Raw genomic sequence first — 91,800 nt, 5'->3', positions numbered from 1 at the left:
GGTCCCGCGCCATGCGCGGGACCGGCCCCTCCGGCGCGAGACGGTCAGCCGAACTGCTCGGCCACCGCGACGCGCGCGTCGTTCTGCGCCTCGGCCTTCTCCATGTCGAAGGCGAGCACCTTGTCGTAGCCGAGCCCCTCGACCGTGGTCTGCAGGTCGTCGAGCAGGGCGTCGAACTCCGCGTCGTCGCGGGCGAAGACCATCTGCCATGAGTACTGCACGATCTGCGCCTTGATCTGGTTGCGGAGCGTCTCGATCTCCGACGTGTCGGGGGGCGACGTGTACCCGCCGCCGGGGGCGACGAGGATCTGGTCGTGCGTCTCGAGGAAGTCCATCGTGGAGGTCGCGCCGTCCATGTGCGACGACCAGTCCTCGGTGAACGGGTTCGACTGGGTCTCCTGGAAGCTCGGCCAGAACGTGTAGCTGTACGGGAAGCCGGTGTCCGGGTCGACGTCGGCGGGGAGCACGACCGTGACGTTGAGCGCCGACACGCCGTCTCGGTAGGTGCCGCCGCCCCATTCCTCCGGAACAGCGGCCTCCCCGGTCAGGAGCGCCTCCATGCCGAACTCGGTGAGCTCGGGCTCGCCGTCCGCCCCGACCTCCCAGGTCAGGCCCTGCGGTCCGGCGGCGGCGCCCGTCTGGCTGCCGTTCACGTACGCGCCCTCTGTCGAGTAGAGCCAGTCGATGAAGGCCGCGATGCGCTCCGGATCCTCGGCGTCCGCGCCGATCGCGAGCACCTGCTTGCCGCCGTAGATCTCGGCGCCGTACGAGAAGATCTGCTGGTCCTGCATGTTCACCATGCCGAAGCCCTTGCCCTCGGCGGTGTTCTCCGGCGTGTTGAAGGCCGACTGGCCGAGCCACGGCCAGAACGAGAACAGCACCTGCCCGTTCTGGTACTTCGTGAACATCGTGTCGTAGTTCTGCGTGGTCGACTCGGGGTCGACCAGGCCGAGCTCGTTGGCCTCGTGGAAGAAGCGCAGCGAGCGCACGTACGCGGAGTCGTCGTCGATGATGCTCTGGTAGTCGGACCCGTCGGCCTTCGCCAGCGCGAAGCCCATCTCGTCGTACCCGTAGAACGTCGCCGGCTGCTTGGCGTTGTTCATGAAGTTGCCGTCCCAGTCCTTGAAGAGGGACAGCCCGTAGACGGGCTGTCCGTTCTCGGCGGTCGGGTGCGCGGCCTGCATGTCGGCGAGGATCGGGAGGAGGTCCTCGAGCGTGCCCACCTCGGGGTAGCCGAGCTCCGCGTAGTAGTCCCACCGGACGTAGGGGCCGAAGGTCGGCTCGAGCCCCTCCGACGACTCCGTCGGAGGGATCGAGGAGACGCTCGTCGGGAAGGCGTAGACGCCGTCCTTCCCCTCGTTGAGCTTGTCGACCGCGGCGTCGAACCGGGGCGCGTGCTCCATCCGGTCGTAGTACCCGCCCGCGTCGAGCACGAGCCCGCCCTCGATGAGCTCGTCGAGCTTCTCCCCCTTGTCCGTGATGATGAGGTCGCCGAGATCGCCCGCCGAGACGCGGGTGTTGTAGAGCGTGTCGCCTCCGCCCGCGACGTTGGGGGCGATGATGTTGAGCTCCATGTTGAACTTGTCCTTGACGATCTTCGCGAACCATCCGCTCTGCACGCCCATGTAGTTCGCGAGGCCGTCGAAGACGTCGATCGTGATCGTCTCCTCCCAGGCCTCGGGGAAGCTCCCGCTGCCCGAGTCCTGCGCATCGGACGGCTGCTCGCCCGTGATGAGGGAGCAGCCCGCGAGCGACGCGACCGCGAGGGATCCGACCGCGACTCCCGCGGCCAGTCTGGTGAGCTTCATTGCCTGTCCTTTCCTCTGAGCCCGGCCGTCAGCCCTTGACGGCGCCGAGCATGATGCCCTTGACGAAGAACCGCTGGAAGAGCGGGTAGATGAAGATGATCGGGAGCACGACGATCACCGAGATGGTCATGCGGATCGAGGTCGCCGTCTGCGTCGTCGCGGCACCCGCGATCGCGCTGAGGTCGCCGCCCGCGTTCTGCGCCGCCTGGGCGAGCGACGACGCCTGATTGAGGAACATGTACAGCTGGTACTGCAGCGTGTACAGGCTCTGGTCGGTGATGTAGATCAGGGTGTCCTGGAACATGTTCCACTGGGCGACGGCGGAGAAGATGGCGACGGTCGCGAGGATCGGGGTCATGTTCTGGAGGTAGACCCGGAAGAACACCTGCAAGATGTTCGCGCCGTCGACCTCCGCCGCCTCCTGCAGCGAGCGCGGCATCGACTCGACGTAGGTCTTGACGAGGATGATGTTGAACGGCTGGACGACGAACGGCAGGACGTAGACCCAGAAGTTGTTCGTGAGCCCCAGCGCCTTGACGATGATGAAGACCGGGATGAGCCCCGCGCTGAAGTACATCGTCACGACCGTGAACCGGTACCAGAAGCTGCGGCCCCACATCCGCTCCTGCGTGAACATGAAGCCGAGGAAGGCCGACGCGAGCACGGTCGCCGCCGTGCCGAGGACCGTGCGCGCGACGGTGACCGCCGCGGAGGTCGCGAGTCCCTTGAGCTGGAAGATCTCGGCGTAGTTCTCCAGGTGGAACCCGACGGGGAAGAGCCGCACATCGCCCAGAGCCGAGGCGTCGTTCGCACTGACCGAGTTGATGATGAGGTAGTAGAAGGGGTACGCGCAGAGGATCGCGAGCACCGTGAACATCGCGTAGTTCAGGATGTGGAACGCGAGGTCGCCGGCCGACCTGCTGCCGGTGCGGGGCGCGCGTCGATCGGGCGCGAGGCCGGGCGCGACGAGTGCGGATGTCTCGGTGACGGTCATGTTCGCTGCCTCAGATGATCGACGAGCCGCGCGTGCGCTTGGCGATGGCGTTGACGGTGAAGAGCAGGACCACGGAGATCAGGCTCTTGAGCATGCCGACGGCGGTCGCCATCGACAGGTTGTTGCCGGTCAGGCCGATGTTGTAGACGTACAGGTCGAGCACCTCGATGTGCTCCTTGTTGAAGGCGTTCTGGAACACGAAGTACTGCTCCATGCCGTTGTTGAGCAAGTTCGCGATCGAGAGCATGAGCAGGACGATGTAGGTCGGCATGAGCTGCGGCACCGTGATGTGCCACATCGTCTGGAAGCGGCCGGCGCCGTCGAGCTTGGCGGACTCGTAGAGGGAGGGGTCGATGCCCGCGATGGCCGCGAGGTAGATGATCGCGCCCCATCCGAGTCCCTTCCAGAGACTCCAGAGCGTCATCGTGATCCAGACGCCCTCGCCGCCCGAGTCGAGGAACTTCATGGGCGCCGTGATGAGGCCGGAGTCGACGAGGACGTCGTTCACGAGCCCCGTGCTCGAGAACAGGGAGAACGCGATCATGTACACGAGCACCCACGAGATGAAGTTCGGCATAGTCGTGAGCGTCTGCACGGAGTTGCGGAACCACGGCGCCTTGATCTCGTTGAGGAAGATCGCGAACGCGACGGGGAGGACCGAGGTCGCGATCCCGAGGAAGCTCATCGCGAGCGTGTTGGTGAGCACCTGCCCGATCTGCGCGATCTGCGCGGGCGAGTTGAACATGAGCTCGAACCACTGCAGGCCGACGAACTCGCTCCCGGCGAGCCCGAGCGCCGGCCGGTAGTCGTACAGGGAGTAGATCCACCCGTACAGCGGGAAGTACGAGAACAGGAAGATCAGCACCATGAACGGCACGATGCACAGGAACATCCCGAACGACGTGCGCCGACCGCGCCGCCGCGCCCGCGACCGCCCGCGCGGCCCGCCGGCACCTGCGGCGAGAGACGCGGTCTCCGGAGCCGCGCTTCCGACCTCCGTGAGCACGCTCATCGCGCGCCTCCTCTGCACCGGCTCATCTCACTCCTTCGTGTGACCCGCGACGTGCCCTCTTCCGAGGATCAGTCGAATCGCTTCGATAAAGCTACGCAGAGACGTCGCGGGCGTCAAGGGGAAATGTGGCGAGCGCACACGATAGGCGCGATCAAGCCCGGAATCACGCGGGTATCGCGGCGCGAGGCGACGTCGCAGCCCTGGCCCGATCGACCGCCATTTGTCGAAGCGCTCCGCGAAACCGCCCGAAGCGGGGGTGCGGCAGGCTGCGGAGCGGCTGGTCAGGCGCTCGCGATGAGATCCACCATCCGGTCCTCGAAGCCCGGCTCGACCTCGAGCACGACCCGATGGCGCGCGCCGTCGACCTCGGGCCATCCGCGCCACATGCCGCGCAGATCGGCCACCGTGCGACCGCGGCTCGGACCGTGCGTCGTGTCGACCTCGACGTGCACGACGGGCGCGACGACGGTCGACACGAGCCCGCACCCGACCGCGACCGCGAGCGCGTCGTGGTTCGCCGAGGTGCGCTCGCCGGTCACCTGCGCGTAGTACCCGAAGTAGTGGTCGAGGATGTCTGCCGCGTATCGCCCGGCGCGGCCGCCCGCGGCGAGGCGCGCGCGATGCTCCTCGGTGAGGAGCGTGCGCATCGTGACGTCGAGGCCCACCATCGTGACGGGCCACGCGGCGTCGAACACGCGCTGGGCCGCCTCGGGATCGTGCCAGATGTTCGCCTCGGCCCCCGGGGTGACGTTGCCGGGGACGAACGACGCGCCGCCCATGATCGTCACGGCGCGCACGCGGGACGGAAGATCGGGATCCGCGTCCAGGGCGAGCGCGAGGTTCGTGAGCGGCCCGACCGCGACGATCTCGAGCTCGTGCGCGTGCTCGCGGCTGAGCCGCAGCAGCAGATCGACCGCGCTCTCGCGCGCGAGGACCGGCGCGAAATCGAGGTCCGCCCTGCCGCCCTGCCCATCGGCACCGTGGACCGCCGTCGAGAACTCCGGCGCCGTGCCGTCATACGGACCGGCGGCCCCCGCGGCAACCGGGACGTCGGAGCGCCCCGCGATGTCGAGCACGTACGCGGTGTTCCGCGCGGCCTGCGCGACATCGATGTTGCCCCAGGTCGCCGTGCACGCGAGCAGCTCGATCTCGGGCGCCCGGCACGCCGTGAGGATGGCCAGGGCGTCGTCGATGCCGGTGTCGACGTCGAGCACGATCTTGGTCGTCACCGCTCGAGCCTACCCGGCGCGTCCGCCCCGCCTCGCGCGCGCGGCTGCCGCCAGCAGGCCGAGCGCGTCGACCGTGGTCTCCCAGGACAGGCATGCGTCCGTGACGCTCTGGCCGTAGACGAGCCCGGCGGGTCCGCGGGCGACATCCAGCGGCTGCGCGCCCGCGACGAGATTGCTCTCGAGCATGACACCCGCGATCGCGCCGCCCGCGGCGACCTGCTCGGCGATCTCGCCGGCCACCGCGAACTGCCGCACGTGGTCCTTCCCGCTGTTCCCGTGGCTCGCGTCGACGACGAGACGCGGCGCGAGGCCGGCAGCTGCGAGGCGCGAGGCCGCGGCCTGCACGTGCTCGGGGCCGTGGTTCGGGCCGTCCGCCCCTCCGCGCAGGATCACCGAGGTGTCGGGGTTGCCGGTCGTCGCGACGAGACTCGCGCGGCCGTCAGCGCCGATTCCGAGGAACGCCTGCGGCGCGGCCGCCGCCCTAGCGGCGTCGATCGCGACCTGGATGCCGCCGTCCATCCCGTTCTTGAACCCGATCGGCATGGACAGGCCGGAGGCGAGCTGTCGGTGGATCTGACTCTCGGTCGTGCGCGCGCCGATCGCTCCCCACGTGACGAGGTCGGCGATGTACTGCGGGCTGATCGGCTCGAGGAACTCGGTCGCGCAGGGCAGACCGAGCGCCGTGACGTCGCGGAGGAAGCGGCGGGCGAGACGCAGTCCGGTCGCGATGTCATGGCTTCCGTCGAGGTGCGGATCGTTGATGAGTCCCTTCCAGCCGACCGTCGTGCGGGGCTTCTCGAAGTAGGTCCGCATGACGACGAGGAGATCCTCGTCGTGGCGCCGGGCCTCCTCCGCGAGCCGCGCGGCGTAGTCGAGCCCCGCGGCCGGGTCGTGGATCGAGCACGGGCCGACGACGACGAGCAGGCGGGGATCGTCTCCGGTCATCACCGAGCGGACGGCCTCGCGCGCGGCGCCGACGAAGGGGGCGCTGTCGGCGCCGGGCAGCTCTGCGGCGATCTCAGCGGGGCTCGGGAGGGTCGTGAACGAGGCGACGTGGATGTCGGATGCGGCCTCGATGGTGTCCATGGCAGGTCCTGTCCCTGGTCGGGGCGGACCCTCTTGCGCAGAGCCCGCCGATACGGCGAAGGGCAGAGCGATCGCTCTGCCCTGTCGGCTCTGGAGGTGTCGGCACGCTACATCCGCGACGGCCCCTCCAGAGCCGACTCGTCATACGCATACCAACGGGTTGTCATGCCGCCACTCTAGTGCACGGAGGGCGGGCGGGTCGCCCCGTCCGCCCTCCGATCTCTCACGCGGCTGCCGGAGCCATCCGCTCCGCACGGACGACGAGACCGTCGTCGATCGCATCGACCGTGACCGAGCCGCCGTCCGCGAGCTCCCCCGTCACGAGCAGATCCGCGATGCGGTCGTCCACCTCGCGCTGGATGAGACGGCGCAGCGGTCGAGCGCCGAACTCGGGCTCGTAGCCGTTGCGGGCGAGCCACGCCACCGCGGCATCGGTCGCCTCGAGGGCGATATCGCGCGCGGCCAGCCGCGCGCGGGTCGCCCCCAGCAGCAGGTGCACGATCTGCGCGAGCTGCTGCTCGTCGAGCTTGCGGAAGAGCACGATCTCGTCGATGCGGTTGAGGAACTCGGGGCGCATCGACTCGCGCAGCCGCCCCATCACGCGGTCGCGCAGATCCTTCTCGTCGAACTCGCGCCCCGCGGCCGAGAAGCCGATCGCGCCCGAGCGCGAGGTCAGGAACTCCGAGCCGAGGTTCGAGGTCATCACGACGACCGTGTTGCGGAAGTCGACGGTGCGCCCCTGCCCGTCGGTGAGCCGCCCGTCGTCGAGCACCTGCAGGAGCAGGTTGAACACGTCGGGGTGCGCCTTCTCGATCTCGTCGAAGAGCACGATCGAGTACGGGTTGCGCCGCACGCGCTCCGTGAGCTGACCGGCCTCGTCGTATCCGACGTATCCCGGAGGGGCCCCGACGAGGCGCGAGACGGTGTGCCGCTCGCCGAACTCGCTCATGTCGAAGCGCACCACGGCGCTCTCGTCGTCGAACAGGCTCGCCGCGAGCGCCTTCGCCAGCTCGGTCTTCCCGACGCCGGTCGGCCCGAGGAAGAGGAACGACCCGACCGGGCGGCGGGCGTCGCCCATGCCCGTGCGACTGCGGCGGACGGCCTTGGCGACCGCCGTCACCGCATCGTCCTGGCCGATCACGCGGGCGTGCAGCTCCTCCTCGAGACCGGCGAGACGCTCGCGCTCGCTCTCGGTGAGGCGGTTCACGGGGATCCCGGTGGCGCGGCTGATGACGGCCGCGATCTCGGGCTCGTCGACGATCGCGCGGCCGGCTCCGTCGGCCGAGGTGGCGTCGGCGAGGCGCGCCTGCACGGTCGCGATCTCGTCGCGGATGCGGGAGGCCTCCTCGTAGTGCTCGGCCGACACCGCGGCGTTCTTCTCCGCCTCGAGCTCCGCGAGACGCGCGACGAGCTCCTGCGTGTCGACGGGAGCGCCCAGACGCAGCCGCACCCGGGCGCCGGCCTGGTCGATGAGGTCGATCGCCTTGTCCGGCAGCACGCGGTCGGACAGATAGCGGTCGCTCAGCTCGACGGCCGCCCGCAGCGCGTCGTCGGTGTAGGTGACACGGTGGTGCTCCTCGTACGCCGGGCGGAGCCCCTCGAGGATCGCGATCGCGTCCGCGGGCGACGGCTCGCCGACCCGCACGGGCTGGAAGCGGCGCTCGAGCGCGGCGTCCTTCTCGATCTTGCGGTACTCGGAGAGCGTCGTCGCGCCGACGAGGTGCAGGTCTCCGCGAGCGAGACGCGGCTTGAGGATGTTGCCCGCGTCCATGGCTCCCTCTCCCCCGCCGCCGGCGCCCACGAGGGTGTGGATCTCGTCGATGAAGAGGATGAGCTCGCCCTTCTGCGCGGCGACCTCCTCCATCGTCTTCGTCAGGCGCTCCTCGAAGTCGCCGCGGTAGCGCGTGCCCGCGAGCATCGCGGGGAGGTCGAGTGCGACGACCCGGCGGTTCCGCAGCTGCTCCGGAACGGCTCCCGCGACGATGGCGGACGCGAGGCCCTCGACGACGGCGGTCTTGCCGACGCCGGCCTCGCCCACGAGCACGGGGTTGTTCTTCGTCCGGCGCGAGAGGATCTCGATCGTCTGCTCGATCTCGTCGGCGCGGCCGATGACCGGGTCGAGCTCGCCGTCCCGCGCGAGCGCCGTGAGGTCGGTGCCGTACTTCTCGAGCATCGATCCGCCCGCGGTCCGCCCTGCGCCCTGCTCGGGCGCGGCCTGCGGGTCCACGCTCTCGCGCGCGCCCTGGGTGAGGGTCTCCGCGGTCACGCCCGAGCGTGCGAGGATCTGCCCGGCGGGCGTGTCCTGTGCGAGCACGAGGGCGAAGAAGAGGTGCTCGGGGTCCACATAGGTCGAGCCAGACGAGCGCGCCACCTGGAACGCGTGGAACAGCGCCCGCTGCACGGCCGCCGTCACCGCGGCGGCGTCGACGTGGGCCGAGGCACCCTCGCGCGGAAGCCGCTCCTCGGCCTCCCGTGCGATCCCCTCGGGGTCTCCGCCGACGCGCGAGATCGCGTCGGCGACGGTCGCGTCGCCGACGAGCACGTGGAGGACGTGCAGCGCGTCGAGCTCGAGCTGCCCGCGACCGAGGGCGTAGCGCCCCGCCCGCTGCAGGAGCTCCTGCGTGCGCGAGCTGAGGAAGCGGCTGAGATCGATCGAGCGGCTCGCGCGAGCACGCTCGCCCTGCAGATAGCGCGCGAGGAACTCGTCGAACGAGCTCGGCCCATCCTGGGGGAAGTTGTTCTCGGGCATGTCCCGGCATCTCCTTGAAAGTTGCGTCGTTCCCTATCAAGTATGGAACTTGAGTCGGAGTCTATCAAGATCAACGCGATCCCGTGCGCGCTATTCCCGCCCGCGAGAATCTGTCGAGCGACTTGCACTATCGAACGACTATCGATAGATTTCCGCTGTGGTTCAACGAGCGGAGCGACCGTGAGCAGAGCGACGATCCTCATCCTGCGCGTCGTCATCGCCCTCGCCCTTGCGGGGTCGGTCGTCGTGCAGGCGTTCCTCCTCCCGCTGATCTGGGTCGACCTCGAGGGCGTGGAGACGGCGTCGCGGGTCGCCTTCGTCGTCATCCTCGGGCTCGGCGTCGCGACGATGCAGGTCTTCGGGGTGTGCGTGTGGCAGCTCCTCACCAGGGTCCGGCGCGGCTCGATCTTCTCGGAGTCGTCCTTCCGCTACGTCGACGTCATCATCGGGGCGATCGCCGCGGCCGCCCTGCTCGCCTTCGCGCTCGCGATCCTCCTCGCCCCGGGCAGCGCGGCCCCGGGTCTCGTCGGCCTCGTCTGCGGTGCGTCGCTCGTCCTCGGGGGGATGGCGCTGCTCGTCGTCGTCATGAAGGCGCTGCTGCGGCAGGCGATCGCGCGCGAGCACGAGGCGCAGGCCCTGCGGGACGAGCTCGGCGAGGTGATCTGAGTGCCGATCATCGTGGACATCGACGTCATGCTCGCCCGCCGGAAGATGTCAGTCGGCGCGCTCGCCGAGCGGATCGGCATCACCCCCACCAACCTCGCCGTGCTCAAGAACGGACGCGCCAAGGCCGTCCGCTTCGCCACGCTCGACGCGCTGTGCGAGGCGCTGGAGTGCCAGCCGGGCGATCTGCTCCGCTGGGAGCCCGAGGAGTGAGCCCGCGGCGCACGGCGTTTGCTTTCATGGACGCATGAGCGAGTTCTGGGCGGGCGTGCGCACGCTGCTGGAGGGGTTCGGCTGGTGGCGGCGAGATCCGCGCGTGATGGCGGCCGCGCTCATCCCCGCCGCGATCGTCGGCGCGGCGATGGCAGCCGCGCTCATCACCCTCGGAGCGCTCCTTCCCGCGATCGCCGAGGGCCTCACCCCCTGGGCGGAGGACTGGGCCGCGATCTGGACCATCCTCGTGCGCGTGCTCATCGGCGCCGCCGTGCTCGCGGGCGGACTCGTGGTGGCGGTGACGACGTTCACCGCCCTCACCCTGCTCGTGGGCGAGCCCTTCTACGACCGGGTCTGGCGCTCGGTCGAGGCCGCGCGCACGGGGTCCGTTCCCGAGAGCGCGCACGGCTTCTGGCGATCGGTCGCAGACAGCGCGTCGCTCATCGCCCGCGGGCTCGCGATCGCCGTCGCGAGCGTCGCGCTCGGGTTCGTCCCCGTGGTCGGCGCACCGCTCGCCGCCGTCGTCGGAGCCGCGCTCTCCGGCTGGGTGCTCTCCGACGAGCTCTCGGCACGTGCGCTGTCTGCGCGAGGCATCGGGGCGCAGGAGCGACGGGCGCTGCGGCGCGGCTCCCGCGCACGGGTCGCGGGATTCGGGATGGCGACGCACGTGTGCCTGCTCGTGCCCCTGGGCGCGATCGTCGCGATGCCGGCCGCCGTCGCCGGCAGCACGCTCCTCGCGCACACGCTCCTCGAGCGGCGCTCCGCTCAGTCGTCGAGCGCGCGGGGCTGAGCCCGCCCGGCATCGCGCGCGGCGAAGAGCAGCACGGCGAGCACGATCGCGGCCGGGACCGCGAGGCCGACCGCGGCGGCGACATGCGCGTACTCCCCCGTCGCGGCGCCGATCGCGACCGCGATGATGAGCAGCTGCACGACGATCGCGCCGGATCGTCCCCAGGACAGGCCTCGTGCGATGCCGCGCGCGAAGGCGCCCACGGCGAGGGCGCCGACGAGCGTGAGCAGGAGGAGGGCGATCGCGCTGGGCATCGAGGCGACATCCGCCGAGCCGAGCGCGAGCACCTGCCAGCCGGCGAGGGCGAGCACGCCCACCGCCTCGAGTCCGACGAGCACGGCAGCCGTCCGTGCGGTCGCGCTGGTGGCCATGGCTCTCCTCGCTCCCCGTGCCTCACACCGCACGCACGATCAGGGAACGGACAGAAAAAACCCTTGCCCGAGAACCTCGCGTGTATGACAATTGTTAACGGTGTGTTTCCCACAGCGTGGTGGGGCGGAACCTGCACAGGTCCGTCGCACATCCAGCGTAATCCACCCGTTTTGCCACGCTGTGCTTTCCCTGAGAAACCCCACCCCGCAAGGAGCATTCCTATGGACTGGCGCGACAAGGCCGCCTGCCTCACCGTCGACCCCGAGCTGTTCTTCCCCGTCGGGAACACCGGCCCCGCGATCGACCAGATCGAGAAGGCGAAGTCCGTCTGCGCTCGCTGCACGGTCACCGAGATCTGCCTGCAGTACGCCCTCGAGACCGGCCAGGACTCGGGCGTCTGGGGCGGCCTCAGCGAGGACGAGCGCCGCGCGCTCAAGCGCCGCGCCGCTCGTGCCCGTCGCGCCAGCTGACCTGAGGCACCGTCGCGCGAGCTGACCGGAAGGCACCGTCATCTGAAGAAGCCCCGCCTCGGCGGGGCTTCTTCATGTCCGGGTCAGCTGCGGATCCACCTCAGGGGAACCGCGATCGTGACCTCGGTCCCGCCGTGGAAGGCCGTGTCCGGCGCGTCGATCGTCGACCAGTCGATCGTCCCGGAGAGCTCTCCCTGGATGAGCGTGCGGACGATCTGCGTGCCGAGGCCGCGGCCGACCTGGCCATCGGGCAGACCGCTGCCGGTGTCGCGCACGCGCACCTCGAGGCGGGTGTCGTCGCGGTCGGCGACGATCTCGACCTCGCCCTCGCGCCCCGCGAGCCCGTGCTCCACGGCGTTCGTGACGACCTCGGTGAGCGCGAGCGCGAGCGGCGTCGCGTACTCGCTGGGGAGCGTTCCGAATCGGCCCTTCGTGCGCGTGTGCGCGACCGTGTTCTGCGCGGCCGCCACCTCCGCGACGAGGCGCAGCACGCGCGCGAACACCTCGTCGAAGTCGACGTTCTGCGCGAGCCCCTCCGACAGCGTGTCGTGCACGACGGCGATCGCGGCGACCCGCTGCATGGCCTGAAGCAGCGACTCGCGCGCCTCCTCCGAGGTCGTGCGCCGTGCCTGGATCCGCAGCAGCGAGGCGACCGTCTGCAGGTTGTTCTTGACGCGGTGGTGGATCTCGCGGATCGTCGCGTCCTTCGTGATGAGCTCCTGCTCCTGGCTGCGCAGCTCGCTCACGTCGCGGCACAGGACGATCGCGCCCGTGCGGTGACCGTGGTCCTTGAGCGGGATCGCGCGCAGCGACACGGTCACGCCGCGCGCCTCGATGTCGCTGCGCCATGGCGCACGGCCCGAGACGAGGATCGGCAGGCGCTCGTCGGTGTCATGAGACGCCGGCAGGATCTGGCTCGTCACGTCGGCGAGGTTCTCGCCCTCGAGCTCCTCCGCGAAGCCGATGCGGTTGAACGCCGACAGCGCGTTCGGGCTCGCGAACGTGACGATGCCGTCGACGTCGAGGCGGATGAGCCCGTCGGCGGCGCGCGGGGCGCCCCTGCGCGGCCCGGTCGGCGCCGAGAGGTCGGGGAAGTCGCCGGTCGCGATCATCCGGAAGAGATCGTCGGCGCAGTCGTTGAAGGTGATCTGCTGGCGCGACGGCGTGCGCACGTCGCCGAGGTTCGTGTGGCGCGTGAGCACGCCGATCGCGCGGAGGCCGTCGTCCTCCCGGATCGCGATCGGCACGGCGCGCACGCGCGTGGGCGTCTCCTCGAACCACTCGGGCGAGGACGAGTCGACGATCTGCGCGGTCTGGAACGCCTCGCGGACCTGCGCCTGCCACTGCGGTCGGACGCGGCCTCCGACGATGTCGCGATAGAAGAGCGTCGCGGCGCCGCCCGGGCGCGTGTGCGCGACCGCGATGTAGGAGTCGTCCGACGTGGGCACCCAGAAGACGATGTCCGCCGAGGCCAGATCGGCGAGCAGCTGCCCGTCGCCGGCGAGACGGTGCAGCCATTCGATATCCGATTCGCTCGAACGGCCCTGGGCGGAGACGAGATCGCTGAGGGTCGACACGCGTCGAGTCTATGCCGACCGCACGCCGTCCTCCCCGCGTCCGCGCGCTCGCCGCGCCGGGCGCGCGATGCGGCGACCCCGCTCCGGCCCGAGCGGGATGAGCGCCGCCTCCTCGTCGCCGCGGCGTCCGTCGACGCGCGCGACGAGACGGCGGACGGCCTGAGCCAGGGCCGAGCGCGGCATGACCTCTCCGACGGGGCGCGCCGCGAGGAGGGCGGCGTCGGCCGCGCGAGGATCGAGCGGCAGGAACGAGACGTCGTCGACCCCGCCGAATCGCTCGAGCGTGCGCCGGACCTGGCCGCGGGCGTCGATGCCGAGCGGGCCCGTGCGCAGGCGGTTGACGGCGACGACGACCGGGGTCGCGCCGACGATCGCGCGCAGCTCCGCGTATCCGCGGAGGAACCGCGCGATCCCGATCGGGTCCGCCGCGGCGACCGCGACCACGACGTCTGCCGACGAGAGGGCCGCGAGCGTCGCGGCGTTGCGGCGGGGCCCGTCGAGGTCGCTCATGATCTCCTCGTCGGCCTCGAGCGACGCCGCCGTGTCGACGACCGTGACGTCGGCCCATCCGCGGCACGCCTCGAGAGCCGACGCCACGCGCCGCTCCGACAGCTCGGGCCACCGTGCTGCCCGGTTCAGCCCGGGCAGGACGTCGACGATGCCGTCGGCGCCGCCCACGGGCAGGCTCAGGCGCGTGAGCTCCGCGGCGTCGAGCCCGCCGAGCTCCGCCTGACGGCAGGCGGCCGCGAACCCGGGCCCCTCGTCGGCGAGCCCGAGGGCGATGGCGACCGCGGGCGCGTGCGTGTCCGCGTCGACCAGCGCGACGTGGCCGCGCGTGCGCGCGGTCTCGACGGCGAGCTCGATGGCGACCGTCGTCCGCCCCGGCGCGCCGTGCGCGCCCCACACGGCCACCACCCGCCCTCGCTCCCCGCCGACGGCGCGCACCGCCAGGGATCCGCTCCGGATGGCCTCGGCCAGGCGCCAGCCCTCCACCGCGAGGGGCAGCGGATCGGCGAGGCCGAACGCGCGCGCGAGGCGCGCCTCGCCCGCGCGTTCGCCCAGTGCGACGATCCGGACGCCGTGCCGATCGCAGGCGCCCACCACGCCGTGCGTGAGCGCCGTGCGGGACGCCGGCAGGACGAGCGCCTCGGCGGAGCGCAGGACGTCCCACACCTCGGCCGTCGGATCGCCGAGCGAGCGGGCGATCGTCTCGGACGGCCAGGTCGCGATGACCGAGAGGCCCTCGTCCTCGAGGGCCTCCGCGAGGGCCGACCCGCGCGGCTCGTCGAGCGCCACGACGACGTTCACGATCCGGCTCCGGACTGCGGGACAGCCGAGAGCGCGGCGCCCGAGGACACCGCCGCGAGCACGTCGGCGACGCGCGCCCGGTCGATCACGAGCTCGATCGACGCTCCTGCCGCGCCCATCACGGCGTCGTCGCGGAGCACGGCGGCGACCGTCGCGTCCGCCACGAGGATGCGCGGCTCGTCGTAGACCCCCTGCTCGAGGAGGGGCGCCGCCCAGAGCTCGACCGCCGTGCCCTCCCCGACCGACGACGGCACGTCGACGGCGCTCTCGACGACGACCGTCGTGACCGCCGCCTCGTCGGCCGGCGTCACGGCCGACGAGGGGACGAGCTCGCCGGCCTCGATCGTGCGCGTCGCGACGTACCCCTCCGCGAGCTCGTGGGGCGCGAGATAGGCGTTCTCCGCGCCGCCCAGGGCGACGTCGACGACCGCGAGATCGCCCGCGGTCACCGCCTCCCCCGGGACGATCGTCGTCTCGGCGGCGAGCACGGGCGCGGTCTGCCGGGCAGCCGACACGACCCACCAGACCCCGGCGATCGACGCGGCGATGAGGGCGAGGCCGATGAAGAACCGCGCGTCGCCCCAGAACACGCGCCGGCGACGCGGAACGGGGGCAAGGGCGGCGACGTCGCGGACCGGGGTCGTCGTGGTCATGAGCCCATGCTGTCCGAATCGGCGCGACGCCTGAGAAAGTTATCCACAGGATGGCGCGTCCGGGTCCCCGGAGACCCGCCCCTGCCCATAATGGGGCCATGCCCGACAACTCCGACGTGCGCTACCTCGCGCCCGCTCAGGTCGCCGAGCTGCTGGGCATCTAGGCGGACGAGGTCGTCGAGCTCGTCCACGCCGGACGACTCCGCGGCGCGCGACTCGGCTCGCCCGCGCGCTGGCGCATCGAGCAGCTCAGCGTCGACGAGTACCTCGAGGACCAGCACGAGGAGACGCGGCGGATGGCCCTGTGGCGGGAGTCGAACGAGGCGAGCTTCCCCGAGCTCTGGGGCCGTCGGCGCCCCTGACGGATCACGGCGCGACGACGCCGACCGCGGCCGCCACGCGCACCCAGGCGACGGCCTCGAACGACACGATGCGGAACGCCGTGACCGCGGCGGAGCGGCGGGGCGAATCGGGGTCGTGCAGCGCCAGGTCGAGGTGATCGGCGCCGACGCGGTCGATCGTGCCCGACAGCGCGCGCCCCGACACGACGCCGATCGCCACGGTGGCCCTGCGCCGCGCCAGGTCGCGCAGAGCGAACCCGAAGGTGACCCGCTGCGCGAGGCGGCTCTCGGGCTCGGTCGGGCGCGCGCTGCGCAGGAGCTCGCCCTGCGCCGCGCCGATCGAGCGGATGGCCGGCAGCGGCACGAGCACCGCGCTCTCCGCCGCGCCGTGCGCGCGGAGCGGGCGGACAGCCATCCAGTCCGCCCCGACCGAGGTGACCGACGCCTCCAGCGACGATCCGTCGCGCAGCTCGATCGACAGGGGCGAGGCCGCCGACTGCGCGAACGCCACGAGGCGCTCGCGGAGGGCGAGGCGGGACACGCGCAGCCGCTCGGCCTCGGAGTCCAGCGCGGCCCGCTCGGCCTCCCACTCGGCCGCGAGCTGGTCCTCCAGGTCCTCGAAGAAGCGATCCCAGCGCATCTGCGAGAGCGTAGGGGAAAGCGTGCGGCCCCGTCATCCGCTCTCCACAGGCATGTATGCGGGGTTCCCGGCCGCGCGGGCGTGCTGGTTCACTCGGGCAACCCTTCTCCCCGACCGGAATGAGGCTGTCATGCCGCCGAACGCCGCGGGTGCGACCTCTCGCAGACGGTCCCACCGCACCGAGGAGGACGTCGAGGAGCTCTTCGCCCCGCAGCGCACGTCCTCCGCCGAGCTCCCCGATCCCGCGCCGCTCGTCGCGGCCCTCACCCGCGGCATCCTCGAGGCTCTCGCCGGCACGCGCGAGGTCGATCAGCTCGCGCGCTGGCTCGCCGAGGAGACGTACCTCAAGCTCGTCCAGCGCGCGAACCTGTCACGCCGGGCGCGCAGCGCACGTCGGATGCCGGCGCAGCGCCCCGTCTTCACGGTGCGCACCATGCGTCAGATGGCGCCGGCCGACGGCGTGGTGGAGGTCGTCGTCATCGTGGCGATGCCCGACCGCACCCGCGCGCTCGCGATGCGCCTCGAGGGTCTCGACCGCCGGTGGCGCGCCACCGACATCCGGATCCTCTGACTACCGCTGCCGGTAGGACGACAGGAAGTTCCCGAGCCGCTCGATCGCCTCGCTGAGCACACGCGCCTCGGGCAGGGTCACGACACGGAGGTGATCCGGCGTCGGCCAGTTGAACCCCGTGCCCTCGACGAGCAGGATGTGCTCCGACACGAGCAGGTCGTACACGAGCTGCTTGTCGTCGCGGATCTCGTGCACCTCGGGGTCGAGCCGCGGGAACGCGTAGAGCGCACCGTCCGGGCGGACGCACGAGACGCCCGGGATGGTCGAGAGCTTCTCCCAGGCGACGTCGCGCTGCTCGTGGAGGCGTCCGGTCGGAGCGATGAGGGCGTCGATGGACTGCACGCCGGTGAGCGCGGCGAGCACGGCGTGCTGTGCCGGCACGTTCGCGCACAGCCGCGTCGACGCGAGGAGCTGGATGCCCTCGAGGAATCCCTTCGCGTGCTTCTTGGGACCCGTGATGACCATCCATCCGGAGCGATACCCGGCGACGCGGTAGGTCTTGGAGAGGCCGTTGAACGTGAGGACGAGGAGGTCGGGGGCGACCGTGGCGGTCGGGATGTGCACGGCACCGTCGAAGAGGATGCGGTCGTAGATCTCGTCCGACAGGATCAGCAGGGAGTGCTCGCGCGCGATCTGCGCGATCCCCTCGAGCAGCTCGCGGCTGTACACGGCTCCCGTGGGGTTGTTCGGGTTGATGACGACGATCGCCTTGGTCTTCGAGGTCACCTTCGAGCGGATGTCCTCGAGGTCGGGCTGCCAGCCGTTCTCCTCATCGCACAGGTAGTGCACGGGGGTGCCGCCGGACAGGCTCGTCATCGCGGTCCACAGCGGGTAGTCGGGCGCGGGGATGAGCACCTCGTCGCCCTCGTCGAGGAGCGCCTGCATCGTCATCGTGATGAGCTCGGACACGCCGTTGCCGAGGTAGACGTCGTCCGGATCCACGTGCGGGAAGCCGGGGGTCTCCTCGTAGCGGCTGACGATCGCCCGGCGCGCGGGCAGGATGCCGCGGCTGTCGCTGTAGCCGTGCGCATACGGGACGGCCTCGATCATGTCGCGCACGATCTGGTACGGCGCCTCGAAGCCGAAGATGGCGGGGTTGCCCGTGTTGAGCTTCAGGATCGAGTGCCCGTCCGCCTCGAGCCGCGTCGCCTCTGCCAGTGCTGCCCCGCGGATCTCGTAGAGGACGTTCTGGAGCTTCGCGGACTGGCCGAGGGGACGGAGGGAGTTCATCGCATCAGGATATGCCCGCGCCGGGCGTGGCTCGGTGCGACGAGGGCGGGCCACCGGAGATCCGGTGGCCCGCCCTCGTCGCGTCGCGCGCTACTTCTTCTTCGCGGCCCTGCGCTGCTCGCGGTTCTGCGGCACGGGCGCCGCGGCGCCGTCGTCGTCGGTCCGCTGGCCGAACGCGCCGCGCGGCGCGTCCTTCTGACGGGCGCGGTCGGTCTGCGACTTCTGCACCTGGCCGCGCTCGTTGCGCACCTCGACGTCGCCGTCCTCGCTGGGCGCCGAGTACTCGAGACGCTGCTCGGCCGGCGCTTCGGCAAGACCCTTGGCCTCCACCTGCGGCGCGGCCTGGTCGTCCTCGCCGACCTTGCGCACCTCGACCTCGAGGTTGAAGAGGTAGCCGACGGCCTCCTCCTTGATCTGCCCCATCATCGCCTGGAACATCGAGTACCCCTCGCGCTGGTACTCGATGAGCGGGTCGCGCTGCGCCATGGCCCGCAGGCCGATGCCGTCCTTGAGGTAGTCCATCTCGTAGAGGTGGTCGCGCCAGCGGCGGTCGAGCACCTGGAGCACGACGCGGCGCTCGAGCTCGCGCACGGCCTTCTCGCCCAGCTGCTCCTCGCGCTTCGCGTACGCGATCTTCGCGTCGCTGAGCAGCTCGCGCTTGAGCGCCTCGGCGGTGATGCCGCCCTTGCGCGCGCCGGCCTCGGCCACGACCTCGTCGATCGTCACGCCGACCGGGTACAGCGTCTTGAGCTCGGTCCAGAGCGCGTCGAAATCCCAGCTCTCGTTGTGGCCGCCCGACGTGTGGTCGTCGACGATCGCCGTGATGGCGTCCTCGATGAAGTGCTCGACGCGGTCCTTGATGTCGTCGCCGTGCAGGATGGTCCGGCGGTCGGCGTAGATCGCCTCGCGCTGGCGGTTGAGGACGTCGTCGTACTTCAGGACGTTCTTGCGGGCCTCGGCGTTGCGCGACTCGACGGCCGCCTGCGCGTTCTTGATGAGGCGCGAGACGAGCTTCGACTCGATCGCGACGTCGTCCGAGAAGTCGGTGCGCGACAGGAGCGCGTCGGCCGGGCCCGACTGGAAGCGGCGCATGAGGTCGTCGGTGAGGCTCAGGTAGAAGCGGCTCTCACCGGGGTCGCCCTGACGGCCGGCGCGTCCTCGGAGCTGGTTGTCGATGCGACGCGACTCGTGGCGCTCGGTGCCGAGCACGTAGAGACCGCCGGCCTCGCGCACCTTGGCCGCCTCCTCCTCGACGCGCTCCTTGACGGCGTCGAAGACGGCGGGCCACTCGGCCTCGTACTCCTCCGGCGTCTCCTCGGGAGAGAGGCCCTTGGCCTTCATCTCCTGGACGGCGATGAACTCCGCGTTGCCGCCGAGCATGATGTCGGTGCCTCGACCCGCCATGTTGGTCGCGACCGTGACGGCGCCGAGCTGACCGGCGCGCGCGACGACCTCGGCCTCGCGTGCGTGGTTCTTCGCGTTGAGGACCTCGTGCCGGATGCCCTTCTTGGACAGCAGGCGCGACAGGTACTCGCTCTTCTCGACGCTGACGGTGCCGACGAGCACCGGCTGACCGTTCGCGTGGCGCTCGGCGATGTCCTCGACGACCTGCGCGAACTTGCCCTGCTCGTTCTTGTAGACGAGGTCGGTCTGGTCCTTGCGGACCAGGGGCCGGTTGGTCGGGATCGGGATGACCCCGAGCTGGTACGTCGACATGAACTCGGCGGCCTCGGTCTCGGCCGTGCCCGTCATGCCCGCGAGCTTGTCGTAGAGGCGGAAGTAGTTCTGCAGCGTGACGGTGGCGAGCGTCTGGTTCTCGGCCTTGACCGGGACGCCCTCCTTCGCCTCGATCGCTTGGTGCATGCCCTCGTTGTAGCGGCGGCCCACGAGGATGCGGCCGGTGTGCTCGTCGACGATCATGACCTCGTCGTTCATGACGACGTAGTCGGTGTCGCGCTTGAAGAGGGCCTTGGCCTTGATCGAGTTGTTGAGGAACGAGATGAGCGGGGTGTTCGCCGACTCGTACAGGTTGTCGATGCCGAGGTAGTCCTCGACCTTCTCGATGCCCGCCTCGAGAACGCCGACCGTGCGCTTCTTGATGTCGACCTCGTAGTCGACGCCCTCCTCGAGGGTGCGCGCGATCTTGGCGAACTCGGCGAACCAGCGGTTGGCCTCGCCCGACGACGGGCCCGAGATGATGAGCGGCGTGCGGGCCTCGTCGATGAGGATCGAGTCGACCTCGTCGACCACCGCGAAGAAGTGGCCGCGCTGGACGAGATCCTCCTTGCGCCACGCCATGTTGTCGCGCAGGTAGTCGAAGCCGAACTCGTTGTTCGTGCCGTAGGTGATGTCGGCCGCGTACTGCTCCCGGCGCACGGCGGGCGTCTGGCCCGACACGATGATGCCGGTGGTCATGCCGAGGGCGCGATACACGCGGCCCATGAGCTCGGCCTGGTACGACGCGAGGTAGTCGTTGACGGTGACGACGTGGACGCCCTTGCCGGCGATCGCGTTGAGGTACGAGGGGAACGTGGCGACGAGCGTCTTGCCCTCACCGGTCTTCATCTCGGCGATGTTGCCCAGGTGGAGCGCGGCCCCGCCCATGAGCTGCACGTCGTACGCGCGCATCCCGAGCGTCCGCTTGGCGGCCTCGCGGACCGCCGCGAACGCCTCGGGCATGAGCTGGTCGAGCGTCTCGCCCTTCTCGTGGCGCGCACGGAGCTCAGCGGTCTCGCTGCGCAGCTCCTCGTCGGTCAGCTTCGCGTAGTCCTCCTCGAGGGCGTTCACGGCGGTGACCACCCGCTGCAGCTGCCGTCGGACGCGTCCTTCGCCGGCACGGAGCAGCTTCTCGAACGGATTTGCCACGTATCACTCCTCGATCGGGTGCCTCATCCCGGGCGGATGGGCCAGGTCGCCGTCGAACGGCGACGGGCATACTCGCCCATGTTATCCGGCCGTGACAATGACCGGCCAGCAGACTCTCAGTCGGCGCGCTCACCCCATCCGCCCGGCGCGCTCAGCTGTCGGAGGAGGTGCGCGTTGCGGCGGCGGATGAGGCGGCGCAGATACGGAACGAGGACGAGCCGCTCCGCGATCGCGCCGAGCACCGGCGAGGCGAGCTCGATCTCATCGATCATGCGCGACCCCGCGCCGTGCGGCTCGAACACGTGGACGTGGCGGAAGCGCCGGAACGGTCCGCGCATCTGCTCATCGACGAAGCGCACCCCCTCCTCCAGCTCGGTGATCACCGAGGTCATCGTCCACGGGACGCCGAAGTGCCAGGCGCGCCAGGTGACCGTCTCCCCGAGGCCGATCGAGCCCGCCGTGACGCCCCCGATCGCGCGCTCGCGCGACGAGGCCATGGACGCGACGTGCGCATCGACGTCGAGCGACACCGCGAACAGGCGCTCCGGCGGGAAGGCGGTGTCCGTCACGATCGTGAAGCGGCTGCTCATATCGCGATGCTCGCATGGCGTCGCATCCGATGCCTCGACGTCGAGAGACGCGCCGTGCCGACAGGACGCCCCCGATCGCGCGCTCGCGAGGCCTCGTGGCCTGCTCGAGACCGCGCAGCCCGCGCCAGGTGTCGACTCCGCGCCGAGCGCCGCGCCCCTGCCGCCGTCGTCGGCGCCGACGCGCACACTCGCGCGCGCACCGCGACTTCGGCGCCGACGCGCACCCTCGCGCCGGCGCCGCATCCGATGTCTCGACGTCGAGAGACGATGCGCGGCTCCTTGAGAGGATGGCCCCGAGCGGCTCGCGCCGCGGGAGGGGGATGCGGATGGCCGACACCGAGCGGATCGCGGTCGTCGCGGGAGCGAGCGGCTTCGTCGGACGCGCGCTCGTCAGCGCGCTCGAGGCGGAGGGGCGCACGGTTCGCACGATCGGCCGCGGCGGACCCGCCCGGTGGGACGACCCCGCGTCGATCGCCACGGCGATCGATGGCGCGGATCTCGTCGTGAACCTCGCCGGGAAGTCCGTCAACTGCCGGTACACCGACCCCCATCGCGACGAGATCCTGCGGTCCCGCGTCGACACGACCCGCGCGCTCCGCGAGGCGATCGCCGCCTCAGCGCGGCCTCCGCGCGTGTGGATGAACGCGAGCACGGCGACCATCTACCGGCACGCGACGGACCGCCCTCAGACCGAGAGCACGGGCGAGCTCGGCACGGGCTTCTCGGTCGACGTCGCGCGGGAGTGGGAGCGCGAGCTCTTCGCGGGCGACCTCCCGGCCACGCGCCGCGTCGCGCTGCGGATGGCCATCGTCCTCGGCGACGGGCCCGCCACGCGGCTGCTCTTCCTCCTCGCGCGCCTCGGCATCGGCGGCCCGCAGATCGACGGATGGTGGTTCCCCCATCGCCGCTACCGCGGGATCGGCTCCGCCCCGAGCGGCGACGGACGCGCCCCGCGGCACCGCACGGGCGGCCGCCAGCGGTTCAGCTGGGTGCACATCGACGACGTGATCGCGGCCATCCGGTTCCTCGAGACGCGCGACGACATCGACGGCGTCGTCAACGTCGCGTCTCCGAACCCGAGCGACAATCGCACGCTCATGCGGACCCTGCGCCGCATCGTCGGCGCGCGCTTCGGCCTGCCCGCGTGGCGCTTCATGCTCGAGCCCGCGATGTGGGTCATCCGCACCGAGCCCGAGCTCGTGCTGAAGAGCAGATGGGTCGTTCCCGAGCGGCTCCTCGCCGCCGGCTTCCGCTTCTCGCACCCCGCCCTCCTCGAGGCGCTGCAGGACGTCGCGCCGCGCCGCTGACCTGCGAGGATGCCGCGAATCGGCGACCGGATCCCTTACCGCATGGCTGTCCGCTTGTCGAGGGTGCATCCGCAGTGTCACGCGCTGTCTATCATTCAGTCAGGAGCTGTTCACGAGACGTCGTCCGGGAATCCCCGCCTCCGTCGGATCGGCTCCATGTTCCCCGTCCTGACGGCGTCCGCCGTAAGTAGATACGAGGTGATTGATGACGCTTCTGGGCACCCCTTCCGGTCGCACCGCACACTCCCCGCGCGAGGTCGCTCCCGACCATGCCGCCACGCGCCTTCATGACGGGATCCTGCATCTCGTCGAGGAGTCCACACCGGACGAGGCCCAGACAGCCGATCTCCTCGCGCTCGCCGATCTCCTCGAGCGCGCGGGCATGCAGCCGCTCCTCCTGCGCCGGACGAGTGGGCGCCCCGCCCTCGCGCTCGACGTCGAGGACAAGCCCGCCGCGCTCGCCGCGCTGGCCGCCGACGAGGGTCCGTGGGCGGCGGCGCGCTCGGCCCGACGCGTTCCCGTGCCGCTCTCCTCGGGGGTCGAGTCCGCGTTCGCGAAGGACGTCGCGGTGCTCTTCCGCCCGCGCATCGTGCCGTCGGGCACGCTGAGCTACGGCGCCGACTGCGGCGTGCGCCTCGAGTTCTGGCGTCGCGAGGGCGCCATCGTGCGCGCCCCGCGACGGAACGCGCTGACCCGCCACGTGATCGCGGCGGACGACCTCGCTCTGACGACCATCCGCCGGCATGGACGCGAGTGGCGCACGCTCGAGGGGATGTTCGACGCGGGTCCGCACGAGGTGACCTTCGACATCGACATGGTCTTCTCGTGGGTCGACGGCTCGTCCAACGACTTCCAGCGCGAGCGCGCGAAGCGCATGAACGCCTACGTCGTCGGGGAGGGCGACGCGCACGCCGCGCGCTATCGCCACGTCGACGAGCTGCGCTACGCCCTGCGCAGCGTGCACATGTTCGCCCCGTGGGTCCGCCGCATCTTCATCGCGACCGACAGCCCCGCGCCGCGCTGGCTCGCCGAGCACCCGCGGGTGACGATCGTCCGCAGCGAGGAGTTCTTCGCCGACCCGACGGTCCTCCCGACCCACAACTCGCACGCCGTCGAGGCGCAGCTGCACCGCATCCCGGGCATCGCCGAGCACTTCCTGTACTCGAACGACGACATGTTCTTCGGCCGTCCGGTCTCCCCCGAGATGTTCTTCACCGCGGGCGGGCTCACGAAGTACGTCGAATGCGGCGTGCGCATCGGCGTCGGCCCCTCGCGGCCGAGCCGATCCGGCCACGACAACGCGGCGCGCGTCAACCGCGACCTCCTGCGCGAGCGCTTCGGACGGGTCATCCTTCGCGACCTGCAGCACTGCGCCACGCCGCACAGCCGCGAGGTGATGTTCGAGCTCGAGCGCGAGTTCCCCGAGGAGTTCGCGCGGACGGCGGCGGCCCGCTTCCGCAGCGCGACCGACATCTCGGTCACGAACTCGCTCTACCACTACTACGCGACGTTCACCGGCCGTGCGCTCGCGACGACCGAGCCGCGGACGGCGTACATCCAGACGACGCAGCGCGATGCGCCCGCGCGGATGGGGCGACTGCTGGCCGGGCGGGACGTCGACATGTTCTGCCTCAACGACGGCAGCGAGCCCGAGCTGCCGGAGGAGCTGCGCGCTCGGGTCGTCCGGGAGACGCTCGAGGCATACTTCCCCGTCAAGGCGCCGTGGGAGAGCGACTGACCGTCACCCCACGAGCGGCAGCGGCTCCGTCGGCGGCGCGACCTGCTCGGCGACCGGCGCCGCGGATGCGACCGTGCGGGACGGGCTCGCGGGCGGGATGACCACGCCCGCGCGCTCGAGCCGGTGCGCGGTCTCCTCGGCCGAGGTGATCTCGGCGGGCGGCGCGTCCGAGAACGGCACCACCGAGTGGACGATCGTCTCGTCGTAGACGTGCACGAGGTTGTACGACTGCGCGCCGTCGCGCGGCTGCATGCCGCCGTCGGCGATGCGCAGGTCCTGCGTGTAGCACGACGACGACGCGACCGACACCGGGATCCCGGCGAACGTCGCCGTCGACGAGAAGTGCACGTGGCCCGCGAGGATGGCCCGGACGTCGCTCCCCCGCAGCACCTCGGCGAGCGCCTGCTGATCGCGCAACTCGACGAGCGTCGCGAGATCGAGGACGCACGGGATGGGCGGGTGGTGCATCGCGAGGATGGTCCCGCGCGGCGCGGGCAGGGCGAGCTCGAGCGACAGCCACTCGAGCTGCTCCGCCGACACCTCGCCGTGGTGCGCTCCGGGCACCGACGTGTCGAGCACGATGACGCGTAGCCCGTCGAGATCGTGGACCGCGTCGACCGGTGCGTCGCCCGCCTCGCCGAGGAGCTCGCGTCGGAACGGGCCGCGGGCGTCGTGGTTGCCCATGACCCAGATCACGCGCGCCCCGAGGCGCTCCGCGGCGGGCGCGACGGCGTCGCGGAGCTGCCGGTAGGCGTCGCGCTCGCCGAGATCGGCGAGGTCGCCGGTGAAGACCAGCGCGTCGGGGCGCGCCCCGGACTGCTCGATCTCCGCGAGCATGCGGCTCACGTGCTCGGCGGCGTCGATCCCGAAGACGCCGCCCTCGGCTCTCAGATGCGTGTCGCTCAGATGGACGAGCACGTGGCTCGGGCGCGCGTACTCGGATCTCCGTGGCGTCATCGACGGTCCGGCCATGTTCGCGATGGTAGCGAGGCGCCTCGCACTCTCAGCGCGACACAAGGCGATGTCCGGGAATCTCTGCGATCCGCCATCCGATCGGTACGCTCGTATCTGCATACGCGGCATCCCTTTTCGCCGCGCGGACCGGAGGTGCGGATGTCGGTGCGACACGGACTGCTGGCGATCCTGGATCAGGGCCCCTGCTACGGATACCAGCTGCGCACCGAGTTCGCGCGCCGCACGGGGGGAACGCGCACCCTCAACGTCGGGCAGATCTACAACACGCTCGAGCGCCTCGAGCGCGACGGGCTCGTCGAGCGCGGCGAACCCGACGCGCAGGGGCACGTCTACTGGAGCATCACGCCCGCCGGCCGCGACGCGGCGCGCCTGTGGCTGGAGACCCCCGTGGATCCATCCGATCGCGACGCGCTCGCGGTCAAGCTCGCCCTCGCCGCGACCCTCCCGGGCGTCGACGCGGGCGCCGTGCTCCGCGCCGAGCGCGAGGCCGTCGACGCCCGGATCGAGGGCCTGCGCGCCGCCGTGTACCCCGGCGCGGAGCAGGAGGGCCCCGAGCGGGTCGCGTGGTCGCTCATCTCCGACGCGCTCCTCTTCTCCGCGGAGGCCGATGCCCGCTGGCTCGCGCACGCCGAGGAGCGTCTCGCCGCGCATCCCGACCACGCGCTCGCGCTCGACCTCTCGACCGAGCGCCCCAAGCGCGGCCGCCCCGCGCGCCCCGTCGCCGCCGTCTGACGCTCGACTGCTGTCGCGGTTCGCGGCGAACCGCGACGCGAGCCGGCCCGCGAATCGACCCCTCCCGCGCACCCCCAGCACCTGTCATTACTAAAGCGCTTTACATCGCGCCGATTCTCCCGTACGCTCGCTCATCAGCACCCGGAGAGCGCGAAGGCGCGTGCTCCCCGATGAGTGCCTCGAACACGAGGAGAAGGAACATGGCAAAGAAGGCATGGGCAGGCGCCGCGATGCTCGCCGGCGGTGCGCTGCTGTTGACCGCGTGCGGCGGAGGCGCGGCGAACGACGCCGACAACACCATCGACGGCGAGCCCTCGGGCGAGATCAAGGTCGTCACCTGGCGCACCGACCTCGTCGAGGACGGCACGTTCGAGAAGTACGCGGAGGAGTTCCAGAAGCTCCACCCGGACGTGACCGTGACGTTCGAGGGCATCACCGACTACGAGGGCGAGATGAAGACGCGCCTCAGCACGACGAACTACGGCGACGTCATCGGCATCCCGTCGATGCTGCCGAGCCAGTACGAGCAGTTCCTCGAGCCGCTCGGCGAGACCGAGGAGCTCGCCGACACGTACCGCTTCCTCACGACGCACACCTACGAGGGCACGCAGTACGGCCTCGCGATCGGCGGCAACGCCAACGGCATCCTCTACAACAAGCGGGTGTTCGAGGAGGCGGGCGTCGAGACGCTGCCGACGACCGAGGACGAGTGGCTCGAGGCGCTCCGCCTCGTCGACGAGAACACCGACGCCATCCCGTACTACACGAACTACAAGGACGGATGGCCGCTGTCGCAGGCCTTCAGCAACCTCGGCGCGATCACGAACGACCCCGACGCGGGCATCACGCTCGCCGAGGACCCCGAGCCGTGGACCGAGGGGACCGACGTCTACGCGATCGACTCGCTGCTCTACGAGACCGTCGCGGCGGGCCTCACCGAGGACGACCCCCTCACGACGAACTGGGAGAAGTCGAAGGTCGACTTCGCGACGGGCCGGATCGCCACGATGGCGCTCGGCTCCTGGGCCGTGTCGCAGATGCAGGCCGCGGCCGAGGAGAACGGCGCCTCCCCCGAGGACGTCGGCTTCATGGCCTTCCCCGCGAACGTCGACGGCCAGCAGTACGCCACGATCGGCGGCGACTACAACCTCGGCGTGAGCCGCCACTCCGAGCACAAGGCCGCAGCCTGGGCCTTCATCCAGTGGCTCATCGAGGACTCGGGCTTCACCGAGACGCAGAACATGATCTCGACCGTCATCGACAAGCCCGCGCCCGACTACCTCGCCGAGCTCGAGTCCGCCGGCGTCGAGCTCCTCGAGACGAACCCCGCGCCCGAGGGCAAGGAGAACCTCCTCCGTGAGATCTCGGACACGGCGCAGATCGACCTGTGGGGCCCGCTGTACCGGCAGAAGCTCGTCGACATCGCCCGCGGCGCCGCCGACGGCGACAAGGACACCTACTTCGCCGAGCTGAACGCGACCTGGAGCGACGCCCAGGCCCGGGTCGGCGAGTAAGCCCCCTCACGAGACGGAGACACCATGACGACCTCGGCTCCCGCCGGCGCATCCGCCGCCACGCGCGCCGCCGTCATCGTGCCCTCGCCCGAGCGCCGGGGGCGCGGCTCGCGCCGCGACCCCGGCGCCCCCGGGCGCGGGGCGCCGACGAGCCGGACCGCTCTGCAGCGACTGACCCCCTGGTTCTTCCTCTCGGGAGCGGTGGGCCTGCTGCTCCTCTTCAGCTACTGGCCCGCCCTCAACCTGCTGTACTACAGCGTCACGGACTGGGACGGCCTCGACCTCGAGAAGAACTTCGTCGGGCTCGAGAACTACGTCGAGGTCTTCACGAACCCGCGCATCTTCAGCGTGTTCGGCGTGAGCCTCTACTACTTCGCCGCGTCCTTCGCGCAGATGGCGATCGCGCTCTACTTCGCCACCCTCCTGAGCTTCTCGACGAGGTTCTCGAACTTCTTCCGCGGCGTCCTGTTCTTCCCGTACCTCATCAACGGCGTCGCGATCGGCTTCGTCTTCCTGTACCTCTTCCAGCCGGGCGGCACGCTCGACACGGTGCTCTCCTGGTTCGGCGTGGCAGAGCCTCCGCAGTGGCTCGGCGACCCGGAGGTCGTGAACTACTCGCTCGCCGCGACGTCGGTGTGGCGGTACACCGGTCTCAACTTCGTCCTGTTCCTCGGCGCGATCCAGTCGATCCCCGGCGACCTGTACGAGGCCGCCGAGCTCGACGGGGCGAGCCGCTGGCAGCAGTTCTGGGCGATCATCTTCCCCGGCATCCGCCGCATCATCGGCCTCTCGTTCATCCTCGCCATCTCCGGCAGCCTGAGCGTCTTCGAGGTCCCGTTCGTCATGACCGGCGGCGCCAACGGATCGAGCACCTTCGTGATCGAGACCCTCTCGACCGCGTTCAGCTTCCGCAACGTCGGGCTCGCGTCCGCCATGGCGGTCGTGCTGCTCGCGATCGTCCTGCTGGTGACGTGGATCCAGCGCCTGGTGTTCCCTGACGAGAAGGTGGACCTGACATGACCGCGATCGCATCCGCGCGCACCCCGCTCATGCGGCTGCGCAGCATGAGCGCCACGACGGCCAAGTACGTCAGCCTGATCATCGGCGCGGTCCTCACGCTGCTCCCGCTGTCGGTCGTGCTCATCGCCGCGCTCAAGACCGAGCAGGAGTACCTGCAGACCGGCCCGTTCGACCCTCCGGCCAACTGGCTCAATCTCGAGAACTTCGCGACGGCGTTCGAGAGCGGCCGGATGCTCGAGGGATTCGTCAACACCCTCATCGTCCTCGGCGTGTCGCTCGTGGGCACCATCATCCTGGGCACGATGTGCGCGTACGCGCTCGATCGCTTCGCCTTCCGCGGGAAGAAGCTCATCTTCGGGCTCTTCCTCGTCGCGACGCTCATCCCCGGCGTGACGACGCAGGTGGCGACCTTCCAGCTCATCAACGGCATGGGCCTCTACGACACCAAGATCGCGCTGATCCTGCTCTTCATGGGCACCGACATCATCGCCATCTACCTGTTCATCCAGTTCATGTCGTCGATCCCCGTCTCCCTCGACGAGGCGGCCATGATCGACGGCGCGAGCCGGTGGACGATCTACTGGCGCGTCATCCTGCCGCTGCTGCGCCCCGCGATCGCGACCGTCGTCATCATCAAGGGCATCGCGGTCTACAACGAGTTCTACATGCCGTTCCTCTACCTGCCGTCCGAGGGGCTCATCTCGACGTCGCTGTTCCGCTTCAAGGGGCCGTTCGGCGCGCAGTGGGAGCTCATCGCCGCCGGCTCGATCCTCGTCATCATCCCCACCCTGGTCGCGTTCCTGTTCCTGCAGAAGTGGATCTACCGGGGCCTCACCTCAGGAGCCGTCAAGTGACCGACATCCTCGCCCTCGCCCCCGCCGTCATCCGCCGCGACCTGCACGAAGGCTGGAGCGCGCGCGCCGTGGCCGGCCCGGTCCCGGAGTCGGTCGCGGGCGCGACCATCCCCGCGACGGTGCCCGGGTGCATCCACACCGATCTGCTCGCGGCCGGCCTCATCGACGACCCGTACCTCGACGACAACGAGGCCGCCCAGCGGTGGATCGGGCTGACCGACTGGACGTACGAGACGACGTTCACGTGGTCGGCGGATGGCCATGAGCGGCACGATCTCGTCTTCGACGGTCTCGACACGGTCGCGACCGTGACCCTGAACGGGCGCGTCGTGCTCGAGTCCGCGAACCAGCACCGCACCTACCGCGTCGACGCGCGGGCCGCGCTCGTCGAGGGTGACAACGTGCTCGTCGTGGCGTTCTCCTCGCCGGTGAAGTACGCGGGCGCCCGCAGCATGGAGTACGGCGCCCGACCGCGCCCGTACCCGCTGCCGTACGAGGCCATCCGGAAATCCGCCGCGAGCTTCGGCTGGGACTGGGGCATCGCGACCGCGACGAGCGGCATCTGGCGGCCCGTGCGGCTCGAGTCCTGGTCCATCGCGCGCATCGCCGAGGTGCGCGTGGACGCCGCGCCGACCCCGGAGGGCGGCGTGCTGCGCGCAGATGTGCGCGTCGAGCGCGCGGACGCCGATCGCGCGCTGCGTCTCGCGGTCGAGATCGACGGCCGCACGGCCGAGGCGGAGCTCGCCACGGGGACGGACGCCGCGCACATCGAGGTCGCGGTCCCGGGCGCCGCGCTCTGGTGGCCTGCCGGCTATGGCGAGCAGCCGCTGTACGACGTGCGGCTCGCACTGTCGGCCGAGGACGAACCGCTCGACGAGGCGACCCGTCGGGTCGGCTTCCGCTCGGCGCGCTGGGACACGACCCCCGATGCCGACGGCACGCCGTTCGCGCTGCACGTCAACGACGTGCCGGTGTTCGTCAAGGGCGTGAACTGGATCCCCGACGACGCGCTCGTCACGCGCGTCGACGCCGCACGCTACGAGCGTCGGCTCCGTCAGGCGCAGGCCGCCGGCATCAATCTCATCCGCATCTGGGGCGGCGGCATCTACGAGTCGGACGACCTCTTCCGCCTCTGCGACGAGCTGGGGCTCCTCACCTGGCAGGACTTCCTGCTCGCGTGCGCGGCCTACCCCGAGGAGGAGCCGCTGCGTGGCGAGATCGAGGCCGAGGCGCGCGATCAGATCGTGCGGCTGTCCGCTCACCCCTCGCTCGTGCTCCTGTGCGGCAGCAACGAGAACCTCATGGGCTTCGCGGAGTGGGGATGGCAGACGGCCCTCGACGGTGCGACGTGGGGTGCGCACTACTACTTCGAGCTCTTCCCGTCGCTCGTCGCCGAGCTCGCGCCGCACATCCCCTACGCTCCGGGCAGCCCGTTCAGCCCGAACGGCGAGGGCCCGAGCGACGACGCCCACGGATCCGTGCACCTCTGGGAGCAGTGGAACCGCCAGGACTGGCTCACCTACCGCGACCACCGGCCGCGCTTCGTCGCCGAGTTCGGATGGCAGGGCCCGGCGACGTGGACCACGCTGCGCGACGCCGTGTCCGACGATCCGCTCACTCCGGAGTCGCCGGGGATGATCGTCCACCAGAAGGCGATGGAGGGGAACACGAAGCTCACGAACGGGCTCCTCCCCCACTTCCGCATGCCGCGCGACATGGAGGGCTGGCACTGGGCGATGCAGCTCAACCAGGCGCTGGCCGTCCGGACGGCTCTCGAGCACTTCCGGTCCTGGGCCCCGCTCACGATGGGCGCGATCGTCTGGCAGCTCAACGACTGCTGGCCGGTCACGAGCTGGGCGGCGATCGACGGCGCCGAGCGGCTGAAGCCGCTGTGGCACGCCCTCAAGCAGGCCTTCGCGCCGCGGATCGTCACCATCCAGCCGCGAGGCGACGAGCTCGCTGTCGTCCTCTCGAACGACACGGGAGAGACGTGGGAGGGCACGCTCACGACGGCCCGGCGCGGCTTCGACGGGACGGCCATCGCGGAGGACGCGCAGCCCTTCTCGATCCCGCCGCGCGGAACGACGACGCTCCCCCTTCGCCCGGAGCTCGCGACGCCGGATGACGCGGCGGCCGAGCTCGTCGTCGCGACGGCGGGCGACGTGCGGGGCCTGTGGTTCTTCGCCGAGCCGCGCGACTCGCGCCTCGCTCCGGCCGTCCTCGACTTCGAGGTGCGCCCCGTGGACGGCGGCACCGAGATCGAGATCACCGCGCGGAACCTCGTGCGCGACCTGTCCCTGCTCGTCGACAAGGCGCATCCCGACGCCGTCACGGAGGATGGGCTGTTCACCCTGCTGCCCGGCGAGACGGCCGTCTTCCGCGTGCGGCATCCGGAGCCGATCGATCTGCCCGCCCTCCTCTCGGAGCGGGTCATCCGCACGGCCAACGAGCTGGTCGCGCGATGACCCTCGACGACGGATACGTCTGCGGCATGACGTGGGGGTGGACCGGCGTGCGCGGCACGTGGGCCACCCCCGCCGCGGCCGACTCGATGCGGCGGATGGCCGACCACTCCGTGACCTGGACGGCGCTCGCCTACGGCGCGCTGCAGGACACGGCGATCAGCACCGACATCCGCTTCCAGGACGAGCCCACCGTGACCGACGACGAGATCGTCTGGGCCATCCGCGAGGCGAAGGCGCTCGGGCTCAGGGTCTGCCTCAAGCCCGTCGTGAACGTCGCCGACGGAACCTGGCGCGCGCACATCGGCTTCTTCGACTGGGACGTGCCGGGCGAGCCGAGCTGGACGCAGTGGTTCGCGTCGTACCGCGCATTCATCCTGCACGCCGCGCGCATCGCGGAGCGCGAGGGCTGCGAGATGCTCTGCATCGGCTGCGAGATGGTGCGCGCCGACGCGCGCGAGGCCGAGTGGCGGGCGCTCATCGCGGATGTCCGCGCGGAGTACCGCGGTCTCGTCACCTACAACTGCGACAAGTACCAGGAGGACCGCGTCACCTGGTGGGACGCGGTCGACGTCATCAGCTCCAGCGGCTACTACCCCGAGGATGCGTGGGAGGCGCAGCTCGATCGGATCGAGCCCGTCGTCGCCGCCCACGGCAAGCCGTTCCTGTTCCTGGAGGCCGGATGCCCGTCGCGCGAGGGGTCGGCCGCGCTCCCGAACGACTGGAGCCTCGCGGGCGCGCCCTCGGGCGAGGAGCAGCTGCGCTACTACCGGACGATGTTCGCCGCGTGCGATGCGCGCGACTGGGTGCGCGGCTTCATGCTGTGGGACTGGCCCGCCCAGCTGTACGCCCCCGACGAGGCGGCGCGCAACGACGACTACTGCCCCTACGCCAAGCCCGCGGGCGGATGGCTGCGCGACGCGTACGCGGAGCGCGGCCGCGCGCCGGGAGGAGAGAGATGACCGTCCTGTCGATCGACGCCGGCCAGACCGGCGTGCGCGCCCGCGTGGCCGGAGGCGTCGTGCGAGAGTCCCCCGGGCTCCGCACGCACGAGCCCTTGCCCGTGCAGCTCGCCGCGGCCGCGCGGCGAGCGATCGACGAGGGCGAGACCGAGGTCGACGCCGTCGTCGTCGGGGCCTCGGGCCTCGTCGACGGCGGCGCCGATGCGGCCGCTCTGCACGCGCTCCTCGCCGATGCCGGCGTGCGCGAGGTGCGGCTCGCCCACGACTCCATCACGTCGTACCTCGGGGCCCTCGGCGATGTGCACGGAGCGGTCGTCGCCGCGGGGACCGGCGTCGTCACGCTCGCCGTTGGCCCCGAGAGCTCGTGCCGCGTCGACGGCTGGGGGCACATCATGGGCGACGCGGGCAGCGGCTACTGGATCGGCAGGGAGGCGCTCGACGCGGTCATGCGCGCGCATGACGGCCGCGGACCGGCGACCCTGCTGAGCGACGACGTGCGCACCGTGTGGCGCGACCTCGAGACGGCCTACATCCTGCTCCAGTCCGACCCGTCCCGCGTGAGCAGGGTCGCATCGTTCGCGCGCGCGGTCGCGCGCCGTGCGGCCGACCGCGATCCGGTCGCGCTCGACATCTCGCGGCGCGCCGGCGAGCAGCTCGCGCTCAGTGTCGTCGCCGGCCTCCGCCGAGCGGGGCTCGAGGGCGCGGACGCTCCCGTGGCCCCGATCGGCGGCGTCTTCGGCTCGGCTCCGATCGCCGATGCCTTCTCGGCCGCGCTCGGCGGGCGCGCTCCCCGTGCGCGCATCGTGACCGCGCGCGGCTCGGGCCTCGACGGCGCGAGCCTGCTCTCGGGCGTGGGCCCCGGCCATCCGCTCGCCGCCTCGGTCGCGGTCGTGCGACGCTGAGCCGGCCCGCGCAGGCGTGGCATAGGGTTCTCGTGTGGCGGGGACACGACGGCGCACGGGGCGGGTGACGATCAGCGACATCGCGGCGCGCGCCGGGGTGTCGATCGGGGCCGTGTCGTTCGCCCTCAACGGCCGCAAGGGCGTCTCGGAGGAGACCCGTGCGCGCGTGCTGCGGGTCGCCGACGAGATGGGATGGGCCCCCGCCAGCAGCGCCCGGTCGCTCGCGGAGGCGCGCACCGAGACGTTCGGGCTCGTGCTCGCACGCGATCCCCGCAACCTCGGCGTCGAGGCGTTCTATATGAAGTTCTTCGCGGGCCTCGAGAGCGAGCTCGCGGAGCGCTCGTACAGCCTCCTGCTGCAGGTCGTCCCCACCCCCGAGGCCGCGTACGCGACCCTCTCGAAGTGGCACAGCAGCGGCCGCGTCGACGGCATCATCCTCACCGACCTCGAGCTCGACGACCCCCGCATCGGCCTCTCGAAGGCGCGCAATGCGCTGCCCACCGTCGTCGTCGGAGACCCGGCCGTCTCGGGCGGGCTCACGACCGTGTGGACCGACGACGCGACCTCGATGCGGTCGGCGGTCGGCCACCTGCGCGAGCACGGCCACACGCGGATCGCCCGCGTGTCGGGCCTCGCCGCGCTCGCCCACACGAGCATCCGCGATGACGCGTTCGTCGCCGAGATGACGCGCGCGGGGCTCGAGCCGACGCTCGTCCACACCGACTACTCCCCCGAGGACGGCGCACGGGCGACGCGCGCGCTGCTCACCTCGCCGCACCGCCCCACCGCCCTCATCTTCGACAACGACGTCATGGCGGTGGCCGGGCTCACCGTCGCGATGGAGCTCGGCGTGCGGGTGCCCGACGAGCTGTCGATCATCGCGTGGGACGACTCGGTCCTGTGCGAGCACACGTTCCCGCAGCTCACGGCGCTCAGCCACGACGTCGTCGCCTTCGGCGCGCACGTCGCCCGACGCCTGTTCGACCTCATCGACGGCGCCGCCCCGGCCGCGCACCTCGACTCCACCGCGCTCCTGCGCCCACGCGGATCGACCGCCCGTGCGCCGCGGGAAGCGCCGTAGGATCGAGAGCATGGCAGGTTTGTGGGGTCGACGCCGACGGGAAGAGCGCGAGCAGCAGGAGTCGGCCGACGCCGACCTCGCACGGCGCGCCCGCACCGCGCTGGTGACAGCGGACGAGCGGATCCGGGCGACCGGAGACGAGCTGGTCTTCGCCGTCGCCGAGCTCGGCGAAGGACCGACCGAGGATCTGCGCACCGGCCTGGCCGCCGTCAAGGAGCACATGGCCGAGGCCTTCCACCTGCACCAGCTCAACCACGACGAGATCCCCGACACCCCGGAGGAGCTGCGCACGCGCAACGCGCGCATCATCCAGCTCTGCGACTGGGCCGAGGACGTCCTCGACGAGCGCACGGCGGCCCTGCAGGCGCGCATCGCGCTCGTCCGGCAGGCCCCGCAGATCCTGCAGCAGGTCCGCGCCGACGTCGAGCGCCTCCGCGACCGGCTCCCGCAGGCGCGCACGACCGTCGAGCGCCTCGCGCGTCACTACAGCCCCGAGGCGCTGCAGCGCGTGCGGGTGAACGCCGACGAGGCGGAGCAGCTGCTGGACTTCGCCCTGCACTCGGCCGACGTGTCGGAGCGCCGTCGCGAGGCGCGGCGCGGTGAGGAGGCGAACCTCGCCCTCGAGACCGCCACCGAGGCCGTCCGCCGTGCCACGAGCATCCTCGACGGCGTCGACGACTTCGAGATCGAGGCGATGCGCGCGCAGTCGACCCTGGCCGACGTCGTCGCCGACTCCCGCGGCGACATCGTCGCGGCCCGGCAGGCTCCGCAGACGCCCGAGGTGACCAGGGCGGTCGCCGACCTCGAGGCGGCGCTCGCCGCCCTGCCGGGCCCCGGCACGCCCTCCGACCCGTTCTCCAACCTCGCCTCGCTGTCCGACGCGAACGCCGCGCTCGACGCCGCCGTCGCGAAGGCGCGCGAGCGCGCGGCGCGCCCCGTGCCGTCCATCGCGCACGTGCGCCACGACATCGACGCCGCCGACCGCGCGATCGCCGTCGCGGGAAGCCTCATCAACGGCCACCGCGGCTGGATCGGCGCAGACGCCCGCACGCGCTACGCCGAGGCGCAGCGCGTGCGGATCGACATCGATCCCCTCGTCGCCGACGAGGACACGCGCGAGCAGGCCCAGCAGCTCGCCCGCCGGGCGGCGCAGCTGGCGCACGAGGCGCTCCAGCTCGCGCAGCGCGACATCGACTCGTCGCGCCCCGATGACGACGACTGGGGCTCGTGGGGCGGCGGCCGACGCGGGCCGCGCGGCGGGGGCTTCGGCGGCGGAGGCGGCGGCCTGCTCGGGCCGGTGCTCGGCGGCGTGCTGCTCGGCGGCCTCATCGGCGACGTCTTCGACTGATCCCGCGCAGACAGGCGGATGGCCCGGATCCTGGGATCCGGGCCATCCGCCTGTCACGAGGCCGTCACGACGCGAGCACGTCCTCCACGGGAGGGGCCTGCGTCGTCAGCGCGATGACACCGTAGTCCCAGCCGCGGCGCCGGTAGACGACGCTCGGGTGGTCGGTGCGCGCGTTGATGAAGAGGAAGAAGTCGTGGCCGACGAGCTCCATGCGGTCGACGGCCTCCTCGACGGTCATCCACTCGGGCTCGAAGGTCTTGCTCCGGATCACGACGGGCGTGTAGGCCTCGTCCTCCTCGGTCTGCTCGACGACCGGCACGGTGCCGGTCGCGACGGCCTGGAGCGTCTCGACGGTCGCCGGCTGCACATCGAGCCCCTCGAGCGCCCCCTTCTCCTTCGCGAAGCGCGCGGCGCGCGGGTGCAGACGCCCGCTGACCTTCTTGTCCTTCGCACGGCGGATCTGCTCGCTGAGCTTCTCGATCGCCATGTCGAGCGCCGTGAACTTGTCGGCGTCATGCGCCTCCGCCCGGATGACCGGGCCGTTCCAGAAGATCGTGAGCTCGACCGACTCCTCCTCGAGACGGCCCCCGCGATGCGCGTGGTGCGTGACCTTCACTTCGAGACGCTGGGCACGCGGGGCGAGCGACGCTATCCGCTCGCTCTTCTCCTCGACCACGGTGCGGAATCGCTCTGAGACGCTGACCCCCACGCCGACGATGTTCGTGTCCATCTCTGCCTCCCTATCCGGTCCGACCGGTGTGAGCGGCGGACCTGCGGTCGCCTTGGTGTCCCCCACCGTATCCCCGGCGCGGGCGGGTGTCACGAACTATCTCGAAACGATCACGCGTGTCGTGTTCGCGGCGGGAGAACGCGCGGCGTCGCCGCGAGCGTGGCCGCGCCGAGCACGAGAGCACCGGCCTCGGCGAGCGCGCGACGCGCCTCGCGGAGCGTCGCCCCGGTGGTCACGACGTCGTCGACGATGACGACCGCGCGCCCCTCGACATGGCGGCGCAGGGCGAGCGCTGCCGCGACGTTGCGCCCGCGCTCGGCCACGTCGAGCGCTCGCTGGTCGTCGATGCGGCGCGCCCAGCGCAGCGCGCGCAGCGGGGCGACCCCCGCGTGGTGCAGCAGCAGCTCGACCGGGCGGTAGCCGCGCCGTCGCGACGAGGCGGCCGACGGCGGGATGGGCACGGCGTCGACGAGGCGCCCGCTCGCGACGGCGCAGCTCACGAGCGCCGCCCGCAGCGCCGGCGCGAGGACGCGGGCGAGGTCGGTGCGCCCGCGCTGCTTGAATGCGCGCAGGGACGACGCCGCGGCACCCTGATAGGCCAGCCCGCTGATCACCTCGAAGTCGTCGTCGAGGGTGCGGCGCACGAGACACGGCCCGAGCGCCGCGCGGCAGCGGTCGCACACGGCGGCGCCGGGTGCCCCGCATCCCGCGCAGTCGACGGGCAGGAGCAGGGCGCCGGCCTCACGCAGGGCGACGCGCAGGCCATCGGTCATCGTCGTCATGAGGACACCCTGCGCATGCCGCGGCCTCCGCAGGGACGCCGCCGTCGGCAGACGGCGCGGCACGCCGGCGCCGCGCGCCTGTGCACGCGGCGTCGGCTCAGCCGGGCAGGCCGAGCTGCGTCGCGAGCACCTCGACGCCCTTCGCCGACTCGGTGGGATTGCGGCCGCGCATGAGAAGCAGGCTCCCCTCCGAGGTCAGCAGGCGCACGGGCCATTCCTGATCCCCCGTTCCCACTGCGACGACGTTGAGCGGCGCGGTCGCGGTCGTCCCCGGCGCCCCGATGGGCTGCTGGATGAGCTGCGCGCTGTCGGTGCCGCCGGCAGCGATGCCGACCGTGCTGTCGTCGATCCAGGCGAGGTCGATGCCCGGCATGCGCAGCTGCGCGATCCGCGTCGGCGCGCCCACCGAGAGCGGCGCGCCGTCGAAGTCGCGCTCGATCGCCGACACGATCACCCACTGCTCGTCGCCGATCGCGACGATGGCCGCGATCCGCGCGCCGTCGCGCGAGACGTCGATCGCCGTCACGCGGGAGACGTCGGTCCATCCGCGCGTCATCGGGGTCGGCTCGAGGTCGGCGCTCCAGGCCGTGAGCGAGCGCGGATCGCCCGGCCGCACCGTCCAGATCCATCCGTGCGGGTCGAGCGCGGGTGCGATCGCCTTGCCGCCCGCGTCGATCTCCGACGGATGGTCGTCGGCCGTGACGCGCATGACGCGCCCGTCCGCGAGGCCCACGGCCGCGATCTGCTGGTCGGCCGACATCGCCACGGACGCGATGTCCTCGGGGAAGTCCGAGAGGACCTCCGACATCCCGTCGACGGCGACGACCTCGCCGCCGGACAGGTAGCCGAACCCGTCGTCCGTGAGCACGAGCGCGCGCGAGTCGATCCGCGTCGACGCGACCGGCGCCGCCGGCACGTCGACCTCCTGGCCCTCGACCGTGAGCGCGACCTCGCGCACGTCGGTCGACGCCAGGCTCTGCTCGAGCTGCGCGCGCATGCGGCTGAGCGTCTCGTCGTCCGCTCCCGCGGCGTCGGTGAGCTCGACGTGGGCGACGCGATCGGCGTCGACCTCGATCGTCCCGCTCGCGAGCTGGACGTCGTCGGCGAAGGCGGTCTCGACCCCGGGGGCCAGCCAGTCGCTCGGCGCGCCCTCCACGAGCTTCTGCACGATGCGCGTGGGCGCGTGCTGGAGCGTGAGGAACCACCGCCGGTCGGGCACGATGTGCCGCCACGTCGCATCGAAGTAGGCGAGGTCGTGCGCGGCGTACAGCTCGCGGAAGAAGAGGCGGTCAAGCACGATGCCGTCGGGGGCCGACACGATCCGCCACTCCCCCTCGGCGTCGCGCGCGAGCTCGAACGACAGCGAGGTCGTGCCGTCGGCGATGAGGCGGTATCGCCCGTCGGAGTCGACCACGGCCTCTCCGTGCACCTCGGCCGAGACGCTCGCGGCGTCCTCCGATGCCGAGACCTCGCTCACCTCGCGGTCGTCTGTCGTGTCGATCGTGACGCTCGCGACCGGGTTCCAGGTGTCGGCGAGATCGTCGGAGAGGTACTCGCGCGCGGTCGCCCAGCTCTGCTCGGGCGAGATCGACGCGCGCAGGAAGCCGTCGACGATCTCCTGCGGCGAATCGCCGGGGCGCGGCGACTCGGCATCGTAGCTGCCGCCCGTGACGTCCTCGACGACGTCGCCGGGGGCGTTGCCGACCGAGACCGGGCCGCTCATCGGCAGGCCCGAGCACGCGGCGAGCGCGAGAGCGGGAACGAGGACGAGCGCGGCGAGCACGCGGCGGAGGCGGGTCATGCGGGGTCCTCCTCGTCATCGGTGCGGATGGGCTGGGTCAGCCCGAGCTCGTCGGTCACGCTCTCGGTGGGCTCGACGGGGATCGGCGAGCGCTCGACCGGCTGCCCCGGCACACGCGGGACGGTGAGCACGAAATGCGACCCGCGCCCCGGCTCCGACCACAGCTCGAGGGCGCCGCCGTGGAGCTTCGCGTCGCCGAGCGCGATCGCGAGGCCGAGGCCCGTGCCCCCGAGCGTGCGCTTGCGCGACGGATCCGCGCGCCAGAACCGGTCGAAGACGCGCGCCGCCTGCTCGGGCGACATGCCGAGGCCGTAGTCGCGCACGCCGATCGCGACCGCCCTCGCGTCGCTGTCGATCGTGATGACGATCGGCCGTCCCTCGCCGTGCTCGATGGCGTTGCCGATGAGGTTGCGGAGCACGCGGCGGACGCGCCGCGGGTCGACGTCGACCGGCGAGTACCCGCCGGGCGCCACGATGCGCAGCTCGCTGCCGTGCTGCGCCGCCACCTGCCGCATGGAGGCGGCCACGTCCTCGGCGAGCTGCGCGAGGTTCGTCGACTCCAGCTCGAGCTGCACCGAGCCGGCGTCGTAGCGGCTGATCTCGAGCAGATCCGTGAGCAGCTGCTCGAAGCGCGCCACCTGATCGTGCAGCAGCTCGGCCGCGCGCGCCGTCGCCTCGTCGAACTCGGCGCGACGGTCGTTGATCATCTCGGACGCGAGCCGGATGGTCGTGAGCGGCGTGCGCAGCTCGTGCGAGACATCCGACACGAACCGCTGCTGCACCTGCGAGAGCTCGGCGAGCTCGGTGATCTGCGCCTCGATGCTGTCGGCCATGGCGTTGAACGAGCGGCCGAGAGCCGCGAGCTCGTCCTTGCCGCGGACGGGGAGCCGCACGTCGAAGTAGCCGGCGGCGAAGCGCGCGCTCGTCTGGCTCGCCTCGATGAGCGGCTGGGCGACCGTGCGCAGCACGAACCACGAGATCGCCGCGACGAGCACGACGAGCACCATGCCCGTGACCCACAGGGTGCCCTGCACGAAGCGGAGCGTGCGGTCCGCCTCCTGCAGGCTGTACGCGAGGTAGACCTCGTACGCGCCCGCGTTCTGCACCTGGAGCTGCTGGCCGACGACGATGCCGGGCACCGGCTCCTCGTCGTCGTCGAGCTGCAGGGCGACGGACTGCCACCACTGGTTCTCGTCGGAGGCGCGCACGCGCTCGCGGAGCCCCTCGCTGAGGATGGCCTCCTCGCCGTCGGCGAGGAGGAAGGCGAAGTCGGGCGGCGCGATCGCCGACGGCGCGTCGTCGATGCGGAAGTAGGCGAAGTACGGCGTGCCGCCCTGGCTCGTGAACGCGGTGCGGGCGTCGAAGAGCACCTGCTGGAGGGCCGCGCCGTCCGCGGCGACCTCGGCCGTGTCGATGACGTCCTGCGCGGCGAGCACCGCGCGCTGCGCCTGATCGAGCACCTCGTCCCTGCTCGTGGAGAAGAGGTTGTTGTGGATGGCCAGGGCCGTCCACACGCACGTCACGGCGATCGCGAGCGCGGTCGCCGCCACCGTCATGAAGGTCGTGCGGAAGCGGAGCGAGCTCGTCCACTGCGCCCGGATGGCCGGCACCCAGGTCGACGGGCGCCGGAGCGTGATGCGCGCGGGCCCCTGCGACATGCGCGCTAGATCGCCGCGCCGGCGCGATAGCCGACGCCGCGCACCGTCATGACGATCTTCGGGTTGTCCGGATCGATCTCGATCTTCGCGCGCAGGCGCTGCACGTGGACGTTCACCAGGCGCGTGTCGGCCTTGTAGTGGTATCCCCAGACCTGCTCGAGGAGGGCCTCGCGCGAGAAGACCTGCTGCGGCTTCGAGGCGAGGGCGACGAGCAGCTCGAACTCGAGGGGCGTGAGCGAGATCGGGGTCTGCCCCCGACGCACCTCGTGCGCCGCGACGTCGATCGTGAGGTCGCCCGCGCGCAGGACGTCGCCCGACGACTCGGGGGCCGGTCGCAGGCGCGTGCGGATGCGCGCCACGAGCTCCTTCGGATTGAAGGGCTTGACGATGTAGTCGTCGGCGCCCGCCTCCAGGCCCGCGACGACATCGGCGGTGTCGGAGCGGGCGGTCAGCATGATGATCGGGACGCCCGACTCCCCCCGGATCTCGGAGCAGATCTCGATGCCGTCCTTGCCGGGGAGCATGAGATCGAGCAGCACGAGGTCGGGGCGCTCCTGCCGCCAGCTGTCGACGGCGAGCGCTCCGTCCGCGCAGAAGGCCGTGTCGAAGCCCTCCGTGCGCAGGACGATGCCGATCATCTCGGCGAGGGCCGTGTCGTCGTCGACGACGAGGATGCGGGCGCTCATGAGGCTGGTCCTTTGCTCCGGTTGCGCGCCGACGCGCGTCGTTCGCGCGGGCGAGGCGTCCTCGACAGCCTAGACGAACGGTCGCGCCGAGCGGCGGCGACACGGGGCCCTGCGCGTGTGACACGATGAGAGCGGGGGCGGCAGCCGTCCGCTCGCAGGCAGGTCGAGGGAGGATCGACGTGACCGCAGAACCGTCGTGGACGCCGGCGCCGCGGGGCGGGCTCATCCCGCTCCAGCCGCTCGGGTTCGGCACGATCCTCGGCAGGTCCTTCTCCGCCCTGCGCGGCAACCCCCGCGTGCTCCTGGGGTTCGCGATGGTCGTGCAGCTGGCCGCGTCGATCGTCGGGGTCGTCGTGATCGGCTGGGTCACGTACGCGGCGATGTCGCGCCTCGACACCGTGAACGAGTTCTCCGACGACTTCGGGCTCATCGCGGCCGGCTCGACGCTCATCGCCGTTCTCACCACGATCGGCGTCGCGCTCGTGATGAGCGTCCTCGGCATCATCGTCCAGGCGGTCGTCGTGGGCGAGGTCGCCCACGCGGCGCTCGGCGAGCGCGCGACGCTCGGCGCGATCTGGCGCCGGGTGCGCCCGGTCGTGTGGCGTCTCATCGGGTACTACGCCCTCGTCACGATCGCCGTCTCCGTCGCCGTCGGCGTCCTCATCGCGGTCGGGTTCGCGCTCGGCTCGGTCGAGATCTGGATGGCCGTGGTCTACGGGGTGCTCGCCGCGCTGGCGGCCATCGTGCTGTACGCGTGGCTCGGCACGAAGCTCTTCGTCGTGCCGAGCGCGATCATCCTCGAACACGCGACGGTGATCGGCGGCATCCGCCGCTCGTGGCAGCTCACGCGCGGCCGGTTCTGGCCCACGTTCGGCATCATCGTGCTCATCGGCCTGATCATGAACACCGCCTCGTACGTCGTGGGCATGCCGTTCACCTTCCTCGGCTCCGCGATGTCGAGCATCTTCGCCCCGACGGGCTCTCCCGACGCGGCCGCCGGGATCGGCTTCGTGCTCGCGATCGCCGCGAGCCAGATCGTGACGCTCGTCATCTCGTCGGTGACGGTGGTCGTGCAGGCGACGTCGTCGGCGCTCGTCTACATCGACGCGCGCATGCGCCGCGAGGGCATCGACCTGCGGATGCAGTCCTACGTCGAGCGCCGAGACAGCGGCCGCACCGACCTCGACGACCCCTACGCCTTCGACCCCGACGCGGTCGCGCCGGTGCGGGCGCCCTGGCCCGCATACGCGGGCCCCGCGTACGGCTCTCCCGCCGCGCCCTACGGCGCGCAGCCGCCGTACGGGCAGCCGGCTCCGCAGTACGGGCAGCCGGCTCCGCAGTACGGGCAGTACGCACCCCAGTACGGACAGCCGGCACCGCAGTACGGGCAGCCGACACCCCAGTACGGTCAGCCGGCACCGCAGTACGGCCAGTACGCGCCGACCTCCGGACAGCCGGCGCCGTCGGAGCGCACTCCCGACGCGTCCGGCGCCCCGGCATCGGCCGAGCGCCCGACCGCCCCGCCGTACGCGCGTCCCGTCGACACCGGCTCGGCGCCCGACGCGGGGCGGACGGACGCCGCGGACGGCTCGTGACGGGCGCGCAGCTCGCGACCGGCGCGCTCCGGCTCGTCCTCGCGACCCTGCCGGACGGCGACGAGGCCCGCGACTGGGCCGAGGACGAGCTCGGCGACCCGGTCTACGACGCCGCCCAGCCGACTCTCCTCGACCGCATCGCCGGGGCGATCGCCGACTTCTTCGCGCGGCTCTTCGACACCGAGCTCGGCGCCGAATGGAACCCGCTCCTCGCGATCGTCGTCACCGGCGTCATCGCGATCGTCGTCGTGTGCGCCTTCCTCATCTGGGGTCGCCCCCGCTCCGCGCATCGCGCGCCGTCGCGCTCGGCGCTGCTGTTCGGCGAGGACGAGCACCGCACGGCGGCGGAGCTCCGCGCCTCAGCGGCTCGCCGAGCCGAAGCGGGCGACTGGACCGGCGCCGTCGTCGACCGGTTCCGCGCGCTCGCACGGTCGCTCGAGGAACGCGACCTCCTCGATGCTCCCCCCGGCACGACGGCCCAGCGCTTCGCCGTGCTCGCGAAGGCGCCGTTCCCCGCTCACGCGGACGCGCTGTCGCGGGCCGCCGCAGCGTTCGACGACGTGCGCTACCTGCGCCGCGAGGGCACCGCCGAGATGTACGCCGCCGTCGCGCAGCTCGACGACGCGATCTCGGCCGCGCGCCCCGCGCGTCTGCGCGAGGGGGTTCTCGGATGACCGAGCTCCGGGAGAGCGCGCCGGAAGCCGCACCCGCGCGCCGCGGCCGGCGCGCCCTCGGCTGGATCGCCCTCGTCGCCGGGTTCGTCGTGTTCGGCCTCGTGCTCGTGCTCGTCGCGGGTCGCGAATGGTCGCAGCGGCCGGCGCTCGACGCGGAGTCCGCGGGCCCGGACGGCGCGCTCGCCGTCACCCGGCTGCTCGAGGAGCGCCTGGGCGTCGACGTCGTCATCGTGTCGAGCCTCGACGAGGCGCTCGACGCGGTCGACGACGGAACAGGGCTCGCACTCGGCTCGACGGCCCCGCTCGCCGATGACGACGTCGAGCGGCTCGTGGCGCAGGCGGGCGACACCGTGCTCCTCGCGCCGACCTCGCGCGATCTCCGCATCCTGTTCGCCTCCTCCGGCTTCCAGGCCTTCGGCGACGGCACGCCCGCCGCGCCGTCCTGCGGGCTCGAGGTCGCCGTGAACGCAGGCGATGTCGTGCCCGGAGAGGCGTACGACCGCGGCGGCGCCGACGTCGCCTGCTACCCGGTCGCCGACAGCGGGTTCGCCCTCCTGCAGCAGGAGGGCGACGGCCGTACGGTGTCCGCGGTCGACGGCGCGTCCCTGCTCGTCAACGAGCACCTCGACCGCGAGGGGAACGCGGCGCTCGCGCTCGGGCTCCTCGCGGCGCGCGACGAGCTCGTCTGGTACCTGCCCCGCATCGCCGACGCCGCGAGCACGGCCCCCGCGACGCTCGGCGAGCTCACGCCGACGTGGGTCACCCCCGCGATCGTCGCCGCCGCACTCGCCGCTCTCGCGGCCGGCATCTGGCGGGGCCGGCGCTTCGGCCCGCTCGTCGCGGAGGATCTGCCGGTCACGGTGCGCGCGAATGAGACCCTCGAGGGGCGCGCGCGGCTCTACGCGCGCGCATCCGACGCCGCGCACGCCGCCCGGCTGCTGCGCGCGGGGGCATCCGCCCGGATGGCCGTGCGGCTCGGCCTGCCTCGCACCGCGCCGCCCGCCCAGGTCGCCGACGCCGCGGCCATCCGCCTGCGCGCACGCGCCGACGCCGTGCGCGGCATCCTGCTCGCCGAGCCCCACGACGACGCATCGCTCGTGGCCTTCGGCGAGCGCCTCCACGACCTCGAGACGGCCGTCGACGCGGCCGTCCGCACCGAAAGGACACCATCGTGACCGAGACCCCGAACGGCGATCCCGCGGCGCTCCGCGAGGCGATGGGGCGCGTGCGCCAGGAGATCGGCAAGGCCGTCGTCGGCCAGGACGGCGCCGTGAGCGGCCTGCTCATCGCGCTGCTCGCCCGCGGCCACGTGCTGCTCGAGGGCGTGCCCGGCGTCGCGAAGACGCTCCTCGTGCGCACCTTCAGCCGGGCGCTGGGCCTCGACACCAAGCGCGTCCAGTTCACGCCCGACCTCATGCCGGGCGACGTGTCCGGCTCGCTCATCTACGACGCCCGCTCGGGCGAGTTCGAGTTCCGCGAGGGCCCGGTGTTCACGCACATCCTCCTCGCCGACGAGATCAACCGCACACCTCCGAAGACCCAGGCCGCCCTGCTCGAGGCGATGGAGGAGCGGCAGGTCTCGACCGACGGCGTCACGCGCCCGCTGCCTGCTCCGTTCCTCGTGGCGGCGACCCAGAACCCGATCGAGCACGAGGGCACGTACACGCTGCCGGAAGCGCAGCTCGACCGCTTTCTCATGAAGCTCGTCGTCGAGGTGCCCGCACGCGATGCCGAGGTCGCCGTGCTCCGCCGCCACGCCGACGGGTTCTCGCCGCGCGCGCTCGACGGGGTCGAGGCGGTCGTGACGGCGTCCGACATCGCGTCCGCGCAGCGGGCGGTCGAGGCGGTGACGGTCACCGACGACGTGCTCGCCTACATCGTCGACCTCGCGCGCGCGACCCGGCAGAGCCCCTCCGTGCAGCTGGGCGCGAGCCCGCGAGCGGCGACCGCTCTGCTGGCGGCGGCCAAGGCATGGGCCTGGCTCGGCGGCTACCCCGCGATCACGCCCGATCACGTGCAGGCGATGATCGTGCCCGTGTGGCGACACCGCATCCGCCTCCGAGCCGACGCCGAGATCGAGGGCGTCTCGGTCGAGGCCGTGCTGACCTCCGTGCTGCAGCAGACGCCGGTCCCGCTCTGAGCGCGCGGAGGTCGCCATGTACCTGACCGGCCGCTTCGCCGTGCTCGTGGGCTGCGGGATCGTGCCCGTCGTCCTGCTGGGCGGCTCGGCGCCATGGGCCGTGCTCGCGATGTGGCTCGTCGTGTGCGCGGCGGTGCTCGTCGCCGACGTCGCCGCCGCGGCCGACCCGCGCGCCCTCCGCGTGCTGCGCGAGGCCCCGGCCCGCGTCCGGCTGGGCGAGCCGGCATCTGCCCTCGTCCGCCTCGTGAACACGGGCCAGCGCCGCCTGCGCGGGCGCGCGAGGGACGCGTGGCAGCCGACCGCGGGGGCTCCCGCCGAGCGCCTGGCGATCGACGTGCCGCCCGGCGAGTCCCGGGCCTACCGCGTCCCGCTCCTCCCCCGGCGGCGCGGCGAGCTGCGCTCCGCGTTCGTCGCCGTGCGCAGCGCGGGCCCGCTGGGCATGGCGGGGCGCCAGGCCGTGATCGCGGCCCCGGGGGCCATCCGCGTCCTGCCGCCCTTCCACAGCCGCCGCCACCTCGCGAGCCGCGTCGCGCGGCTGCGCGAGCTCGACGGCAACACGAGCATCCAGGTCCGCGGTCAGGGCACCGAGTTCGACTCGCTCCGCGAGTACGTGCGCGGGGACGACGTGCGCTCGATCGACTGGCGGGCCACTGCCCGCGCGTCCACGACCATGCTCCGCACGTGGCGACCCGAGCGCGACCGCCACGTCGTCATCGTGATCGACACGGGCCGGACGTCCGCTGCGCGCGTCGGAGACAGCACGCGTCTCGAGGCGGCGTTCGAGGCCGCGCTCCTCCTGTCGGCGCTCGCGCAGCGCGCGGGCGACCACGTGCATCTCGTCGCGTTCGACAGGGTCGTGCGCGCGCGCGTCACGGGCGTCGAGGGGCCCGCGCTCCTGCCCGCACTCGTCGACGCCCTCGCTCCCGTGGACGCCCAGCTCATCGACACCGACTGGGATGCCGCGCTCGCGCAGGCGCGCCGGCTCGCCCCGCACCCGTCGCTGCTCGTGCTGCTCACGGCCCAGGAGTCCGTCGACGCCTCGCGCGCGTTCCTCGGCGTCCTCCCGTCGGCGGCGCGTCGCGGCACGGTCGTGCTCGTCGGCGCCGCCACCGACACGACCCTCGAGAGCGCGGCGCGCGAGCGGGGGTCGACCGACGCCGTGTACCGCGCAGCCGCCGCCGAGGCCGGGCTCTCGGCCGCGCGGCGCGTGGCGCGGGCGATCGAGCGGGCCGGCGCCGACGCCATCTCGGCGTCGCCGGACGACCTCCCGCCGCTCGTCGCCGACCGGTACCTCGCGCTCAAGCGGGCCGGGCGCCTGTAGGGACACCCGCGACCGGGAGCCGGCCTCCCTCGCGGCGCCGCCGCCCGGGCCCTTGCCCCGGGCCCCTTGCCCCGGGCCCCATCCCCCGGCCCTTGCCGCGAACGGTCGCCACCGCCATCCCACACCGACCCTTCGCGGCAAGAACCCCGCTCCGGACCCCGGACACGGCGGAGCGGCCCGCCCCCGACGGGGACGGGCCGCTCCGCGGCGGGCTCAGGCCAGGTCGAAGCGGTCGAGCTCCGTGACCTTCGTCCACGCCTTCACGAAGTCGCGCACGAACTTCTCGTGCGCGTCGTCGCTCGCGTAGACCTCGGCGAGCGCGCGCAGCTCCGAGTTCGAGCCGAACACGAGGTCGACGCGCGTGCCGCGGCCGAAGACCTCGCCCGTGACGTCGTCCGTGGCCTCGAACGCGTGCTTGCCCGGGTCGAGCGGACGCCACGTCTTGCCGAGGTCGAGCAGGTTCACGAAGAAGTCGTTCGTGAGCGTGCCGGGGCGGTCGGTGAACACGCCGTACGGCGAGCCGTCCCAGTTGGCGCCGAGCACGCGCAGCCCGCCGACGAGGACCGTCATCTCGGGCGCGCTCAGCGTGAGGAGGTTCGCCTTGTCGATGAGGAGGTACTCCGCGGGGAGCGTCGCGTCGGGCCCGGTGTAGTTGCGGAAGCCGTCGGCGATGGGCTCGAGGTAGCCGAACGAGGCGACGTCGGTCTGCTCCTGCGTGGCGTCGGTGCGACCCGGGTGGAAGGGGACCCGCACCTCGACGCCGGCGTCCTCCGCGGCCTTCTCGACACCCGCGTTGCCCGCGAGCACGATGAGGTCGGCGAGCGACACCCGCTTGTCGCCCGTCTGCGCGGCGTTGAACGAGGCCTGGATGCCCTCGAGCACCCCGATCACCTTCGCGAGCTGCTCGGGGTTGTTGACGTCCCAGTCCTTCTGCGGGGCGAGGCGGATGCGCGCGCCGTTGACGCCGCCGCGCTTGTCGCCGCCGCGGAAGGTCGAAGCGGCGGCCCAGGTCGTCGAGACGAGCTCGGCCACCGTGAGGCCCGACGCGAGGATCTGCTCCTTGAGCACGACGGCGTCCGCCGCGTCGATGAGCTCGTGGTCCACCGCGGGGAGCGGGTCCTGCCAGATGAGGTCCTCGGCGGGCACCTCGGGGCCGAGGTAGCGGGCCTTCGGGCCCATGTCGCGGTGCGTGAGCTTGAACCACGCACGGGCGAACGCGTCGCTGAAGGCGTCCTGGTCGTCGCGGAAGCGCAGCGAGATCTCGCGGAACGACGGGTCCTCGCGCAGGGCGAGGTCGGTCGTCAGCATGCGCGGCTCGCGCTTGCCGTCCGAGTGCGCGAGCGGAACCATGTCGCTGCCGCCGCCGTTCTTCGGTCGCCACTGCTTGGCGCCGGCGGGGCTCTCCATGAGCTCCCACTCGTAGCCGAAGAGGATGTGGAAGAACTCGTTGTCCCAGCGGGTCGGGTGGTAGGTCCACGTGACCTCGAGACCCGACGTGATCGTGTCGTCGCCCTTGCCCGAGCCGTGCGAGCTCTTCCAGCCGAGGCCCTGCTCCTCGAGGCCCGCGGCCTCGGGGTTGTCGCCCACGTGCGTGTCGGGTGCGGCGCCGTGCGTCTTGCCGAACGTGTGACCGCCCGCGATGAGGGCGACGGTCTCGTCGTCCTCCATGCCCATGCGGCGGAAGGTGGTGCGGATGTCGTCGGCCGCGGCGAGCGGGTCCGGCACGCCCTCGGGGCCCTCGGGGTTCACGTAGATGAGGCCCATGTGCGTCGCCGCGAGCGGCTTCTCGAGCTCGCGGTCGCCCGAGAAGCGCTTGTCGCTTCCGAGCCAGATCTTCTCGGCGCCCCAGTACACGTCGTCGTCCGGCTCCCAGACGTCGGCGCGGCCGCCGGCGAAGCCGAACGTCTTCAGGCCCATCGTCTCGAGCGCGACGTTGCCCGCGAGGATCATCAGGTCGGCCCACGAGAGGCTCTTGCCGTACTTCTTCTTCACGGGCCAGAGGATGCGGCGCGCCTTGTCGAGGTTCGCGTTGTCAGGCCAGCTGTTCAGCGGAGCGAAGCGCTGCTGTCCGGCTCCCGCACCGCCGCGGCCGTCCGTCGCCCGGTAGGTGCCGGCGCTGTGCCAAGCCATGCGCACGATGAGCGGGCCGTAGTGGCCGAAGTCGGCGGGCCACCACGGCTGCGAGGTCGTGAGCGTCTCCGCGATGTCGGCCTTCACCGCGGCGAGGTCGAGGGACTGGAAGGCCGCCGCGTAGTCGAAGTCCTCATCCGCGAACGGGTCGGAGACCGCGGGGTTCTTCGCGAGCAGCTTGAGGTTCAGGCGCTCGGGCCACCATTCCCGGTTCGGGTCGCCCTGGGTGGGGTGGACGAGGTCGGCGCGCGGCTCGCTCGCCGGCAGGTCGGCCGCGGGCAGGCGGGTCGTGTCGTCGGCGGAGCCGTCGTGGATGACGGGGCAGCCCGTGATCGTGTCGCTGCTCATGGATGTCCTTTCGTTCGCGGAAGGAGGGGTCGGTCAGGAGTCGCCGGACGAGGCGTCGCAGTCGGGGCACACGCCCCAGAACGTCACCTCGGCGACCTGGATGCGGAAGCCGGTCTCGTGAGCGGGGTGCAGGCACGGGGCCGCGCCCTGCACGCAGTCGATGTCGTCGACGCGCCCGCACGACGTGCACACGACGTGGTGGTGGTTGTCGCCGACGCGCAGCTCGAAGAGGCCCGGCTGACCGCTCGGCTCGATGCGCCGCGCGAGTCCGGCCTCGACGAAGTCGCCGAGGACGTTGTACACGGCCTGCAGGCTCGTGCCCGGCACGGTGTCGCGCACGCGGTCGAAAACCTCGTCGGCGCGCGCATGCGGCATCGTCGCGAGGGCCGTGTAGACGGCTCGTCGCGGAGTCGTCACGCGCAGCCCGACGGCGCGGATGGCGACCTCCGCGTCGGGGGCGGGCGGGGTGAGGGTCACGTCGTCCATGCTAGCCATCGTTTTGAACTCTTCAAAACAAGGGCCGCTCCCGGCGTGTCCCCCGCCGTGCACGCGCCCTGCCCCGATCCTCGGCACCGTGTGCCACGATGCAAGCGAGAGCAGACCATCCGCCCGAGAGGATGTCATGTCCGAGAGCACCTCCCCCGCCCCGACGACGCCCGCTGCGCGCCTCATGGCCGAGGCCGTCGGGACCTTCCTCCTCGTGTTCGGCGGCGTCGGCACGGCCCTGTTCGCGGCGCATCTCGCCGACGCGGGCGACGCGTTCGCACCGGGCATCGTGTACCTCGCCACCGCGGCGGCCTTCGGCCTCTCCGCCGCGGTGGGCGCAGCCGCGTTCGCGGGCGTCTCGGGTGCGCACTTCAATCCCGCGGTCACCCTGGGCCTCGCCGTGGCAGGACGGTTCCCGTGGGCGGAGGTGTGGAAGTACGCCCTCGTCCAGGTGATCGGCGGTGCGGTCGCGACGACCCTCCTCGTGCTGATCGGCCTGTTCGGGCCCGCCGGATGGCTCGAGGCCGCGCAGAACGGAGGGTTCGCGAGCAACGGCTGGGGCGAGCGGTCGCCGGGCGGGTTCGACCTCCCGGCCGCGATCATCGCCGAGGTCGTGCTGACGGCGGTGCTCGTCCTCGTCGTCCTCGGAGCGACCCATCCCGAGCGCGGCACGGCGCTCGCTCCGGGCGCGATCGGCCTCGCGCTCGCGCTCATCCACCTCGTCGGCATCGTCGTCGACGGCGCGTCCGTCAACCCTGCCCGCTCGATCGCGACCGCCGTCTACGGCGGCGGCGCGGCGCTCGCGCAGCTGTGGCCGTTCCTCGTCTTCCCGCTCGTGGGCGCCGTGCTCGCCGGCTTCGCCTGCCGCCTGATCTTCCTCGATCGCCGCTGAGCCGACGTCAGCGGGCGAGCCGCGCGACGCGCTCGTCCTGCAGAGCCAGGGCGCGCAGCTCCCGATCGCGCCGCGCGGCGACGACCGCGCGCAGCAGGATCTCGGGCGGCACGGGCGGAAGCGGGCTGACGAACGGGGCGATCTCGCGTGCGAGGTCATGTGCGACGCGCTCGCGCGCGGCGGGGAACATCCGGCCAGCGCCCGCGACGAACTGCGAGACGCGGCGCCCGAGCCGTTCCGGCATCCGCCCGACGTCGGCGATCGCGGCCCACGACTCCATGCCCGCCGGGAGGGAGAAGTCGGCCGGCGGCAGCCGCGGCGTGCGGGTGCGCTCGGCATAGGTGCCGGCCACGAGATCTCCGAGACGCTGCGAGCGCGGCGTGAACATCCCGACGAGGAGCGCCGTCCCCCCGGCGGTCATGTACGTCTCGAAGACGCCGACCAGGGCGCGGATGAGCGCGTGCCGGAACCCGATCGCCCCGCCGTCCGAGCGGACGACGCGACCGCCGACGACGAGCTTGCCGAGGCTGCGCCCCTTCGTGAGCGTCTCGACCGTCGTCGGCAGGAGGACGAGCACGATCACGAGCATGACGACGAGCGCGATGCGCATCGTGGCATCGTCGAGGACGCCGAGGTCGAGCAGGCGCCAGACGGCGAGCGCGAAGAGCACGTAGAGCCCGATCGACACGACCACGTCGATGAGGGCGCCGGTGGCGCGCAGCACGAGCCCGACCGGCTGGATGTCGAGCGCGACGGCCTCTCCCGTGAGCACCTCGTCGTCACGGACCGCCTGCACCGTGGCGCGCGCCGGAGCGGATGGCGTCGACATGCGTACAGTTAATCAGGTGAACCTCGACGCGCTCACGGCCGCTCGCGCCCGCGAATGGGCGCGGCTCGACGCGCTCTCGAAGAGCCGTCGGCTCACGGGCCCCGAGGTCGACGAGCTCGTCGCCCGCTACCAGGCGGCGTCGGCGGACCTCGCCGACATCAAGACGAGTGCGGGGCGCACGCCGCAGGGCGACCACGTCTCGACGATGCTGTCGCGCGCCCGCCTGCGGCTGACGGGCGCGCCGGAGAACGTCCTGCGGACCCTTCCCCGGTTCTTCGCCCGCCAGCTCCCCGCGGCCCTGTACCGCGTCCGGTGGACGACGCTCGTCATCGCGGCCCTCTTCGTCGCGGTCGTGGCCCTCGTCGCGGCGTGGGTCTCGAGCGACCCGGCCCTCGTCGCCTCGCTGGGGCCGCAGGCCGCTCTCGAGCACTACGCGCGCGAGCAGTTCACCGAGTACTACACCGAGAACCCGGCCGCCGTGTTCGCCGGCATGGTGTGGACGAACAACGCGTGGATCGCCGCGCAGTGCGTGCTGTTCGGCGTCACGGGGGTGTTCCCCGTCTACGTCCTCATGCAGAACGCGGTCGGACTGGGGACGGCGGCCGCCGTCATGTTCGCGTTCGATCGGGGCGACGTGTTCGTGCTGTACATCCTCCCGCACGGTCTCCTCGAGATGACCTGCATCTTCGTCGCGGGCGCGGCCGGGCTCCACATCTTCTGGGCTCTCGTCGCGCCGGGCCCGCGCACCCGGCTCGCCGCGCTCGCGGACGCCGGGCTCTCGCTCGCGACGATCGCCATCGGGCTCGTGTTCGCCCTCGCCCTGTCGGGCGTCGTCGAGGGATTCGTGACCGGCCAGCCCTGGCCGTGGTGGCTCAAGATCGGCATCGGCGCGCTCGCGCTCGGCGTCTTCCTCTTCTACATGCTCTTCGTGGGGCGGAGGGCGGCCAGGGCCGGCGAGACCGGAGGACTCACGGAGTACGAGGCGGGAACCCCGCGGCTCGTCTCCGGATAGGGATGGCCGGGCGCCCGCTAGGCGCGCAGGGTCTCGTGGCGGAAGACGACCCACCCCTGCGGGACGGACAGCCGCTCGGTGTGGAACGCGCAGAGATCGTGCGCGTGCGGGTCGTCGCCCGCGCCGAGCGGTCCGACGGCCGCCATCTGGTCGGCATAGTCGTAGGTCATGGTCGTCACGGCCTCGCGGGCGCAGCCCACCTTCGAGCACAGTCTCTCGCGCATCCCGGACAGCCTATCGAGGCCGCGGCGCCGGACAGCGACGACGCGCAGCGCGCGAGCCTAAGCTGGGAGGCATGAAGTGGTGGAATCGCGCACCCCGTCCCGTCGTGCGGCGCTCGACGGGACGGCACGGCCGCCACGGTCGGACGGGCCGCAGCTCGATCGTGCGCCCTCCGCTGCCGCCCGTCGACACCCGCTACGAGCGGTTCGACGTCGCCGTCGGCTCGGCCGCCGAGTACCTGCGCGGGGCGTGGCCCGAGCTGCGCGACGTGAGCTTCGAGATCGCCGGCCTTCCCGCCGAGCCATCGGAGGACGGCATCCCGCGGTGGCGCATCGACCGCGCGGCGCGTCGGATCATCCTCTTCCGCATCCCCGTCGAGCGGCTCAGCCGCATCCACGGCTCGATCGGCCTCGCGCGCGCCGACGACTTCCACCGCCGGCTCGTGATCGAGGGCGCGGTCTTCCGCGCGGCGGCCGACTACCTCGACCGCGATCCGTGGGACCTCGCGCCCGACCGCTACCGCTGGTTCTGACCGGTCACGGGTAGACGCGGACGTCCTGCGGCGCGGCCGCATCGCGCTCGACCGGGAGACCGGCGAGGGCCGACCCGCTCTCGAACCCGACCGACGCGTGCACGGCCGACCCGCCGGGGTCGAGCACGAAGACGCCCGCCTCGGCGAGCTCGACGGACGCGAAGCCGCCCGCCGGCACCTCGAGGGTCTGCGACTCGTCGCCGCGCGTGATCGCGACGGCGGTGTCCTCGTCTCCGGGGTTGTAGACGCTGAGGCGCGCGCCCGGACCGTCGGGGACGGCGAACGCGGTCGGCGCATCGAGCGCGGGAGCCGCCGCGTACCAGGCGTAGTCGGAGCCCGCGCCGAACCCCGTGGCCTGCCACGCCGCCGCGACGAGCGGCTGATCCGACTCGACGAGCACCGTGTAGCGCCCCTCGGGGAGTCCGCCGATGTCGACCGACATCGGCTGGTCGGCGGTCAGGGCGACCTGCTCGGGCGCGCGCGCGGGCGATCCCCCGCCCTCGGGCAGCACGGTCACGGTCGCCGTCGCGTCCGACGTGGAGAGCAGTCGCACGAGCCCCGCCGAGTTCTCGCTCTCGCTCGCCTCGCGCGTCACGCTGATGCCGGGGATGGCCTGGACCGGTGCGGGCGCGACGGATGGCTGCAGGTCGATGCCCCCGGGCTCGAGCGTGCGCACGAGGCTCGACTGCAGTGTGACGCGCACAGGGGCGCCGTCGGCGGTCACCCGGACGGACGGCGCCTCCTCGCCCTCGGCGATCCCGGCGAGCGGGATGGCCACCTGCTCGCCCGCGGGGATGGCGATCGCGTCGGACCCGACGGGCGTGCGCCGGCCGTCCACGCCGAAGACGTCGAGCGCGACGACCGCGTTGACGTCGGTCGGGTTCGCGATGAGGAGGATGCCCGTGGAGCCCGTCGTGACATCGCCGCCCACGATCCAGGACTCCATGAGGGGTCGGCGGCACTCCGACGCCGCGAAGCCGCCGAGGTCGAGGTCGTCGGTCTCGAACGAGGAGGCCGCCGCGACCGGAACCGCCTCGCGCCCGTCCGGGCTCTGCCGGAAGACGGGCACGGCCGCTCCGTCGACGCCCGCGACGGTGAGGTCGACGCGCTCGGGCTCGCCGTCGGCCGTGCTGCCCGAGACCACGCGCGGGTCGGCGGCCGCGGTGAGCCCGCCCGCGTCCTCGGCCGAGCGTCCGAGCGCGAGCAGGGGGCCGTCGCATGCGAGCACCGTCTCGGCGGGCGCCGGCGCCACGTCGACCGCAGGCGCCTCGCCTCCCACGACGGGCCACGGGACGACTCCGACGCCGAGCGCGGCGACGACCGCCGCCGCCGAGACGACGGCGCCGATGCCGATGCGCGCCGACACGGTCGCCCTGCTCATGAGGCCTCCTCGTACTCGGCGGCGATCACACGCGGCTTCCGGCGAGCCGCGCGATGCGACGCGGGCGTCGGCACGGCGAGCAGCAGCGCGACGGCGACCGCGATGAGCTGGATGAGCGCGATCCCCCGAGCGGTCTGCGCGTCGTCGTCCGAGATCGCCGGTCGCGGCGCGCGATCGACGTCGACGCTCCAGAGCACGCCGCGCGGCGTCTCCCCCACGCGCACGAGCCCGGCCCGCTGATCGATCGCGGTCGCGGCGGAGAGGCGCAGCACGCGCGCGGCGTCGGTGTCCTCGCCCTCCGCGGCCAGCAGCACGAATCCCACGCCGCGCTCGGCGAGCGCCCCGGTCGCGTCGGCCGAGGACCCGGCCACGAGGTCGGTCGCGATCTCCGCGATGCGCCGGTCGCCGTCGGAGAGAGCGGGCTGCGTGGACTGCAGCGTCGACTGGCCGCCGAGCGTCTCGCTCGCCCCCCAGACGACGGATGCCGCGACGCCCCCGTCGGGCTGGGGCGCGAGCACGAGGGTCGCGACGTCCTCGGCGATCGCGGCCTGCGCCGAGACGTACGCGGGCAGGGTCGTGTCGGTTCCGCTGCGCAGCGCCGCCTGCCCGCGGTGGACGGCGGTGAGCGAAGGGATGGCGGCCAGCAACACGCACGCGGTGGCGATGAGCGCGGCGGCGCGCAGGACCGCGCGCGGCGCGAAGCCGACGTCGAAGGCGATGACCGCTGCCGCGACGAGGCCGAGCCACGCGAGGCTGAGCCCCGCACCGGGCCAGACGGCGACGGGCTGCGACTGCGCCCACGCGACCTGGACGGACATTGCGGCGCCGGCCGTCGCGAGGCCGAGCACGGCGACCACGATCATCGCGATCCCCGCCCGCCAGCGGCGCGTGAGCGGCGCGACGAGCGCGGCGAGCGCGACCGGCGCGAGCAGGATCGGCACCCACCACGTCTCGGCCGGGAGCCCGAGGCCCGCGAGGAAGCCGCCCCATCCGCCCGGGTCGGACGTCGGGAAGCCCAGCGCGATCCGCCAGCGCTCATCGGCCGCGAGCACGGGTCCTGCCCACGGTCGCCCGGGATCGGCCAGCAGCGCCCACGGCGTCCCGCGATCGAGCTGCGCGAGGACGACCGGGAACGCGAGCGCCGCGCTGGGGACGAGCGTCCACACGACGCGCGCGATGCCCCGCGGGCGCAGCGCGCAGGTCAGGACGAGCCCGAGCGCCCACACGACGACGAGCGCAGGGGCCAGCGACGGCGCGCACGCGACGACCGCGGCCAGCAGGAGCGACGCGGTGCCGGCAGCACCCCAGGACCGGTGCGCCGCGGCGCCGGCGAAGAGCAGCCACGGCAGGAGCAGGTGCACGAGGACCGCCGCAGGACGGGGGTCGACGAGCGCCGAGAGGAAGCTCGGCGCGAGCGCCCAGAGCGCCGCCATCACGACACGCAGCCCCGAGCGCACCGTGACGCGCGTCGCGGCGAACCAGGCCCCGAGCACCGCCAGCGGGAGGGCGAGCAGCCACAGCGCGAGCAGCGCGAACGACGGGCTGCCCGGCCACAGCGACCCCAGCAGGGCAGTCACGGCCGCGAACGGGTCGGCCGGCGACACGACGTCGAGCCCGACCGCGCGGCGGCCGAAGGCGGCCTCGGCCCACAGCCCCGACACGGTGCGCGCGAGGGGCAGCAGAGCGCCGCCCGCGACGCCCGGCCAGGACAGGAGCGCGAGGAAGGCGACGACGCTCACGACGCCGGCGGCGAGCACAGCCCACGCGCCGCCGCCGCTGAAGAAGCGCAGCTCGCGGCGGACGACCGGATGGTCGTGCGAGGCCTGTCGCTCGCGCAGGCTCTCGCGGGTGGCCCGGAGGGCGTCGACCGCGGCCCACGAGGCACGGCGCGTCCGGCGGATGCGCGCGCGCGAGCGCGCCACGGCCGGGATCCGGGCCATCGCGACGATCGCGGCCGCCCATTCGGCGGGCACGAAGGCCGGGTTCTTCGCGATGAGCTGGACGGCCGTCTTCCACAGGGCGAGCGGCAGGAAGGAGAGCCAGTGCAGCAGGACGGCCCAGGCGGGCGCGTACGCGAGTCGGCGATGCAGCTGGGCGGTGCGCTGACGGAAGTCGTCGCGCATCCGCTTCCGCGCCGGTCTCGGCACGGCGACGCGGGCACGCGGGACGAGCGCGACGCGCCGGCCGGCGAGGTGCGCGCGCACACCGAGGTCGAGGCCCTCGTCGACGCCGAGGAGCGCGCGATCGGGCACGAGGTCGGCGACGACCTCGCCGCGGACGAGAACGCCGCGGATGTCGGAGCCGAGCACGTCGTCGAGCGCGTCGTACTGCCCCTGATCGAACTCGCCGTCGGCGAGCTCGACGGCGCGGCCGAACCGGGTCATGCTCTGCCCGAGGGAGACGATGCGGTCGGCGTCGTCCGCGTCGACGAGCTTGGGGGCGGCGATCGCGATCGACGGCCCGCGCTCGAGCTCGCCCGCGAGGGCCGCGAGGGCGGTGGCATCGGGTGTCGCGTCATGGGCGAGCAGCCAGACCGACGCCCCGGGCGTGACGCGTCGCAGCGCGAACTCCACGGCGGCCGCGAACGGCGTCGCGGCGGACGCCTCGATCACGCCCTCGGCGCCGGACGCCGACACGAGCTCGCGCACGGGAGCGATCGGACCGCACACCACGATCGTGAGCGCGTCGACCGGACGGGTCTGCGAGCGGACGGCCTCGAGGGTGCGGCCGAGCACCTTCACGGCTTCCGGGGATGAGCGCGCGACGAGGACGGCGTGGACTGCGGCGGGCATGACCCGGCAAGCCTAAGCCGGGGGCCGCGTCGAGCCGTCCACCGGCGCGCCGGGCGGGCGGATTCCCAGGCGGGTCAGCTCGCGCGGCGCTTGAGCTTGCGGCGCTCGCGCTCGCTCAGGCCGCCCCAGATCCCGAACCGCTCGTCGTTCTGGAGCGCGTACTCGAGGCACTGGGCGCGCACGTCGCACGTCGCGCAGATGCGCTTCGCGTCGCGGGTCGAGCCGCCCTTCTCGGGGAAGAACGCCTCGGGGTCCGTCTGGGCGCACAGCGCGTCGCTCTGCCAGGCGAGCGCCGTGTCCTCCTCGGTCGCAGGCCGCACTCCGGGAACACCGAGGTCGACCGGATCCACGAACCAGTTGTCGGGAACTCCGGATCGATACTGCGAAGTCGCCATCGTCGCTCTCCCACCCCTTGTCCTATCCCCCCACGCGGGCAGCGTGTGCACCTAATTACAACCGTGTGATTCGGATAGGTCAAGTCGCGGATCGTAAACCCTGAAGGGGAGATTGAAGGTTCACCGGGCGTGTCGGCGTGTCGGCGAGGCGTGTCGCCGACACCGGGACGCGCCGTGCTGCAGCGCGTCCCGCCGCGTCAGGCCGCAGCGCCCGGCTCGGCGACGAAGACCTCGCCGTCGCCGTCGAACCGCAGCTGCGCCGTGTCGGGCGTCGCGAAGAGAGCGCGTCCCGGCACGAGCTCGACCGCGTCGCCGCCGTCGGACACCGTGACCGTGCCGGCCGTCGCGAGCACGATCGCGGGGCCAGCGGGGCGCAGGCTCGCCTCCTCGTCCTCGCCCGCGCGCACGCGCAGGAGCCGGAAGTCCGCGACCGGCACCGGGAACGCCTCGACGCCGCGGCTGCCGTGGTCGACCGCGACGGGGAGCACGACGGGCACCTCGCCCGGGGTCGGGTCGACGATCGCGAGGAGCTCGTCGACGTCGATCCGCTTGGGGGTGAGGCCGCCGCGGAGCACGTTGTCGCTCGCGGCCATCAGCTCGACGCCGAGGCCCGAGACGTACGCGTGCAGCTGACCCGCGCCGAGGAACAGCCCCTCGCCGCGCCGCAGGAGCACGTAGTTCATGAGGAGCGCGACGACGACGCCCGGGTCGCCGGGATAGATCGATGCAACCCGGCGCGCGTTCGCGAGCTCGGCCGCGAACTCGGTCGACTGGGCCTCGTCGAGGGCCGCGATGATCTCCGAGACCGTCTCCGCCGCGTCGCCGCCCAGCAGCCAACCGAGCGCCTGGCGCAGGCCCTCCGCGTCGACGAGGCGATCGCGCAGCGGCGCGGCTGCGGGTCCGATCGCATCGAGCAGGCGCCGCGTCGCGTCGAGGTCGCGCAGCCCGCAGAGCGCCTCGAAGCGGTCGCTCAGCGCCACGATGATCTCGGGCTTGTGGTTGTCGTCGACGTAGTTGCGGGGAGCGTCGGCGTCGAGCGATGCCTCGCGCGCGAATCCCTCCTCGGCCTGCGCCTTGGTGGGGTGCACCTGGATCGACAGCGGCGACCCGGCCGCGAGCAGCTTGAGCAGGTACGGCAGGCGCCCGGTCGGCGAGACGTGCACGCCGTTGTCCGCGATCCACGCGTCGAGGGTGCGGCCGCTGCCGTCCGCGAGGTCAGCGGGATCCGACGGATGGTTTCCGAACCAGACCTCGGCCTCCGGCCCCTCGGCCGGCTCCCGGCCCTCGAGAGCGGCGAGCAGCGAACGCGATCCCCAGGCGTAGTCGCGCGGGACATTGGTGAGCGGTACGAGCACGATCCCACCTTAGGGTGCCCGCGCGTGGCGGACGGTAGCCTGGTGCGCGATGACGCAGCTGAGCCGCCATCCGGTCGCGGACCCGCCCACCGCGCCGGAGCGCGAGAAGACGGGGCACCTCCTGCTGCGCGCATACGCGGTTCTCGTGGTGTTCTCCGCGCTCGCTCACTCGTTCTGGTACAACCTCGCCGGGATGGCCGGGGCCGCGGTCCTGCTCGGAGCGCTCACGCTCGCGACCCTCGCCATCTGGCTGCCGCGCCTGCGGCGCTCGCGGCGGACGACGCCGTTCGCGTGGCGTCGGCTCCCCTGGCTCGGGCTCGCCTATGCGGCCTTCGCGCTGCTGTCGCTCCTGTGGTCGGCGTGGCCGGCCGCGACGGCGGTGACCTGGCTGCTCCTCGCCTCCGCGACGCTGCAGGGGCTGTTCCTCGCCGATGCCCTCACCTGGCGCGAGCTCGTCCGCTGCCTCGAGATCTCCCTGCGCTGGGTGCTCGGCCTCTCGCTCCTCCTCGAGCTGTGGGTCGCGGGCATCCGCCGACGGCCGCTCCTGCCGAACTTCTCCGATGCCCCCGCCGATCCGGACCCGCACTGGTACTGGGTCCGCGGCAATCTCCTCGACAGCGTGCTCGATCCCGGGCGCGTGCAGGGCATCGTCGGCAACGCGAACCTCCTCGGCATCCTGTGCCTGCTCGCGCTCATCGTGTTCGGCATCCGGCTGGCCGACCGGGCGCCGTCGCCCGCCGTCCGCATCGTCTGGATCGCCGTCGCGGCCTTCCTCCTCCTCCGCTCGGGATCCGTCACGACGCTCGTCGCGCTCGTCGCGGTCGCGGGCGTCCTCTGCGCCGCCCTCCTCATCCGCCGCGCCGCGCTGCCGCGCGGTCGCACGCCGCTGTATGCGGTCTTCGCGGGCGTGGCCGTCGTCGGGATCGTCTCCGCGGTGCTCCTGCGCGAGCGGCTGCTCGCGCTCGTCGGGCGGGAGGGCGACCTGACCGGCCGCGGCGACATCTGGCAGGCCGTGCTCGAGCGCGCGAGCACGCGGCCCGTCGCCGGCAACGGCTTCGCGAGCCCGTGGCTCCCCTGGGACCCGGCCTTCGACGGCTGGATCCTCGACCACGGCATCACGGTCTTCCACGCGCACGACATGTGGCTCGACGTCTACCTGCAGCTCGGAGCGATCGGCGTGGCCCTCGTCGCGGGCGTGTTCGCCGCGCTCACGTGGCGCGCGTGGTTCTTCGCCGTCGACCGCCCGCGCTGGGACATCCGCGCTGACCGCCCCTATCAGGCGCTCACGCTGCTGCCGATCCTCGTCGTCGCGATGCTGCTCGTGCAGGGGCTCACCGAGTCCGGGCCGATCATGCTGTGGGGCTGGATGCTCGTGACGCTGCTCGCCTTCAAGATCAAATCCGTCCCGCTCGTCGACGTCGGGGTCGCCGAGGCGTCGGCGCCGGAGAGGCGTCCGCTGCGGGTGCGGCGCGGATGAACCCGTACTCGCCCGTGCGGATGGCGGCGCGCCTCCTGCGCTCGGCCGATGTCGCGCGCGCCTACACGCTCGCGACGCTGCTGGCGGCCTTCGGGTCGCACGCGGTCGAGCGCACCGCGGGGCGCGTGACCCTCGCGACCGTCATCGTGTCGCTCGTCGTGCTCGGCATCGGCATCATCGCGGCACGGCGGCGCGAGCTGCGCCCCCTCGGGTTCGCCCCCACGAGCTTCGTGGTGTTCCTCGTGTGGGCGCTCGTCTCGACGATCTGGTCGAACGACGACGACGCGACCCTGGGCGGATGGATGTCGCTGGTCGCCTACGGGTTCCTCGCGCTCGTGATCGCGCACATCCGCGACACGCTGCAGACGGTGCGCGCCATCGGCGACGTCCTGCGGTGGCTGCTCGCGGCATCCCTCGCCCTCGAGATCCTCTCCGGGATCCTCCTCGACATGCCGTTCCCGTTCCTCGGGATCGCGGGCCAGATCGCGAACGGGGGCCCGATCCAGGGCCTCTTCGGCACCCGCAACATGCTCGGGTTCGTCGCGATCGTCGCCCTCGTCACGTTCCTCGTCGAGTGGCGCACCCAGTCCGTCCCGCCGCAGAAGGCCGCGTTCTCGATCACGCTCGCGGCCCTGCTCGCGGTGCTGTCGGCCTCCCCGACGGCGGTTGTCCTCGCGCTGTCCGTCGCCGTGTCGCTGCTCGCCCTGACCCTCGTGCGCCGCGCGGCCCCCGAGCGGCGCCGCTCCCTGCAGTGGACGCTCGCCATAGCGCTCGTGCTGTCGCTGTCGATCGCCTACGCCCTGCGCCATCCGATCCTCCGCTGGCTCGACGCGACGGCGGGCTTCTCGCTGCGCGCCGACCTCTGGAACGCGATCCTCACGTGGGTGGGCAACCGTCCGATCCAGGGCTTCGGCTGGCACGGCGGCTGGGATGCCGACGCGTACCCGATGAACGTCATCAACGTGCTCCTGGGCGAATCGCACCGCTCGGCGCTCAACGCCTACTTCGACGTGCTGCTCCAGCTCGGCTGGGTCGGCCTGCTGCTCTTCGCCGCCCTCTGCGGCGTCGCGTTCGTGCGCTCCTGGCTCGTCGCGAGCGAGCGGAAGTCGACGGTGTACGCGTGGACCCCGGCCGTGCTCGCGGCGCTCATCGTCGACTCGATGTTCGAGAGCTTCACGCTCGAGGGCGCCGGCTGGCTGCTGCTCGTGCTGTGCGCCGTCCGCGCGGGCCAGTCCCGCTCGTGGCGCGAGAGCCTCGATCTCGTGGCGAGCGGGGGCGAATCACAGGATCCCCTGGCACCGCCGCGATAGGCTCGACGGCGGCCCGAACCCGGCGCCGATCCCGTCTCGCACCCGGAGCTCTCGCCGTGACACACGTCCTCCAGAGCGTGGTCTTCCCGCTCGACCGCGATCCCGACCTCCTGCCGCTGTACATCGATCCCGAGGTCTGGTCGACGATCGACGAGGAGCCGGTCCGCGTCTCCGACGTCGCGCATCTCTCCGACATCCTCGGCCGCACGCGTGCGCGGATCCCGGCCGGGACGCGCGTGTCGTTCGCGACGTACTTCAACGCCTTCCCTGCGTCGTACTGGCAGCACTGGACGAGCGTCCGCTCGGTGCGCCTCGCGGTGCGCACCGAGGGCACGGCGACCGTGCTCGTGTACCGCTCGACGGGCGACGCCGCCCAGCAGCGCATCGACACGAAGGACGCGTTCGGCGACGCCGAGACCGTGTTCGACATCCCGCTCACGCAGTTCAGCGACGGCGGATGGCTGTGGTTCGACGTCGTGGCCGGCGCGGAGGACGTCGTGCTCGCCGGCGGCGAGTGGACGACCGAGCAGGAGCCCGCGCGCACGGGCAAGGCGTCGCTCGGGATCACGACGTACAACAAGCCCGACTACTGCGTCGCGACGCTCGGCGCGCTCGCCGACGCCCCCGAGGCGCTCGAGCTCGTCGACCGCATCTTCATCGTCGACCAGGGCACGCAGAAGGTCGCGGCCCAGGACGGGTACGACGAGGTCGCGGCGCGCCTGGGCGACCAGCTGCAGGTCGTCGAGCAGCCGAACCTCGGCGGCTCCGGCGGCTTCGCGCGCGCGATGCACGAGACGCTGCAGCGCCCCGAGAGCGACTTCATCCAGCTCCTCGACGACGACGTCCGCATCGAGCCGGAGTCCATCCGCCGCTCGATCACGTTCGGGCGCTTCGCGACGCAGCCTGTGCTCGTGGGCGCCCACATGTTCGATCTCCTCAACCGCCCGCGGCTGCACGCGTGGGCGGAGGTCGTCGACGAGCAGCCGTTCATGTGGCGCAACCTGTATCAGGAGAGGATGCCGCACGACTTCCGTCGCGCGAACATCCGGCAGACGCCCCTGCTGCACATGCGCATGGACGCCGACTACAACGGCTGGTGGATGTGCCTCATCCCGACCCAGGTCATCCGCGAGGTGGGCCTCGCGCTGCCCGCGTTCATCAAGTGGGACGACGCCGAGTTCTGCCTGCGCGCGCGCGAGGCCGGCTACCCCACGGTGTCGCTGCCCGGCGCCGCGCTGTGGCACGTGTCCTGGATCGGCAAGGACGACTCGATCGACTGGCAGGCGTACTTCCACGCGCGCAACCGGATCGTCGCCGGCCTCCTCCACTCGAATGCGCCGCGCGGCGGCACGCTCATCCGCCACTCGCGCCGGGTGGACCTCAAGCACCTGATGATGATGCAGTACTACCCCGTCGCGCTGCGGAACCGCGCGCTGCGGGACGTGCTGCGCGGGCCCGCGCACCTGCGGGAGAACCTCGCGACCGCGATGCCGGAGGCGCGCTCCCTCGCCGCCCGCTTCCCGGAGACGGTCGTCCATCGCGACCCCGAGGTCGTCATCCGCTCACGGCGCGGGCGCCAGGTCTTCCAGCGGCTCAAGCAGCATGTCTTCGACAGCCCCACGGGATGGCGGCTGCGGCTCTTCACCGCACAGACGCTGGTCTCGCACTGGCTGCGGGAGCCCGACCCGGCCAACGTCGAGCGCCCCGAGGTCGAGTTCGGCAAGTCCGACGCGCACTGGTGGCGCGTCCCGCTGTACGACTCGGCGCTCGTGAGCGCGGCGGACGGCTCGGGCAAGAACATCTACACGCGCGACCGGCTGCTGTACCGGCGCATGCTCCTGGACTCGATCCGGCTGCACGCGCGCCTGCGACGGGAGTGGCCGCGCCTGCAGCGGGAGTACCGTGAGGCGCTGCCCGGCCTCGTGTCCGAGGGCGCGTGGCGCGAGATCTTCGAGAGGCAGTCATGAGCGAGAAGACGTCCGTCGTGGAGCAGAGCTACGACCCGCGCGCGTTCGACCCGGCGACCGCGACCATCGTGGTCGTCACCTACAACCGCTCGCACCTCCTGTCGAAGCTGCTCGTCTCGATCGGCGAGATGGACCCGAAGCCGGGCCACGTCGTCATCGTCGACAACGCGTCGTCCGACGACACGACCGAGGTCGTCGAGTCGTTCCGCGCGGAGATCGGCACCGAGATCGTCTACCGGCGTCTCGAGGAGAACACGGGCGGCTCCGGCGGGTTCAGCGAGGGCATGCGCGTGGCGTACGAGCTCGGCTCGACCTGGATCTGGCTCATGGACGACGACGTCGAGGTGCTCCCCGACGGGCTCGCCCGCATGGGCGTGTGGGCGCCGCGCTTCAAGAGCATCCAGGGGCGCCGCTACGACTACGACGGCAGCGAGTTCTACTGGCAGTACCGCCTGTCGATCCCGCTCGGCATCCCGATCCCCTTCGCCCCGGCCGGCTTCGATGCCACGGGGTACCGCGAGATGAACTCCGGGTGCTTCGAGGGGATGTTCATCCACCGCGACATCGTGCAGAAGGTCGGGCTGCCCGATCCGCGCTTCTTCATCTACTGGGACGACTCGGTGTACGGATGGCTCGCGTCGCTCCAGACGACATCCGCGATCGTCAACGAGTTCGTGCTGCGCCGCACGCGCGAGATCAAGCAGTGGGACATGGGCGTGCGCCATCTCAACGCCTCGAGCAACGCGTACCGCTACTACATCATGCGCAACCGCGGCATCATGCGGCACTACTTCGCCGAGCACGGCGCGTACCGCCCCGTCCTCTTCGCCCTCGGCACGGCGCTGACCTTCGCCAAGGAGCTCATCCGCCTCATCGCCGTGGAGCGGACCGTGCGGGGAACGAGCAATCTCTTCCGCGGCATGCGCGACGGACGCCGCATCGCGAAGGACCGCTCGTGGCGCACCATGCCGCCGCTCGACGCTCCCGCCGCGCAGGACGAGAAGCGCTGAGCCCGTGCTGACCATCGCCGAGGACGCGGTCGTCGACCCGTCGGTCAAGCTCCTCCACCGCGACGGCGATCGCGACATCGCGATCGGCGCCCGGACGAAGATCTACCGCGGGGCCGAGATCCTCGGCCCCGTCGAGATCGGCGAGGACGTCTTCATCAACCGGGACGCGTACATCCGCCCCGGCACGCGCCTCGGCGACCGCGTGAACCTCGGGCCGTTCGTGCGTCTCATCACCGACACGCATGAGATCGGCGGGCACGACAAGCGCGCGGGCGACGTGCGGCACGAGCCGATCTCGGTCGGCGACGGCACCTGGATCGGCGCGGCCGTCACGGTCGTCGGGGGCGTCCGGATCGGCGCCGGGTGCGTCATCGCGGCGGGCGCGGTCGTGACCTCGGACGTGCCGGACGACACCATGGTCGGCGGCGTGCCGGCCGCCGTCATCCGCCGCCTGCGCTGACGCGACCGCTACAGCTCTCCGGGCGCGGTGACCTGCTCGTCGATCTCCTCGAGCACGCGCTGCGTCCGCGCGGAGCGGCCGCGCCGGGGCGCGTACACGACGAGAGCGTGGAACGCGTAGCGTGCGACGAACGCGACCGCGAGCGTGATCGCCGCCGCGACGACGCTCGAGATGTGCCACGTCTCGACGAGCAGCGCGAGCACGGGGATCCGCACGAGCGCCTCGGTGTTGTTGAACGCGAACGACTTCGCGAACCGCGTGCGCCCGCTCGAGGCCTCGTCGAGCATCTCCCGGAAGACGAACCGCTCCTGCAGGAGGAAGTTCCCGATGATCGTCGCCTCCGCGGCGATGATCGCCGCCCAGATGTACGGCATCCCGAGCTGCGTGAGCGTCCACATGATCGCGAGGTTCGCGACCGCGCCGAGCCCGCCGATGATCGCGAACGCCGACATCTTGCCGAAGCGCAGCGCGGCGAGCTGCACGAGGAAGCGCGCCCCCTGACGGATCGACGCCTTCGATGCGCCCGCCGCGCGCTCGGCGAAGTCGAAGGGGATCTCGGCGACGCGCAGCTGCTGCCGCGCGAGGATCTCGAGGAGGATCTTGAAGCCGCGCGGGCGCAGGAGCGCGAGGTCGATGCGCGTGCGATCGACGAGGAAGAACCCGGTCATGGGGTCGGAGCAGTCGCGCAGTCGCAGCGGGAACATCGCCTTCGTGAGCGCGGTCGTGACGCGCGAGACGAGGTTGCGGGTGAGATCGGCGAGACCCGCCGCCGAGCCGTCGCGCACGTAGCGCGACGCGACGACCGCGTCGACGTCTCCCGCGCGGAAGCGCGCGACGAGCGCGGGGATCCGCTCGGGCGGGTGCTGGAGGTCGCCGTCGATCACGACGCACGCGTCGTGGGCCGCCTGCTCGAGGCCCAGGATCACGGCGCCGCTGAGCCCGCCGACCGGCTCGTCGCGGTGGATGACGCGCACCGGGATGTCGACGAGGCCGGCGACGCGGCGCACCTCGTCGGCCGTTCCGTCGCTCGAGTCGTCGACGAACAGGACCTCGCACGCGACACCGTCCATGGCGGCGACGATGCGCCGCACGAGCGGCTCGACATTGGGAGCCTCGTTGTAGGTGGGGACGATGATCGTCGCGCCGGCGAAGTGGTCGATCGTCATCCGGGGGTCGCGTCGCTCTCGGTCAGGGGCGCCGGGGCGGCCGGCGCGAGGTCGTCCTCCCGATTCTGCCAGCGGACGGGGGTGAGCATCATGCCGATCGCGAGCACGCTCCCGTACACGAGCGGCAGGATGTACCGCGGCAGCGCGACCGGGCTCGCCACGAGGAAGGCGAAGTTGACGAGGAGAGGCGACACCGCGAGGACGTGCAGCGGGCTGCGCCGGCGGATGGCGTACGCGAGCGCGATGAGCGGCACCCACGACGCGTAGAACGCCTTCGAGGAGAGGAGGTTGCCTTCCGCGAGCGACTCGGTCGCGCGGTTGACCGCGAGGCGCGCGTCGTCGAGCGCGGCCGGCTCGTGGAGGTCCTCGATCGCGGCCTCGATCTCGGCGCGCGTCGTGGTCGGCAGAGCCCTGGCCTCCCAGAAGTCGAGATAGCGGTCGAGCACGATCCCGCTCTGGAAGATCATCGGCGTGACCGGGGCGAAGTACTCGAAGGTGTTCGCGGCCGTCGCCGACAGCGCGGTGCCCGGATAGCGGATCACCTGCGCGAGCCACACCCGCGCGTAGGCGAGACGCTCCTCGGAGCCGGCCTCGAGGTTCCAGCGGCCCTTCACCGCATCCGAGCGCCGCGGCACATACGCCTCGCCGAGGCCGTCGTAGCGCAGCACGGCGTCGATGACCGCCCGCTCGTCTGCGGGGATCTCGTCGCCGTGCTCGGCGACGATGCGCGCGGTCTGCTGGACGGGGATCGTGAGCATGTCGGTCGCTGTGCCGGGCGCGATGCCGATCGCGGGGAGGACGAGGAGCGGCCACACGACGTTCGTCACGAGGAGCGCTCCCGCGGTCCCCGCTGCGACGCGCAGGCGGGCCCGCCGCGCGCAGATCACCAGCAGGACGACGGCGCACACGACGACGAGGTAGACGTTGGTGCGCTTGGCGAGGATGAGCGGGATGACGATCGCGAGCGCGACGACACCCACGCGCGCGCTGAGCAGCACGCGCCCGCGCGTGCGCACGGCCTCGACGAAGAGCACGAGGAAGGGGAGCCAGAACACGGCGGCGAACGCGTCCTTGCTCATGACCGACGGCGCGGCCATGAAGACCGGCAGGACGGCGACCGCCGCTGTCAGCGTCCAGCGGATGGGGCGCGCCATCCCGAGCCATCCGAGGTAGGTGAGCACGAGGGCCGCACCGGCCGCCGTGGCGGCCTCCTGCAGGAGGAGGAAGCCGAACAGGCCGATCCGATCGTCGCCGAGCGCGGATCCGAGATCCCAGAACCATCCGAAGACCATCGTGTCGAACCACGGATGGTGGTCGGTCTGCTCGAGCAGCCCCATCCACTGGAGCCGCTGCGTGATGGTGTCGCTGTCGACGTTGCCCGGCGCGTGCACGAGCAGCCATGGCAGCCAGCCGGCGAGGATGGCGCCGGCTGTCGGCAGCAGGCGCCGGCGCGCGGTCTCGCGGAAGGACGCCGGCTCGGGCACCGCGCGACGCCCGTCGAGCCAGCGGAACAGCAGGGTCAGCGGGACGAAGAGCGCGGCGCCGAGTCCGAGGACGACGAGGCCGCTGCCGACCGCGGCGCCGACGGAGCCGGCGAACCACACCGCGCTGTCGTTCGCGTCGAACGACGCCCCCACGACGACGAACGCCGCGAGGACGAGCGCCGTGGCCGCGGCATGCGGGTCCCACAGGGCCCGCAGCGCGGAAGGTCGGTTCACGCCTGCGCCCGCTGCGTCTCGGCCGACGGGGAGGACGCGTCGCTCCTGTTCCGCCGACGGGCGACGAGGGCGACGGCGACCGCGAGCGGCGCCGTCGCGAAGAACCCGAGCGCGTAGCGCATGCCGCCCGAGACCGGGCCGGCGAGGAAGGTCGCCATGAGCGCGGCGGCCGGCAGGGCGAAGGCCGCCTCGAGCCCGGCGCGCTTGCGCCAGAGCACGACGAGCGCGAGGATCCAGATCCACGTGACGAAGCCCGGAGACAGCGTCATCCCGATCACGGGGATCGCGAGATACCCCTCGTCGAGGAGACCGTGACGCTCGATCGATGCCTGGATGCCTGTGAGCGGCTCGACCGCGGCGTCCTCACCGCTCAGCTGGTACGGGATGTCGAGATGTATGCCGCGCACATCGTTCCAGGATGTGCGCACGACGCCGTCGTACGAGGGCGCGCCCGGCGCCCAGTAGCCGACCGTGTTCGCGAGCGTCGCGGTGATCGCGGACCCGGGGTACTCGGCGACGAGCCGCAGCCATCCGCTCACGAACTCCCCCGTCGTGCGCTCCTCCCACGCCGCCCGCGCGTCGAGCTTGATCGGGTCCGCGAAGCCGGGGATGTAGTGGTCGCCGACGTCGTCGACGCTCCACCACGTGAAGACGTCGTCCACGAACGCCCGGTCCTCCTCGCTCATCGTCGCGTGGTGGTCGTGCGCGATCCGCGCGATCTGCTGCAGCGGAACCGACCACGCCTCGGTCTTCGGGCCCGGCTGCACCCCGAGCGCCGCGGAGAGCGGCCCCGCGTACAGTCCGTACGCGACGACGCATGCCGCGAGCACGGCGCCGACGCGCTTCCACTGGCGGCGGAACGGGATGATGAGCAGCGCGACGCCGAGCAGGACGACGTGGACGCCGTTGTTCCGGAGGACCATGGTCGCGATGCCCGCCGTGAGCAGGAGGATCCACGGCCACCGCGCGCGATCCCCGCGTCGGACCGCGCGCGAGACCTCGACGATCCCGATGAGGAAGAGCACGAAGGCCGACATGAAGGGGATGTCCTTCACGACCGTGATCGACGACAGGCTGAGCACGGGCAGCAGCGCGATCCACGCCCAGAGCGCCCACCACATGCGCGGCCCGACGCCCCATGCCGCGATGCGCCAGAGCAGCACGGCGAACACCGCGCTGGTCGACAGCATCTGCAGGACGGCCGCGAACGCGAGCGCCGCGGAATCGCTCAGGCCGAGGAGCTGCCACACGCCGTTCCACGCCGCGATGAGGAGGGAGTGCCCGATCGGCTCATAGGACTCCCAGGGGCCGAGCCCGCGCGCGTAGGAGAGGCTCCGGTAGGTGTCGAAGAAGATGAGTCCCGGCCACCACACGAGCAGGTACGGCAGCCGGCAGAGCACGATGAGCCCGAAGACGAGTTCGAGGGGGCGCCATGGCGTCGGCCCCGGTGCCCGCAGCGCCTCGACGAGTCGGCTGAGCCGCCCGCGGCGGGGAGCGGGCACGGCAGCGGCGTCGGGTGTCGCGCGGTCGGCGAGATGCAGCAGGACCGCTGCGCCGAGGACGGCGGCGTACGCGGTGCCGAGGCCGTGCACGGCGCTCCAGCCCGACGGGCGCAGCAGCCAGAGGTCGGCCTCCTCACGCAGGAGGGAGATGCCGGCCAGCTCCGCGACCGCGTAGGCGAGGCCCACCGGCACCGCCCAGCGCCAGACCTCGCGCGGCAGACGGCCGAGTGCGAGCCATCCGCCGTAGGCGATCGCCGCGAACGCCGCGATCGCGACGAGGCTGTTCCCCTCGAGCACCTCGCCGAGGGTCGCGGGCGTCGTGCCCGCGCACAGGGCGAGCGTCGTGGCGAACGCGCCCGCCACGGCGATGAGCACGCGCACGGCTCAGACCTCGGGGGCGCGCCAGCCGCGCCACTGCTCGAACGAGCCGTTCAGGAGCTGCGAGTCGGTGCGCTCCCACGTGTGCTTGGACGAGTGGCGGATGTACATGTAGCCGAGCGAATGCGTGCGGTACCCGATGCCGCCCTGCGTCTCGACGCGGATGAGCACCGAGCGGTCCGTGGAGTTCGGCGTGGGGCGCCATCCGCCGAGCGCGTCGAAGGCCGCCCGCGACAGGAGCATCGCGCCGCCGGCGACCTGGTCGTGGTAGCGCTCGGTCGCGAACGTCCGGTGCACGGTCTGCGCGACCTCCTCGAAGAAGAGGTACTCCGTCGTCTTCCCGACGATGTCGGCACGGGAGTAGAGGTGCGCGAGGACGAGGTCGAAGACGTGGTGCTCGCTGTACCAGTCGTCGTCGTCGAGCTTGGTGACGAGGTCGCCGCTCGAGCGCCGGACGCCCTCGGCGAGGGCCGCGCCGAACAGGACGGTGCTCGGGACCTCGACCACGGTCACATCGAGCCCGCCGAGCTCGACCCCCGACAGGTCGGGAGCGGGGATCCCGTGCGCGACGACCACGACCTCCATGTGCGGGTACGTCTGCCGCGCCATCATCTCGAGCACGCCGGGGATCAGCTCGCCGCGCATCGTCGAGAGCACGACGCTCACCGAAGGGAGGTAGCGCGAGCCCGTGCGATGCTCGACGGCCGATGCGAGGCGCAGGAAGCCGGCGTGGTCGTGCATCGCGGCGCGCCGCAGCGCGACCGAGCGGCGCTCGCGCTCGAGCCCCATCGCGGGCCGATACGGGCGCCGGATGGCCTCAGCGATCCGCGGCGAGAGCTGCTCGGGCGCGATGGCGACGCTGTCCGGCAGGGAGTGCAGGATGACGCCGGCCGCCGCGAGCTCGGCGAAGCGGGTCGTGAGTCCCTCGGGGACGGGGCCGGCGAGCCCTGCGAGCGGCGAGAGGTCGACCGCCTCGACATTGCGGACGGCGGCGACGTCGCGCGCGCTGAGCGGCTCCGCGATGGCGAACTCGATGGGGCGGAGGTCGGGGTCGGTCGCGCCGAGGAGCCGGACGACCCCGCGCGGACGGTCGATGACGAGCCGTCGCGCCGGCGGCGACGGCTTGAACCCGAGGATGCGCCCGATCGGGTTGTGCACGTTGAGGTCGATGACCGGGCGCTCGACGCGCGGGTGCCCGAGGAGGGCCTCCCCCACCGTGAGCTGGTGGACGGCGTCCTCCTCCTCGCGCGCGAGATCGGTGCGCGCGGTCAGCAGCACATCGGCCTTGCGCAGGTGCCGTCCCTCGAGGGCGGGGGCGATCGGCTCGAGCTGCGGGATGCGCCGGCTCGGCAGGAGCGGCAGAGCCTCGGCGCCCGCGCTCGGATCGACCGCGAGAAGCGGGAAGCCCGCCCCGACGACGGGCGCGTCCGGGACGAAGGCGGGGATGAGGGCGTCGAGCACGCGCGCGACGGGAAGCGGCGCGTGCAGCGAGACGTGCGCCGACGCCGTGCGGCGCGCGGGGTCGTGCGAGAGCGTGACCGTGCGCGTGTCGCGCAGCGGCGCCATCCGGCCGCGCCAGCGCGGCGAGGGCGCCTCCCAGCGCTCGATGTGGACGCGCAGGTCCTGCGTCATCGCGCCGTCGGCGGCCATCACGAGGTGACGGAGCGCGTCGACGTCCGGCACCCGCAGGCGCACGGGCAGCGACTCGTCCGCCGTCGACGCGAGCGCCGGCGCCTGGCGCGGATCGGTCACGACGTGCTCGCCGTCGCGGTCCGGGGCGTCCTGCTCATCGGGGCGACGGAACCAGCGGCGGACGGGCATAGATCGATCGGCTCCCCGAGTCGGCGGACGGATGGCCGCGAGCGCGGCGCGAGGAGTCTATCGTGCGCGCCTTTCGTCCCCGTGAGAGCGCGTCCGGCGGGCCGCGTCCACCGGTCTCGGAGAAAGCGCACCGTAGAATGACGCGGTGACCAGGCCCGCCGCATCCCCCGAGCCCGCCCCGATCGTCTACCAGAACCAGTGGCGCGACGTCTTCGACGGCACGCTCCCCGACGGCTGGGAGCCGACCAAGTCTGTCTCCGTCGTCATCGCGTCGTACAACAGCAAGACTCTGCCGCTCACGCTCGCGTCGCTCGCCGCGCAGGACTACCCCGAGGACCTGCTCGAGGTCGTCGTCGTGGACGACGGCAGCGAGCCGCCCGTCGAGCTCGGCGAGGTCGTGCCGAAGAACATCCGCCTCATCCGCGTCGAGGAGGGCTGGGGCCGCTCCAACGCGACCGACATCGGCATCAAGGCCACGTCGGGCGACATCATCTACTGGGTCGACTCCGACATGATCCTGTTCCGCGACAACGTGCGCCAGCACGCGAAGTGGGCGCACTTCATCCCCGAGGCGGCCACGATCGGCAACAAGGGCTTCATCGAGGAGTGGGACTACACCCCCGAGACGGTGTACGAGAAGGTCCTCGACGGCACGATCGGCGACGACTACGACCGCTCGACGCTCCACGAGCACTGGTCCATCCAGATCTTCCGCGACACGGACGACCTCAACACGTCGCACGGCCGCAACTACTCGACGCACATGGGCGCGTGCGCCTCGGTCACGCGCGAGGTCTACGACCGCACGTTCGGGCAGGACACCCGCCTCCACCTGGGCGAGGACACCGAGATCGCCTACCAGCTCTGGCAGGCCGGCGCCGTCTTCATCCCCGTCGAGGAGGCGCTCACGTGGCACCTCGGCCGCGGCACGGTGCAGGATCACGCGGTCAAGGTGGCCTGGCACAACGACGTGCACTTCGCCCAGCGCATGCCGATCCCGCGCTACCGCCGCAAGGCCGACAACCGCATCTGGGAGGTGCCGCTCGTCAAGGTCGTCGTCGAGGTGACCCCCGAGACCGCGTACCTCGCCCGCAACTGCGTCGACCGCATCCTCAACAGCACCCTCACCGACGTGCACGTCGTGCTCGTGGGCCCGTGGTCGCAGCTCCACGAGGGCCGACGGAAGATGCTCGCCGACCCGCTGAACGAGCTCTACCTCGTGCGCGAGTGGCTGCGCACCGACAACCGCGTGATCTTCGCGGAGGAGGTGCCCGAGACGGTGTTCCCGGCCCCGTACCGCGTCGACCTGCCGATCACGGTGGGCGTCACGAGCGACAGCCTGATGCAGATGTACCGCCAGATCGACGGCAACCGACTGGGCGCGGTGCGCTACTTCACGCCCGGTCACACGAAGGACGACTCCGTGACGATCTGGGACTCGGCCGCCGTGGCCCGCGCCAAGCGGTACCTGCGCGAGGGCGACGCGATCGAGGACCTCGTCGACCGGGTCTGGGGCTTCCAGTGGGGCTCGAACGACACGGCGCAGCTCATCGACCTCCGCGAGGCCGACCTCTCGGAGCGCGTGACGCGCGTCGACCCGCGGGTCGCCGAGCTCGAGGCCGAGGTCGCCGCGCTGCGCGCGCGCATCGCGCCGCCGCCGTCGCTCGCGCGTCAGATCGCCCAGCGGCTCAACGCCGCATCGGGCGGGCGGCTCGCTCCCGTCGTGCGCGGCGTCAACGCCCGGCTCGGCGGCGCGCCCGCCGCGGCCATCCGGCGTCTGCGCCGAGGCTGATCGAGCGGATGACGTCCCGCACAGACGCATCGCATCAGTCCGGCTTCCGCCCGGACATCCAGGCGCTCCGCGCGATCGCGGTGCTGAGCGTCCTCCTCTACCACCTGTGGCCGAATCGGCTGACGGGCGGCTTCGTCGGGGTCGACGTCTTCTTCGTCATCAGCGGCTACCTCATCACCTCCCACCTCGTCCGCGAGCGCGAGAAGACGGGGCGGATCGCGGTGGCGCGGTTCTGGGCGCGACGCGCGGTGCGCCTTCTCCCCGCGTCGCTCCTCACGCTCGCGGCGACCGCGGTGGGCGTCCTGCTGTGGGTGCCGCGCTCGCTGTGGGATCAGTTCCTCGGCGAGGTCGGCGCGGCGGCGCTGTACGTGCAGAACTGGCGCCTGCTGTTCGACAGTGTCGACTACCTCGCGGCCGACAACCAGCCCTCCCCCGTGCAGCACTTCTGGACCCTGTCGGTCGAGGAGCAGTTCTACGTCGCCCTGCCGCTCCTGCTCATCGCCGCCATGGCGCTCCTGCGCCGCGTCGCGTGGCGGAAGGTCGCCGTCGGCGTGCTCGCCACGGCGACCGCCGCCTCGTTCGCATACAGCCTGTGGCTCACCGCCTGGTCGGCGAGCGAGGCCTACTTCTCCACGCTCACCCGCGCATGGGAGTTCGGCGTCGGCGCCCTCGCGGCCTTCCTGCCGCTCATCGCCTGGCGCGCGATGTCGAACGCGCTCGCCGTCGCCGGCGTCGCGCTGATCGCCGTGAGCACGGTCGCGCTGTCGGGCGCCACGCCGTTCCCGGGCGCGGCGGCGCTGCTGCCCGTCGTGGGCACGGCCCTCGTCGTGTGGGCGGGCGGCGGCTCGTTCCTCGCGCCGGTCGGGGCCGCGCGCCCCGTCGCGTTCACGGGCGCCGTGTCGTACGCCGTGTACCTCTGGCACTGGCCGCTCATCGTGCTGCTCCCCTACGCCACGGGGCATCCGCTGACGACCGTCGAGAAGGTCGCGATCGCGGCCGCGGCGTTCACCCTCGCGTGGGCGTCGACGCGCTTCATCGAGAACCCGGTCCGCCTCTCGCCGAACCTGCTCGCGCGTCGCCGGCCCCGCACGGTCGCGGCGTGGGCCGCAGCCGGCATGGCCTGCGTGCTCGTGTTCCCCGTGGCGGCGTCGGCGACCCTCCGCGCGGAGGAGGAGCGCGTGCTCGCGGCCACCGAGTCGCTCGTCGAGACCCTGCCCGACTGCTTCGGCGCGCAGGCGATGGACCCCGAGCTCGCACCGTGCGAGAATCCCGAGCTCGACGCCTACCCGCTCGTGCCCGCTCCGATGGACGCGGCGAGCGACGACGCCAACCGCGACGCGTGCTGGTCCGGCCCGGATGAGACCGTGCTGCGCGTCTGCTCCCTCGGACCCGACGCCGACTGGGACCGGCACCTCATGGTGATCGGCGACTCCCACAGCAACGTGTTCGTGGGCGCCTACGCGCGCATCGCCGAGGAGCGCAACTGGCGCATCGACATCGCGGGGCACGGCGGCTGCTACTGGACGGACGCCCTCGTCGAGCGCTCGACGCCCGTGTCGACCGACGCCTGCACCGCGTGGCGCGGCGAGATCGCGGACTACGTGGCGAGGAGCACCGACGGGATCGATGCGTTCGTCGTGACGCGCTCGTCCGATGGACGGGACGCGGATGCGACCACGGTCGACGGCATGGTGTCGGCGTGGGGCGCGCGCCCGGATCCGACCGTGCCCGTGATCGCGATCCGCGACAATCCCCGCATGCCGGCCGAGACCATCCAGTGCATCGAGGCGGATCCGGAGACGGCGAACGAGAGGTGCGCGCAGCCCGCCGACGCCGTGCTGCACGACGACGGGCAGACTGCGGCGGCGGAGCGCGACCCGAATGCCACGGTCATCGATCTGACCGAGTTCTACTGCGCCGACGGCATGTGCCCTGTCGTCATCGGCGGAGTCGTCGTCTATCGCGACGGGCACCACCTGACGGCGACCTACGCGGCGACCCTCGGGCCCTATCTCTCCGAGCGGCTCGCGGCCGCGCTCGGCTGACGCCTCAGTCGCGCGCGACCGTCCACGCGGTCTCGCCGCCGGCGCGCTCGTGGCGCACGACCGTGCCCTCGCGCTCGCGCAGCGCGGCGGCGGCCTCCCGCCCCGCGGCGTCGTCGTCGAGCACCCACACGGTGTCGGCGGTCGCGAACTCGGCGGACGCGTCGACGTCGCGGAGCACGTCCTCCGCCGTCTCCCCCGCGATGCGGATGAGGTCGTAGGTCCCCGGCGTCTCGACGAACAGCTCCCGGTAGCGTGCGAGCGGGAGCTCGTCGACACGGCCCTCGAGCGCCCGATAGGCGCGGGGGTCCTCCTCGAGGCGCGTGCTGACGACGAGCACCGTGCGCGCGCCCGACGTCGCGGCCGCGAACGCCGTGCGCGCGCCGACCTCGAGCAGGCGCTGCACCTTGCGCTCGCGCGCGATCGCGGCGGCCGCCCGGTCGCCCGCCCGCGGCGCGAGCGGGAGCGCCCGCGGCACCTCGAGCGCGTCGAGCAGGGCCACGGCGCTGCGCGACAGCTTCGTGACGTCGCGCCCCTCGGCGTGGAGGATCCGCTCGCCCGCGAGCGAGTGGAAGCGCTGATCGACATCGCGCGCCTCGCCGATCGTGCGGAAGTTCCTGTGCTCGGGCCCGCGGCGACGCACGACCTCGAAGCGCCGCGCGCCGACATCCGCGAGCAGGAGGATCGCGTGGAACGCGGATCCCTCCTCTCCCCCGATCACCTCGGCGCGCGAGATCTGGTCGAGCTGCTCGCGCACCGACATCCGCTCGGGATTCACGACCGTCCATCCCGCCGCCCGCAGATGCCGCTCGGCCGCGTCGGACCCGAGGTCGCGGATGCCCGAGTCGATCGCGCCGCGCGAGAGCCACAGGCGGCGGCCCGGCTCGGCGGATGGCCCGTGGTGCTGCGCGAGGAAACGCGCGTGATCAGGGTGGATCCAGTCGTCGTAGCGGTAGCCGATGTCGGGCACATGGAGCGTGCGGAACCGCGTCGGGCGGGTGATGAAGCGGATCGGGTTGCGGACGCCCAGGATGTCCAGGATCTCGCGCTGCCAGGGGCGGAAGGACTCCCGGTCGCCCCAGGTCTGCGCCGCCGTCCACACGATCGGCACGTCGGGGGCGGCGGATGCCGCCGACAGGCGCGCGAGGCTCTCGAGCAGGAAGTGGCCGAAGTGCATGTGGAGGTCGCCGGCGTAGATCGCCTCCGGCACGTCGGCGTCCTCGATGTCGACCAGGAGCTCGAGCGGGATCGGCGATCCGCGCAAGCCGGAGCGCCGGTCCGTCACGGTGCCGTCGACGTAGCGCCCGGACGCGTCGAACACCCCCATGAGCAGCTCGCCCGGACGGTCCTCGCGCACGACGACCGGGGAGACGACGGCGTCGGAGACGACGCGGGCGGAGAGCGGTTCCATTCCGTTCACCCTACCGGCGGTGCCCGGTCAGACCGGGCTGTCGGCGTTGTACGCGGCGACGACGTCGTCGATCGGCGCGTCCATGACGAGCGCGTGATCGCGGATGTAGAGTCCGCGCGTGCAGAAGCGCCGCAGGTCGCGTTCGCTGTGGCTCACGAAGAACAGGGTGCGCCCTGACGCGAGAAGCTCGTCGATGCGGGCGTAGCACTTGGCGCGGAAGGCCTTGTCGCCGACCGCGAGCACCTCGTCCACGAGCAGGATGGGCTCGTCGAGCTGCGACACGACGGAGAACGCGAGACGCACCTTCATGCCGTTCGAGAGGTGCTTGTAGGGGGTGTCCTGGAAGTCCTCGAGCTCGGCGAAGCCGATGATGTCGTCGTAGCGGGCCGCGATGTGGGCACGGCTCATGCCGTGGAGTCCCGCCGTGAGGCGGACGTTCTCGCGCACGGTGAGGTCGCCGACGAAGCCTCCCGTGATCTCGATGAGCGGGGCGACCCCGCCGCGCACGACGACCGATCCCTCGTCGGGCAGCAGGACCCCCGCGACGAGCTTGAGGAGCGTGGACTTGCCCTGGCCGTTGCGGCCGACGACGCCGATGGACTCGCCGGCGCGCACGCGGAAGGAGACGTCCCGCAGGGCCCAGAACTCGTCCTTGGGCGCGCGCCGCGAGGCGCTCGCGAACATCGACTTGATGCTGCGCCGCCCGCGGCGGTTCCGCCGGAACCGCACGCCGAGGCCGTCGACCTCGATCGCGTAGGCGTCGTCACGCTCCATCACAGCTCCTTCAGCAGCGGACGCTCGAGGCGGCGGAAGGTGAGGATGCCGACGCCGAGGAACAGCAGGCTCATGATCGCTCCCGCGGCGACCGCGAAGGTGTCCCACTGGCCGGGGAAGAAGCCCACGCGGTACAGCGTGAAGATGCCCGCGAGCGGATTGAGCGCGCCGAGGTCGCTCACGACGCCGGGCAGGTCGCCGATCCCGTAGATGATCGGCGACGCGTAGAAGAGCACGCGGAGGATCAGGCGGGTGGTGCGCTCGAGGTCGGAGAAGAGGACGCACAGCGGCGCGACGAGGAGCCCGAGCCCCACGAGCAGCACCGCCTGCAGGAGCACCCCGACGGGGAAGAGCAGCAGCTGCCATCCGACCGTCGCGCCCGCGGCGACCGCGAACAGCACGAGGACGGGGAGCGAGCACAGGAATTCGACGCCCTTGCTCAGCACGATGCGGTTGATCCAGATCGAGCGGGGGATGGAGGTCGAGCGAACGAGCTTGGCGTCCTTGTTGAAGGCGCGCGTGAAGTCGGTGACGGCCGCGTTGAACCAGACCCACGGCAGCAGCGCGGTCATGAGGAACACGATGTACGGCTCCTCGCCGACCCGGCCGCCCCGATGGAAGACCTGCGTGAAGACGAACCAGTAGATGAGGCTCATCACGAGCGGATCGAGGATCGACCACAGGTAGCCGAGCCAGCTCGTCGCATAGCGCACCTTGAGGTCGCGCGCCGAGAGCAGCCACAGCGAGTGGAGGTAGCGCCGCGGCGTGCCCGGCGCACCGACGACGCCCGAGCTCACGACGCGGTGCCCCTGAGCAGCGGGGGCTCGGATCCCGACGTGTCGGCCGCGGCGGGCGCGCTGTACTGCAGGTAGATGAGGCGGCTCTGCTCGCGTCGTGCCCTGAGCACGCCGTCGAGCACGAAGCCCACGGTCCAGGCGAGGGCGCCGGCGAGGCCGAAGCCGACCGCGAGGACCGCGGTCGGGAAGCGCGGCACGAGTCCGGTCTGCGCGAACTCCACGACGAGCGGGATGCCCAGGATGACGCCGACGAGCATCGCGACCGCACCCAGAAGGCCGTAGAAGAGGAGCGGCCGCTCGTAGCGGATGAGCTGGACGATGAGCGAGAGGATGCGGAATCCGTCGTGGTACGTGCGGAGCTTGCTCTCGCTGCCGGCCGGCCGGTCGCGGAAGCCGACGTGCACCTCGGTCTGCGGGACACGGATGCTCATGACGTGCACCGTCAGCTCGGTCTCGATCTCGAACTCGCGCGACGCCGCGGGGAAGCTCTTCACGAAGCGCCGCGACATGACCCGGTATCCCGAGAGCATGTCGCTGACCTCGGAGCCGAAGATGCCGCCGACGAGCCAGTTGAAGCCGCGGTTGCCGAGCTCGTGCCCGGGACGGTATGCGGTCTCGGTCTTCTGGTCGCGCACGCCGAGGACGTGGTCGTACGGCCCCTCCTGCAGCGTGCGGATCATCTCGGGCAGCGCGGCGGCGTCGTACGTGTCGTCGCCGTCGATCATGACGTAGATGTCGGCGTCGACGTCGGCGAAGGCGCGGCGCACGACGTTGCCCTTGCCCTTGCGCTCCTCGCGGCGCACGATCGCGCCGGCCTCGCGCGCGACCTCGGCCGTCCGGTCGGAGCTGTTGTTGTCGTAGACGTAGACCGTCATGCCCGGGACGGCGGCGCGGAGATCGCGGACGACCTTCCCGACCGCGAGCTCCTCGTTGTAGCAGGGGACGATCGCGGCGATGACAGGGGACGACGTCATGGAGAGCACTTTCGGCGACGTAGGATCTTCGATGGACCGCATGGCGCCGAGACGGCCGCCGTCGGAGCCGGTTCAGGCTAACACGCGGCTCTGCCGAAACCCCTCGGCACACGCCGCCCTCACGAGGAGCACGATGCACGCGAACGCGGCGACCCGGAAGGCCAAGCAGGCGGGGGCCTTCCTCGTCATCGGCGGTCTCGCGTTCCTCGTCGATGCGGGCGTCTACAACCTGCTCGTGTTCTGGGTGACCGGCGACGGCCCGATGCACGGACAGCCGCTGGCCGCCAAGATCATCTCGATCGTCGTGGCGTCCCTCGTGACGTACGTCGGGAACCGGTACTGGACCTTCTCCGACCGGCATCTGCCGCACCGCTTCTCGCGCTACGCGATCTTCGTGCTGTGCAACCTCATCGCGATCGGCCTCCAGCTCGGCTGCCTCGCGTTCTCGCGCTACGTGCTGGGTCTCGACGACGTCGTCGCCGACAACATCTCGGGAACCCTGATCGGGCAGACCCTCGCGACCGCGTTCCGCTTCCTCACGTACGACCGGTTCGTGTTCCCGCACGAGGAGCCCTCCCCCGCCCCGCGCCCGTAGCGGGTCACGATCGCGCGCCAGGGGGTCGCGTGTCTCACTCCCCGCCGGAATCCACCGCCCAATCCCGCCGCGAACGAGACACGCCGACCCCCACATGTCTCACTCGACGAGGGAATCCGGGGCGAAAACGCGCCGCGAGTGAGACATGCAGGAGCGTGCGAGCATGCCGGTCTCGGGGGACGCGGCTGACCTGCCTCGCAGCTACTCTGCCGGGAGTGGGCCGCAGCGGTCGATGCGGTAGAGCGTCGACTCGCCGTCCGTCGCGACCTCCGTGAAGAGTCCCGCCTCCACCGCGGCGTGCGGTCCGGGGAAGTGGTTGCCCGCGGGGTCTCCTCCCCCGAACTCGTGCGGGTTGTAGAGCACGTGCCGCACGCGGAGGGCATCGAGCGCGCGGCACACCGCCGGGTCGCTGTCGATGTCCATGAGGCCCCATGCGAGCGTCTGACGCAGCGGATCCCACTGGCCGTTGACGTGCGGGAAGACCGGCTCGCGTCCGGCGTACAGCTGGGTCAGCGCCGAGCCGTCCCACGGGTCGCCGAGCACGCGCTCGCTCGCGGGCACCTCCTCGGCCACCTCATGGTCCATGAAGTCGATCTGCTTCTGCGACACGACCTCCCACTGCGCACGCTCGTCGGGCATCGCGAACACGGCCGCGATCGCCGATGTCGTTCCGGTGAGGGCGAGCCCCGCAGCCGACACCACGGCGACGGCCAGCGCGAGCGGCGCGGCGAGGCGCGGGAGGGCTCGACGGGATCCGCCCGTCCGGATGGCGCGCTCGGCCGGGAGGGCACGTCGCGCGAGCGCGAGCGCGCCGAGCGTCGCGAGAGGGACGGCGACGACGGGCAGCGCGGCCGCGAGGCGGAAGCGGTCCTTGTACCAGACCCCCGTCGCGAGCTTCGCGATGACGCCGTCCGAACCGGCGGCGAGAACGAACAGGGCAGCGACGAGCACGAAGGCGACGACGAGCCACCGCGTGCGCCGCGTGCGGAGCGCGACCCCGGCGCCGACGATGACGAGGAACGCGAGGAAGGGCGCCACCGTCGTCACCGCGCCGCCCTCCCCCGTCATCGCCTGCAGCGTGAGAACCTGCACGACGCCCTCCCAGATGCCCTGCACCGCCTGCGCCTGCGGGCCGGAGAGACGGCTCTCGATCGGCTCGTCGAGGAGCCCGAACCGCAGGATGGCGATCGCGAGCGCCGCCGCCGACAGCGCGACGCCGCCGACGACGCCCGCGACGAGCACGATGACTGCGCGGCGGCGCTCGCGCCCGCCGCATCGACGGGCGCGCGCGAACGCGCCGCCGAGAACCCACGCGACGAACGGGATGCCGATGAGCGCCCACGTCGGGAGGACCCGCGGATGAGCCACGGCGAGCGCCCCGACGGACAGGCAGCCCGACAGCGCCGCGAGCACGACGGCGCGTCCGCGGTTCCCGGGTCGCGCGAGCGCGACACCCCGGACGGCGAGGACCGACAGCGCGACCGCCGCGGGGAGCAGCGCGTGCGCGAGGCCCGTGGGGTAGATCGTGCCCCACGAGAGCAGCGCGTAGGGGAACGCGCCGAAGGCGGCGCCGAGCGGGAGCGCGACGAGGGCGACGGTTCCCGTGGAGCGCCCTGGGAGCGCGACCTGGGCGAGCCAGGCGACCCCGGGCAGCCAGACGAGCGCCTGCACGGCGAGCCATGCGGCGTTGAACGCGACGGGAACCGGCACGCCGCTCCCCTGCACCGTCATCACGACGAGCGCGTGCCACGCCGACGGGTAGTACGCGATCCCCGTCGCGCCCGTCTCGATGAGCGAGCGCAGCGTGAGGGGCGAGGCGGAGAACCCGTCCAGGATGGCCGACACGGCCGAGAGGTGGAAGACGTTGTCGTAGGTCTGCGAGATCCGAGACGGGTCCGGCACTCCCGCGAACGCGACGACGCCGACGATCGCGGCGGCGAGGGCCCACACCGCGGCGAGCGCGCGCGGCGGGATGGCCGCGCCCGTCACGACGAGGTCGGGATGCGCGCGCCGGACGAGGAGGGATGCCGCGAGCCCGACGAGCGCGACGGCGAGCACCTGCACGACATGGAACGGCGCCCCGAGCGCGCCGAACACCGCCGCCGCGACGCCCGTGCAGCACACGCTCGCGAGCGGCGCCACCGCGACGCGCGCGACCGCGCCCATGCGCAGGGGCGCGGTCGCGATGAGCCCGGGTGCGAGCACGGCGAGGAGCGCCGACACGAGGGCCGGCGCGACGACGACCCAGCTCATCGGACTCCTGCCGTCAGGCGGGCGCGGGTCAGCCGTTCAGCTGGTTCTGCCACATCGACAGCGCCGACCCGATGGCCATGTGCATGTCGAGGTACTGGTACGTGCCGAGACGGCCGCCGAAGAACACGTCCTTCTCGCCCTTCGCGAGCTCGCGGTAGGCGAGCAGACGCGCGCGGTCCTCATCGGTGTTGACCGGGTAGTACGGCTCGTCGGCGCGCTCGGCGAAGCGCGAGTACTCGCGCATGATGACCGTCTTGTCGGTCGGGTACACGTCGGCGCGCTCGGGGTGGAAGTGCTTGAACTCGTGGATGCGCGTGAAGGGCACGTCGGCATCCGGGTAGTTCATGACGCTCGTCCCCTGGAAGTCTCCGATGTCGAGGACCTCCTCCTCGAAGTCGAGCGTGCGCCAGCTCAGCGCGCCCTCGACGTCGTCGAAGTAGCGGTCGACCGGGCCCGTGTAGACGATCGGCACCTGGCCGACGAGCGCCTTCTTGTTGAGCGGCTGCGACTCGTCGAAGAAGTCGACGTTCAGCTTGACCTCGATGTTCGGGTGGTCGGCCATCCGCTCGAGCCACGCGGTGTAGCCGTCGGTCGGCAGGCCCTCGTGCGTGTCGTTGAAGTAGCGGTTGTCGTAGTTGTAGCGCACGGGGAGGCGGCTGATGATGTCGCCCGACAGCTTCTGCGGGTCGGTCTGCCACTGCTTCGCGGTGTAGTCGCGGAAGAACGCCTCGAACAGCGGGCGGCCGACGAGGGCGATGCCCTTCTCCTCGAAGTTGCGGGCCGTCTTGACGTCGAACTCGCCCGCCTGCTCCTTCACGAGGGCGCGCGCCTCGTCGGGCGAGTACGCGGCCTGGAAGAACTGGTTGATGGTGCCGAGGTTCACCGGCAGCGGGTACACGACGCCGTTGTGGTTCGTGTACACGCGGTGCACGTAGTTCGTGAACGTCGTGAAGCGGTTGACGTACTCCCACACCTTCTCGTTCGAGGTGTGGAAGAGGTGCGCCCCGTAGCGGTGCACCTCGATGCCCGTCGTGGCCTCGTTCTCGCTGTACGCGTTCCCGCCGATGTGGTGGCGGCGGTCGATGACCGTGACCTTGCGCCCGGCTGCTGCCGCGCGCTCCGCGATGGTGAGTCCGAAGAAACCGGAGCCGACGACGAGGAGATCCATCCGTGGTGCTCTTTCTCTCAAGGGGAAGGGCCCTGGCACGCTGTCGCGGCCTCCCCGAGTCTATGTGCATGCCCCTCGCGTATCCTGATGCCGCACATGAGCAACGAAGAATCCCCCGCCGAGACCGAGGCCATCGCCGGGATGAGCGGGCCGGATGGCCCGCTGCTGCGCCTCTTCCGCGACCGTCGCGTCGCCTTCCTGTTCGTCGGGGCCGTCAACACCGCGATCGGCTTCGCGTGGTTCGTGCTCTTCTCCCGTCTGTTCGAGGCCGGATGGCCGGGCGCCGCCTGGACGGTCTTCGCGGTCATCCTGTGCGCGCAGATCATGAGCACGCTCAGCGCGTTCGTCTTCTACCGGAAGCTCGTCTTCCGGGTGCGCGGCCACGTGTGGCTCGACTTCGCCCGGTTCCAGCTCGTGTACCTCGGGACGTTCATCCTCAACTTCGTCGTCGTGCCGCCGCTCAAGCTCTGGCTCGGCTGGCATGAGATCGTCGCGCAGCTCCTGTTCACGGTCGTGATCGCGTTCGCCAGCTGGTTCGGGCACAGCCGCTTCTCGTTCCACCGCAAGAAGGAGGACGCGTGACCGCTCCGCGCATCAGCGTGGTCATCCCCGCGTACAACAACGGCCGCACGCTCGGCGAGACGATGCGATCCGTGCTCGACCAGCAGGTCGACGGGCTCGAGCTCGTCGTCGCCGACCACGCGTCGTCGGACGACACGTGGGACGTCATGCAGGGCTTCGCCGCCGACCCGCGCGTGACCCTGCTGCGCACGGAGGCCGGCGGCGGCGCCGCGCGCAACTGGAACCGCGTGACGGACGCCGCGACCGGCGCCTACCTCAAGCTCGTGTGCGGCGACGACGTCCTGCGGCCCGGCGTGCTCGCACGCCAGGCGCGGCTGCTCGAGCGGTCGGGCGCCGTCCTCACCGCCTGCAAGCGCGACATCATCGATGCCGAGGGCAAGGTCCTCATGGCCGGATGGGGCCTCACGGGGCTCGGCCGGCCCATGTCGGGCGGCGAGGCGCTCCGCCGCACCGTGCGCGCAGGCCGCAACCTTCTCGGCGAGCCCGCCTCCGTCATGATGCGCCGGGAGGCGTTCGCGGCGGCCGGCGGATGGCACGGCCGCTTCTCCTATCTGATCGACCTCGCGAGCTACGCCCGCGTGCTCGTCGGCGGCGGGTTCACGCCCGACACCGAGGTGGGCGCGACGTTCCGGATGAGCGACACGCAGTGGTCGGTCGCGCTCGTCGACGAGCAGACCGCGGAGGCGCGCGCCTTCCACGCATGGCTGCGCGCCGAGCACCCCGAGATCGTGACCGAGGCGGATCGGCGCATGGGCGACATCCGCGCCGGTCTCATGGCCCAGGCCCGGCGCATCTCGTACCGTGTCCTCAAGAGGAGGATGGGATGACCGTGCGCCGGCGCATCGCCTACGTGCTGCCGATCTACAACGAGGAGGGGAACATCCCCCTCCTGTACGAGCGTCTCGTCTCGGCCACGGCGCCGCTCGGCGACCGCTACGACGTCGAGTTCGTCTTCGTCGACGACGGCAGCCGCGACCGGTCGCTCGAGCTGCTGCGCGGACTGCGCGCGCAGGACCCCCGCGTCTCCGTGTACGCGCTCGCGCGCAACTACGGCCACCAGATCGCCGTGACGGCGGGCCTCGACGTCGCCGACGCCGACGCCGTGATCGTCATGGACAGCGACCTGCAGGACCCTCCCGAGGTCAGCCTCGAGCTCATCGAGCGGTGGGAGCACGGCGTCGACGTCGCCTACGCGCAGCGGCGCACGCGCGACGACGGCCTCTTCAAGCGCACGACGGCGCACGGCTTCTACTGGCTGCTGAGCAAGCTCTCGAGCGTGGACATCCCCCGCGACACGGGCGACTTCCGCCTCATGGACCGCCGGGTCGTCGAGGAGCTGCGCAAGCACCCCGAGCGCAACCGGTTCATCCGAGGGCTCGTCGCGTCGATCGGGTTCCGCCAGGAGGCCGTCCTCTTCGACCGCGACGCGCGGCACGCGGGCGAGACCGGCTATCCCCTCCGAAAGATGCTCAAGCTCGCGGGCGACGGCATCTTCGGCTTCTCGACCGCGCCCCTCAAACTCATCAGCCGCGTGGGCGGCGCGATGGCCGTCCTCGCGCTCCTGTGGACGATCTACCTCGTCATCGCGCGTCTCGTGAACCCGGAGTCGGTCATCGAGGGCTGGACCTACCTCGCGGCCGGGATGTTCCTCCTCGGCGGCGTGCAGATGCTCATGCTGGGGGTGCTCGGCAGCTACCTCGGCCGCATCTACGTCGAGGTGCAGGGCCGCCCGCTCTACGCCTTCGCGGTCGCCGAGGCCGGGCCCCCGCCCGCGCGCTGACGGAGGCGCGCCACCCCGCGCCCGATGAGCCAGCCGAGGCCGATCGCCATCGCGAGGCCGTAGGCGCCCATGAGCAGCGGCCACGCGGGCGGGCGGAACGACACGGTCACCGTCTCGCCGGGCGCCACGTCCGTCGCGTCGACCGTGAGAAGCCAGCCCCGCAGCGGCTCGGCCTCCGCCGCGCCCGCGACGGCGTAGCCCGGGTACGGCAGACGGCTCAGCACCACGCGCCCGTCCTCGCCGGCCTCGTCGACCTCGAAGGACACCGACGTGTCGTCCTGCGCGGTCACCGTGACGCGCGTGTCGGGAGCCGTCCACACGACGCCGCCCGCGCTCGGCAGCGCCTCATCGCGCTCGAAGAGCCAGGTGTACTCGCCGTCGGCCGCGAGCGTCCATCCCTCGGGCGCCTCCGGCTGCTCGGGGTACGTGTCCTTCATCGCGACGATCGTGCTCACGCTCATGAGGTCGGCCACGCGCAGGCCCGTCTCCTCGTCGACCGACCACAGCGTCTCGAGGGCGTCCTCGCAGGTCTGCCCGCGCAGGTCGATGCAGAGGTCGTCGCCGAACGTCTCGAACGGCAGGACGGTGTAGAGGCTGCTCACCTCCGTCGGGCTGAAGTACCAGAGGTTGGCGAGCAGCCGCTCCGACCAGCTGTCGCGGTCCTGCCATCCGTCCTCCGCGTCGCCGACGACGATCGCGTCGCCGTGCGCGTCCGGGAGGACGGCCTGCAGGGCCGTCGCGCTGTCGGGCGCGCTGCGGCTCGGCAGCGGCGACTCGGGCAGGAAGCGCATCTGCCCCGCGGCGAAGACGGCCGTCACGATCATCGCCCCGACCACCGCGACGGTCGTGCGCCGTCGCACGCGGGGCGAGCGCGCGACCCATCGCAGCGCGACGAGCGCCGCGAGGGAGACGAGCGCGGCGGCTCCGATGGCCTTCCACGCGTACGGCCCGTTTCCCCAGGTCAGGACCGAGGTCACGGCGATGACGAGCGCCGAGAGCCAGAAGGCGCGGCGCGTCGCCCCCGCGGGGAAGCGGCGCGAGATCCCCACCGCGAAGAGCACGATGAGCACGATCGCGAGATACGGGATGAGACGCAGCGGCCAGCGGATCGGCCCCATGTGGCTCGGCCCCAGCACGAGCGCGAGCACGAGGCCGCCGAGCACGAAGAGCGGGATGGCTCGCCGCACGGCCGAGCGCGCGAGCGGCAGCGCGAGCGGGAAGAGCAGGAGCACCCACGCGATGTAGACGAGCGGACCGGGCGTGATGTCGCCGAACCAGGAGCGGATGGTCGCGCTCACCCAGGGATTCCCCGCCGACGCGAGGTCCGTGAGGTCGGCGTTGAGGAACCCGAGGTTCTCGAACGGCGCGTTCCCGCGCTCCGTCACGGGCGCGGTGAGGACAGCGGGCAGGTACACGACGATCGTGAGCAGCGCGCCCCACGCCGAGGCGAGCAGGGTCCGCAGCACCCGGGGGCCGTCGCGGCGCACCGCATGGCGCACGAGCGACTCGACGAGCACGACGACGAGCATCATGACGCCGAACACGTAGCCGACCGTGATGAGCAGGTAGCTCGCGACGAGGTACGGCAGCGGCGAGCGGCGGTGCTCGACCGTGCGCCGCAGCGCCCACCACACCCACGGGAACAGCGCGACGTTGATGAGGTCGGTCGACCAGGACGCGGCGTCCATGTAGACGACGAAGCCGGACGACGGCACGAGCACGCCCGCGAGCGCCGCCCACGGACGGTGCGCGCCGAACTGGCGCGCGAGCAGGTAGACGCCCAGGGCGAGCACGACGAGGAACGCGAGCTTCACGCCGGTCGCGTGCGCGACCGGACTCTCGCTGAGCCGCGCCGTGACGGCGATGAGCCACGTCATGGGGTTGAGGAGGCCCCACTGGCCTTCGGCCCAGTAGTTGCCGGCCTGCCAGGCCGATGGGTCGAGCATCGGCAGGCGCCCCTGCAGGAGCTGGTCGCCGAGCTGCCACCACTGCCCCGCCGAGCCGCGCTCGGTGTCGTCGGAGAAGTAGAACCGCGGGGTCACGAGGAGCCGTGCGGCCGCGAGAGCGAGGGTCGCCAGGACGGTGAGAAGGGGCCAGCCCACCCGCTGCGCGCGCCGCCGTGCCCGATTCGTGCCGTCCGCCGTCATCTGTCCTCCGCTGCTCGCCCCGCCGCGCGGCGGGCCAGACTCGATGGTAGTGCGAGCGGCCGGGCGGACCCCGCGATCAGCGCGCCGGGCCCTCGAGCTCCTCGAGCGTGCGGCCGCGGGTCTCGCGGGTGAGGAGCGTCGCGAGCGCCGACACCGCGCAGATGGCGAACGTCACGGCGCCGATCGTGAGCGGCACGTTCTGCGTTCCAGGAGGGGCGATCGCGGTGAACAGCGACGGGAAGAACGCCGCCAGCATGAGCCCGATGTTCTGCGACACGGCGAAGCCGGTCACGCGGATGCGCGCGGGGAACTGCTCCTGGAAGAAGGTCGCGAAGGTCGCGTTCCACATCTGGAAGAAGATGCTCTGCACGATGACGACGAAGACGAACACGAGCACGAGGCTGCGCTGCTCCACGGCCCACAGGTACGCGACCGTGAGGAGGCCTCCGCCGAGTCCGCCCGCGACCATGAAGCCACGGCGTCCGAACCGGTCGGACAGGCCGCCGAAGATCGGGATGGTGAGGGCCGCGGTGAGATTGGCCACGAGCGTGACCCAGAGGAAGTCGCTCGTCGAGAACCCGATCCCGTACCCCTCCTGCGTCGCATACGACACGCCGAAGACGAGCGTGGCCATCCCGATCACGTTCGTGAACGTCATGAGGATGCAGCGGATCATGACCCACGGGTACGAGCGCAGGAGCTCGACGACGGGGAACCGGCGACGGACCTCGACGGCGCTCTCTGCGGAGAAGACGGGCGTCTCGTGCACGCCGCGGCGGATGAGGTATCCCGCGATGATGACGACGGCACTGAGGAGGAACGGGATGCGCCATCCCCACGCGGCGAAGTCCTCCTCGCTGAGCACGGCCGCGAGCGGGAGCATCACACCCGTGGCGAGGATGGAGCCGATCTGGGTGCCCTGCAGCGTGAAGCTCGTGAAGAAGCCCCGTCGCGCGTCGGGCGAGTGCTCGACGACCATCGCCCCGGCGCCGCCCAGCTCTCCCGCGACGGCGAATCCCTGCACGAGGCGCAGGATGACGAGGAGGATCGGCGCGAGGACGCCCACCTGCGCGTACGTCGGGAGGAGGCCGACGAGCAGGGTCGAGAAGCCCATGAGCAGCATCGCGAGGATGAGGACGTTCTTGCGCCCGCGCCGGTCGCCCCAGGCGCCCAGCAGCACGGCGCCGACAGGGCGCGCGACGTAGCCGACCGCGTAGGTCGCGAGGGACGAGATGATGCCCACCGTCGGGTCGCCGGTCGGGAAGAACACGACCGGGAAGACGAGCGCCGCGGCCTGCGAGTAGAGCGCGAAGTCGTAGTACTCGAGGGCGCTGCCCACCCATGCGCTGAGGGCCGCCTTCTTCGGCTCCCGAACGATCCCGCTGTCGGCTTCGGCCTGCTTCGCTGCGCTCATGCCGTCACTCTCCTGTCCGCACTGACTCGCCGACCCGAACCTGGGTAAGCGTTTTCCATCGTAATGGAACGTTTCAATCGCGACAACTCGGGCGTCGGTGGGCGGTGCGGGCGACGGCGTCCGCCAGTGCTCACGGGGTCTCCTGTGTCACGATGGCTGTGTGAAGGGCATCATTCTTGCGGGTGGGTCGGGGACGCGTCTGCATCCGGTGACGTTGGGCACGTCGAAGCAGTTGGTGCCGGTGTATGACAAGCCGATGGTGTATTACCCGTTGTCGACGCTGATGCTGGCGGGGATCCGGGAGATCCTGGTGATCACGACGCCGCATGATGCGGCCTCGTTCGAGCGTCTGCTGGGGGACGGGTCGCAGTTCGGGGTGTCGATCTCGTTCGCGGTGCAGCCGTCGCCGGATGGGCTGGCGCAGGCGTTCACGATCGGGGCGGATTTCATCGGCGATGACAAGGTCGCCCTCGTGCTGGGCGACAACCTGCTGTACGGGCCGGGGCTGGGCACGCAGCTGAAGCGGTTCGCGGATGTGGACGGTGCGGCGGTGTTCGCGTACTGGGTCGCGGAGCCGTCGGCGTACGGGGTGGTCGAGTTCGACGGGTCGGGGCGGGCGGTGTCGCTGGAGGAGAAGCCGACGCACCCGAAGTCGAACTACGCCATCCCCGGCCTGTACTTCTACGACAACGACGTCGTCGACATCGCCCGGGGGCTTCGGCCCTCCCCGCGGGGGGAGCTGGAGATCACGGACGTGAACGCCGCGTACCTGCGGCAGGGGAAGCTGCGGGTGGAGGTGCTGCCGCGCGGGACGGCGTGGCTGGACACGGGCACGTTCGATCAGATGGCCGACGCGGGAGACTACGTGCGCACGATCGAGCGGCGCACGGGGTTGAAGATCGGGTCTCCGGAGGAGATCGGGTGGCGGCAGGGGTTCCTGTCCGACGACGACCTGCGTCAGCGGGCGCAGAAGCTGGTGAAGTCGGGGTACGGGGCGTACCTCCTCGAGGTCCTGGAACGGGGTAAGTGAGCATCGTGGGCACGCTTGTGGTCACCGGCGGGGCCGGTTTCATCGGATCGAACTTCGTCCACCACGTCATCGCGCACACCGACCACCGGGTGATCGTGCTGGACAAGCTCACCTACGCCGGCAACCCCGTCTCCCTGGCCGGGCTGCCCGAGGACCGCGTCGAGCTCGTCGTGGGCGACATCGCCGACGCGGACCTCGTCGACTCCCTGTTCGCCCGCGCCGACGCGGTCGTGCACTACGCCGCGGAGTCCCACAACGACAATTCCCTCAACGACCCCCGCCCGTTCCTGGACACCAACATCGTCGGCACCTACACGCTGCTGGAAGCCGCCCGCCGTCACGGCACCCGCTTCCACCACATCTCCACCGACGAGGTCTACGGCGACCTCGAGCTCGACGACCCGGCCCGGTTCAC

Annotated in this window: 77 protein-coding genes; 37 read left to right on the top strand and 40 right to left on the bottom strand. The window is 72.0% G+C overall.

Annotated features, from left to right (window positions below):
- Positions 1-44 precede the first annotated feature (44 nt).
- From ACWXWW_RS11935 to ACWXWW_RS11910, 6 genes are all read right to left on the bottom strand, one after another.
- Positions 45-1,808 carry a type 2 periplasmic-binding domain-containing protein gene (locus ACWXWW_RS11935; protein WP_324014308.1) on the bottom strand — a complete coding sequence of 588 codons (1,764 nt, stop codon included), beginning with the start codon at positions 1,806-1,808 and terminating at the stop codon, positions 45-47.
- A gap of 28 nt (positions 1,809-1,836) precedes the next feature.
- Positions 1,837-2,802, bottom strand: a complete 966-nt coding sequence (locus tag ACWXWW_RS11930) for a carbohydrate ABC transporter permease (RefSeq protein WP_271172779.1) — start codon at positions 2,800-2,802, stop codon at positions 1,837-1,839.
- Between the two features lie 10 nt (positions 2,803-2,812).
- Positions 2,813-3,814, bottom strand: coding sequence for an ABC transporter permease (locus ACWXWW_RS11925; protein ID WP_324014307.1), 1,002 nt, complete (start codon positions 3,812-3,814; stop codon positions 2,813-2,815).
- A gap of 281 nt (positions 3,815-4,095) precedes the next feature.
- On the bottom strand, positions 4,096-5,043 hold the full coding sequence (locus ACWXWW_RS11920; RefSeq protein ID WP_455970053.1) for a nucleoside hydrolase: 948 nt from the start codon (positions 5,041-5,043) through the stop codon (positions 4,096-4,098).
- A 9-nt stretch (positions 5,044-5,052) separates the two neighbouring features.
- Positions 5,053-6,129: a 3-deoxy-7-phosphoheptulonate synthase gene (locus tag ACWXWW_RS11915; protein WP_324014305.1), complete on the bottom strand. Its 1,077-nt coding sequence runs from the start codon at positions 6,127-6,129 to the stop codon at positions 5,053-5,055.
- 223 nt (positions 6,130-6,352) lie between these two features.
- Positions 6,353-8,878, bottom strand: a complete 2,526-nt coding sequence (locus ACWXWW_RS11910; RefSeq protein WP_455970052.1) for an ATP-dependent Clp protease ATP-binding subunit — start codon at positions 8,876-8,878, stop codon at positions 6,353-6,355.
- Positions 8,879-9,058: 180 nt separating this feature from the next.
- On the opposite strand from ACWXWW_RS11910, the gene ACWXWW_RS11905 reads away from it, so the two are divergent.
- Genes ACWXWW_RS11905 through ACWXWW_RS11895 form a run of 3 tightly spaced genes read left to right on the top strand, consistent with a single transcriptional unit; the run spans position 9,059 to position 10,544 of the window.
- Positions 9,059-9,544 (top strand): DUF2975 domain-containing protein, encoded by a 486-nt coding sequence (locus ACWXWW_RS11905; RefSeq protein WP_324014303.1) that lies wholly within the window; start codon positions 9,059-9,061, stop codon positions 9,542-9,544.
- Positions 9,545-9,754: a helix-turn-helix domain-containing protein gene (locus ACWXWW_RS11900; protein WP_271172785.1), complete on the top strand. Its 210-nt coding sequence runs from the start codon at positions 9,545-9,547 to the stop codon at positions 9,752-9,754. It begins immediately after the preceding gene.
- Between the two features lie 34 nt (positions 9,755-9,788).
- Positions 9,789-10,544 (top strand): EI24 domain-containing protein, encoded by a 756-nt coding sequence (locus ACWXWW_RS11895; RefSeq protein WP_455970051.1) that lies wholly within the window; start codon positions 9,789-9,791, stop codon positions 10,542-10,544.
- Here the strand turns inward: ACWXWW_RS11895 and ACWXWW_RS11890 are convergent.
- A complete protein-coding gene (locus ACWXWW_RS11890; protein ID WP_455970050.1) occupies positions 10,520-10,915 on the bottom strand; it encodes a histidine kinase in 396 nt (131 codons plus the stop codon). The two genes, ACWXWW_RS11895 and ACWXWW_RS11890, sit on opposite strands and share 25 nt — an antisense overlap.
- A 222-nt stretch (positions 10,916-11,137) precedes the next feature.
- Here ACWXWW_RS11890 and ACWXWW_RS11885 point away from each other — a divergent pair, with 222 nt between their 5' ends.
- Positions 11,138-11,386, top strand: coding sequence for a WhiB family transcriptional regulator (locus ACWXWW_RS11885; RefSeq protein ID WP_271172788.1), 249 nt, complete (start codon positions 11,138-11,140; stop codon positions 11,384-11,386).
- An 83-nt stretch (positions 11,387-11,469) separates the two neighbouring features.
- Here ACWXWW_RS11885 and ACWXWW_RS11880 read toward each other — a convergent pair whose 3' ends face one another.
- The 4 genes from ACWXWW_RS11880 to ACWXWW_RS11865 all read right to left on the bottom strand — a co-directional run bounded on the left by ACWXWW_RS11880 (position 11,470) and on the right by ACWXWW_RS11865 (position 15,905).
- The gene (locus tag ACWXWW_RS11880; protein WP_271172789.1) at positions 11,470-12,963 is read right to left on the bottom strand and encodes a sensor histidine kinase; all 1,494 of its coding nucleotides are present in this window, start codon (positions 12,961-12,963) and stop codon (positions 11,470-11,472) included.
- 9 nt (positions 12,964-12,972) lie between these two features.
- Entirely contained in the window at positions 12,973-14,271 is a 1,299-nt protein-coding gene (locus ACWXWW_RS11875; RefSeq protein ID WP_455970049.1) for an AAA family ATPase, read from the bottom strand.
- Positions 14,268-14,924 (bottom strand): SAF domain-containing protein, encoded by a 657-nt coding sequence (locus tag ACWXWW_RS11870; RefSeq protein ID WP_455970048.1) that lies wholly within the window; start codon positions 14,922-14,924, stop codon positions 14,268-14,270. Before ACWXWW_RS11870 ends, ACWXWW_RS11875 begins: the two co-directional genes overlap by 4 nt.
- Before the next feature lie 366 nt (positions 14,925-15,290).
- Positions 15,291-15,905 carry a hypothetical protein gene (locus tag ACWXWW_RS11865; RefSeq protein WP_455970047.1) on the bottom strand — a complete coding sequence of 205 codons (615 nt, stop codon included), beginning with the start codon at positions 15,903-15,905 and terminating at the stop codon, positions 15,291-15,293.
- Positions 15,906-16,035: 130 nt separating this feature from the next.
- Between ACWXWW_RS11865 and ACWXWW_RS11860 the strand changes: the two genes are divergently transcribed.
- Positions 16,036-16,476 carry an Rv3235 family protein gene (locus ACWXWW_RS11860; protein WP_421074363.1) on the top strand — a complete coding sequence of 147 codons (441 nt, stop codon included), beginning with the start codon at positions 16,036-16,038 and terminating at the stop codon, positions 16,474-16,476.
- On the opposite strand, the gene ACWXWW_RS11855 is transcribed toward ACWXWW_RS11860, so the two are convergent.
- From ACWXWW_RS11855 to ACWXWW_RS11845, 3 genes are all read right to left on the bottom strand, one after another.
- On the bottom strand, positions 16,477-17,706 hold the full coding sequence (locus ACWXWW_RS11855; RefSeq protein WP_271172795.1) for a pyridoxal phosphate-dependent aminotransferase: 1,230 nt from the start codon (positions 17,704-17,706) through the stop codon (positions 16,477-16,479).
- Between the two features lie 90 nt (positions 17,707-17,796).
- On the bottom strand, positions 17,797-20,571 hold the full coding sequence (gene secA / locus ACWXWW_RS11850; RefSeq protein WP_455970045.1) for a preprotein translocase subunit SecA: 2,775 nt from the start codon (positions 20,569-20,571) through the stop codon (positions 17,797-17,799).
- Positions 20,572-20,687: 116 nt separating this feature from the next.
- Entirely contained in the window at positions 20,688-21,161 is a 474-nt protein-coding gene (locus ACWXWW_RS11845) for an SRPBCC family protein (RefSeq protein ID WP_455970043.1), read from the bottom strand.
- Between the two features lie 326 nt (positions 21,162-21,487).
- On the opposite strand from ACWXWW_RS11845, the gene ACWXWW_RS11840 reads away from it, so the two are divergent.
- Both ACWXWW_RS11840 and ACWXWW_RS11835 read left to right on the top strand, forming a co-directional pair.
- Complete coding sequence (locus ACWXWW_RS11840; protein WP_455970041.1) at positions 21,488-22,468, top strand: epimerase; 981 nt, start codon at positions 21,488-21,490, stop codon at positions 22,466-22,468.
- 205 nt (positions 22,469-22,673) lie between these two features.
- A complete protein-coding gene (locus tag ACWXWW_RS11835; protein WP_455970040.1) occupies positions 22,674-24,206 on the top strand; it encodes a stealth family protein in 1,533 nt (510 codons plus the stop codon).
- A gap of 3 nt (positions 24,207-24,209) precedes the next feature.
- Here the strand turns inward: ACWXWW_RS11835 and ACWXWW_RS11830 are convergent, their stop codons facing one another.
- A complete protein-coding gene (locus ACWXWW_RS11830; protein ID WP_455970039.1) occupies positions 24,210-25,178 on the bottom strand; it encodes a phosphodiesterase in 969 nt (322 codons plus the stop codon).
- A 141-nt stretch (positions 25,179-25,319) separates the two neighbouring features.
- Here ACWXWW_RS11830 and ACWXWW_RS11825 point away from each other — a divergent pair, with 141 nt between their 5' ends.
- The 9 genes from ACWXWW_RS11825 (at position 25,320) to ACWXWW_RS11785 (ending at position 36,056) form a co-directional block, all read left to right on the top strand.
- On the top strand, positions 25,320-25,913 hold the full coding sequence (locus ACWXWW_RS11825) for a PadR family transcriptional regulator (protein ID WP_455970038.1): 594 nt from the start codon (positions 25,320-25,322) through the stop codon (positions 25,911-25,913).
- Positions 25,914-26,113: 200 nt separating this feature from the next.
- The gene (locus ACWXWW_RS11820) at positions 26,114-27,427 is read left to right on the top strand and encodes an ABC transporter substrate-binding protein (protein ID WP_455970037.1); all 1,314 of its coding nucleotides are present in this window, start codon (positions 26,114-26,116) and stop codon (positions 27,425-27,427) included.
- 24 nt (positions 27,428-27,451) lie between these two features.
- Positions 27,452-28,447 (top strand): carbohydrate ABC transporter permease, encoded by a 996-nt coding sequence (locus ACWXWW_RS11815; protein WP_271172803.1) that lies wholly within the window; start codon positions 27,452-27,454, stop codon positions 28,445-28,447.
- On the top strand, positions 28,444-29,301 hold the full coding sequence (locus ACWXWW_RS11810) for a carbohydrate ABC transporter permease (RefSeq protein WP_282978652.1): 858 nt from the start codon (positions 28,444-28,446) through the stop codon (positions 29,299-29,301). The genes ACWXWW_RS11815 and ACWXWW_RS11810 overlap by 4 nt, the downstream gene beginning before the upstream one ends.
- A complete protein-coding gene (locus ACWXWW_RS11805) occupies positions 29,298-31,766 on the top strand; it encodes a glycosyl hydrolase 2 galactose-binding domain-containing protein (protein WP_455970036.1) in 2,469 nt (822 codons plus the stop codon). Before ACWXWW_RS11810 ends, ACWXWW_RS11805 begins: the two co-directional genes overlap by 4 nt.
- Positions 31,763-32,725 carry a glycoside hydrolase family 113 gene (locus ACWXWW_RS11800; protein ID WP_455970035.1) on the top strand — a complete coding sequence of 321 codons (963 nt, stop codon included), beginning with the start codon at positions 31,763-31,765 and terminating at the stop codon, positions 32,723-32,725. Before ACWXWW_RS11805 ends, ACWXWW_RS11800 begins: the two co-directional genes overlap by 4 nt.
- Entirely contained in the window at positions 32,722-33,627 is a 906-nt protein-coding gene (locus ACWXWW_RS11795; RefSeq protein ID WP_455970034.1) for an N-acetylglucosamine kinase, read from the top strand. Before ACWXWW_RS11800 ends, ACWXWW_RS11795 begins: the two co-directional genes overlap by 4 nt.
- 34 nt (positions 33,628-33,661) lie before the next feature.
- A complete protein-coding gene (locus tag ACWXWW_RS11790) occupies positions 33,662-34,708 on the top strand; it encodes a LacI family DNA-binding transcriptional regulator (protein ID WP_455970033.1) in 1,047 nt (348 codons plus the stop codon).
- Positions 34,709-34,718: 10 nt separating this feature from the next.
- Positions 34,719-36,056 (top strand): hypothetical protein, encoded by a 1,338-nt coding sequence (locus ACWXWW_RS11785; protein ID WP_455970032.1) that lies wholly within the window; start codon positions 34,719-34,721, stop codon positions 36,054-36,056.
- Between the two features lie 64 nt (positions 36,057-36,120).
- On the opposite strand, the gene hpf is transcribed toward ACWXWW_RS11785, so the two are convergent.
- From hpf to mtrA, 5 genes are all read right to left on the bottom strand, one after another.
- Positions 36,121-36,786 carry a ribosome hibernation-promoting factor, HPF/YfiA family gene (gene hpf / locus ACWXWW_RS11780; RefSeq protein ID WP_271172810.1) on the bottom strand — a complete coding sequence of 222 codons (666 nt, stop codon included), beginning with the start codon at positions 36,784-36,786 and terminating at the stop codon, positions 36,121-36,123.
- A 110-nt stretch (positions 36,787-36,896) separates the two neighbouring features.
- Positions 36,897-37,568: a ComF family protein gene (locus tag ACWXWW_RS11775; RefSeq protein WP_455970031.1), complete on the bottom strand. Its 672-nt coding sequence runs from the start codon at positions 37,566-37,568 to the stop codon at positions 36,897-36,899.
- A gap of 97 nt (positions 37,569-37,665) precedes the next feature.
- Positions 37,666-39,369: an LpqB family beta-propeller domain-containing protein gene (locus ACWXWW_RS11770; protein WP_455970030.1), complete on the bottom strand. Its 1,704-nt coding sequence runs from the start codon at positions 39,367-39,369 to the stop codon at positions 37,666-37,668.
- Positions 39,366-41,027 (bottom strand): MtrAB system histidine kinase MtrB, encoded by a 1,662-nt coding sequence (gene mtrB, locus ACWXWW_RS11765; protein ID WP_421074349.1) that lies wholly within the window; start codon positions 41,025-41,027, stop codon positions 39,366-39,368. Before mtrB ends, ACWXWW_RS11770 begins: the two co-directional genes overlap by 4 nt.
- Positions 41,028-41,032: 5 nt before the next feature.
- On the bottom strand, positions 41,033-41,713 hold the full coding sequence (mtrA, locus tag ACWXWW_RS11760) for an MtrAB system response regulator MtrA (RefSeq protein ID WP_271172814.1): 681 nt from the start codon (positions 41,711-41,713) through the stop codon (positions 41,033-41,035).
- A gap of 179 nt (positions 41,714-41,892) precedes the next feature.
- Between mtrA and ACWXWW_RS11755 the strand changes: the two genes are divergently transcribed.
- Genes ACWXWW_RS11755 through ACWXWW_RS11735 form a run of 5 tightly spaced genes read left to right on the top strand, consistent with a single transcriptional unit; the run spans position 41,893 to position 47,443 of the window.
- A complete protein-coding gene (locus tag ACWXWW_RS11755) occupies positions 41,893-43,308 on the top strand; it encodes a glycerophosphoryl diester phosphodiesterase membrane domain-containing protein (RefSeq protein ID WP_455970029.1) in 1,416 nt (471 codons plus the stop codon).
- Positions 43,305-43,982, top strand: coding sequence for a DUF4129 domain-containing protein (locus ACWXWW_RS11750; protein ID WP_455970028.1), 678 nt, complete (start codon positions 43,305-43,307; stop codon positions 43,980-43,982). The genes ACWXWW_RS11755 and ACWXWW_RS11750 overlap by 4 nt, the downstream gene beginning before the upstream one ends.
- The gene (locus ACWXWW_RS11745) at positions 43,979-45,157 is read left to right on the top strand and encodes a DUF4350 domain-containing protein (protein WP_455970027.1); all 1,179 of its coding nucleotides are present in this window, start codon (positions 43,979-43,981) and stop codon (positions 45,155-45,157) included. Before ACWXWW_RS11750 ends, ACWXWW_RS11745 begins: the two co-directional genes overlap by 4 nt.
- Before the next feature lie 41 nt (positions 45,158-45,198).
- A complete protein-coding gene (locus tag ACWXWW_RS11740; protein ID WP_271172865.1) occupies positions 45,199-46,122 on the top strand; it encodes an AAA family ATPase in 924 nt (307 codons plus the stop codon).
- A gap of 16 nt (positions 46,123-46,138) precedes the next feature.
- Complete coding sequence (locus tag ACWXWW_RS11735) at positions 46,139-47,443, top strand: DUF58 domain-containing protein (RefSeq protein WP_455970026.1); 1,305 nt, start codon at positions 46,139-46,141, stop codon at positions 47,441-47,443.
- A 213-nt stretch (positions 47,444-47,656) separates the two neighbouring features.
- Here the strand turns inward: ACWXWW_RS11735 and katG are convergent, their stop codons facing one another.
- Together katG and ACWXWW_RS11725 are read right to left on the bottom strand one after the other, a co-directional pair.
- Positions 47,657-49,921: a catalase/peroxidase HPI gene (gene katG, locus ACWXWW_RS11730; protein ID WP_455970025.1), complete on the bottom strand. Its 2,265-nt coding sequence runs from the start codon at positions 49,919-49,921 to the stop codon at positions 47,657-47,659.
- Positions 49,922-49,954: 33 nt separating this feature from the next.
- Positions 49,955-50,416 carry a Fur family transcriptional regulator gene (locus ACWXWW_RS11725; RefSeq protein WP_455970024.1) on the bottom strand — a complete coding sequence of 154 codons (462 nt, stop codon included), beginning with the start codon at positions 50,414-50,416 and terminating at the stop codon, positions 49,955-49,957.
- Between the two features lie 127 nt (positions 50,417-50,543).
- Between ACWXWW_RS11725 and ACWXWW_RS11720 the strand changes: the two genes are divergently transcribed.
- A complete protein-coding gene (locus tag ACWXWW_RS11720) occupies positions 50,544-51,299 on the top strand; it encodes an aquaporin (RefSeq protein WP_271172821.1) in 756 nt (251 codons plus the stop codon).
- Positions 51,300-51,306: 7 nt separating this feature from the next.
- On the opposite strand, the gene ACWXWW_RS11715 is transcribed toward ACWXWW_RS11720, so the two are convergent.
- A complete protein-coding gene (locus ACWXWW_RS11715; RefSeq protein ID WP_455970023.1) occupies positions 51,307-52,128 on the bottom strand; it encodes an RDD family protein in 822 nt (273 codons plus the stop codon).
- 16 nt (positions 52,129-52,144) lie between these two features.
- Here ACWXWW_RS11715 and ACWXWW_RS11710 point away from each other — a divergent pair, with 16 nt between their 5' ends.
- Positions 52,145-53,140, top strand: a complete 996-nt coding sequence (locus ACWXWW_RS11710; RefSeq protein ID WP_455970022.1) for a stage II sporulation protein M — start codon at positions 52,145-52,147, stop codon at positions 53,138-53,140.
- A 17-nt stretch (positions 53,141-53,157) separates the two neighbouring features.
- On the opposite strand, the gene ACWXWW_RS11705 is transcribed toward ACWXWW_RS11710, so the two are convergent.
- Positions 53,158-53,364 (bottom strand): DUF3499 family protein, encoded by a 207-nt coding sequence (locus tag ACWXWW_RS11705; protein ID WP_271172823.1) that lies wholly within the window; start codon positions 53,362-53,364, stop codon positions 53,158-53,160.
- Between the two features lie 71 nt (positions 53,365-53,435).
- On the opposite strand from ACWXWW_RS11705, the gene ACWXWW_RS11700 reads away from it, so the two are divergent.
- Positions 53,436-53,894 carry a hypothetical protein gene (locus ACWXWW_RS11700; protein ID WP_421074342.1) on the top strand — a complete coding sequence of 153 codons (459 nt, stop codon included), beginning with the start codon at positions 53,436-53,438 and terminating at the stop codon, positions 53,892-53,894.
- Positions 53,895-53,898: 4 nt separating this feature from the next.
- Here the strand turns inward: ACWXWW_RS11700 and ACWXWW_RS11695 are convergent, their stop codons facing one another.
- The 4 genes from ACWXWW_RS11695 to manA form a co-directional block, all read right to left on the bottom strand.
- Positions 53,899-55,275, bottom strand: a complete 1,377-nt coding sequence (locus ACWXWW_RS11695) for a DUF5719 family protein (RefSeq protein WP_455970021.1) — start codon at positions 55,273-55,275, stop codon at positions 53,899-53,901.
- Positions 55,272-58,067, bottom strand: a complete 2,796-nt coding sequence (locus tag ACWXWW_RS11690; protein ID WP_455970020.1) for a glycosyltransferase — start codon at positions 58,065-58,067, stop codon at positions 55,272-55,274. The genes ACWXWW_RS11695 and ACWXWW_RS11690 overlap by 4 nt, the downstream gene beginning before the upstream one ends.
- Positions 58,068-58,141: 74 nt before the next feature.
- Entirely contained in the window at positions 58,142-58,462 is a 321-nt protein-coding gene (locus tag ACWXWW_RS11685) for a WhiB family transcriptional regulator (protein WP_271172827.1), read from the bottom strand.
- A 197-nt stretch (positions 58,463-58,659) separates the two neighbouring features.
- The gene (manA, locus tag ACWXWW_RS11680) at positions 58,660-59,817 is read right to left on the bottom strand and encodes a mannose-6-phosphate isomerase, class I (protein ID WP_455970019.1); all 1,158 of its coding nucleotides are present in this window, start codon (positions 59,815-59,817) and stop codon (positions 58,660-58,662) included.
- A gap of 49 nt (positions 59,818-59,866) precedes the next feature.
- On the opposite strand from manA, the gene ACWXWW_RS11675 reads away from it, so the two are divergent.
- The 5 genes from ACWXWW_RS11675 to ACWXWW_RS11655 are packed head-to-tail and all read left to right on the top strand — an operon-like array spanning position 59,867 to position 66,041.
- Positions 59,867-61,294, top strand: coding sequence for an O-antigen ligase family protein (locus ACWXWW_RS11675; protein ID WP_455970018.1), 1,428 nt, complete (start codon positions 59,867-59,869; stop codon positions 61,292-61,294).
- Positions 61,291-62,604 carry an O-antigen ligase family protein gene (locus ACWXWW_RS11670; protein ID WP_421074337.1) on the top strand — a complete coding sequence of 438 codons (1,314 nt, stop codon included), beginning with the start codon at positions 61,291-61,293 and terminating at the stop codon, positions 62,602-62,604. The genes ACWXWW_RS11675 and ACWXWW_RS11670 overlap by 4 nt, the downstream gene beginning before the upstream one ends.
- A 56-nt stretch (positions 62,605-62,660) precedes the next feature.
- Positions 62,661-64,571 (top strand): glycosyltransferase, encoded by a 1,911-nt coding sequence (locus ACWXWW_RS11665; RefSeq protein WP_455970017.1) that lies wholly within the window; start codon positions 62,661-62,663, stop codon positions 64,569-64,571.
- Positions 64,568-65,581, top strand: a complete 1,014-nt coding sequence (locus ACWXWW_RS11660) for a glycosyltransferase family 2 protein (RefSeq protein ID WP_324014271.1) — start codon at positions 64,568-64,570, stop codon at positions 65,579-65,581. The genes ACWXWW_RS11665 and ACWXWW_RS11660 overlap by 4 nt, the downstream gene beginning before the upstream one ends.
- Before the next feature lie 4 nt (positions 65,582-65,585).
- Complete coding sequence (locus ACWXWW_RS11655) at positions 65,586-66,041, top strand: acyltransferase (protein WP_271172833.1); 456 nt, start codon at positions 65,586-65,588, stop codon at positions 66,039-66,041.
- Between the two features lie 8 nt (positions 66,042-66,049).
- On the opposite strand, the gene ACWXWW_RS11650 is transcribed toward ACWXWW_RS11655, so the two are convergent.
- The 4 genes from ACWXWW_RS11650 to ACWXWW_RS11635 are packed head-to-tail and all read right to left on the bottom strand — an operon-like array spanning position 66,050 to position 72,626.
- Entirely contained in the window at positions 66,050-67,207 is a 1,158-nt protein-coding gene (locus ACWXWW_RS11650; protein WP_455970016.1) for a glycosyltransferase, read from the bottom strand.
- On the bottom strand, positions 67,204-68,925 hold the full coding sequence (locus ACWXWW_RS11645) for a DUF6020 family protein (protein WP_455970015.1): 1,722 nt from the start codon (positions 68,923-68,925) through the stop codon (positions 67,204-67,206). Before ACWXWW_RS11645 ends, ACWXWW_RS11650 begins: the two co-directional genes overlap by 4 nt.
- The gene (locus ACWXWW_RS11640; RefSeq protein WP_455970014.1) at positions 68,922-70,808 is read right to left on the bottom strand and encodes a DUF6020 family protein; all 1,887 of its coding nucleotides are present in this window, start codon (positions 70,806-70,808) and stop codon (positions 68,922-68,924) included. Before ACWXWW_RS11640 ends, ACWXWW_RS11645 begins: the two co-directional genes overlap by 4 nt.
- Before the next feature lie 3 nt (positions 70,809-70,811).
- The gene (locus ACWXWW_RS11635; protein ID WP_455970013.1) at positions 70,812-72,626 is read right to left on the bottom strand and encodes a glycosyltransferase; all 1,815 of its coding nucleotides are present in this window, start codon (positions 72,624-72,626) and stop codon (positions 70,812-70,814) included.
- Between the two features lie 145 nt (positions 72,627-72,771).
- Here ACWXWW_RS11635 and ACWXWW_RS11630 point away from each other — a divergent pair, with 145 nt between their 5' ends.
- Positions 72,772-74,418 (top strand): glycosyltransferase, encoded by a 1,647-nt coding sequence (locus tag ACWXWW_RS11630; RefSeq protein ID WP_271172838.1) that lies wholly within the window; start codon positions 72,772-72,774, stop codon positions 74,416-74,418.
- A gap of 8 nt (positions 74,419-74,426) precedes the next feature.
- Positions 74,427-76,463: an acyltransferase family protein gene (locus ACWXWW_RS11625; RefSeq protein WP_455970012.1), complete on the top strand. Its 2,037-nt coding sequence runs from the start codon at positions 74,427-74,429 to the stop codon at positions 76,461-76,463.
- A 4-nt stretch (positions 76,464-76,467) separates the two neighbouring features.
- Here the strand turns inward: ACWXWW_RS11625 and ACWXWW_RS11620 are convergent, their stop codons facing one another.
- The 4 genes from ACWXWW_RS11620 to ACWXWW_RS11605 are packed head-to-tail and all read right to left on the bottom strand — an operon-like array spanning position 76,468 to position 80,416.
- Complete coding sequence (locus tag ACWXWW_RS11620; protein WP_455970011.1) at positions 76,468-77,871, bottom strand: glycosyltransferase 61 family protein; 1,404 nt, start codon at positions 77,869-77,871, stop codon at positions 76,468-76,470.
- Positions 77,872-77,898: 27 nt separating this feature from the next.
- Complete coding sequence (locus tag ACWXWW_RS11615) at positions 77,899-78,645, bottom strand: ABC transporter ATP-binding protein (RefSeq protein ID WP_455970010.1); 747 nt, start codon at positions 78,643-78,645, stop codon at positions 77,899-77,901.
- Positions 78,645-79,442 carry an ABC transporter permease gene (locus ACWXWW_RS11610; RefSeq protein WP_455970008.1) on the bottom strand — a complete coding sequence of 266 codons (798 nt, stop codon included), beginning with the start codon at positions 79,440-79,442 and terminating at the stop codon, positions 78,645-78,647. Before ACWXWW_RS11610 ends, ACWXWW_RS11615 begins: the two co-directional genes overlap by 1 nt.
- On the bottom strand, positions 79,439-80,416 hold the full coding sequence (locus ACWXWW_RS11605) for a glycosyltransferase (RefSeq protein ID WP_455970007.1): 978 nt from the start codon (positions 80,414-80,416) through the stop codon (positions 79,439-79,441). The genes ACWXWW_RS11610 and ACWXWW_RS11605 overlap by 4 nt, the downstream gene beginning before the upstream one ends.
- A gap of 133 nt (positions 80,417-80,549) precedes the next feature.
- On the opposite strand from ACWXWW_RS11605, the gene ACWXWW_RS11600 reads away from it, so the two are divergent.
- Positions 80,550-81,011, top strand: a complete 462-nt coding sequence (locus tag ACWXWW_RS11600) for a GtrA family protein (protein WP_421074329.1) — start codon at positions 80,550-80,552, stop codon at positions 81,009-81,011.
- Between the two features lie 201 nt (positions 81,012-81,212).
- Here the strand turns inward: ACWXWW_RS11600 and ACWXWW_RS11595 are convergent, their stop codons facing one another.
- Positions 81,213-83,264 (bottom strand): DUF6541 family protein, encoded by a 2,052-nt coding sequence (locus tag ACWXWW_RS11595; protein ID WP_455970005.1) that lies wholly within the window; start codon positions 83,262-83,264, stop codon positions 81,213-81,215.
- 28 nt (positions 83,265-83,292) lie between these two features.
- Positions 83,293-84,432: a UDP-galactopyranose mutase gene (gene glf / locus ACWXWW_RS11590; protein ID WP_324014260.1), complete on the bottom strand. Its 1,140-nt coding sequence runs from the start codon at positions 84,430-84,432 to the stop codon at positions 83,293-83,295.
- A 96-nt stretch (positions 84,433-84,528) separates the two neighbouring features.
- On the opposite strand from glf, the gene ACWXWW_RS11585 reads away from it, so the two are divergent.
- From ACWXWW_RS11585 to ACWXWW_RS11575, 3 genes are read left to right on the top strand one after another with little or no spacing between them, the layout of a single operon-like run.
- Complete coding sequence (locus ACWXWW_RS11585; RefSeq protein ID WP_271172847.1) at positions 84,529-85,014, top strand: GtrA family protein; 486 nt, start codon at positions 84,529-84,531, stop codon at positions 85,012-85,014.
- Positions 85,011-85,841 (top strand): glycosyltransferase family 2 protein, encoded by an 831-nt coding sequence (locus ACWXWW_RS11580; protein ID WP_271172848.1) that lies wholly within the window; start codon positions 85,011-85,013, stop codon positions 85,839-85,841. The genes ACWXWW_RS11585 and ACWXWW_RS11580 overlap by 4 nt, the downstream gene beginning before the upstream one ends.
- Positions 85,838-86,794 carry a glycosyltransferase family 2 protein gene (locus ACWXWW_RS11575; RefSeq protein ID WP_271172849.1) on the top strand — a complete coding sequence of 319 codons (957 nt, stop codon included), beginning with the start codon at positions 85,838-85,840 and terminating at the stop codon, positions 86,792-86,794. The genes ACWXWW_RS11580 and ACWXWW_RS11575 overlap by 4 nt, the downstream gene beginning before the upstream one ends.
- Here ACWXWW_RS11575 and ACWXWW_RS11570 read toward each other — a convergent pair.
- Positions 86,749-88,941 (bottom strand): hypothetical protein, encoded by a 2,193-nt coding sequence (locus tag ACWXWW_RS11570; protein WP_455970003.1) that lies wholly within the window; start codon positions 88,939-88,941, stop codon positions 86,749-86,751. The genes ACWXWW_RS11575 and ACWXWW_RS11570 overlap by 46 nt on opposite strands.
- 76 nt (positions 88,942-89,017) lie before the next feature.
- A complete protein-coding gene (locus tag ACWXWW_RS11565) occupies positions 89,018-90,355 on the bottom strand; it encodes an MFS transporter (RefSeq protein WP_282978689.1) in 1,338 nt (445 codons plus the stop codon).
- Between the two features lie 160 nt (positions 90,356-90,515).
- On the opposite strand from ACWXWW_RS11565, the gene rfbA reads away from it, so the two are divergent.
- The gene (gene rfbA, locus ACWXWW_RS11560; RefSeq protein ID WP_455970002.1) at positions 90,516-91,385 is read left to right on the top strand and encodes a glucose-1-phosphate thymidylyltransferase RfbA; all 870 of its coding nucleotides are present in this window, start codon (positions 90,516-90,518) and stop codon (positions 91,383-91,385) included.
- Between the two features lie 5 nt (positions 91,386-91,390).
- On the top strand, positions 91,391-91,800 hold a 410-nt coding region (locus ACWXWW_RS11555; protein WP_455970054.1), incomplete at its 3' end, for an NAD-dependent epimerase/dehydratase family protein.

The organism is Microbacterium sp. KNMS, from assembly GCF_053851835.1.
This window is presented reverse-complemented; position numbering and strand designations above follow the sequence as displayed.

Excerpts from the sequence above, each read along its gene's own strand:
- ACWXWW_RS11745 (WP_455970027.1), top strand. The coding sequence starts at position 43,979 with ATGACCGAGCTCCGGGAGAGCGCGCCGGAAGCCGCACCCGCGCGCCGC.
- ACWXWW_RS11910 (WP_455970052.1), bottom strand. The coding sequence starts at position 8,878 with ATGCCCGAGAACAACTTCCCCCAGGATGGGCCGAGCTCGTTCGACGAG.
- ACWXWW_RS11675 (WP_455970018.1), top strand. The coding sequence starts at position 59,867 with ATGACGCAGCTGAGCCGCCATCCGGTCGCGGACCCGCCCACCGCGCCG.
- ACWXWW_RS11565 (WP_282978689.1), bottom strand. The coding sequence starts at position 90,355 with ATGAGCGCAGCGAAGCAGGCCGAAGCCGACAGCGGGATCGTTCGGGAG.
- ACWXWW_RS11865 (WP_455970047.1), bottom strand. The coding sequence starts at position 15,905 with ATGCGCTGGGATCGCTTCTTCGAGGACCTGGAGGACCAGCTCGCGGCC.
- ACWXWW_RS11860 (WP_421074363.1), top strand. The coding sequence starts at position 16,036 with ATGCCGCCGAACGCCGCGGGTGCGACCTCTCGCAGACGGTCCCACCGC.
- glf (WP_324014260.1), bottom strand. The coding sequence starts at position 84,432 with ATGGATCTCCTCGTCGTCGGCTCCGGTTTCTTCGGACTCACCATCGCG.
- katG (WP_455970025.1), bottom strand. The coding sequence starts at position 49,921 with ATGAGCAGCGACACGATCACGGGCTGCCCCGTCATCCACGACGGCTCC.
- mtrB (WP_421074349.1), bottom strand. The coding sequence starts at position 41,027 with ATGTCGCAGGGGCCCGCGCGCATCACGCTCCGGCGCCCGTCGACCTGG.
- ACWXWW_RS11595 (WP_455970005.1), bottom strand. The coding sequence starts at position 83,264 with ATGAGCTGGGTCGTCGTCGCGCCGGCCCTCGTGTCGGCGCTCCTCGCC.
- ACWXWW_RS11830 (WP_455970039.1), bottom strand. The coding sequence starts at position 25,178 with ATGGCCGGACCGTCGATGACGCCACGGAGATCCGAGTACGCGCGCCCG.
- ACWXWW_RS11835 (WP_455970040.1), top strand. The coding sequence starts at position 22,674 with ATGACGCTTCTGGGCACCCCTTCCGGTCGCACCGCACACTCCCCGCGC.
- ACWXWW_RS11715 (WP_455970023.1), bottom strand. The coding sequence starts at position 52,128 with ATGTCGACGCCATCCGCTCCGGCGCGCGCCACGGTGCAGGCGGTCCGT.
- mtrA (WP_271172814.1), bottom strand. The coding sequence starts at position 41,713 with ATGAGCGCCCGCATCCTCGTCGTCGACGACGACACGGCCCTCGCCGAG.
- hpf (WP_271172810.1), bottom strand. The coding sequence starts at position 36,786 with ATGGACACGAACATCGTCGGCGTGGGGGTCAGCGTCTCAGAGCGATTC.
- ACWXWW_RS11825 (WP_455970038.1), top strand. The coding sequence starts at position 25,320 with ATGTCGGTGCGACACGGACTGCTGGCGATCCTGGATCAGGGCCCCTGC.
- ACWXWW_RS11795 (WP_455970034.1), top strand. The coding sequence starts at position 32,722 with ATGACCGTCCTGTCGATCGACGCCGGCCAGACCGGCGTGCGCGCCCGC.
- ACWXWW_RS11635 (WP_455970013.1), bottom strand. The coding sequence starts at position 72,626 with ATGCCCGTCCGCCGCTGGTTCCGTCGCCCCGATGAGCAGGACGCCCCG.
- ACWXWW_RS11660 (WP_324014271.1), top strand. The coding sequence starts at position 64,568 with ATGAGCGAGAAGACGTCCGTCGTGGAGCAGAGCTACGACCCGCGCGCG.
- ACWXWW_RS11800 (WP_455970035.1), top strand. The coding sequence starts at position 31,763 with ATGACCCTCGACGACGGATACGTCTGCGGCATGACGTGGGGGTGGACC.
- ACWXWW_RS11930 (WP_271172779.1), bottom strand. The coding sequence starts at position 2,802 with ATGACCGTCACCGAGACATCCGCACTCGTCGCGCCCGGCCTCGCGCCC.
- ACWXWW_RS11840 (WP_455970041.1), top strand. The coding sequence starts at position 21,488 with ATGGCCGACACCGAGCGGATCGCGGTCGTCGCGGGAGCGAGCGGCTTC.
- ACWXWW_RS11735 (WP_455970026.1), top strand. The coding sequence starts at position 46,139 with ATGTACCTGACCGGCCGCTTCGCCGTGCTCGTGGGCTGCGGGATCGTG.
- ACWXWW_RS11620 (WP_455970011.1), bottom strand. The coding sequence starts at position 77,871 with ATGGAACCGCTCTCCGCCCGCGTCGTCTCCGACGCCGTCGTCTCCCCG.
- ACWXWW_RS11925 (WP_324014307.1), bottom strand. The coding sequence starts at position 3,814 with ATGAGCGTGCTCACGGAGGTCGGAAGCGCGGCTCCGGAGACCGCGTCT.
- ACWXWW_RS11770 (WP_455970030.1), bottom strand. The coding sequence starts at position 39,369 with ATGACCCGCCTCCGCCGCGTGCTCGCCGCGCTCGTCCTCGTTCCCGCT.
- ACWXWW_RS11720 (WP_271172821.1), top strand. The coding sequence starts at position 50,544 with ATGTCCGAGAGCACCTCCCCCGCCCCGACGACGCCCGCTGCGCGCCTC.
- ACWXWW_RS11775 (WP_455970031.1), bottom strand. The coding sequence starts at position 37,568 with ATGACGACGATGACCGATGGCCTGCGCGTCGCCCTGCGTGAGGCCGGC.
- ACWXWW_RS11670 (WP_421074337.1), top strand. The coding sequence starts at position 61,291 with ATGAACCCGTACTCGCCCGTGCGGATGGCGGCGCGCCTCCTGCGCTCG.
- ACWXWW_RS11785 (WP_455970032.1), top strand. The coding sequence starts at position 34,719 with ATGGCAGGTTTGTGGGGTCGACGCCGACGGGAAGAGCGCGAGCAGCAG.
- ACWXWW_RS11890 (WP_455970050.1), bottom strand. The coding sequence starts at position 10,915 with ATGGCCACCAGCGCGACCGCACGGACGGCTGCCGTGCTCGTCGGACTC.
- ACWXWW_RS11695 (WP_455970021.1), bottom strand. The coding sequence starts at position 55,275 with ATGAGCAGGGCGACCGTGTCGGCGCGCATCGGCATCGGCGCCGTCGTC.
- ACWXWW_RS11690 (WP_455970020.1), bottom strand. The coding sequence starts at position 58,067 with ATGCCCGCCGCAGTCCACGCCGTCCTCGTCGCGCGCTCATCCCCGGAA.
- ACWXWW_RS11685 (WP_271172827.1), bottom strand. The coding sequence starts at position 58,462 with ATGGCGACTTCGCAGTATCGATCCGGAGTTCCCGACAACTGGTTCGTG.
- ACWXWW_RS11935 (WP_324014308.1), bottom strand. The coding sequence starts at position 1,808 with ATGAAGCTCACCAGACTGGCCGCGGGAGTCGCGGTCGGATCCCTCGCG.
- ACWXWW_RS11815 (WP_271172803.1), top strand. The coding sequence starts at position 27,452 with ATGACGACCTCGGCTCCCGCCGGCGCATCCGCCGCCACGCGCGCCGCC.
- ACWXWW_RS11575 (WP_271172849.1), top strand. The coding sequence starts at position 85,838 with ATGACCGTGCGCCGGCGCATCGCCTACGTGCTGCCGATCTACAACGAG.
- ACWXWW_RS11615 (WP_455970010.1), bottom strand. The coding sequence starts at position 78,645 with ATGGAGCGTGACGACGCCTACGCGATCGAGGTCGACGGCCTCGGCGTG.
- ACWXWW_RS11625 (WP_455970012.1), top strand. The coding sequence starts at position 74,427 with ATGACGTCCCGCACAGACGCATCGCATCAGTCCGGCTTCCGCCCGGAC.
- ACWXWW_RS11870 (WP_455970048.1), bottom strand. The coding sequence starts at position 14,924 with ATGACCACGACGACCCCGGTCCGCGACGTCGCCGCCCTTGCCCCCGTT.
- ACWXWW_RS11605 (WP_455970007.1), bottom strand. The coding sequence starts at position 80,416 with ATGACGTCGTCCCCTGTCATCGCCGCGATCGTCCCCTGCTACAACGAG.
- ACWXWW_RS11895 (WP_455970051.1), top strand. The coding sequence starts at position 9,789 with ATGAGCGAGTTCTGGGCGGGCGTGCGCACGCTGCTGGAGGGGTTCGGC.
- ACWXWW_RS11915 (WP_324014305.1), bottom strand. The coding sequence starts at position 6,129 with ATGGACACCATCGAGGCCGCATCCGACATCCACGTCGCCTCGTTCACG.
- ACWXWW_RS11845 (WP_455970043.1), bottom strand. The coding sequence starts at position 21,161 with ATGAGCAGCCGCTTCACGATCGTGACGGACACCGCCTTCCCGCCGGAG.
- ACWXWW_RS11725 (WP_455970024.1), bottom strand. The coding sequence starts at position 50,416 with ATGGCTAGCATGGACGACGTGACCCTCACCCCGCCCGCCCCCGACGCG.
- ACWXWW_RS11700 (WP_421074342.1), top strand. The coding sequence starts at position 53,436 with ATGAAGTGGTGGAATCGCGCACCCCGTCCCGTCGTGCGGCGCTCGACG.
- ACWXWW_RS11820 (WP_455970037.1), top strand. The coding sequence starts at position 26,114 with ATGGCAAAGAAGGCATGGGCAGGCGCCGCGATGCTCGCCGGCGGTGCG.
- ACWXWW_RS11855 (WP_271172795.1), bottom strand. The coding sequence starts at position 17,706 with ATGAACTCCCTCCGTCCCCTCGGCCAGTCCGCGAAGCTCCAGAACGTC.
- ACWXWW_RS11600 (WP_421074329.1), top strand. The coding sequence starts at position 80,550 with ATGCACGCGAACGCGGCGACCCGGAAGGCCAAGCAGGCGGGGGCCTTC.
- ACWXWW_RS11740 (WP_271172865.1), top strand. The coding sequence starts at position 45,199 with ATGGGGCGCGTGCGCCAGGAGATCGGCAAGGCCGTCGTCGGCCAGGAC.
- ACWXWW_RS11570 (WP_455970003.1), bottom strand. The coding sequence starts at position 88,941 with ATGACGGCGGACGGCACGAATCGGGCACGGCGGCGCGCGCAGCGGGTG.
- ACWXWW_RS11705 (WP_271172823.1), bottom strand. The coding sequence starts at position 53,364 with ATGCGCGAGAGACTGTGCTCGAAGGTGGGCTGCGCCCGCGAGGCCGTG.
- ACWXWW_RS11885 (WP_271172788.1), top strand. The coding sequence starts at position 11,138 with ATGGACTGGCGCGACAAGGCCGCCTGCCTCACCGTCGACCCCGAGCTG.
- ACWXWW_RS11585 (WP_271172847.1), top strand. The coding sequence starts at position 84,529 with ATGAGCAACGAAGAATCCCCCGCCGAGACCGAGGCCATCGCCGGGATG.
- ACWXWW_RS11650 (WP_455970016.1), bottom strand. The coding sequence starts at position 67,207 with ATGACGATCGACCACTTCGCCGGCGCGACGATCATCGTCCCCACCTAC.
- ACWXWW_RS11810 (WP_282978652.1), top strand. The coding sequence starts at position 28,444 with ATGACCGCGATCGCATCCGCGCGCACCCCGCTCATGCGGCTGCGCAGC.